Annotated in this window: 103 protein-coding genes, 5 tRNA genes, 1 pseudogene and 1 riboswitch (1 of these 110 running past the window's edge); of the genes and pseudogenes, 45 read left to right on the top strand and 64 right to left on the bottom strand. The window is 59.6% G+C overall.

Annotated elements, in window-relative coordinates:
* Both wrbA and HDC30_RS18955 read left to right on the top strand, forming a co-directional pair.
* Nucleotides 1–427 carry the 3' portion of an NAD(P)H:quinone oxidoreductase gene (gene wrbA, locus HDC30_RS18960; RefSeq protein ID WP_115989123.1) on the top strand. Its footprint begins 170 nt before the window's first position, so only the last 427 of its 597 coding nucleotides appear in the window; the start codon falls outside the window, past its left edge; the stop codon is at nt 425–427.
* A 2-nt stretch (nt 428–429) separates the two neighbouring features.
* The gene (locus HDC30_RS18955) at nt 430–855 is read left to right on the top strand and encodes a DUF2069 domain-containing protein (RefSeq protein ID WP_135296356.1); all 426 of its coding nucleotides are present in this window, start codon (nt 430–432) and stop codon (nt 853–855) included.
* Nucleotides 856–945: 90 nt separating this feature from the next.
* On the opposite strand, the gene HDC30_RS18950 is transcribed toward HDC30_RS18955, so the two are convergent.
* The gene (locus HDC30_RS18950; protein ID WP_183784372.1) at nt 946–1,620 is read right to left on the bottom strand and encodes a DNA-3-methyladenine glycosylase I; all 675 of its coding nucleotides are present in this window, start codon (nt 1,618–1,620) and stop codon (nt 946–948) included.
* A 167-nt stretch (nt 1,621–1,787) separates the two neighbouring features.
* On the bottom strand, nt 1,788–2,612 hold the full coding sequence (gene ttcA / locus HDC30_RS18945; RefSeq protein ID WP_183784370.1) for a tRNA 2-thiocytidine(32) synthetase TtcA: 825 nt from the start codon (nt 2,610–2,612) through the stop codon (nt 1,788–1,790).
* Nucleotides 2,613–3,056: 444 nt separating this feature from the next.
* Between ttcA and HDC30_RS18940 the strand changes: the two genes are divergently transcribed.
* Both HDC30_RS18940 and HDC30_RS18935 read left to right on the top strand, forming a co-directional pair.
* A complete protein-coding gene (locus HDC30_RS18940; RefSeq protein ID WP_007917515.1) occupies nt 3,057–3,659 on the top strand; it encodes a Yip1 family protein in 603 nt (200 codons plus the stop codon).
* A 148-nt stretch (nt 3,660–3,807) separates the two neighbouring features.
* Nucleotides 3,808–4,302: a SprT family zinc-dependent metalloprotease gene (locus HDC30_RS18935; protein ID WP_003227192.1), complete on the top strand. Its 495-nt coding sequence runs from the start codon at nt 3,808–3,810 to the stop codon at nt 4,300–4,302.
* 111 nt (nt 4,303–4,413) lie between these two features.
* Here the strand turns inward: HDC30_RS18935 and HDC30_RS18930 are convergent, their stop codons facing one another.
* On the bottom strand, nt 4,414–5,595 hold the full coding sequence (locus HDC30_RS18930; RefSeq protein WP_183784368.1) for a CaiB/BaiF CoA-transferase family protein: 1,182 nt from the start codon (nt 5,593–5,595) through the stop codon (nt 4,414–4,416).
* A gap of 256 nt (nt 5,596–5,851) precedes the next feature.
* The gene (locus HDC30_RS18925; protein ID WP_027612291.1) at nt 5,852–7,186 is read right to left on the bottom strand and encodes a dicarboxylate/amino acid:cation symporter; all 1,335 of its coding nucleotides are present in this window, start codon (nt 7,184–7,186) and stop codon (nt 5,852–5,854) included.
* Between the two features lie 350 nt (nt 7,187–7,536).
* Here HDC30_RS18925 and HDC30_RS18920 point away from each other — a divergent pair, with 350 nt between their 5' ends.
* Entirely contained in the window at nt 7,537–8,535 is a 999-nt protein-coding gene (locus HDC30_RS18920; protein WP_183784366.1) for an AraC family transcriptional regulator, read from the top strand.
* A gap of 103 nt (nt 8,536–8,638) precedes the next feature.
* Here the strand turns inward: HDC30_RS18920 and HDC30_RS18915 are convergent, their stop codons facing one another.
* The 3 genes from HDC30_RS18915 to HDC30_RS18905 form a co-directional block, all read right to left on the bottom strand.
* Nucleotides 8,639–9,985 carry an ATP-binding protein gene (locus HDC30_RS18915; RefSeq protein ID WP_027612289.1) on the bottom strand — a complete coding sequence of 449 codons (1,347 nt, stop codon included), beginning with the start codon at nt 9,983–9,985 and terminating at the stop codon, nt 8,639–8,641.
* Entirely contained in the window at nt 9,982–10,659 is a 678-nt protein-coding gene (locus HDC30_RS18910) for a response regulator transcription factor (RefSeq protein ID WP_027612288.1), read from the bottom strand. Before HDC30_RS18910 ends, HDC30_RS18915 begins: the two co-directional genes overlap by 4 nt.
* Nucleotides 10,660–10,810: 151 nt before the next feature.
* A complete protein-coding gene (locus HDC30_RS18905) occupies nt 10,811–11,416 on the bottom strand; it encodes a membrane protein (RefSeq protein WP_027612287.1) in 606 nt (201 codons plus the stop codon).
* Nucleotides 11,417–11,557: 141 nt separating this feature from the next.
* Between HDC30_RS18905 and HDC30_RS18900 the strand changes: the two genes are divergently transcribed.
* Nucleotides 11,558–12,349 (top strand): dienelactone hydrolase family protein, encoded by a 792-nt coding sequence (locus HDC30_RS18900; RefSeq protein WP_183784364.1) that lies wholly within the window; start codon nt 11,558–11,560, stop codon nt 12,347–12,349.
* A 139-nt stretch (nt 12,350–12,488) separates the two neighbouring features.
* Complete coding sequence (locus tag HDC30_RS18895) at nt 12,489–13,214, top strand: 4'-phosphopantetheinyl transferase (RefSeq protein ID WP_221303454.1); 726 nt, start codon at nt 12,489–12,491, stop codon at nt 13,212–13,214.
* A 142-nt stretch (nt 13,215–13,356) separates the two neighbouring features.
* Here the strand turns inward: HDC30_RS18895 and HDC30_RS18890 are convergent, their stop codons facing one another.
* Nucleotides 13,357–14,967 (bottom strand): ATP-binding protein, encoded by a 1,611-nt coding sequence (locus HDC30_RS18890; protein ID WP_183784360.1) that lies wholly within the window; start codon nt 14,965–14,967, stop codon nt 13,357–13,359.
* A complete protein-coding gene (locus HDC30_RS18885) occupies nt 14,964–15,686 on the bottom strand; it encodes a response regulator (protein ID WP_098965100.1) in 723 nt (240 codons plus the stop codon). Before HDC30_RS18885 ends, HDC30_RS18890 begins: the two co-directional genes overlap by 4 nt.
* 855 nt (nt 15,687–16,541) lie before the next feature.
* Here HDC30_RS18885 and HDC30_RS18880 point away from each other — a divergent pair.
* Nucleotides 16,542–19,436 (top strand): ribonucleoside-diphosphate reductase subunit alpha, encoded by a 2,895-nt coding sequence (locus HDC30_RS18880; RefSeq protein ID WP_183784358.1) that lies wholly within the window; start codon nt 16,542–16,544, stop codon nt 19,434–19,436.
* A 756-nt stretch (nt 19,437–20,192) separates the two neighbouring features.
* On the opposite strand, the gene HDC30_RS18875 is transcribed toward HDC30_RS18880, so the two are convergent.
* The 9 genes from HDC30_RS18875 to HDC30_RS18835 all read right to left on the bottom strand — a co-directional run bounded on the left by HDC30_RS18875 (nt 20,193) and on the right by HDC30_RS18835 (nt 30,056).
* The gene (locus HDC30_RS18875; RefSeq protein WP_183784357.1) at nt 20,193–21,578 is read right to left on the bottom strand and encodes an efflux transporter outer membrane subunit; all 1,386 of its coding nucleotides are present in this window, start codon (nt 21,576–21,578) and stop codon (nt 20,193–20,195) included.
* Nucleotides 21,575–23,593 (bottom strand): MacB family efflux pump subunit, encoded by a 2,019-nt coding sequence (locus HDC30_RS18870; RefSeq protein ID WP_409347917.1) that lies wholly within the window; start codon nt 23,591–23,593, stop codon nt 21,575–21,577. The genes HDC30_RS18875 and HDC30_RS18870 overlap by 4 nt, the downstream gene beginning before the upstream one ends.
* Nucleotides 23,590–24,750 carry an efflux RND transporter periplasmic adaptor subunit gene (locus HDC30_RS18865; protein ID WP_183784355.1) on the bottom strand — a complete coding sequence of 387 codons (1,161 nt, stop codon included), beginning with the start codon at nt 24,748–24,750 and terminating at the stop codon, nt 23,590–23,592. The genes HDC30_RS18870 and HDC30_RS18865 overlap by 4 nt, the downstream gene beginning before the upstream one ends.
* 190 nt (nt 24,751–24,940) lie before the next feature.
* The gene (gene flgE, locus HDC30_RS18860; RefSeq protein WP_027612279.1) at nt 24,941–26,257 is read right to left on the bottom strand and encodes a flagellar hook protein FlgE; all 1,317 of its coding nucleotides are present in this window, start codon (nt 26,255–26,257) and stop codon (nt 24,941–24,943) included.
* Between the two features lie 30 nt (nt 26,258–26,287).
* A complete protein-coding gene (flgD, locus tag HDC30_RS18855; RefSeq protein WP_027612278.1) occupies nt 26,288–27,013 on the bottom strand; it encodes a flagellar hook assembly protein FlgD in 726 nt (241 codons plus the stop codon).
* 15 nt (nt 27,014–27,028) lie between these two features.
* Entirely contained in the window at nt 27,029–27,472 is a 444-nt protein-coding gene (gene flgC, locus HDC30_RS18850; RefSeq protein ID WP_007963049.1) for a flagellar basal body rod protein FlgC, read from the bottom strand.
* Between the two features lie 3 nt (nt 27,473–27,475).
* The gene (gene flgB, locus HDC30_RS18845; RefSeq protein ID WP_007917581.1) at nt 27,476–27,883 is read right to left on the bottom strand and encodes a flagellar basal body rod protein FlgB; all 408 of its coding nucleotides are present in this window, start codon (nt 27,881–27,883) and stop codon (nt 27,476–27,478) included.
* A gap of 366 nt (nt 27,884–28,249) precedes the next feature.
* Complete coding sequence (cheR, locus tag HDC30_RS18840) at nt 28,250–29,077, bottom strand: protein-glutamate O-methyltransferase CheR (RefSeq protein WP_007963053.1); 828 nt, start codon at nt 29,075–29,077, stop codon at nt 28,250–28,252.
* A gap of 46 nt (nt 29,078–29,123) precedes the next feature.
* Nucleotides 29,124–30,056 carry a chemotaxis protein CheV gene (locus HDC30_RS18835; RefSeq protein ID WP_183784353.1) on the bottom strand — a complete coding sequence of 311 codons (933 nt, stop codon included), beginning with the start codon at nt 30,054–30,056 and terminating at the stop codon, nt 29,124–29,126.
* A gap of 82 nt (nt 30,057–30,138) precedes the next feature.
* On the opposite strand from HDC30_RS18835, the gene flgA reads away from it, so the two are divergent.
* The 4 genes from flgA (at nt 30,139) to HDC30_RS18815 (ending at nt 32,742) form a co-directional block, all read left to right on the top strand.
* The gene (flgA, locus tag HDC30_RS18830) at nt 30,139–30,900 is read left to right on the top strand and encodes a flagellar basal body P-ring formation chaperone FlgA (RefSeq protein ID WP_027612276.1); all 762 of its coding nucleotides are present in this window, start codon (nt 30,139–30,141) and stop codon (nt 30,898–30,900) included.
* Nucleotides 30,901–31,060: 160 nt separating this feature from the next.
* Nucleotides 31,061–31,387 (top strand): flagellar biosynthesis anti-sigma factor FlgM, encoded by a 327-nt coding sequence (gene flgM / locus HDC30_RS18825; protein WP_183784351.1) that lies wholly within the window; start codon nt 31,061–31,063, stop codon nt 31,385–31,387.
* A gap of 48 nt (nt 31,388–31,435) precedes the next feature.
* Nucleotides 31,436–31,903: a flagella synthesis protein FlgN gene (locus HDC30_RS18820; RefSeq protein WP_007963060.1), complete on the top strand. Its 468-nt coding sequence runs from the start codon at nt 31,436–31,438 to the stop codon at nt 31,901–31,903.
* A 92-nt stretch (nt 31,904–31,995) separates the two neighbouring features.
* A complete protein-coding gene (locus tag HDC30_RS18815) occupies nt 31,996–32,742 on the top strand; it encodes a flagellar brake protein (protein ID WP_027612274.1) in 747 nt (248 codons plus the stop codon).
* 178 nt (nt 32,743–32,920) lie between these two features.
* Here HDC30_RS18815 and HDC30_RS18810 read toward each other — a convergent pair whose 3' ends face one another.
* The 4 genes from HDC30_RS18810 to HDC30_RS18795 all read right to left on the bottom strand — a co-directional run bounded on the left by HDC30_RS18810 (nt 32,921) and on the right by HDC30_RS18795 (nt 38,105).
* Complete coding sequence (locus HDC30_RS18810) at nt 32,921–34,300, bottom strand: MFS transporter (RefSeq protein WP_096796812.1); 1,380 nt, start codon at nt 34,298–34,300, stop codon at nt 32,921–32,923.
* Nucleotides 34,301–34,369: 69 nt separating this feature from the next.
* A complete protein-coding gene (locus tag HDC30_RS18805; RefSeq protein ID WP_183784438.1) occupies nt 34,370–35,611 on the bottom strand; it encodes a glutamine synthetase family protein in 1,242 nt (413 codons plus the stop codon).
* 200 nt (nt 35,612–35,811) lie between these two features.
* Nucleotides 35,812–36,504, bottom strand: a complete 693-nt coding sequence (locus HDC30_RS18800; RefSeq protein WP_183784349.1) for a sensor histidine kinase KdpD — start codon at nt 36,502–36,504, stop codon at nt 35,812–35,814.
* The gene (locus HDC30_RS18795; protein ID WP_047295822.1) at nt 36,501–38,105 is read right to left on the bottom strand and encodes a tetratricopeptide repeat-containing response regulator; all 1,605 of its coding nucleotides are present in this window, start codon (nt 38,103–38,105) and stop codon (nt 36,501–36,503) included. Before HDC30_RS18795 ends, HDC30_RS18800 begins: the two co-directional genes overlap by 4 nt.
* 212 nt (nt 38,106–38,317) lie before the next feature.
* On the opposite strand from HDC30_RS18795, the gene HDC30_RS18790 reads away from it, so the two are divergent.
* Nucleotides 38,318–39,685 carry a lysozyme inhibitor LprI family protein gene (locus HDC30_RS18790; RefSeq protein ID WP_183784347.1) on the top strand — a complete coding sequence of 456 codons (1,368 nt, stop codon included), beginning with the start codon at nt 38,318–38,320 and terminating at the stop codon, nt 39,683–39,685.
* Between the two features lie 82 nt (nt 39,686–39,767).
* Here the strand turns inward: HDC30_RS18790 and HDC30_RS18785 are convergent.
* Nucleotides 39,768–39,844, bottom strand: a tRNA-Arg gene (locus tag HDC30_RS18785).
* A gap of 294 nt (nt 39,845–40,138) precedes the next feature.
* Here HDC30_RS18785 and HDC30_RS18780 point away from each other — a divergent pair.
* Both HDC30_RS18780 and HDC30_RS18775 read left to right on the top strand, forming a co-directional pair.
* Nucleotides 40,139–40,369, top strand: coding sequence for a hypothetical protein (locus HDC30_RS18780; RefSeq protein WP_027612268.1), 231 nt, complete (start codon nt 40,139–40,141; stop codon nt 40,367–40,369).
* A gap of 20 nt (nt 40,370–40,389) precedes the next feature.
* Nucleotides 40,390–40,569: a PA3371 family protein gene (locus HDC30_RS18775; RefSeq protein ID WP_027612267.1), complete on the top strand. Its 180-nt coding sequence runs from the start codon at nt 40,390–40,392 to the stop codon at nt 40,567–40,569.
* Here the strand turns inward: HDC30_RS18775 and phnN are convergent.
* Nucleotides 40,544–41,113: a phosphonate metabolism protein/1,5-bisphosphokinase (PRPP-forming) PhnN gene (gene phnN, locus HDC30_RS18770; protein ID WP_097085817.1), complete on the bottom strand. Its 570-nt coding sequence runs from the start codon at nt 41,111–41,113 to the stop codon at nt 40,544–40,546. The genes HDC30_RS18775 and phnN overlap by 26 nt on opposite strands.
* A 388-nt stretch (nt 41,114–41,501) precedes the next feature.
* Between phnN and HDC30_RS18765 the strand changes: the two genes are divergently transcribed.
* On the top strand, nt 41,502–41,828 hold the full coding sequence (locus HDC30_RS18765) for an Arc family DNA-binding protein (protein WP_003178899.1): 327 nt from the start codon (nt 41,502–41,504) through the stop codon (nt 41,826–41,828).
* Between the two features lie 232 nt (nt 41,829–42,060).
* Here HDC30_RS18765 and mgtE read toward each other — a convergent pair whose 3' ends face one another.
* Nucleotides 42,061–43,503 carry a magnesium transporter gene (gene mgtE, locus HDC30_RS18760; protein ID WP_027612263.1) on the bottom strand — a complete coding sequence of 481 codons (1,443 nt, stop codon included), beginning with the start codon at nt 43,501–43,503 and terminating at the stop codon, nt 42,061–42,063.
* Between the two features lie 321 nt (nt 43,504–43,824).
* On the opposite strand from mgtE, the gene HDC30_RS18755 reads away from it, so the two are divergent.
* Nucleotides 43,825–44,343: a cell envelope protein SmpA gene (locus HDC30_RS18755; RefSeq protein ID WP_183784345.1), complete on the top strand. Its 519-nt coding sequence runs from the start codon at nt 43,825–43,827 to the stop codon at nt 44,341–44,343.
* A gap of 18 nt (nt 44,344–44,361) precedes the next feature.
* Here HDC30_RS18755 and HDC30_RS18750 read toward each other — a convergent pair.
* The 8 genes from HDC30_RS18750 to ltaE all read right to left on the bottom strand — a co-directional run bounded on the left by HDC30_RS18750 (nt 44,362) and on the right by ltaE (nt 50,472).
* Nucleotides 44,362–44,438: transfer RNA gene (locus tag HDC30_RS18750), tRNA-Arg, on the bottom strand.
* Between the two features lie 72 nt (nt 44,439–44,510).
* Nucleotides 44,511–44,587 (bottom strand) — tRNA-Arg (locus tag HDC30_RS18745).
* A 70-nt stretch (nt 44,588–44,657) separates the two neighbouring features.
* Nucleotides 44,658–44,734, bottom strand: a tRNA-Arg gene (locus HDC30_RS18740).
* Between the two features lie 107 nt (nt 44,735–44,841).
* Nucleotides 44,842–44,932 (bottom strand) — tRNA-Ser (locus HDC30_RS18735).
* Between the two features lie 62 nt (nt 44,933–44,994).
* A complete protein-coding gene (gene csrA / locus HDC30_RS18730; RefSeq protein ID WP_002554426.1) occupies nt 44,995–45,183 on the bottom strand; it encodes a carbon storage regulator CsrA in 189 nt (62 codons plus the stop codon).
* A gap of 187 nt (nt 45,184–45,370) precedes the next feature.
* On the bottom strand, nt 45,371–46,612 hold the full coding sequence (locus tag HDC30_RS18725) for an aspartate kinase (protein WP_025112914.1): 1,242 nt from the start codon (nt 46,610–46,612) through the stop codon (nt 45,371–45,373).
* 90 nt (nt 46,613–46,702) lie between these two features.
* Nucleotides 46,703–49,321 carry an alanine--tRNA ligase gene (alaS, locus tag HDC30_RS18720; protein ID WP_103368769.1) on the bottom strand — a complete coding sequence of 873 codons (2,619 nt, stop codon included), beginning with the start codon at nt 49,319–49,321 and terminating at the stop codon, nt 46,703–46,705.
* A gap of 146 nt (nt 49,322–49,467) precedes the next feature.
* Complete coding sequence (ltaE, locus tag HDC30_RS18715; RefSeq protein WP_183784343.1) at nt 49,468–50,472, bottom strand: low-specificity L-threonine aldolase; 1,005 nt, start codon at nt 50,470–50,472, stop codon at nt 49,468–49,470.
* 198 nt (nt 50,473–50,670) lie between these two features.
* Nucleotides 50,671–50,842, top strand: a riboswitch (FMN riboswitch).
* A gap of 99 nt (nt 50,843–50,941) precedes the next feature.
* Here ltaE and HDC30_RS18710 point away from each other — a divergent pair.
* Nucleotides 50,942–51,451 carry a 6,7-dimethyl-8-ribityllumazine synthase gene (locus HDC30_RS18710; RefSeq protein WP_027612643.1) on the top strand — a complete coding sequence of 170 codons (510 nt, stop codon included), beginning with the start codon at nt 50,942–50,944 and terminating at the stop codon, nt 51,449–51,451.
* Between the two features lie 165 nt (nt 51,452–51,616).
* Here the strand turns inward: HDC30_RS18710 and astE are convergent, their stop codons facing one another.
* The 7 genes from astE to HDC30_RS18675 form a co-directional block, all read right to left on the bottom strand.
* Nucleotides 51,617–52,627 (bottom strand): succinylglutamate desuccinylase, encoded by a 1,011-nt coding sequence (astE, locus tag HDC30_RS18705; protein ID WP_096795017.1) that lies wholly within the window; start codon nt 52,625–52,627, stop codon nt 51,617–51,619.
* Between the two features lie 12 nt (nt 52,628–52,639).
* Nucleotides 52,640–52,930 carry a hypothetical protein gene (locus HDC30_RS18700; protein ID WP_027612641.1) on the bottom strand — a complete coding sequence of 97 codons (291 nt, stop codon included), beginning with the start codon at nt 52,928–52,930 and terminating at the stop codon, nt 52,640–52,642.
* Between the two features lie 57 nt (nt 52,931–52,987).
* Nucleotides 52,988–54,334 (bottom strand): N-succinylarginine dihydrolase, encoded by a 1,347-nt coding sequence (gene astB, locus HDC30_RS18695; RefSeq protein WP_027612640.1) that lies wholly within the window; start codon nt 54,332–54,334, stop codon nt 52,988–52,990.
* A gap of 163 nt (nt 54,335–54,497) precedes the next feature.
* On the bottom strand, nt 54,498–55,967 hold the full coding sequence (gene astD, locus HDC30_RS18690; RefSeq protein ID WP_183784436.1) for a succinylglutamate-semialdehyde dehydrogenase: 1,470 nt from the start codon (nt 55,965–55,967) through the stop codon (nt 54,498–54,500).
* Complete coding sequence (astA, locus tag HDC30_RS18685) at nt 55,964–56,989, bottom strand: arginine N-succinyltransferase (protein ID WP_027612638.1); 1,026 nt, start codon at nt 56,987–56,989, stop codon at nt 55,964–55,966. Before astA ends, astD begins: the two co-directional genes overlap by 4 nt.
* A gap of 51 nt (nt 56,990–57,040) precedes the next feature.
* A complete protein-coding gene (gene aruF, locus HDC30_RS18680) occupies nt 57,041–58,060 on the bottom strand; it encodes an arginine/ornithine succinyltransferase subunit alpha (protein WP_025112905.1) in 1,020 nt (339 codons plus the stop codon).
* 238 nt (nt 58,061–58,298) lie between these two features.
* On the bottom strand, nt 58,299–59,519 hold the full coding sequence (locus HDC30_RS18675) for an aspartate aminotransferase family protein (RefSeq protein WP_027612637.1): 1,221 nt from the start codon (nt 59,517–59,519) through the stop codon (nt 58,299–58,301).
* Between the two features lie 310 nt (nt 59,520–59,829).
* Here HDC30_RS18675 and HDC30_RS18670 point away from each other — a divergent pair, with 310 nt between their 5' ends.
* Nucleotides 59,830–64,875 (top strand): leucine-rich repeat domain-containing protein, encoded by a 5,046-nt coding sequence (locus HDC30_RS18670; RefSeq protein ID WP_183784341.1) that lies wholly within the window; start codon nt 59,830–59,832, stop codon nt 64,873–64,875.
* Between the two features lie 26 nt (nt 64,876–64,901).
* Here HDC30_RS18670 and argR read toward each other — a convergent pair whose 3' ends face one another.
* The 7 genes from argR to acs all read right to left on the bottom strand — a co-directional run bounded on the left by argR (nt 64,902) and on the right by acs (nt 72,984).
* Nucleotides 64,902–65,894 (bottom strand): transcriptional regulator ArgR, encoded by a 993-nt coding sequence (gene argR / locus HDC30_RS18665; protein WP_027612635.1) that lies wholly within the window; start codon nt 65,892–65,894, stop codon nt 64,902–64,904.
* A 246-nt stretch (nt 65,895–66,140) separates the two neighbouring features.
* The gene (locus HDC30_RS18660; RefSeq protein WP_003227281.1) at nt 66,141–66,905 is read right to left on the bottom strand and encodes an ABC transporter ATP-binding protein; all 765 of its coding nucleotides are present in this window, start codon (nt 66,903–66,905) and stop codon (nt 66,141–66,143) included.
* Between the two features lie 27 nt (nt 66,906–66,932).
* Nucleotides 66,933–68,045: a M14 family metallopeptidase gene (locus HDC30_RS18655; RefSeq protein WP_183784339.1), complete on the bottom strand. Its 1,113-nt coding sequence runs from the start codon at nt 68,043–68,045 to the stop codon at nt 66,933–66,935.
* Nucleotide 68,046: 1 nt separating this feature from the next.
* Nucleotides 68,047–68,745 carry an ABC transporter permease gene (locus HDC30_RS18650; RefSeq protein ID WP_183784337.1) on the bottom strand — a complete coding sequence of 233 codons (699 nt, stop codon included), beginning with the start codon at nt 68,743–68,745 and terminating at the stop codon, nt 68,047–68,049.
* Nucleotides 68,742–69,431, bottom strand: coding sequence for an ABC transporter permease (locus tag HDC30_RS18645; protein WP_003227287.1), 690 nt, complete (start codon nt 69,429–69,431; stop codon nt 68,742–68,744). Before HDC30_RS18645 ends, HDC30_RS18650 begins: the two co-directional genes overlap by 4 nt.
* A 91-nt stretch (nt 69,432–69,522) precedes the next feature.
* On the bottom strand, nt 69,523–70,296 hold the full coding sequence (locus HDC30_RS18640) for an ABC transporter substrate-binding protein (RefSeq protein WP_027612633.1): 774 nt from the start codon (nt 70,294–70,296) through the stop codon (nt 69,523–69,525).
* Between the two features lie 732 nt (nt 70,297–71,028).
* Nucleotides 71,029–72,984, bottom strand: coding sequence for an acetate--CoA ligase (gene acs, locus HDC30_RS18635; RefSeq protein WP_007963105.1), 1,956 nt, complete (start codon nt 72,982–72,984; stop codon nt 71,029–71,031).
* 475 nt (nt 72,985–73,459) lie between these two features.
* Between acs and HDC30_RS18630 the strand changes: the two genes are divergently transcribed.
* The 6 genes from HDC30_RS18630 to HDC30_RS18605 all read left to right on the top strand — a co-directional run bounded on the left by HDC30_RS18630 (nt 73,460) and on the right by HDC30_RS18605 (nt 79,216).
* Nucleotides 73,460–73,720: a DUF2790 domain-containing protein gene (locus HDC30_RS18630; protein WP_183784335.1), complete on the top strand. Its 261-nt coding sequence runs from the start codon at nt 73,460–73,462 to the stop codon at nt 73,718–73,720.
* Between the two features lie 553 nt (nt 73,721–74,273).
* Nucleotides 74,274–75,524: a ribonucleotide-diphosphate reductase subunit beta gene (locus HDC30_RS18625; RefSeq protein WP_027612630.1), complete on the top strand. Its 1,251-nt coding sequence runs from the start codon at nt 74,274–74,276 to the stop codon at nt 75,522–75,524.
* A gap of 437 nt (nt 75,525–75,961) precedes the next feature.
* On the top strand, nt 75,962–76,252 hold the full coding sequence (locus HDC30_RS18620) for a hypothetical protein (protein ID WP_183784334.1): 291 nt from the start codon (nt 75,962–75,964) through the stop codon (nt 76,250–76,252).
* Nucleotides 76,253–76,553: 301 nt separating this feature from the next.
* Entirely contained in the window at nt 76,554–77,087 is a 534-nt protein-coding gene (locus HDC30_RS18615; RefSeq protein ID WP_183784333.1) for a Bro-N domain-containing protein, read from the top strand.
* A gap of 113 nt (nt 77,088–77,200) precedes the next feature.
* On the top strand, nt 77,201–77,914 hold the full coding sequence (locus HDC30_RS18610; protein WP_183784332.1) for an HNH endonuclease: 714 nt from the start codon (nt 77,201–77,203) through the stop codon (nt 77,912–77,914).
* A 318-nt stretch (nt 77,915–78,232) separates the two neighbouring features.
* A complete protein-coding gene (locus tag HDC30_RS18605; protein WP_183784331.1) occupies nt 78,233–79,216 on the top strand; it encodes a hypothetical protein in 984 nt (327 codons plus the stop codon).
* A 3-nt stretch (nt 79,217–79,219) separates the two neighbouring features.
* Here the strand turns inward: HDC30_RS18605 and HDC30_RS18600 are convergent, their stop codons facing one another.
* Both HDC30_RS18600 and HDC30_RS18595 read right to left on the bottom strand, forming a co-directional pair.
* Entirely contained in the window at nt 79,220–80,356 is a 1,137-nt protein-coding gene (locus HDC30_RS18600) for a hypothetical protein (protein ID WP_183784329.1), read from the bottom strand.
* Between the two features lie 63 nt (nt 80,357–80,419).
* Nucleotides 80,420–81,235, bottom strand: coding sequence for a sulfite exporter TauE/SafE family protein (locus tag HDC30_RS18595; protein ID WP_183784328.1), 816 nt, complete (start codon nt 81,233–81,235; stop codon nt 80,420–80,422).
* A gap of 112 nt (nt 81,236–81,347) precedes the next feature.
* On the opposite strand from HDC30_RS18595, the gene HDC30_RS18590 reads away from it, so the two are divergent.
* Together HDC30_RS18590 and HDC30_RS18585 are read left to right on the top strand one after the other, a co-directional pair.
* The gene (locus HDC30_RS18590) at nt 81,348–82,115 is read left to right on the top strand and encodes a helix-turn-helix domain-containing protein (RefSeq protein ID WP_183784326.1); all 768 of its coding nucleotides are present in this window, start codon (nt 81,348–81,350) and stop codon (nt 82,113–82,115) included.
* 93 nt (nt 82,116–82,208) lie between these two features.
* Nucleotides 82,209–82,517 (top strand): hypothetical protein, encoded by a 309-nt coding sequence (locus HDC30_RS18585; RefSeq protein WP_027612618.1) that lies wholly within the window; start codon nt 82,209–82,211, stop codon nt 82,515–82,517.
* A 9-nt stretch (nt 82,518–82,526) separates the two neighbouring features.
* Here HDC30_RS18585 and HDC30_RS18580 read toward each other — a convergent pair whose 3' ends face one another.
* Nucleotides 82,527–84,044: an amidase family protein gene (locus tag HDC30_RS18580; protein ID WP_183784323.1), complete on the bottom strand. Its 1,518-nt coding sequence runs from the start codon at nt 84,042–84,044 to the stop codon at nt 82,527–82,529.
* A 112-nt stretch (nt 84,045–84,156) separates the two neighbouring features.
* Nucleotides 84,157–85,233 (bottom strand): MBL fold metallo-hydrolase, encoded by a 1,077-nt coding sequence (locus tag HDC30_RS18575; RefSeq protein WP_183784321.1) that lies wholly within the window; start codon nt 85,231–85,233, stop codon nt 84,157–84,159.
* Between the two features lie 216 nt (nt 85,234–85,449).
* On the opposite strand from HDC30_RS18575, the gene HDC30_RS18570 reads away from it, so the two are divergent.
* The 5 genes and pseudogenes from HDC30_RS18570 (at nt 85,450) to HDC30_RS18555 (ending at nt 89,461) form a co-directional block, all read left to right on the top strand.
* Nucleotides 85,450–86,058 carry a TetR/AcrR family transcriptional regulator gene (locus tag HDC30_RS18570; protein WP_183784319.1) on the top strand — a complete coding sequence of 203 codons (609 nt, stop codon included), beginning with the start codon at nt 85,450–85,452 and terminating at the stop codon, nt 86,056–86,058.
* Between the two features lie 156 nt (nt 86,059–86,214).
* Nucleotides 86,215–87,264, top strand: coding sequence for a diguanylate cyclase (locus tag HDC30_RS18565; RefSeq protein ID WP_183784317.1), 1,050 nt, complete (start codon nt 86,215–86,217; stop codon nt 87,262–87,264).
* Between the two features lie 112 nt (nt 87,265–87,376).
* A pseudogene (locus HDC30_RS29600) lies at nt 87,377–88,237 on the top strand (PAS domain-containing protein); the annotation flags it as partial.
* A gap of 51 nt (nt 88,238–88,288) precedes the next feature.
* On the top strand, nt 88,289–88,783 hold the full coding sequence (locus HDC30_RS29595; RefSeq protein ID WP_371260358.1) for a methyl-accepting chemotaxis protein: 495 nt from the start codon (nt 88,289–88,291) through the stop codon (nt 88,781–88,783).
* Between the two features lie 144 nt (nt 88,784–88,927).
* Entirely contained in the window at nt 88,928–89,461 is a 534-nt protein-coding gene (locus tag HDC30_RS18555) for a DUF1003 domain-containing protein (protein ID WP_027612612.1), read from the top strand.
* Here HDC30_RS18555 and HDC30_RS18550 read toward each other — a convergent pair whose 3' ends face one another.
* Complete coding sequence (locus HDC30_RS18550) at nt 89,462–90,403, bottom strand: LysR family transcriptional regulator (RefSeq protein ID WP_183784434.1); 942 nt, start codon at nt 90,401–90,403, stop codon at nt 89,462–89,464. It abuts the gene before it with no gap.
* Between the two features lie 52 nt (nt 90,404–90,455).
* On the opposite strand from HDC30_RS18550, the gene HDC30_RS18545 reads away from it, so the two are divergent.
* Nucleotides 90,456–91,157 (top strand): CTP synthase, encoded by a 702-nt coding sequence (locus HDC30_RS18545; RefSeq protein WP_183784315.1) that lies wholly within the window; start codon nt 90,456–90,458, stop codon nt 91,155–91,157.
* Nucleotides 91,154–91,468 carry an antibiotic biosynthesis monooxygenase gene (locus HDC30_RS18540; RefSeq protein WP_096795038.1) on the top strand — a complete coding sequence of 105 codons (315 nt, stop codon included), beginning with the start codon at nt 91,154–91,156 and terminating at the stop codon, nt 91,466–91,468. The genes HDC30_RS18545 and HDC30_RS18540 overlap by 4 nt, the downstream gene beginning before the upstream one ends.
* Nucleotides 91,469–91,663: 195 nt before the next feature.
* Here the strand turns inward: HDC30_RS18540 and HDC30_RS18535 are convergent, their stop codons facing one another.
* The gene (locus HDC30_RS18535; RefSeq protein ID WP_183784313.1) at nt 91,664–91,990 is read right to left on the bottom strand and encodes a DUF2025 family protein; all 327 of its coding nucleotides are present in this window, start codon (nt 91,988–91,990) and stop codon (nt 91,664–91,666) included.
* Between the two features lie 222 nt (nt 91,991–92,212).
* On the opposite strand from HDC30_RS18535, the gene HDC30_RS18530 reads away from it, so the two are divergent.
* The 3 genes from HDC30_RS18530 (at nt 92,213) to HDC30_RS18520 (ending at nt 95,117) form a co-directional block, all read left to right on the top strand.
* Nucleotides 92,213–93,337 (top strand): glycerophosphodiester phosphodiesterase, encoded by a 1,125-nt coding sequence (locus tag HDC30_RS18530; protein WP_115984217.1) that lies wholly within the window; start codon nt 92,213–92,215, stop codon nt 93,335–93,337.
* 138 nt (nt 93,338–93,475) lie between these two features.
* A complete protein-coding gene (locus HDC30_RS18525; RefSeq protein ID WP_007917758.1) occupies nt 93,476–93,781 on the top strand; it encodes a PepSY domain-containing protein in 306 nt (101 codons plus the stop codon).
* Nucleotides 93,782–93,941: 160 nt separating this feature from the next.
* Nucleotides 93,942–95,117 carry a GAF domain-containing sensor histidine kinase gene (locus tag HDC30_RS18520; protein WP_183784311.1) on the top strand — a complete coding sequence of 392 codons (1,176 nt, stop codon included), beginning with the start codon at nt 93,942–93,944 and terminating at the stop codon, nt 95,115–95,117.
* A 126-nt stretch (nt 95,118–95,243) separates the two neighbouring features.
* Here HDC30_RS18520 and HDC30_RS18515 read toward each other — a convergent pair whose 3' ends face one another.
* Complete coding sequence (locus HDC30_RS18515) at nt 95,244–95,690, bottom strand: hypothetical protein (protein ID WP_183784309.1); 447 nt, start codon at nt 95,688–95,690, stop codon at nt 95,244–95,246.
* 509 nt (nt 95,691–96,199) lie between these two features.
* On the opposite strand from HDC30_RS18515, the gene HDC30_RS18510 reads away from it, so the two are divergent.
* Together HDC30_RS18510 and HDC30_RS18505 are read left to right on the top strand one after the other, a co-directional pair.
* Nucleotides 96,200–97,222, top strand: a complete 1,023-nt coding sequence (locus HDC30_RS18510; protein ID WP_183784307.1) for a transporter — start codon at nt 96,200–96,202, stop codon at nt 97,220–97,222.
* Nucleotides 97,223–97,471: 249 nt separating this feature from the next.
* Entirely contained in the window at nt 97,472–99,085 is a 1,614-nt protein-coding gene (locus HDC30_RS18505) for an inorganic phosphate transporter (RefSeq protein WP_003227350.1), read from the top strand.
* A 523-nt stretch (nt 99,086–99,608) separates the two neighbouring features.
* Here HDC30_RS18505 and HDC30_RS18500 read toward each other — a convergent pair.
* Entirely contained in the window at nt 99,609–100,505 is an 897-nt protein-coding gene (locus tag HDC30_RS18500) for a LysR family transcriptional regulator (RefSeq protein WP_183784305.1), read from the bottom strand.
* Nucleotides 100,506–100,625: 120 nt separating this feature from the next.
* Between HDC30_RS18500 and HDC30_RS18495 the strand changes: the two genes are divergently transcribed.
* Entirely contained in the window at nt 100,626–101,381 is a 756-nt protein-coding gene (locus HDC30_RS18495; RefSeq protein WP_115989067.1) for an SDR family NAD(P)-dependent oxidoreductase, read from the top strand.
* Between the two features lie 170 nt (nt 101,382–101,551).
* Here the strand turns inward: HDC30_RS18495 and HDC30_RS18490 are convergent, their stop codons facing one another.
* Nucleotides 101,552–101,989, bottom strand: coding sequence for a multidrug/biocide efflux PACE transporter (locus HDC30_RS18490; protein ID WP_183784303.1), 438 nt, complete (start codon nt 101,987–101,989; stop codon nt 101,552–101,554).
* 89 nt (nt 101,990–102,078) lie between these two features.
* On the opposite strand from HDC30_RS18490, the gene HDC30_RS18485 reads away from it, so the two are divergent.
* Nucleotides 102,079–102,933 (top strand): LysR family transcriptional regulator, encoded by an 855-nt coding sequence (locus HDC30_RS18485; protein ID WP_134787152.1) that lies wholly within the window; start codon nt 102,079–102,081, stop codon nt 102,931–102,933.
* A gap of 106 nt (nt 102,934–103,039) precedes the next feature.
* Here HDC30_RS18485 and HDC30_RS18480 read toward each other — a convergent pair whose 3' ends face one another.
* Genes HDC30_RS18480 through HDC30_RS18470 form a run of 3 tightly spaced genes read right to left on the bottom strand, consistent with a single transcriptional unit; the run spans nt 103,040 to nt 105,072 of the window.
* A complete protein-coding gene (locus HDC30_RS18480) occupies nt 103,040–104,269 on the bottom strand; it encodes an RNA polymerase sigma factor (protein WP_183784301.1) in 1,230 nt (409 codons plus the stop codon).
* The gene (locus HDC30_RS18475; RefSeq protein ID WP_007969364.1) at nt 104,262–104,606 is read right to left on the bottom strand and encodes a YciI family protein; all 345 of its coding nucleotides are present in this window, start codon (nt 104,604–104,606) and stop codon (nt 104,262–104,264) included. Before HDC30_RS18475 ends, HDC30_RS18480 begins: the two co-directional genes overlap by 8 nt.
* A 40-nt stretch (nt 104,607–104,646) precedes the next feature.
* Entirely contained in the window at nt 104,647–105,072 is a 426-nt protein-coding gene (locus HDC30_RS18470) for a nuclear transport factor 2 family protein (RefSeq protein WP_027612596.1), read from the bottom strand.
* Between the two features lie 141 nt (nt 105,073–105,213).
* Here HDC30_RS18470 and HDC30_RS18465 point away from each other — a divergent pair, with 141 nt between their 5' ends.
* Complete coding sequence (locus HDC30_RS18465) at nt 105,214–105,699, top strand: N-acetyltransferase (protein ID WP_183784299.1); 486 nt, start codon at nt 105,214–105,216, stop codon at nt 105,697–105,699.
* 19 nt (nt 105,700–105,718) lie between these two features.
* Nucleotides 105,719–106,324, top strand: a complete 606-nt coding sequence (locus tag HDC30_RS18460; protein WP_095137084.1) for a pyridoxamine 5'-phosphate oxidase family protein — start codon at nt 105,719–105,721, stop codon at nt 106,322–106,324.
* A 135-nt stretch (nt 106,325–106,459) separates the two neighbouring features.
* On the opposite strand, the gene HDC30_RS18455 is transcribed toward HDC30_RS18460, so the two are convergent.
* From HDC30_RS18455 to HDC30_RS18445, 3 genes are all read right to left on the bottom strand, one after another.
* Nucleotides 106,460–106,948 (bottom strand): GNAT family N-acetyltransferase, encoded by a 489-nt coding sequence (locus HDC30_RS18455; RefSeq protein WP_097085884.1) that lies wholly within the window; start codon nt 106,946–106,948, stop codon nt 106,460–106,462.
* A 324-nt stretch (nt 106,949–107,272) separates the two neighbouring features.
* On the bottom strand, nt 107,273–107,767 hold the full coding sequence (locus tag HDC30_RS18450) for a GyrI-like domain-containing protein (protein ID WP_096795048.1): 495 nt from the start codon (nt 107,765–107,767) through the stop codon (nt 107,273–107,275).
* A 68-nt stretch (nt 107,768–107,835) separates the two neighbouring features.
* Nucleotides 107,836–108,498 (bottom strand): LysE family translocator, encoded by a 663-nt coding sequence (locus HDC30_RS18445; protein ID WP_007969355.1) that lies wholly within the window; start codon nt 108,496–108,498, stop codon nt 107,836–107,838.
* Nucleotides 108,499–108,635: 137 nt separating this feature from the next.
* Between HDC30_RS18445 and alaC the strand changes: the two genes are divergently transcribed.
* Nucleotides 108,636–109,853 carry an alanine transaminase gene (gene alaC, locus HDC30_RS18440; RefSeq protein WP_183784297.1) on the top strand — a complete coding sequence of 406 codons (1,218 nt, stop codon included), beginning with the start codon at nt 108,636–108,638 and terminating at the stop codon, nt 109,851–109,853.
* A 177-nt stretch (nt 109,854–110,030) separates the two neighbouring features.
* Here alaC and HDC30_RS18435 read toward each other — a convergent pair whose 3' ends face one another.
* The gene (locus HDC30_RS18435) at nt 110,031–111,386 is read right to left on the bottom strand and encodes a GntP family permease (RefSeq protein WP_097085886.1); all 1,356 of its coding nucleotides are present in this window, start codon (nt 111,384–111,386) and stop codon (nt 110,031–110,033) included.
* A gap of 82 nt (nt 111,387–111,468) precedes the next feature.
* Nucleotides 111,469–112,002: a gluconokinase gene (locus HDC30_RS18430; protein ID WP_027612589.1), complete on the bottom strand. Its 534-nt coding sequence runs from the start codon at nt 112,000–112,002 to the stop codon at nt 111,469–111,471.
* Between the two features lie 216 nt (nt 112,003–112,218).
* Here HDC30_RS18430 and HDC30_RS18425 point away from each other — a divergent pair, with 216 nt between their 5' ends.
* Nucleotides 112,219–113,250: a LacI family DNA-binding transcriptional regulator gene (locus HDC30_RS18425; RefSeq protein ID WP_183784295.1), complete on the top strand. Its 1,032-nt coding sequence runs from the start codon at nt 112,219–112,221 to the stop codon at nt 113,248–113,250.
* The last annotated feature ends 146 nt before the right edge of the window (nt 113,251–113,396 follow it).

Genomic DNA, 113,396 nt, shown 5'->3' with positions numbered 1-113,396 from the left:
CGGTGCGCTCTACGCCACCCTCGATGACCTGAAGAACTGCGCCGGACTCGCCCTTGGCAGCCCGACGCGTTTCGGCAACATGGCCGCACCGCTCAAGTACTTCCTCGACGGCACCAGCAACCTGTGGCTGACCGGCGCGCTGGTTGGCAAACCGGCCGGCGTGTTCACCTCCACCGCCAGCCTGCACGGCGGTCAGGAAACCACCCTGCTGTCGATGATGCTGCCGCTGTTGCACCACGGCATGCTGATCACCGGCCTGCCGTACAGCGAGTCGGCGCTGCTGGAAACCCAGGGCGGCGGTACGCCGTATGGCGCCAGTCATCATGCCGGGGCCGATGGCAAGAAAGGTCTGGATCAACACGAAATGGCGCTGTGTCGCGCACTCGGCGCACGCCTGGCCAAGACCGCGCAAAAACTGGAGGGCTAAGGGTGGCGAAGAAGCCGAAAGTCCTGCCCTCCGTCGAATGGCTCGAACCCCGCGTCAAGGCGATGCGGATCGTCAGCCTGTTGTGCTTCTTCGGCCTCGCCGGGCTGCTCGCCGCTTACTACCTGGTGTTCGCCGACCTGCACGGCGCCCGACCGTGGGTGATCCTGCTGGTCGAGCTGATCCCGTGGCTGATCCTTGCGCCGGGGATGCTGATGGGCAACGCGCGTGCGCACTCGTGGATGTGCTTTGTGGTGAATCTGTATTTCATCAAGGGCGCACTGGCAGCGTATGACCCGAACCGGCAACTGTTTGGCGTGCTGGAGATGGCCGCGAGCCTGGCGCTGTTCTGCTCGGCGCTGCTGTATGTGCGGTGGCGGTATCAGTTGAATCGCAAACTCGCGGGCGAAGGCGAGATCAGCGTCGCCTGATCTGACACCTTCGCGAGCAGGCTCGCTCCCACATTTGAAATGTATTCCCTCTGTGGGAGCGAGCCTGCTCGCGAATCGGGCGACGCGGTCTTAATGGTTGACGGTGTACGCGAGCATCATCGAAATCTGGCTCATCGGCCGCCCGCCACTCTGCTCATGCCACTGATTGAACGCGTTCTGCACAATCGCCAGATCGCGCAGACTGGTCGGCACCTTGTCGACGATCTTCTGCGCATTCAGCGCGGCGACCACGTCATAGCTCGGCACGAAGGTGTCCTTGCCGACCATGCGCAGGAAGCGCGGCGCCGACAGCCCGCCCAACTGACTCCCGTGCTTTTTCAGGTAGGTCCACAGACCGACGATATCGGTCACCGGCCAGTCGGCGATCAGCGCGCCGAAACTGCCCTTGTCCTTTTCCACATCGAGGATGAACTGGGCATTGCGCGGCACGCTCTTGAGCTTGCCCAGGTGGCGGATGATGCGCGCGTCCTGCATCAGGCGCTCGAGGTGTTCAGCGCTCATCAGCACGACTTTTTCCGGGTCGAACTTGAAGAACACTTCTTCGAAGGCCGGCCACTTGGCGTCCACCAGGCTGTGCTTGAGGCTGGCGCGAAAGACACGCAGGGCCATGGTCGAGAGGTAACGATCGTCGCTGATCTTGCGCAATTGCGCGGGAGTCTTGGGAACGGGCAGATGGGCTTCCAGTTCAGCCGTCGAACCGAAGCGGTTCAGACAGTATTCGTGCAGCCACTTGTAATCGCGCATGCCCTCTCCTATTGAATAAAACGAAAAACCAATGTGGGAGCGGCCCCTGTGGTGAGGGGATTCATCCCCGATGGGCTGCGCAGCAGCCCCAGCTTTTCTGGGGGCGCTTCGCGCCCCATCGGGGATAAATCCCCTCACCACAGGGCTCACTCCCACAATGATTGTGCTTACAGATTGACGACGTTAACGAAGCGCGAAGCCGCCGTTTCGTCAATCTTCAGGCTGGTGAAGTCGAACAGGTTGCGGTCGGCCAGTTGCGACGGCACCACGTTCTGCAGACTGCGGAAGATGCTTTCAGTTCGGCCCGGAGTCTTGCGCTCCCAGTCCTGAAGCATTTCCTTGACCACCTGACGCTGCAGGTTTTCCTGCGAACCGCAAAGGTTGCACGGGATGATCGGAAATTCCTTGAAGTCCGAGTAAGCCTGGATGTCTTTCTCGTTGCAGTAGGCCAGCGGACGGATCACCACGTTGCGCCCGTCGTCGGCGCGCAGCTTCGGCGGCATCGCCTTGAGGGTGCCGTTGAAGAACATGTTGAGGAAGAACGTCTCGACGATGTCGTCACGGTGGTGACCGAGGGCCATTTTGGTCGCGCCGATTTCGTCGGCGAAGGTGTACAACGTGCCGCGACGCAGGCGCGAGCACAGCGAGCAAGTGGTCTTGCCTTCCGGGATCAGTTCCTTGACCACCGAGTAAGTGTCCTTCTCGACGATGTGGTACTCGACGCCCAGCTCTTTCAGGTAGGCCGGCAGTACGTGCTCGGGGAAACCCGGCTGCTTTTGGTCCATGTTCACCGCGACGATCTCGAACTTGATCGGTGCAACCTTCTGCAGGTGCAGCAGCACGTCGAGCATGGTGTAGCTGTCCTTGCCTCCGGACAGGCAGACCATGACCTTGTCGCCGTCTTCGATCATGTTGAAATCGGCGACCGCTTCGCCGGTCAGGCGGCGCAGGCGCTTTTGCAGTTTGTTCTGGTTGACCGTAAGAGTGCCCATGACGCGAAATCCGTGAGGTGTGACGAAAGGCGGGCATTTTACGCAAAAACCCGGGGAGCGCGAAGGGCCGTGGGTCTGTCCCTTTCAACCGATCCCCTGTGGCGAGGGAGCTTGCTCCCGCTGAGGTGCGAAGCGCCTCCAAACCCGCAGCCGCTATTTTCCTGACACACCAAACTGGAAGGATTGGCGACTGCTGCGCAGCCGAGCGGGAGCAAGCTCCCTCGCCACAGAGGTGATCCGGCCTCAAATGTGCAAGACCCTGCCGCGATTACGCTCCGTGTTTACAGCGCGATTTGCTCTAAGCCCCTAGTCCCTGTGCGGTTAAGTCCTTTCTATACTGCGACATAAGGTCGCACACATCTGAAGACCTGAATTTGCTCGGCCACCTTTGGCCCTTAGGCGCTCCGTTGGGGGGCGATGGCAATAACAAGAGGAGTGACTGGCATGATCCATCACGTAGTGGGACTTTTTACCCACCCCGATCAGGAATGGAAGGAAATCCGTGGCGACCAAGAGGAAAGCATCAGCCACATGTACCTGACGCACACGCTGATCCTGGCGGCGATTCCGGCGGTTTCGGCGTTTATCGGCACCACTCAGGTCGGCTGGGTGATCGGCAACCGCGCACCGGTGATGCTCACCGTCGAAAGTGCGATCTGGATGACCGTGATGTCGTACCTGGCGATGCTCGGCGGGGTCGCAGTGATGGGCGCGTTCGTGCACTGGATGGCCCGTACCTATGACGCCAACCCGAGTCTGGCCCGTTGCGTGGCCTTCGCCACCTACACCGCGACACCGTTGTTCGTCGGCGGATTGGCGGCGCTGTATCCGCACATGTGGCTGGGAATGATCGTCGGCACGGCGGCCATCTGCTACACGGTTTATTTGCTGTACGTGGGGCTGCCGACGTTCATGAACATTCCGTCGGACGAAGGCTTCCTGTTTTCCAGCTCGGTGCTGGCGGTGGGTCTGGTGGTGCTGGTGGCCATCATGGCGTTCACCGTGATTGTCTGGGGCCTCGGCGTGGGGCCGGTGTATACCAACTGACAAGCTTCACCCCCGAGAAAAACAAGATCTGCCAATACAGGCCGCCGCAAGGCGGCCTTCTCGTTTGGCGGATGACCATTCGGCAGGTCAGCGATTCGCAAGTCAGGAACGTTGCGGCATACTCGACGCCTCTGGAGATCCATCAAGCATGCCCGAGCAACTCAATACCCGCGTCGAAGACTGTTACCAACTCGCTGAAGCCTTTTTCAAACGTCATTTCCAACGCCCGGTCGTCAGCCTCAAGCTGCGCGGGCAAAAAGCCGGTGTCGCGCATCTGCACGAGAACCTGCTGCGCTTCAACCCGCAGCTGTACCGGGAAAACACCGAACACTTCCTCAAGCAGACCGTGGCCCACGAAGTCGCGCACCTGATCGCCCATCAACTGTTCGGCGACCGCATCCAGCCGCACGGCGAGGAGTGGCAACTGATCATGCGCGGGGTTTACGAGCTGCCGCCGGATCGCTGCCACACCTACGCAATCAAACGCCGCAGCGTGACCCGCTACATCTACAAATGCCCATGCGCCGACAGTGATTTTCCGTTTTCGGCGCAGCGTCATAGCCTGGTGCGCCAAGGGCGACGGTATTTGTGCCGTAGATGCCGCAACACCTTGGTGTTCAGTGGTGAGATGCGGGTGGAATAGCCGGTTTTTGTATTGCCCCAACTGGCCCCTTCGCGAGCAGGCTCGCTCCCACAAGGGGAACGCATTTCAAATGTGGGAGCGAGCCTGCTCGCGAAGAGGCCGGTACAGACGCTAGAGAATTACCTTGGCCGCCCGCAATTGAGCAATCCGCTCAGCACCAAACCCCAACTCCCCCAACACCTGCTCAGTATGCTGCCCCAACCCCGCCCCGACATGCCGCGGCGCCGGCAGCGCTTCGGAGAATTTCAGCGGACAGGCAATCTGCGCCTGGGTCGTACCGTCGCCACGCGGCACCTGGGTCACCAGTTCCCGCGCCTGCAACTGCGGATGTTGTACCGCCTCGCTCAGGTTCAAGACCGGCTCGACGCAGGCATCGACTCCGGCGAACAATTCACACAACTCGGCAAAGTCGTGCTTCTCGAATTCGACTTTCAACGCGTCCTTTAATAACCGTTGCTGCTCGGGTTTCGGCGACAAGCCCTGCGCCGCCAGCTCCGGCCGGCCCAGCGCTTGACACAGCAGCTGCATGAACCCCGGTTCCAGACTGCCCACCGACAGCCAGCGCCCGTCGCGAGTGCGGTAGTAGTCGTAAAAGCTGCCGCCATTGAGCATCTGTTCTTCCCAATGCGGTTCCTCGCCACAGGCCAGATAGCCGGCACCGGCCATGGCGTTCAGGCTGAAGGCGCAATCGGTCATGCTCACGTCCAGATGCGTGCCCTGCCCGGTCTGCTGCCGGGCGATGACCGCCGCCAGCAGGCCGATCACCCCGTGCAACGATCCGCCCGCCACATCCGCCACCTGCATGCCCAGCGGCAAGGGCCCGCTGTCGGCGCGGCCGGTGTAACTGGAAAGACCGGCCAGGGCGAGGTAGTTGATGTCATGTCCGGCGCGATCCTTGTACGGCCCGGTCTGGCCGTAGCCGGTGATCGACACGTAAATCAGCTTCGGGTTGATCGCCTTCAGCGCCTCGTACCCCAGGCCCAGACGCTCCATCACACCGGGACGAAACTGCTCGAGGACGATGTCGTAGTCGGCCAGCAACTGCCTGACCACCTCCAGCGCCTCAGGCTGTTTGAGGTCCAGCGCCAGACTGCGCTTGTTGCGATTGAGGTAAGCGTGGCTGGCTGACACACCTTGATCATGCGGCGGCAGCACCCGCAGCAGATCCATGCGCGTTGGCGATTCGATGCGCAGCACTTCGGCGCCCATGTCCGCTAGCAACAGCGAGGCGAATGGCCCTGGCAGCAGGGTCGAGAAATCCAGAATCTTCAGTGAGGCCAGCGGCGCGGACATGGGCGATCTCCTTGGGCGATGCACCCAGCCTAGGCAGCGCTGCCGCACACGGCAATCACCGGATGCATCAGCGACAGTGACCGTAATGCTCAAATCGCAGGCAATAAAAAACCCCTGTAGCGAGGGGATTCATCCCCGATGGACTGCGCAGCAGTCCCCTTCTATCTAAGAAGGGGCCGCTTCGCGACCCATCGGGGATGAATCCCCTCACCACAAGGGCTCTCAGACTCCAGCATTACACTGGAGCCAATTCAGATTACTTGACGTTGCTCGGAGTAGCACCTTCAGCCACACCCAGGTCATCTTCCGGACGGGTATCCGCGATACCGCGACCGCCCGAAGCCAGCTCGGATTGCAGCACGTCGGTGTCCAGCTCTTTCACCCACTTGGCAACCACGATGGTCGCGACGGCGTTGCCGACTAGATTGGTCAGGGCGCGGGCTTCGGACATGAAGCGGTCGATACCGAGGATCAGCGCCAGACCGGCCACCGGCAAGTGACCGACTGCCGACAGAGTGGCGGCCAGCACGATGAAGCCCGAACCGGTCACACCGGCGGCACCTTTGGAAGACAGCAGCAACACCACCAGCAGGGTGATCTGATGGGTGATGTCCATGTGCGTGTCGGTGGCCTGAGCAATGAACACCGCAGCCATGGTCAGGTAGATCGCAGTACCGTCGAGGTTGAACGAGTAACCGGTCGGGATCACCAGACCCACGACGGATTTCTTCGCGCCCAGACGCTCCATCTTGATCAGCATGCGTGGCAGTACCGATTCCGAAGACGAAGTACCGAGTACGATCAGCAGCTCTTCACGGATGTAGCGGATCATCTTCAGCACGCTGAAGCCGTGCATGCGGGCGATGGCACCCAGCACGATCAGGATGAAGGCCAGGCAGGTGATGTAGAAGCAGGCCATCAGTTGACCCAACTGCACCAGCGAACCGACACCGTAAGCACCGATGGTGAACGCCATCGCGCCGAAGGCACCGATTGGCGCGAGCTTCATGATCATGTTGATGATGTTGAACATCACGTGGGCGAAGCGATCGATGAAGTCGAGGATCGGGCGGCCGTAGTCACCCAGGCGATGCAGGGCGAAACCGAAGATCACCGAGAACATCAGCACTTGCAGGATGTCACCGGTAGCGAACGCGCCGACGATGGTGGTCGGGATCACGTTGAGCAGGAAGCCGACTACGCTCTGGTCTGCACCTTGCTGCACGTAGGTCGCGACTTTCGAGGCATCCAGGGTGCTGACGTCGATGTGCATGCCGTTGCCCGGCTGCACGATGTTGACCACGATCAGGCCGACCAGCAGGGCGATGGTAGAAACGATTTCGAAGTACAGGAGTGCATAACCGCCGGTCTTGCCGACCGACTTCATGCTTTGCATGCCAGCGATGCCGCTGACCACGGTGCAGAAGATGATCGGGGCGATGATCATTTTGATCAGCTTGATGAATCCGTCACCCAGTGGCTTTACCGCCACACCGAACTGCGGGTAGTAGTGACCAAGGGCAATACCGATGATGATCGCGACGATCACCTGGAAATACAGGGATTTGTACAGTGGCTGACGAGTCGTCATTGCAAGTGTCCTCAAGCGTCCCGCGGGCAACATCCATCTGTTGGGCGCAGAACCTGAATTGCGAACCCTCCTGCACTGGAGGGATTTGTTGTTGGAGCGGCGCTATTCCCGCGGGATAGACGCACACTTCTGTCGCTCTTATCGCAAACGCCGTGCCACTTTGGTGCAATTCGCTGCAAGCCTTTTGATATCAGGGGATGCAGAGTATTTTTTGTCACTGCCCGGTGACGCCAGTGTGGCGGATTTCCGCCAAGTCAGCGGATCTCGTCCTACAATTTGGCGGAAATCCGCCTTGTTGCCCTGCGCATGCCCCGGCTACCATCCGGCGCTTGAGGAAGGATCTGCCGCTTATGCGCGAACGTACCATCGCCAGTCATTTCGCCCGTGCCGCCCTCGGTGGCGCACGCCGTTCGGGGTTCGACTATGCGCCGCTGCTTCAGCAACTTGGGATCAGCCCCGAGTTGCTCGATGAACCTCGGGCGCGCATCGCCCCGGAGCAATTCACCCAGTTGATCCAGAGTCTGTGGCTGGCGCTGGATGACGAATACCTGGGCTTTGGCAACGCGCCGAGCAAGCCCGGCAGCTTCGCGATGATGTGCCACGCGCTGATCCACTGCCGCAATCTGGAGAAGGCACTGCAACGCGGTTTATTGTTTTATAGCCTATTCCCCGAGGCTCCGCGTCTGAGCCTGAGCCGCGAAGACGAATGGGTGCGCCTGAGCCTTGATGACTCGCAGTTATGGGACCCGGATCACTTTCTCAGCGAGAGCCTGCTGGTGATCTGGCATCGCCTCGGCAATTGGCTGATTGGCCAGCGGATTCGTCTGAAGCAGGCCACCTTCAGTTATCCGAAACCGGCGCACGGTGCCGAGTACGACCTGCTATTCCCCTGCCCTTTGGTGTTTTGCGCCCAGCAGAGCAGCCTGCTGTTTCACAGTCGCTATCTGCACATGCCGCTGTTGCAGGACGAACGCACCCTCAAGCACTTTCTCGAACGCTCACCCGCCGACCTGCTGTCGCGCCCGGACGACGGCGACAGCCTCAGCAGTCGCCTGCGCCGCTTGCTCAGCCGCGACAGTGCGCACTGGCCGGACCTCGAAGCCGTGGCCGCGCAGCTGCACATCAGCCCGCAAACCCTGCGTCGGCATTTGCGTGAGGAAGGCAGCAGTTTTCAGGAATTGAAGGATCAGTTGCGCCGCGACATCGCGATCTATCATCTGGGACGGGCGGATCTGTCGTTGCAACAGATTGCCGAGCAGTTGGGGTTTTCCGAGCCGTCGGCGTTTCATCGGGCGTTCAAGAAATGGACCGGGCTGACACCGGGGGCTTATCGGGCGCAGGAGCAGTAAGACCTGCGGTGAACTGACTGGCGCCTTCGCGAGCAGGCTCGCTCCCACATTGAACCCTCTGTGGGAGCGAGCCTGCTCGCGAAGAGGCCGGCAAGGCCTGCGACTAAACCGCAGGAAACTGAATCCTGAACGCCGCCCCGCCCATCGGCGAATCCCCGAGCATCAGCTTGGCGTTGTAGCTTTCGATGATGTCCTTGACCACCGCCAGCCCGATGCCCTGCCCCGGATGCTGGCGATCCAGACGTTCGCCGCGCTCGAGGATCCGCGCGCGCTGATTCGGCGGCACACCGGGGCCGTCGTCTTCGATGCACAACTCGATGCCGGCGAGGGTCTCGCGCACGCTGATGCGCACTTCGCCCAGGCACAGGCGATAGGCGTTTTCCAGCAGGTTGCCCATCATCTCCAACAGCGCGCCCTGTTCGATCGGCACGTAGCAGTGCTCCGGCAGATCAAACGCCACCCGCACGTGTTTGTCGCGGTAGACCTTGTCCAGCGTGTCGCACAGGCTTTTGAGCACCGGTTGCAGCCGCACCTGATGGCGCACCAAGCCGCTCTTGCGCAGGCTGGCGCGCTGCAGTTGATAGCTGATCTGCTGACTCATGCGCTCGATCTGGGTTTGCAGCACCCAGGCCTGATCGCGATCTTCCGGGCGTTGGGCCATGTCTTCACTGACCCCTTGCAGTACCGCCAACGGGGTTTTCAGGCTGTGCGCCAGATCATCGAGGGAGTCACGGTAGCGGCTGCGCTGCTGGCGCTCACTGTGCAGCAAACGGTTGAGCGAGCCGGTCAGGCGCAGCAGTTCGCGCGGGTGCTGTTCGGTGAGGCTTTCACGAGTGCCGCTTTCGATCTCGTCGAGTTCCTGACTCAGCCGGCGCAACGCCTTGAGGCCCCAGGTCAGGCCGATCCATAACAGCGCCAGCAGCACCAGCAATGCGGCGCCGAAGCCCAGGTAGAGATTTTCGCGCAGGCCTTCGAGGGTGTTTTCGTACTCACGCACCGGTTGCAGAGCGACGATGCTGAACGCGGCACTTTTACCGCCGAGCAGTTTGACTTCGACGTCGTAGACGAAGAACTCCTGGCCATTGCTCTCGCGGATCCGTGCGAACTCATTGCCCATACCGTCGTAACGCGGCTTGTAGTTGATCTGCTCTTCCTGCGTGCCTTTCGAGCGCCAGACCAGTTTGCCTTCGCGGTCGTAGATGTAGCCGAGCAGGCGGTTGTCGGTGAGATTGAAACGCTCATCCGGCAGCTGCGCCGGCATCACCAGATGGCCGCTGTCGACGCGTGCCGCCGAGATCAGCGTGGTGACGTCCGAGGCCAGGCGCTGCTCGATCGAGTCCTGCAGCGCCAGGCTGAACGCGCCCTGCATGGCCGGCAGCAAGCCGAGCATGAACAACACCGCCAACGTGGTGGCGGCGAGCATCAAGCGAACGCGAAGAGAACGAATCAAGTGCAGCGCTCATTGAACAGGTAGCCAAGACCGCGCACGGTGTCGATCGGCTTGAACCCGCCCGGTCCTTCGAGCTTGCGGCGCAGACGGCCGACCAGCACTTCGATCACGTTCGGATCACGCTCGTCATCATCCGGATAGAGCTGTTCCATCAGGCGATCCTTGGGCACCACTTGCTGGTGGTGGCGCATCAGGTATTCGAGGATGCGGTATTCGTAGGCGGTCAGTGCCAGCGGCTCTTCATCCAGCGACGCCTGCTTGCGATTGAGATCAAGCAACAACGGCCCGGCGACGATGGTCGACTGGGTGAAGCCGCTGGAGCGACGCAGCAAGGCATTCAGGCGCGCGTCGAGTTCCTCGAACTGGAACGGCTTGACCACGTAGTCGTCGGCACCGGCGGCGAGGCCTTCGACCTTGTCCTGCCAATTGCCGCGCGCGGTGAGGATCAGGATCGGAAAGGTCTTGCCGCTCGAGCGCAACTGCCGGATCAGGTCCAGACCGCCCATGCCCGGCAGCCCGAGGTCAATCACCGCCAGATCGAAGTTGAACTGCCCGGTCTGGTACAGCGCCTCTTCGGCATTGGCCACGGACTCGACCACGTGACCGCTCTCCGTCAGGCGGGTTTGCAGGTGATGGCGCAACAGCGCTTCATCTTCGACGACCAACAGTTTCATTACGCTCTCCCGGGTAAATCAAAAACTCCAACAACGCACCTGTGGGAGCGGGCTTGCTCGCGAAGGCGATGTATCAGCCAACATTGTTGTCGACTGATAGACCGCTTTCGCGAGCAAGCTCGCTCCCACAGGGTCTAGAACGAACCGCGCTTTAGAAAGCGTAGTTCGCCGACAGGTAAGTCTGGGCGCTGCTGGTCAAGTCCAGCGAGCCTTGCTTGCTGCCACCGCTTTCTTTCATTTCAGTGCTGGCGTTGCTCATCAGGTAACGGTAACCGAGTTCCACCGAAACGTTCTGCGCCACTTGTTGCAGCACACCGAACTGGCCACCGACGGCGTAACCGATGTCGCTGTCACGGCTATAGCCCGGCGAGTCCTGAGTCAGCTTGGTCAAACCGGCCGTTGCACCACCGAACAGTTTGGTGCTGCCGCCCACTGGATAGAACAGATCGTAGCTGCCCAGCAGGTTTTCCTGGCGCAGTTTAATGCCATTGTGCGAACCGGACACATTGTCGTAGGTCGCGTAGTAACGACCTTGCGAGTTTTGCTGACCGAGGCGCACGCCGTAGGTGTTGTTGCCGTCGATTGCGCCGCTGGCGTCAGGGTGGCCAAGGTTGTCGTTCAGCGCGTGGGATTTTTTAACCTTGTCACTGGTCTGGCCAAAGGTCAGGCCGGCGAAGTTGCTGGTGTCATCGGCATGTGCCGCAAGGCTGGAGCCCAACAAGGTAAAAGCCAGCAGCAGTTTGTTTAGACGATTCATCGCGTTTCCTCTTTCACAGTGCTGTTTGGGTATGGCGCAAGGTTACTGACCCGCCCCTGTACCTGCCCTGAACACTCTCTGAACCTGCGCTGAATCAAATCGACTAGGCTGTCCTGACCACTTTCGATAAGGAGACCGACCATGCGCCTGTTCCTCGCCCTCGTCTTGCTCGCCGCCAGCAGTCTGGCCAACGCCGCGATCAAGACTCAGGAGATTCCCTACCAGAGTGCCGACGGCACCAAGCTGATCGGCTACTACGCCTATGACGACGCGATCAAGGGCAAACGCCCGGGAGTCGTCGTGGTGCATGAATGGTGGGGCCTTAACGATTACGCCAAACGTCGCGCCCGCGACCTCGCCGAACTGGGCTACAGCGCGCTGGCGATCGACATGTATGGCGAAGGCAAGAACACCGAACATCCCAAGGATGCGATGGCGTTCATGCAGGCCGCGACCCAGGATGCTGCGGCCTCCAGCAAACGTTTCGAGGCCGGGTTGAACCTGCTGAAAAAGCAGCCGCAGACCGACGTCAATAAAATCGCCGCCATCGGTTACTGCTTCGGCGGTGGCGTGGTGCTCAACGCCGCGCGTCAGGGCGAGCCGCTGGCGGGCGTGGTGAGTTTCCACGGTGCGCTGGCGACCACCACCCCGGCGACGCCCGGCAGTGTGAAGGCGAAGATTCTGGTCGAGCACGGTGCGCTGGATAGCATGGTCACCCCGGACAACGTCACCGCGTTCAAATCTGAAATGGACAAGGCCGGCGCCGACTATAAGTTCGTCAGCCTCGACGGCGCCAAACATGGCTTCACCAATCCGGATGCCGATCGCTTGAGCCATGGTGAACACGGTGGCCCGGATATCGGTTACAACAAGGCGGCCGATGAAAAATCCTGGGCGGACATGAAGGCGTTCTTCCAGAAAATCTTTGGCTGATCAGATAGATTGCAGCGCGGCCTTCGCGAGCAGGCGCGCTCCCACATGGGAATGCGTTCCAAATGTGGGAGCGAGCCTGCTCGCGAAAGCCGCACCGCCGATCTCGACCTTGCCCCTGCGAATCGGCAAAATGCCCGCCATGAATTCCAGCCCGACCCTCCCCGCCTGCTGCACCCCACTCGACGCCCATTGGCCGTTGCCCAACGTGTTGCCCGAGACCGTGCTGCTCAGTACCCGTTTCGACCCGAAGCAACTGCTCGGCGATGACTTCCAGCGCAGCGCCATCGAGCCGCCGCCGAGCATTCAGCGCTCGGTGGCCAAACGGCAGGCCGAGTTTCTTGCCGGACGAATCTGCGCCCGAGCCGCGCTGCAGCAACTGGAAGGCTCAAGCGTGATTCCGGCGATTGGCGAAGACCGCGCACCGGTGTGGCCGGCGCATATCTGCGGCTCGATCACTCACAGCACCGGACACGCGGCGGCGATTGTCGCCAACAAGCGGCACTGGCGCGGCTTGGGCATGGATCTGGAAAACCTGCTCGAGACCGAGCGCGCCGAACGCCTGGCCGGAGAGATTCTGACGCCGCCGGAGCTGCAGCGCATGGCCGCCGGTGCGCGGGAACAACTGGCGTTACTGGTGACCCTGACGTTTTCGGTGAAAGAGAGTCTGTTCAAGGCGCTGTACCCGATTGTGCAGAAGCGTTTCTACTTCGAGCACGCCGAGGTGCTGGAGTGGACGGAGCAGGGTCAGGTTCGATTGCGTCTGCTGACTGACTTGTCTGGCGACTGGCGTCATGGCACCGAGCTGGAGGCGCAATTTGGGGTGCAGGATGGGCAGTTGTTGAGTCTGGTCAGCATTCCGGCCTGAGGATTTTCAGCGCCGGTGCTGGCCTCATCGCTGGCAAGCCAGCTCCCACAGGTTTCAGGAGTGCATCCAAAATCTGTGCTCACTACGGACACTGTGGGAGCTGGCTTGCCAGCGATTGGGGCTGGCAAAACCACCACAAAACTCAACTGCGCTCCTGATTCCTCGGCCAACTCAGACTGAAACAAGCCCCACCCAGACTTTTGCTCTTGTTGATCAGCGCCCGACCGTCATGCCAGTGAATGATCCGCCGGACAATCGACAGCCCCAGCCCATGCCCACCAGAGGCCCGGGTGCGGCTGTCATCCAGACGCAGGAACGGCGTGAAGATCCGCTCCCACGCCGACTCCGGTACGCCCGGCCCGTCATCCTCGACATCGACCCGGCAGCGCAACTGCCCGACCTGATAACTCACCGTGACGTTAGAGCGTGCATGGCGCATCGCGTTGCTCACCAGATTCTGCAACGCCCGATGCAGGAAGCGCGGCTCGGCTTCGACCCAGGCGCCATCGTTGTCCGCCGCTGACAGGCACAACCCGCGCTGCACCGTGACCTCGGCACGCAACGGCGCCAGTTCTTCGATCACCTGATTGACCAGCGCATCGAGGTCGATGCGTTGAAAGGTCAGCGCTGGCGAACCCTGCTCCAGCCGCGCGTAAGTGAGCATTTCGTCCACCAGCTTATCGAGATCCTCGATGTCGTGATCCATGCCCTCGCGGTACTTCTCCAGCGCCTGCGGGGTGGTGGCCGAGCCGATCATCTCCAGACCGAAGCGCAGGCGCGCCACTGGCGTTCGTAGTTCGTGGGACACCGCGCGCACCAGCTCGCGCTGGATCGCCAGCAACTGCTGCAAGTGCTCGGCCATGCCGTTGAACGCTGCTGCCAGTCGCCCGACCGAGTCAGCTCCGCGGGCCGGCACGCGGGTTTCCAGGCTGCCTTTGGCGATGCGTGTGGCTGCGGCTTCGAGACCGCGCAGACGCCGCTCGAGCTGACGCACCAACAGATAAACGATCAGACCGATCAGGCTCAGGCCCAAGGCAGCGATCAACACCAGCCATTGCGGCGGATATGGATTCATCTGATACAGCGGGCCGATCTCCAGCACCCACGGCGTGCCGACCATGCCGGCAAACACCCGGATCGAATCCCCGCCCTTGCCAAGCGCCATCACCGTATCGCCCTCGGACACGCGACGGCTCTGGTCTTCGTCCATGTCGGCCTCGTTGACCGTGACCAGCCGCAGATCAAAACCGAAGCCTTTCTCTTCCTTTAACTGCGCCAGTCGTTTGGGCTGTTCGCCGACCGGCACCCGTACCAGTTCATCGGCCAACAGATAAATAGTCGCGCGGGCCAATTGCTCGCTGATCTGTTGTACGTCACCGGTCAGCAGCAGCTGTTCCTTGTCGCTGACCAGCCGATAGACTCGCGCCGCATGCGGGCCGGTCTGCTCCACCAAGGCCTGACCGCGCTGCACCCGGGCGCGCTGAGAGAGATCCAGATCGGTCTCGGAAAACTTCTTCAGCGCCAGCGGAATCCCCAGCAGACGCTCCCAGACCAACAACGCCCGATGGCGCTCGGTTTCGTTCATCGGTTGCAGGTTGTCGGCCATCAGCGAGAACGTGCCGTGGGCCAGGCGCTCGCGGTATTGCTCGCTGCGCACCTGATTGAGCAGGTGCAGTGCCAGCACACCGAGCACCGCCACCAGAATCAGCGCCGCGCACATGCCGCCATAGATGCGCAGGAAGATCGAGTTCACAGCGCCAGATCCACACACGCTTCAGGGACGAACAGATAGCCTTTGCTGCGGATGGTCTTGATCAGCCGCGGATGGTCGGGGTCATCACCGATTTTCGGGCGGATGCGCGAGATGCGCACATCGATCGAGCGATCCTGGCCGTCATAGCCGATGCCGCGCAGCGCAGTGAAGATTTCTTCGCGAGAGAGGATTCGCCCGGCGTTCGACACCAACAGCCAGAGCAGGTCGAATTCGGCACTGGTCAGTTCGATGCCGCTGTCGCTGAGCCAGGCTTCGCGCAAGGCGTTGTCCACCACCAGCGGGCCGAATTGCAGGCGACGGCTTTTTTCCGCGATCGGTTCGGCGCTGTCACTGCGTCGCAGCAAGGCCTGAATGCGCGCGAGCAACAGCCGTGGACGCACCGGTTTGCACACGTAATCGTCAGCGCCTAGGTCGAGACCCTGAATCTGGTCAGCGTCGTCAGTGCGCGCGGTGAGCATCAGGATCGGCCCGTCGTAACGGTCGCGCACCTTGCGGCAAATGCTCAGGCCGTCTTCGCCGGGCAGCATCAGGTCGAGGATCACCAGATCCGGCTGCTCCTTGATGATCCGCGCCGCCGCCAGCGCGCCGTTGCCTTCGATCTCCACGCGCAATCCATTGGCTTGCAGGTATTCGCGGGTGAGTTCGGCCAGACGCTGGTCATCCTCGACTATCAATACCTGCCAGGCTTCTTGCTCCACCGGTGACCTCTGCTTGCTGTTTTTATTAATAAAGGAAGAACCGTGCGACGCAGCACAATCCATGTGGGAGCGAGCCTGCTCGCGAATGCGTCGGCAGGTTCAGCATCAATGTTGGCTGATCCAACGCTTTCGCGAGCAGGCTCGCTCCCACAGTTGTAGATTCTCCCGTCTTTTTGTCATCTTTCGGGAGGATAAGAATGGGTAAACACCGCCCGATTGTATAAACGGCGTACAGCCAGAACACAAGTCGGCAAATGCGTTCGGACAAGGCGGTTTTTTGTGATAGGGTTCGCGCCCTTAAAAATCCGCTGAAGCGTTTTTCCCAAGTGAAAAACAGTGACAAACGGTCTAGCTCAGCAGGTTCGCGGCCTACACGGGAATTCCTGGTTTCTTACACAATTTACGCACAGGTTTATCCACAGCTAGTACGTTGCAAGCCCTCTCGAAACGCATTATCTTGTAGCACGGCGCGAGGAGAGACCCTACATATAGGGTTTTCCGCTCAAACGCCCAACCACATTTCGGACCTGAAACTCAAGCGCTTATTGCCAGTTTCCGGTTGAACCAAGCAAGTTTTTCAAAGCCCAAACCGCACTTGCGGATGGCGCCGTTTTTCAGGTTGGAAACGACCGGAACGGTACGGGTGTTGCAGTCATTACTGTCATCCGGGAAGGAATCCGGCTCGAGCCCTGGCTCGCAGCCAAAAACTTCGGCAAGGATGCGGCGTCATTAGCCTTTTTCCTACTGGTCCGAAGTTGTTATGCCCGACGCCCGTCGGTTGTAGTGCTTCGGACCAGAACGGTGAGCACCATGATGGTGCCCAAACAAACATAGAGAATGTGGAGATCACCCCCCATGCAAACCGACACAACTCGCGAGAACCCGCAGGGCACCTTGCCGCAGGCCGCCGATTCGAATTCGGATCTGGCCGCCACCGCGCCTGGTCAACTGCGCGTGATCAAGCGCAATGGCACTGTCGTTCCTTACACCGATGACAAGATCACCGTCGCTATCACCAAAGCGTTTCTCGCAGTTGAGGGCGGCACCGCTGCCGCTTCGTCGCGAATCCACGACACCGTTGCCCGCCTGACCGAACAGGTCACCGCGACCTTCAAGCGTCGCATGCCGTCGGGCGGCACCATCCACATCGAAGAAATCCAGGACCAGGTCGAACTGGCCCTGATGCGTGCCGGCGAGCAGAAAGTCGCTCGCGACTACGTGATCTACCGTGACGGCCGTTCGAAAGAACGCGCTGCCCACGCTCCGGTAGAAGCGGCTGTCAACGCACACCCGTCGATCCGCATCACCCGCGCCGACGGCAGCCTCGCGCCGCTGGACATGGGCCGCCTGAACACCATCGTCACCGAAGCCTGCGAAGGCCTGGCTGAAGTCGATGGCGATCTGATCCAGCGCGAAACCCTGAAAAACCTGTACGACGGCGTGGCCCTGAACGACGTCAACACCGCACTGGTGATGACCGCGCGTACTCTGGTTGAACGTGAGCCGAACTACTCGTTCGTCACCGCCCGCCTGCTGATGGATACCCTGCGTGCCGAAGGCCTGGGCTTCCTGGGTGTGGCCGAAAGCGCCACTCACCACGAAATGGCCGACCTGTACGCCAAGGCGCTGCCGGCTTACATCGCCAAAGGTATCGAGTTCGAACTGCTGAACCCTGTGCTGGCCTCCTTCGACCTGGAAAAACTGGGCAAGGCGATCAACCACGAGCGCGATCAGCAATTCACCTACCTGGGCCTGCAGACCCTGTACGACCGTTACTTCATCCACAAGGATGGCGTGCGTTTCGAACTGCCGCAGATCTTCTTCATGCGCGTGGCCATGGGCCTGGCGATCGAAGAGAAGCAGAAAGAAGACCGTGCGATCGAGTTCTACAACCTGCTGTCCTCGTTCGACTACATGGCTTCGACTCCGACCCTGTTCAACGCCGGCACCCTGCGTCCACAGCTGTCGAGCTGCTACCTGACCACCGTTCCGGACGACCTGTCGGGCATCTACCACGCGATCCACGACAACGCCATGTTGTCGAAATTCGCTGGCGGCCTGGGCAACGACTGGACCCCTGTGCGCGCCCTGGGTTCGTACATCAAAGGCACCAACGGCAAGTCGCAAGGCGTGGTTCCGTTCCTGAAAGTGGTGAACGACACCGCTGTAGCCGTTAACCAGGGTGGCAAGCGCAAAGGCGCTGTGTGTGCCTACCTGGAAACCTGGCACATGGACATCGAAGAGTTCATCGAACTGCGCAAGAACACCGGTGATGATCGTCGTCGTACCCACGACATGAACACCGCCAACTGGATCCCTGACCTGTTCATGAAGCGTGTCTTCGATGACGGCAAGTGGACCCTGTTCTCGCCTTCCGAAGTTCCGGACCTGCACGACCTGACCGGTAAAGCCTTCGAAGAGCGCTACGAGTACTACGAAGCCCTGACCGAGTACCCGGGCAAGGTCAAGCTGTTCAAGACCATCCAGGCCAAAGACCTGTGGCGCAAAATGCTCTCCATGCTGTTCGAAACCGGCCACCCATGGCTGACTTTCAAAGACCCGTGCAACCTGCGTAGCCCGCAGCAGCACGTCGGCGTGGTTCACAGCTCGAACCTGTGCACCGAGATCACCTTGAACACCAACAAGGACGAGATCGCCGTTTGCAACCTGGGCTCGATCAACCTGCCGAACCACATCGTCGACGGCAAGCTGGACACCGCCAAGCTGCAACGCACCGTGAACACCGCCGTGCGCATGCTCGACAACGTGATCGACATCAACTACTACTCGGTGCCGCAAGCGAAGAACTCCAACTTCCGCCACCGTCCGGTCGGTCTGGGCATCATGGGCTTCCAGGACGCTTTGTACCTGCAGCACATCCCTTACGGTTCCGACGCTGCCGTCGAGTTCGCCGACAAGTCGATGGAAGCGGTCAGCTACTACGCGATCCAGGCGTCCTGCGACCTGGCAGACGAGCGCGGCGCGTACGAGACCTTCAACGGTTCGCTGTGGTCCAAAGGCATCCTGCCCCTGGATTCGCAACAGATCCTGATCGAACAACGCGGTCAGAAGTACATCGACGTTGACCTGAACGAAACCCTGGACTGGGCACCGGTTCGCGCCCGTGTACAGAAAGGCATTCGTAACTCCAACATCATGGCCATCGCACCGACCGCGACCATCGCCAACATCACCGGCGTATCGCAGTCGATCGAACCGACCTACCAGAACCTGTATGTGAAATCGAACCTGTCGGGCGAATTCACCGTGATCAACCCGTACCTGGTTCGCGACCTCAAGGCGCGCGGTCTGTGGGACTCGGTCATGATCAACGACCTGAAGTACTACGACGGTTCGGTTCAGCAGATCGAGCGCATCCCGCAAGAACTCAAAGAGCTCTACGCGACCGCGTTCGAAGTGGACACCAAGTGGATCGTTGACGCCGCCAGCCGTCGTCAGAAGTGGATCGACCAGGCCCAGTCGCTGAACCTGTACATCGCCGGCGCATCGGGCAAGAAGCTCGACGTGACCTACCGCATGGCCTGGTACCGTGGCCTGAAAACCACCTACTACCTCCGTGCCCTGGCCGCGACCAGCACCGAGAAGTCGACCATCAACACCGGCAAGCTGAACGCTGTTTCCAGCGGCGGCAACCACGGCGACGATTCGGTTCTGGCAGCTCCGGCCGGCCCAGCGCCAGTGCCAAAGGCTTGCGCGATCGACGAGCCGGATTGCGAAGCTTGCCAATAAGCTGAGCCGGGTCAGGCGTCGCGAGACGCCTGATGCTTCCAGGCAAAAGAAAACCCCCGACAGACTTCTGGTTTGTCGGGGGTTTTCTTTTGTCTGCCAAACACCAAGGCTCTAATGAACAGGGTTCAGCCGATACAAAAAAGGCCCCTTCACAGAAGGAGCCTCCTTATTGGTGCTTACTATCGGCAGCCGCCGTTATTGTAAGGACCGGCAACACGAACCCAGCCACTGGCTTGTGGAACGTTGCTGCACATAGTACGGCCGGTCGAAGCCGACTGATAAAGCCACCAGGAAGCCGGTGCAGCTTGAACAACGACTGCACCCAACAGCAAACTTGCGGCCAAAGTCAGACCAAAACCCATACGCAGCGACATAACGATCTCCATTTCAAATAAACGTCTCAAACGGTCGTCAGCGCAATAACTTCATAGATCATCATCTTGCCGACACAACCAGAGACAGCAGTAAGAGTGTTGCAAACCGAACACCCATCATTCATCAAGGCCCTGACGAAAGAGCGCGCACCTTACATTGCGAAACAACTAAAAACAATAAATAAAACCCCCACAACCAAAACTATTTATTAATTAAATCAACTCAAAAAAAATCAACAACCAGGCAAAGACCTACAACATTAATTGCATACAAACCACTGACCCAAATCAAAAAATACGCTAACTAAAACCAGACACGCGGCACAATCTTCCTTAATTAAAAACAACATCCCAATAAGCTAACGTTTGTCTGCGCAATAAATTAACGCGCGAAGCCTCCGCCCAGCGCCAGGTACAGTCCCATTTGCGCCTGCAGTCGCTTGAAGCGATTCTGCGCCAGTGAAATTTGCGCGGCACGCCGGCTCTCTTGCAGATCCAGCCACTCCTTGATACCCGTTTGCCCGCTGCGATAACGAATTTCGGCCAACCCTTCGGCTTTCATTGCGGCGACCAGAGCCTGCTCTCGCCGCCCCCCCTGATCAGCCAACTGCACTTGCGCCGACAGGGCGTCTTCAACTTCCGCCAGCGCGATATAAAGGCTCTGACGAAAGTCGATTATCGCCGCCTCATAGTCCACCGCCGATATACCCACTGTGTACTTGCGAACATTCCATTGCACAAACGGCAGACTGATACCAACACCCAATAGACCGACAGGGTTATTGAGCACTTGGCTTAACTCTCGACTACCGCCAGTAGCCAGACCGCCCGTCAGTGTGAACGAGGGATAGAAACTGGCACGCGTTGCGTCATAGTTCGACAGCGCCTGGCGCAATCGCCATTCAGCCGCCTGCAAATCCGGACGTCGATCAACCAGATCAGCCGGCAAGCCTGCCGGCACACTCGCCAATGCCGTCGAAGGTAATTGCACAAGTTCTGCAAACCGATGCTCGGGTGCCTGATCAAAGACAATGGCCAGTGCGTTGCGCGCCACTTCAAGTTGCTGCAAATAGTCACTCAATACAGCACGCTGCGTGGCCAACACCTGCTCGGCTTGTGCCTCTTCAAGACCCGTCGCCGCACCCGCCAGATGTTGAGACTGCACCAGTTGCAACGTCTGCTCGGCGTACCCGATACTTTCCCGCGCAGACCGGACCAGTTCGTTGAACAGGCCGATCTGCCAATACAGGCGCGCCGTCGTACCCACCAGGCTCAGCGCGCTGGCACGCCGGTCAAAGTCAGTCGCCAACAGCGCCCATTGCCCGGCATCGCGCGTACTCGCCAGTTTCCCCCACAAATCGACTTCGTAACGCACCGTCGCGCTCGTGGAAAATCGACGCTGGCTTGAATTGTCTCGATGTAGATTCCTGCTCCAGTCCGCCCCCGCCCCCACGTCCAGATCGGGCGTGATATTGGTGCCGGTGAGCCCTGCCTGAAGCGCTGCCCGACGCACTCTGAGCGCAGCAACTGCAAGATCGTTATTGCGCGCCAGGGCGTCGTCGACCAAGGCGTTCAGACGTGGATCATCAAACGTTTCCCACCATCGCTCTCGCACACTCAATGAGCGCTCACGGGATGCGTCGCCAAACCAGAAGGCCGGCGTCTTCACTTGCGGTTGACGATATTCGCTGTGCAGCAGAGCGCTGCAGCCGCCCAACAACAAAGGCAATGGCAATGCCCAGATCCACTTGCGCTTGGTGTACTTCATTCTCTGGACAACGCCTGAATTGGATCAAGCCGGGCGGCATTGCGCGCCGGGATATAACCGAACAACACGCCGACCAGCAGCGAACACAAACACGCTGAAATCATGGCCAAAGCCGTGAATTCCATAACGATTGTCTGCACGAAATAGCCGAACACCTGGCTGATCAACAACGAAAGCAGGACACCCAACAAGCCCCCCAGCAGACAGACCAGCACCGCCTCGATCAAAAACTGCTGCAGGATGTCCGTGCGCCGCGCGCCGACCGCCATGCGGATGCCAATCTCCCGGGTGCGCTCGGTGACCGACACCAGCATGATATTCATCACGCCGATACCACCAACCAACAGTGAAATGAGCGCCACCGCAGAAATCAGCAGGGTCAGTGTGTCTGTGGTTTTCTGTACGATTTTAAGGATGCTGTCGCTGGAACTGAGGAAAAAATCCGCGCGCCCATGACGTGCCACCAACAATGTTTGCAGTGCTTGCTCTGCTGCTGGACTGGCAACCTGCTCCCTGAGCCGAACCTTGATCGAATTGAAATGGCTCTGCCCCAACAAGCGCCCCATCACCGTCGTATAAGGCAGATAGACCTGCAGGCTTGGCCCTGAAAAACCGTCATCGCGACTTTCCATGACCCCTACCACCGTGCAAGGCAGGCCGCCCACCAGGATCACTTTGCCCAGTGGTTGCTCCCAGTCCTTGAACAGCCGTTGTCGCGTATTGTGATCAATGATCAGTGTCTGGCCGCGGCGCATCACATCGCTGGCACTGAACACCGCACCCTTGTTCATGCGGATGCCCATCACCTGGAAGTAATCGTGGCCGACACCATTGACGGTGGCACTGACATGCAGATTGCGATAGCGAATCGTTCGGCTGCCATTGACCATCGCCGAGACACTGTCGACCCAGGACTGCCCCTGGATGATCCGCAAATCCACAGGTTGCAGGGTGCGGATCGAGGCGGCCTGCTCATCCCCCCAGTCCTTGCCAGGATAAACATCGATGGTATTGGTGCCCATGGCGCTGATATCGCGCAGTACTCGGGTCTGCGCGCCCTGCCCCAAAGCGACCACCGACACCACTGAGGCGATGCCGATGATGATCCCCAGCATGGTCAGCAATGTACGCATACGATGGCTGCAGAGGGAAACCCAGGCCATCTTGAAAGCCTCGCTGAAGCGACGCCACTGCACCGCCGCTACTTCGCGCCCCTGATCTTGCGTACTTTCACCAGCCTCGGCGACCTGCGCCGCAGGCACTTTTCGGCTGGCATTCGATTGATCCGCGACGATCTCTCCGTCATGAATCTCGATAATTCGGTCAGCGTGCTGCGCCACCTGCACGTCATGGGTCACGATAATAATGGTGTGGCCGCTACGGTGCAGTTCACGCAGGATGGCCATTACCTCTTCACCACTGCGTGAGTCCAGCGAGCCGGTAGGTTCGTCAGCCAGGATCACCGCGCCACCATTGATCAGCGCACGGGCAATACTGACCCGCTGCTGCTGACCACCGGAAAGCTGCCCCGGCCGATGCTGCAGGCGCTGCCCCAGCCCCAGGCGTTGCAACAATGCCCTGGCCTGTTGCTGACATTCGATAAACGACTGGTCGGCGTAAATGGCCGGCACCTGGACGTTGGCCTCGGCGCTCAAATGCGACAGCAAATGAAAGCGCTGGAAAATGAACCCGAAATGCTCACGACGCAATGTCGCCAGCTCATCGCTGCTCATACCGGCCATGTCGAGACCGTTGATGCAGTAGCGACCGGCGGAGGGACGATCCAGACAGCCGAGGATATTCATCAGGCTGGACTTTCCGGAGCCGGACGGACCGATAATCGCCACCATTTCTCCGGCGCCAATGGTCAGATTCACGTCCCGCAACACTTGCGTTCTGGCCTCGCCATCAGCGAACCAACGCTGCACACCTTCAAGGGACAATAGCGGCTTGGCCGGCAACACGTCGTTCATCGCATCCGGCGTCAAGCCGCGAAGATCGTTCGCGCTGCTCATTGAGGCTCCGGCTCTTCGCCGAGGACAACTTCGTCATGCTCCTTGAGACCGTCCAACACCTGAACATTAAGGTCATTGCGCAAGCCGGTCTTGACCAGCACCGTCTGCAACTGACCATCAACCAGTCGACGCACTTCATAGCGGCCATCCGCGGCACGCTTGCCCAACGCAGCCACCGACACCGTTGTGGCTTTTGGCGCAGAAGCGAGCAGCACACTGACCTGCGCCGTCATTGATGTGCGCAACGAACGATCGTCATTGGGCACGTCAAACAGAGCGTTGTAGTACACCGCTGCGTCGGCACCGCCAGCAGTCGAGCCACCGCTACCCTGCATTGTGTCCTGCCGGGCAATGGACTCTGGCGCCGGTTCTACCGCCCGAATATGACTTTCAAAGCGCCGATCCGGATCGCCCAGGATACTGAAGGACACCGCCTGGCCTGGCTTGACTCGAACCACATCAGCTTCAGATATCCGCGCCTCGACCGTCATCCGGTCCAGTCGGGCCAGGATCAGCAAAGTCGGGACACTTTGCGCGGAAACGACGGTCTGCCCCTGCCTCGTCACCACGGCAATGACTTCTCCGTCCATCGGCGCACTGATACGCGTATAGCCAAGGTTGACTTCGGCGATGCGGATTTCTATCTCCGCCTGGGATATCTGCGCAGCCAGGGATGCCAGTTCGGCTCGTGAGCTTTGCAATTGCGCTTCGGCTATTTCCAGATCGGCCCGCGATCCGGCCTCACTGGCAACCAGACTTTGCTTGCGACGAAAATCAAGTTCGTACTGGCGAATCAGCGCCTGTCGAGCCTTATATTGTGCCCGGACACTGAGCAATGCTGCCCGTGACTTGAGCAATTCGTTCTGTGGCAACAACGGGTCAATCTCGGCTAGCAGCTGACCTTGGCGCACTGTATCGCCCAACCCGGCCTTCAGGCTCTGGAGTTGCCCGTTGACCTGTGCGCCAACACTGACTTGCTGGAAAGGCTTGACCGTACCACTGGCCAATACGGTTTCTTCAAGATCCTCGACGGTGACGGTCGTGGTCAGATATTTCCTTGGCGTGGCGCCCCAGCCCTGCCCCCCTATAAACCAGACCAGCAATGCACTGACGAACAACGTCCCGAGGACGATTCGGGAGCGAGAGAAAAAAACCATGGAGTGATCGTTACATCCCTGTCTGTGGTTGGGCGAACCGTTCATTGGCGCCCGGGTGTTGCCTGAGCAAGCGCATGAATACGCCCGCACAAATACGATTGCCGCAGACGAGTGGCCCCGGCGCGCGCATTAAACAAGAAAGCCCCTCAAAGAGGGGCTTTCCGTTACAGCTTTTTACAAAACATCGATATCAGGTCATCTGAATGATGGTTTGCATGATGGTGCTCTGGGTCGAAATGGTCTTCGCGTTCGCCTGATAGTTGCTCTGGCCCTTGATCAGGTCTACCAGCTCGTTGGTCAGGTTAACGTTCGACTCTTCCAGCGAGTTGGACTGGATGGAACCCAGGGTACCGGTTTGCGGAGCGTCATAACCCGGGATACCCGAGGCGAACGTTTCCTTCCAGCTCGTTCCGCCGATCGCTTGCAGGCCCTGCTCGTTAGTGAAGCTGGCCAGCGCAACCTGGCCGATGGCCTTGTTCTGGTTGTTGCTGAAGTTGGCGAACAGGGTACCGGTACCGTCGATGGTCAGGTTGGTGATCTGGCCAGTAGCATAGCCGTCCTGTGTCGGGATCGAGCGGGCGGTGTCGGCGTTGTACTGGGTAGTCTGCGCCATCGAAATGGTAATGCCGGCCGTGTTCGCGGCGGCACCGTTAGGTTTGAAGGTACCGTTGACCACGTTACCCGGAACCCAGCCGCTGAGCTTCAAGTCGCTGCTGATCACCGGACCAGGCAGGGTGCTGACCTGAGTCAGTTTGCCAGCGGAGTCAAACGTCATGGTCGAAGGTGTCGGCGCGGTGACCTTCGGATCGCTACCGGTAGCGTCCGGGTTACGCCCGTCTACCAGGGTGTAGACCTTCCAGGTGTTGGCACCGGTCTTGACCACGTACTGATCCATCGGGTGCATGTTGCCCTGACTGTCATAGATCGGCGTGCTGAACGATTTAGTGTAGGTCGCGAGGTTGGTCGGGTCGAATTTGCCGGCCGGCGCTGTGTCGTCGATCACCGGAGCGGTCGAGTCCAGGTTGATGGTCGACGTCACCAGCGAGGTGGACTTTGGCGCCAGGTTCGAGGTGTCGATCTTCAGGTCGGTCAGTACGCCGTTAATGACCTTGCCGTTGGCATCCACGCCGTAGCCCTGCAGACGCGAGGTGTAGTCGGTGTTGGTGATGTAGCCTTTATCGTCGACCTTGAACGTACCGGCCCGGGTGTAGGAGATCGAGCCGTTGTTGCTCATGGTGAAGAAGCCCGAACCGTTGATGCCCATGTCCAGCACGTTACCGGTGTTGTTGATGTCACCCTGGGTGAACTGCTGGGATACGTTGGCCAGACGCACACCGTTGCCGATGACCTTACTGCCGGTACCCAGGCGAGTGGCCGAGTAGACGTCTGCGAATTCTGCACGGGACGATTTGAAACCGGCGGTCGCGACGTTGGCGATGTTGTTGCCGGTCACGTCCAGTTGTTTGTTGGCTGCATAGAGACCGCTAAGGCCGATATTGAAAGACATATTCCACTCCTTTGTGCCGGTTAGTCGGCTCTATATACCAATGGTTTGTACTTTGGACAGGGCGACGGTGCCCTTGCCGGACAGGTTGAGCATCAGCTCGCCGCCGGTCTGGCTGATGGTCACGCTGTTGACCGTGGCTGGCAGGTACGTTGCCAGGTCGGTCGCGGTGCCATTGATCGATGCGTTGGCTTTGACGGTGTAGGTTCCGGCCTTCACCAGATTGCCGTCTTTGTCCTTGCCGTCCCAGGTGAAGCTCGCGCTGCCTGCGGCGCGACTGCCCAGATCAATGGTTCGCACGATCGCGCCGCTGCTGTCGGTGATGGTGACCGTGCCGCCGGCAATCGACGACGGCACGGTGGCCGAACCGGTCATGCCCTTGCTCGGGTCGTCCATCTGCACGCTGTTGGTCTGCACGATCACGTTGCGACCGACCAGCGACGACGCCTGCAGCGCCTGCGACGAGTTGTAGTTGCCGGCCAGCGAGCTGACGGTGCTGTTGAGGGTGGTAATGCCCTCAAGGCTGCTGAACTGCGCCAACTGCGCCACGAAGGCACTGTTGTCCTGCGGATCGAGCGGGTTCTGGTTTTTCAGCTGGGTGACCAGCAGTTGCAGGAACGCATCCTTGCCCAGCGCCTGGCCGCCGGTGGCGCTGTTGGTGGCCGAAGCAATGCCACCGGTGGTCGAACTGGTCTTTTTCGACGAGTTCGCCAGGATGTCATTCATGCTCAGGCTGCTGGTGGTATCGGTAACGCTCATGGCAGTCGCCCCTTATTACTGACCGAGGGTCAGTACCTTCTGCATCATGGTTTTGGCGGTGTTCATCATTTCGGCGTTGGTCTGGAACGAACGGCTCGCGGAAATCATGTCAGCCATTTCTTCCACCACGTTGACGTTCGGGTAGTAGACGTATCCTTTGGCGTCAGCGGCCGGATGGTTCGGCTCGTAGCGCGCTTCGAGGTTGCTCTGGTCTTCGACCACGCCAAGTACCTGCACGCCCTGCCCTGCGGCGTCCTGGCTCTGGAACAGCGAGTTGCTGCCAGTGTTCTGGCCGCCCTGGAACATGGTGGCGAACACCGGGTGACGGGCACGGTAGGTCTGGTCGATGCTCGACGAAACGGTTTCGGCGTTGGCGATGTTCGAAGCCACGGTGTTCAGACGCGTGGTTTGTGCGCTCATGCCGCTGCCGGCAATGTTGAAAACGCTGGACAGGGACATGGATTACTCTCCGCGCAGGGCTGACACCAGCCCTTTGAATTTGCTGTTGAGCAGGGTGAAGCTGGCCTGGAAGCCGACCGCGTTTTCCGCGTAGTTCGACTGTTCAAGCTGAGCGTCCACGGTGTTCTGGTCGATCGAAGGCTGCATCGGCGTGCGATACATCAGCGACTCGTCGCCATTGCCCAGGCCTTCAGCTTCGATGTGACGGCTGTTGGTCATGTTCAGGGCGATGGTGCCGTTGGCGTTCTTCTGGGTCTGTGCTTCAAGCACTTTGGAGAAGTCCAGATCCCGAGCCTTGTAGTTCGGGGTATCGGCGTTGGCGATGTTGTTGGCCAACACTTCGGCACGCTGGGCGCGGAAGCCCAGTGCCTTTTCGTGAATGCCGAGCGCTTTATCGAAGCTGATGCTCATGTCGGGAACCTTCGGGTGACCGGTTTTTCGTACCTGAGCTTTAGCAAGCGCCGTGCCAAACAGAACAACCCCCATAAACCGGGGCTTTGCGAGGAGCCGGCAAAGCGGCAATGCCAGAAAAGCGGCAACCGGTTTCCGCTGGCTGCCGCTTTTCTGCCGCTTGTAACTGGCAACGACTATCCAATGTGGGAGCGGGCTTGCTCGCGAAGGCGTCGTGTCAGTCGACATTTGCTTTGACTGGCATACCGCATTCGCGAGCAAGCCCGCCCCCACATTGGATTGTTGTAGGCTCAGGGAAATCATCAGGCATAAAAAAACGGGAGCCCCCTAAGGACTCCCGTTTTTTTTATGCCTGCCGCTTTTGAATCACTTCGCCTGGTAAATGATCCCCGGGCTGCACTGGACCATCTGGTAATGATCCGGCAAACCGTTCAGCGCTTCGGACGCGCCAAGGAACAGGTACCCGCCCGGCTTCAATGTGCTGTGAATGCGCAACAGGATGTCTTTCTTCACCTCGGCGGAAAAGTAGATCAGCACGTTGCGGCAGAACACGATGTCGAACTTGCCCAGACTGGCGTAGCTGTCGAGCAGGTTGAACGAACGGAATTCCACCCGGTTCTTGATCGGCGCCTTGATCACCCAGCGCCCCGGCCCTTTCGGGTCGAAGTAGCGCTGCAGACGATCGGCGGACAAACCGCGGCCGATCGCCAGACTGTCGTACTCGCCGGTCTTGCAGTTGGTCAGCATGCTGCCGGACAAGTCCGTGGCAACGATCTGCACGCCCATCTTCAACTGACCGAGGTTGCTGCGCTCGAACTCGTCGATCGACATCGACAGCGAATACGGTTCCTGACCCGACGAGCACGCCGCCGACCAGATCCGCAGACGCTGGTTGGGACTGGCCTTGATCGCCTCGGGCAGCACCTTGTTCTTCAAGACTTCAAACGGATAGGTGTCCCGAAACCACAGGGTTTCGTTGGTCGTCATGGCATCGACCACCTGCTCGCGCAAACCGCTGCGCGGCTGGGTCTGGATGCGCTGTACCAGCTCACCCAGGGACTTGATGCCTTGCTGCTCCATCAGTTTGTTGAGACGGCTCGAGACCAGGTACTGCTTGTTTTCACCGAGCAAAATGCCACAGGCTTTTTCCAGGAAGACCCGGAATTGTTCGAAATCCAAATTACCCGTAGACAATGATGCCGCCTCTTAAATCGTGTTGACCGCCAGGGACAAAAGGTCCCTAGCTGATATCTGCTGCTTTGATCCGGTCGACTACCCGGGATGCCAGGTCATCAGGACGGAATTTGGCCAGGAAGTCATCGGCACCGACTTTCTTGACCATCGCCTGATTGAATACCCCCGACAACGAAGTATGCAGGATGATATGAAGCTTTTGCATGCGCGGGTCGCTGCGGATCTCCGCCGTCAGGGTGTACCCGTCCATCTCCGGCATCTCGATGTCGGAAATCATCATCAGGAACTCTTCTTCCGGCTTCTTGCCCTCATCGACCAGCTTGCGCAGGTAATCCAGCGCCTGCTTGCCGTCGTTCAGCGCCACCACTTCGACGCCGATCGTCTGCAGGCAACGCGTGACCTGCTTGCGCGCCACCGACGAGTCATCGACCGTCAGCACCCGCAGCGACAACGCCTTGCTCTGGGTTTCGACATCGACCACACCGACCGAAATCGCCTCGGGCGTCGGCGCCACTTCCGCCAGCACCTTCTCGACATCGATGATTTCGACTAACTGATTGTCGACCCGAGTCACAGCGGTCAGGTAGTGATCGCGACCCGTGCCCTTGGGCGGCGGATGGATCTCTTCCCAGTTCATGTTGACGATGCGCTCCACCGAGCGAACCAGGAAACCCTGGGTCTTGGTGTTGTACTCCGTGATGATCACGAACGGACTGTTCTTGTCTTTCAACGCCCCGGAACCGGTCGCCATTGCCAGATCAAGGATCGGAATGGTCGCCCCCCGGATATTCGCCACCCCGCACACGACAGGACTGGACTTGGGCATCAACGTCAGCGACGGGCATTGCAGCACTTCCCGCACCTTGAACACGTTGATGCCGTAGAGCTGTTGACCGTCGAGACGGAACAACAACAGCTCCAGGCGATTCTGCCCTACCAGTTGCGTGCGCTGGTTCACCGAATCCATTACACCAGCCATGCCCAGACTCCTACACCAACGCCAAGTGTTGTTGCGACGCACATTCATTGCTAAACGGCACGGCGCTTGCTTTTTAACTCGTATGAACGCTCAAACGACATTTTTCCGACGCCTGACCTCCCGCACCCGCAAAGCGCTGTGCGCGGTGTCTGCCGTCTGCTTCTTCTTCGCTGGCAGCCCTGCCGGTGCTGATACGGTTACCTTGCCTGACATGCTTATCGGCGTCACCCAGGGCTTTCTTGAGTTCACCGTAGAAGACTATCTGGCTACCAGTCAAACGGAAGGCCGCTACGAAATCGAGGTCAACCAGCTCGACCCGCGTATGCGCATGCCTATGTGCGACAAGGAATTGACAGCGTCGCTGGAGAGTCCGGCACGTCCGCTGGGCCGGGTTACGGTCAAGGTCCGGTGCGAGGGAAGCTCGCCGTGGACGGTGTTCGTGCCCGCTCAAGTCCGCCTGTTTCGCGAGATTGTCACCACCACTCGCCCGCTGAAACGCGCCGGAATTATCGAGCCGCAGGACGTGACCTTGCGTGAACGCGACATCAGCCAGATCAATCAGGGTTTCCTGACGTCGGTGGATGAAGCCATCGGGCAGAAATTGACCCGACCAACGGTCGCCGATCAGGTGATTACCCTGGTGCATCTGGAACAGGCTGAAGTGGTGCGCAAGGGTGATCAGGTGGTCATCATCGCCCGCAGCGGTACGCTCGCTGTGCGCATGCCCGGCGAAGCCCTGGCCAATGGCGGTTTGAAAGAACAGATCCGGGTGAAAAACCTCAATTCCAACCGGGTGATCAAGGCGCAGGTCATCGCGCCGGGCCAGGTGGAAGTGGCCATGTAAAACGCTCAGGCAGAAAACTGGCGCCGGCCTCGATGCTTCCCTAAACTGTGCCGCAGCAGAACACGCTTCGGCACATGCAGCTCATTGCAAAGTGAGCCTAAAGTTTTCCAGGGAATGGCCGAGAACATGGCAAGCGTCCAAATTCCCAGAGGTTTTTAACATGGTCATCGATTTCAGCCGTTTGAACAACTCCTCGTCACTTACGGGCAGTACACGTACCAGCAACGCCAAGGAAACCGCCGAATCCGGCACCTCCGCGCCGCTGAATACCCAGGCCGAAACGGCCAGTACCGCAAAAAGCGGGGAATCGGTACACCTCAGCAATGAGGCTCAACAGTTGCAGAAGGTCACTGACAAGCTGCGCGATCAGCCTGCCGTCGACAAAGCCCGGGTGGCCGAGTTGAAAGCAGCGATTGCCGATGGCAGCTATAAAGTCGACAGCAACCGTGTAGCCAGCAAACTGCTCAACTTCGAAGCCCAGCGCTAGGCTTTTGCCGGCGCCAGGCTTTTGGACGCTTAAAACCCAAGGCCAGCCATGCACGACACTAATTTATTGCAACTGATCACCGACGACTTTGCTCCAGCTCAACAATTGCTGGAGTTACTGCAAACCGAGTCCCTCGCCTTGCACGGTCGCGACATGCCTTTGCTCGAAGACATTCTGGCGCGCAAACAGGCATTGATCATTTTGCTTGAACAGCATGGCCGCAAGCGCAGCGAAATCCTCGCCAGCCTCAACCTGCCGCTCGACCGTCAGGGCCTGGAGCAACTGGCCAGCCACTCGAGCATTGGCGACCAGCTGCTGGCCCAGAGCGACGTGTTGACCGACCTGATTGCCCAGTGCCAGGCGGCGAACGTCAAGAACGGCCAGTCGATCCAGATTCAGCAGGCCGCCACGGCCAATCAACTGAAAATCCTCACCGGGGGCGAACCGCCAGCGTTGTATGACGCCTCGGGCACTTTCGCCAAACCCACCAAGCCGCGTACGCTCAGCCAGGCGTGAGCCATTCGATGTGCCTGCACTATCAACCCGCGAAACATGCTGGCAAAATGCTGGCTAGCCGTAGTCAAATTTTGTCTGGAGATTGAGAAAACGTGCCAAACGCCCTAAGCGCGGATGATAGTCCGCAGCCACCAAAGGTGCTGACCACGCCCCTGGAAATCTCCAGCAACCTGCGCCAGCTGCAAGAAAGCCACGATCCGCTGATCATCACGTTCCACGAGCGCAGCCAGCGCTTTCAGAGCTACCTGATCAAGGTCGACCGCGAAACCGCAACGATTGCCCTGGACGAAATGATCCCGCGCGATGGCGAGCGCTTTCTGCAGGCGGGCGAACCGTTCAAGGTCGAAGGCTTCCACGAGGGCGTGCGCATCGCCTGGGAATGCACCGGTAAGCTGAACATTGAAGAGTCCGAGGGCGATCGCTTCTACACCGGCGAACTGCCGACCGAAGTGGTTTACCACCAGCGCCGCAACGCCTTTCGTGCAGCCCTGAAGCTGACTGACCTGGTCAGCGTCGAACTCGGCGGCGAAAAGCTCAAGGCGCCGATCAACGGCAAACTGCTGGATATTTCCGCCACCGGTTGTAAGCTGCGCTTTGAAGGCGACATCACCGACCGCCTGCAACTGGGCCAGGTCTACGACCGCATGATCGCCACCCCGCTGTTCGGCAATCAACCGATCTCGGTCGAACTGCGTTATCTGCACTTCGAAGAAAAGCTCAACATCACCTTCGCCGGCCTGCGTTTCCACAACATCAGCGGCCAGGCGGCGCGCAACGTCGAACGCTTCGTCTATCAGTTGCAGCGTGAAGCACGCCGGTTCGATAAAGACGATCTGTAATTCCTACAGGCAAATAGAAAGGGCAGTCCTTGGCGGGACTGCCCTTTTTTATGCGCGATTGAATCTCGCGGCGACTGGAGATCCATTGTGGGAGCGGGCTTGCTCGCGAATACGGCCCGACATTAAAAATTGATGCTGGCTGACACGCCGCCTTCGCGAGCAAGCCCGCTCCCACATTTCAGGGTCTGGCACCACTGATGTCCGGCGTCGGTTTATCGCCCTCATCAGCCGGATCAGTTTCCACCGCCGCTTCAGCAGGCTGCACTTCGGGTTCCGGCTCCGGTTCTGGCGTAACCGTGGTCTGCATCTGCTCCTGCACCACCTGCTCATCCACTCGCGGATCGAGTGCTGCCACCAACGGCGAGCTGGACATGCTGTCCGGCATCGCCACGTGATGCAGCGGCGCGTCGTCGACCTGATGCAGATTGGTCACCGCTTTCGGGCGAATGCGCCACACCAGCACCAACGCAAAGAAGCTGAAGAACGCATACAGACTCTGGCTGCCAAACAGCTTCATCAGCACACCGGCCAGCAGCGGGCCGATGCTCGCGCCAACCCCGTAGGTCACCAGCAGCATCGCCGTCAGCGACACCCGGCGATCGCCCTCGACGTGGTCGTTGGAGAACGCCACCGCCAGCGGATACAGGCAGAACTGCACCAGCGAACACATGAACCCGACGACAAACAGAACTTCCAGCGGCACCTGCGGCAGGATCGCCAACGGCAACGCCGCCACGGCCAGGAACCCGGCAAAACAACGGATCAGCAGCGCCCGGTCATAACGGTCGGACAACCAGCCCAACGGCCACTGCACCAGCAGCCCGGCAAAAATGCAGCTACCCATGAACAGACCGACCTGCTCGGTCGACAGCCCCTGCTGCGACGCATACAGCGGCGCCAGACCGTAGAACGAGCCGATGATCAGACCAGCACCGAGCACCGTGCTCAACGATTGCGGCACGCGCTTGATAAAGAAGCGCGGTTCCATCGGTGCCGGATGCAGCGGCGCCGGGTGAATCCGGCGGGTCAGCGCCACCGGCACCAGACACAGGGCAAAACACAGCGCGACCAGCATCAGCAGCTCCAGGCCGAGGCCCGGATGCATGACCAGAATCAACTGACCGAGCACCAGCCCCAGATACGAAGCGATCATGTAGCCGCTGAACACCAGCCCACGCTGGTTGGCATCGGCCTGCTCGTTGAGCCAGCTCTCGATCACCATGTATTGGCACATCATGCCCAAACCGACGATGGTCCGCAGCACCAGCCACGCCGGCAGCCAGTCGACCAGGCCATGCCCGAGCACCGCCGCGCCGACGATCCCGGCACACGCCGAATACGCTCGAATGTGTCCGACCCGGGCGATCAAGCGGTGACCGATCTTGCCGCCCAGCACCAGGCCGAAATAGTTGGCCGCCATCAGCGCACCGACCCACAGTCCGTCGACATGGTCAGCGGCCAGGCGCAATGCCAGGTAAGTAGATAGAAGGCCCGAACCGATCAACATCATCAGCGAGGCGAAATACAGCGCTCGAAAGGATTTCCAGATTTGGCGCATCGGCGTTCCGAGCGGCTCCTTGCAGTGAGTATCGGGCTATCCAGACGATAGCCCGACGGCGACAGTTAGTCAGGCCTGGGCTGCTAGAACACGCCGTTCCCAGGGAGTGATTTCATCAAAGAAGCTGGTCAACTCCATGGTCTTCGAAGCGATGTAGCCTTCGATGAACTCCTGTCCGAACAGTTCCCTGGCCAATTGGCTACGTTTCAGACGCTCGAGCGCGGCATGCAAGGTACACGGCAGCGAAAGATTCTCCGGCACTTCGAATTCGCCCTGAATCGCCGCAGTCGGTTCCAGCTCATGCTCGATGCCATGCAAGCCGGCGGCCAGACTCGCGGCAATCGCCAGATACGGGTTGGCATCGGCGCCAGGCAAACGGTTTTCCACGCGTCGAGCCACCGGCGAACTGGCCGGAATCCGCAACCCTGCGGCGCGGTTGTCATGGGACCAGCAGGCATTGTTCGGCGACGCATACGGGTGACACAGACGCTGATAGGAGTTCACGTTCGGCGCGAACAGCGCTGTGAAATCAGCCATGCCCGCCTGCTGCCCACCGATGAAATGGCGGAACATCGCCGTCGGCTGGCCATTCTCGTCACTGAACACGTTGTTGCCGGTGGCGATCTCGACGACGCTCTGGTGAATGTGCATCGAACTGCCCGGCGTGTGCGCCAGCGGCTTGGCCATGCACACTACGCTCAGACCATGCTTGAGCGCGACTTCCTTGAGCAGGTGTTTGAACAGGAAGGTCTGATCGGCGAGCAACAGCGGATCACCGTGCAGCAAGTTGATCTCGAACTGGCTGACGCCCATTTCATGCATGAAGGTATCGCGCGGCAGACCGAGGGCTGCCATGCATTTATAGACTTCGCTGAAGAATGGCCGCAGGCCATTGTTGGAACTGACACTGAACGCCGACTGCCCATCCTCGCGACGCCCGTCGAGGCCGACTGGCGGACGGAACGGCTGAGTCGGATCGGTGTTCGGCGCGAAGACGAAGAATTCCAGCTCGGTCGCCACTACCGGCGCCAGACCGCGTGCGGCGTAACGGGCGATGACTTTCTTGAGTTGGCCACGGGTCGACAGGTTGGAGCTTTCGCCGCTCAGTTCGTCGGCATCGCAGATGGCCAGGGCACGTGGCTCGTCGCTCCATGGCAGGGGATGGATCATGCTCGGCTCGGCCACCAGCGCCAGGTCGCCGTCATCGCTGCCGTAAAACCGCGCCGGCGGATAACCGCCCATGATGCATTGCAGCAGCACTCCCCGCGCCATCTGCAAACGCCGCCCTTCGAGGAAACCCTCGGCGGTCATCACCTTGCCGCGCGGCACGCCGTTCAAATCCGGCGTGACACATTCAATCTCATCAATGCCGGTCAGTCGCTGCGCGAGTGAACGCTGGCCATCGGTTGTCATGACGCAATCCTTGTTATTGTGCGAGCCGCAAGCGGCGACCCGTACAAAATAGGCTCCGGCTGTTCGGAATATCAAGCAGCGTCAAACAAAAACCCGAGTCACGGCAGATAAAGGCTGAACACCCCGCCACCCAATGGTCCGCCATTGCGAATCTCGGTGTGCCCGACCACGCCATTGCGCTGATGCAACGCAGCAATCCGGTTGGCGAAATACAGACCCAACCCGGTGCTGCCGCTGCCGTGATTGATGCCCTGCACGTAATCAGCCTGACGCTCGAGCATCGCTGCCGGGTAACCGTCGCCGTCATCGTTGATACTCAACACCAGTTGCCCAGCCTCGTCGCTGACGGTAATCAGCAGCGACTCGCGGGCATAACGAATCGCGTTGTTGACGCAATTGCCCAATACCGAGGCAACCAATTCGCGATCGAAGAAACCCAGCGGGCTCAGCGGATCAACTTCGTAGGTAGCAATGATCCCGCGACTGGCGAACACCTCTTGATGCGCGGCCAGTTGCGCCTCAATGAAATCATCCAGCTCGTGATACGCCGGTTGCAGCGGCAACTGGTTGACGCCGAGCTTGTACAGTCCAAGCAGTTGCACCAGCATGCCGTTGAGGTGGGCGAACTCGAAGTCGATCACACCCTGCTCCGCCCCACCGCGTTGCGCTTCGGGCAAGCGCGCCAACCATTGGCTGTGGGCCTGCATCAGCATCGCCAGCGAGTTCTTCATGTCGTGAACGGTGGAGGCGATCACCGTGGAGAAATCCAGCGCCTGCTCGTCTTGGTTCATTCGCCAAACGCCTTGCTTTTCAGCTTCTGATAACGCGCATAACGCGCGTCGGTGTCGGGCATCAGGCCGACCATTTTCAGGCAGGCCCGACATTCTTCCAGCTCCGCCGACGGCACACTGGTGTCGGTGCCGTGCAGCAGCGACTGGGCCATGTTCAGCGCGATACTGATGTTCTTCGGTTGCATCTTCAGCGCCTTGCGGAACACCTCTCGGGCCTCCACCAGGTTGCCGGTCTTGTACACGCGCACACCCTGCCGGTTGAGGTCGGCGGCGGCGTTGCTCGAACTGAGGATAGTCGGGTCGTCGGTGAGCTTGGCGATGTCTTTCATCACCGCCGGATCGTCACCGTAGATCTCCGCACAGCTCTTGAGCATCGAAGTGCCCGCCTCGGCCTGACCGAGCATCTGCAATTGCTTGGCGACCAGCAGCGCCGCTTCAGGGCTCATGAACTGTTCCATGCCGTCGAGGCGCATCAGTGCTTGCTCGGTAAGCTTGTCGGCGGTCTCGGCATCGTTGAGCAGCAGACTGGTGGCCTTCATCAGCCGCGCACGAATCTGCAGGCCGGGGTCAGACGGGTTCTCTTTGGCAACGGCGCTGAGCGTGGTGTTGATCTCCAGCCGCGTGCGCGTGTCGAGCCCGCGCTCACTGCCCTTGCTGATCAAGGCATGGGCCAGACCGAGGTTGCTTTCCGGGTCCTTGAAACGCGACTGCGCGCCCTGCGCCACTGCCTGACGATACGCCCGGGACGCGGTGTCGAAATCCTCGTTGGCCATCGCCAGTTTGCCGAGCAACGCCTGCCGGCGCACCGCCAGCGGCGACAAACGAATCGCCTCCTCCAGCACCCGCTGCGCGCCTTTGGTATCGCCCTCGGCGACCAGCACATCGGCCATGCCGTCGTACAGCGCCGGCATCATCGGGAACACTTTCAGCGCCTTTTCGTAAACATCTTTGGCCTGCGCGACTTGCCCACGTTTGAACAGCAACTTGCCCAGCCCGGCAAACGCCCACGGCAACGGCCGATCAGCAATGATGCTGTCGTAGAGGCGTTCAAGCGCTTCGTTCTGATTCATGTCGCGCAGCGCATCGGCGCGATAACGCAGGCACAGCGGCGAATAACGGATATCCTGCTTGCACAGCGCAATACAGGCATTGAGCACCTCGACCGGTTTACCGCGATCAAGGGCTTGCAGAATCGGTTTGAGCAACGTCTTGCGCTGCTCCAGACGCTCCAGGCGCTGCGCCAGGCCGGAGCGGTTGAACGGCTTGGTCAGGTAGGCATCCGGCTCATGCTCCAGGGCACTGAGCACCATCGCCTGACTGGTCTCGGCCGTGACCATGACAAACACCGCTTCATGGCTGATGAGCTTTTCCGACATCAAGTCTTCCAGCACCTGCTGGCCATTCTTCTTGCCGTCGCCGAGGTGGAAATCCTGCAGAATGAAATCGTAGGACTTCTGCGCACACATCTTCAGCGCCTGCTCGCCGGTATCGGCGGTATCCACATCCTTGACCCCCAGTTCGCGCAGCATCGAACGTACGGAACTGCGGAAATCCGAGAAATCATCGACGATCAGAAAACTCTTTTGGTGATACGACAGCATCGAGGATTTCCAGGCAATTGAAGTGAGGGCAATTTCAGGCGCGCAGATGATAGCTGCCGGCCAAATGCTATTAAGCGATTTCACGCGACTTTTAAGTCACCGAGTGGGTTATCGGCCACAAGTGACGTTCTCTGAAGCGGACACTTCAAGATTCCTGGCGCAGCGATTAACCTGCGCACCGACTCACCTTTCCCCCCTACAAGGTTTATCTCGTGTACATCAAAGGACGTTGCATCGTGTCCGCCTGTGCGCTGCTGTTTTTCCAGCAGGCGATGGCGGGTGGAATGGATTGTGCGAAAGCGGCGAGTGCCGTGGAGAAGGCTGTTTGTGCGGATAGAGGGTTGTATGAGCTGGATGCGCAGATGGGTGCGGCTTATCGGGAGCTGATGAAGATCTCCGGTGATAAGCAATCTGAACTCAAGCGCACACAACGGTTGTGGCTCAAGACACGTAATCAGTGCGAAGCGGGTATTGCTTGCCTTGAACAAAGTTATCGTGACCGGCTGAAATTATTACGGGCGCAGCAGATGGATGCCGTTGCGCACAGACCGACCGGCATCGACAAACAGGTTCTGGAAGGTCTGCAACGCAGCATTCAAGCGGCCAGCGAGGGCGGCAATCGCGAGGTGGCGGTTGAACGAGTGCTCGCTTCACTGGCTTTCAGCTCTGAAGAGACATCGTTTTCAGGCGACTCCGACAAAGAAAACCCCAGCGAGCAAACGCACTTTCCAGCTTCGATCCCCAAAGGCGTTACACCGGATGAATGGAAGGCATTGACCGCCACCGAAATCGATGCGGCAGCAGAAACCGGTCAAACCTCCTACTCGTTGCTGGACATGGACGGCGACGGGCAACGAGACCTGATCGTCCAGACTTACGCCGGTGGCACCGGCATGTTTACCTATGTGGAAACCTGGCGCCGAGACGGTGACCATTTTGTCAAAAGGTCTCCTGAGCCTGAAAGCGCGCTGTTCTATACCAATGATCGCGGAGCCAACCAGTCGGCGTACTGGATCAAGGCTCGGGGTAATATTTACCTCGCCTACCGCAACGGTGCCTACGGCGTTGATCACATCTACTTGCTCAATCCGTTGAAGATCAACCGTGAAGTGCCCACCGTGACGGTGCGATATGGCTACTACTTGAACGTGCCCACCACCCAACACAAGGATGACGGCACCAGCACCTTTGAGTTGGAGCCTGATCTGCGGCTAACGCTCAATCAGGCAATCACCAAGGCGAACGAAGCACGCCCCCCTAAACCGGACACTCAGCGCATGCCTATTTGCCCGATTCCTGCAACAGGCGCAGGCGATAGCGATTACTACAGCTACGGCCCGGTGCATTACTCGGTGGAAGATGTTTTCGACCTGCCGGTGATTATCGGTAATGAATGCTACATCGGAAAACTGGTTGACTGGTTTGGCAGCTACGACGAGAAACATGGCTTGTTTGCACAACTGGCACTGCGCAAACCGGACGTTGATGCAGATGGACGCAGTTACGAAGTCAACGGGCGCCGGCATGTGATCGAAGTCAGCACCTCAATTGGCAAGGCCGACGGCGGAGCACTGAACTGAGCCACTTATCACGAGCACGAAAAAGCCCCGCTAGATGATTCTGCGCGGGGCTTTTTTCGAACCGTTGCAAGGCTCTGAATGATGGTGTCCCAGGGCAGGTTCGAACTGCCAACCTTCCCCTTAGGAGGGGGATGCTCTATCCAATTGAGCTACTGAGACACTGAGTTATCGCGGCCGGAGACGGCGCGACGGACGGCGTGCATGTTAACGGCCAGCCCTTGATTTGTCATGTCGTCCGTGGGCTTTTTAAGTGTAGGCAGGCGCCTTGCAATGCTGCGGGAACATTTACCGTGCAATTTGCACTACCACAAAAAGCCATCATTGCAGAATGCAACCCTCACCCTGTGAAAAACCCTTCCAAATCCTTGTTTTTAAAGGACTTCACAGCGGTTAGACTGTTGGCACGACGGCTGCTTTGTCTGTTCTCATAACAGCACAAACGGAGTCCGCCCCATGAACAGCACTCTCCTGCTCGCAAACGCTATCGCACTGGCGGTTTTGGTTGGCTTTCATTTTGTTCCAGAGAGTGCTGAACCGGTGGCTCAGCGTATGCCGCATTATTTGCAGGTGCAGAAAGCGCCGCAGTTGGCGGTGCTGAGCGATCAGAGCGACTACGCGGCGCAGGCAGTCAATGAGCCTGAGCAAGCAATGCCGACGCGCGACACCGAACGTCTGGTTTTTTGAAATATCTTCAGGAGTACAGCATGTCCAGATCAGCCGCAGGATTTCTGATCCTCGCCTTATTGAGTGGCGTTGTGCATTTTTCGCTGTTCGAGGAAACCTCAGTCACCCTGCCCCTGATTGGCTGCGGCGTGTTTGCGGTGTTGTTTGTGCTGGCCCTGGTGGCCGGGCGCAGGATCAAGTTTGATCCGGTGCTGCGTTAAGACGGATCAAGCCCAGCAGTTGCTTGACGGCGTCCGCCAGGTCGCCCGAGTTGTCGATCAGATGCACGGGCAAGTCAGTTGCCCTTCTATCCTTGAACAGCGAATTGCGCGCCAGCCTTGCATCGATCTGCTCAGGCGTCTCCCGCCCTCGTCTGAGCAGGCGTTCACGCAAGACCTCATCCTTGACCGTCAGCAGTACCGGCAGCAGCGTCGGATAGCGCTCAAGCGCCTGACGCAGGTTGGCGCGTGAGCCGTTCACCAGCACAGATCGTCCAGCGCGCAACCATTCGTCGATTTCTGCCGGGATACCATAAGCCAGCCCATTGGCCTGCCAGGACAGCGAGAAATCCCCGGCTTGCTGGCGTCGCTCGAACTCTTCGGGCGTCACGCTGATGGCATCCTCACCCACCGATTCCGCTGATCGGGTAATCACTCTGCGGATGATTTCGCAGTTCAACTCGCGCAAAGGCTCTCGCGCAGCCTCGATCAGGCTGTCCTTGCCTGAGCCGGAAGGTCCCATCAGATAAATAAGCCTGCCATCCATCCTGAAAACGCCCTCCAACGGGTGTTTGCCCTAGTAAATCGGCAAATTGCCACTATCCTGTACAGGTAAGGAACAAGGATTGAAAGCCGCATAGCATGCACGTTCTGACGTCTTCGGACATCAACAGATGTGCACCCGGAAGCGGTCATTGATGCGGACCAAGGCAAAGTTTTCAAACCAGTCCGCATTTCTGATAATTGGTGCTGGCATTACGCCTTTACCCAGCTCAATATTTGTCACAGAATTGACGCCAATGATCTGGCAATTTTGAGGCATGATGCGGGCCTCTTAACAATTCAGGTTGAACCATTTGGCGCGGATGCTTGTCCTACCACACATCCTGCGGCCAATCCCGAGAACCGCTCCCCTGAACTAACCGGTTAAATATATGCGCCCATTGAAACAGGCAATTTATTCCAGCCGTACGGCTGACAAGTTCGTCGTACGTCTGCCAGACGGGATGCGTGAACGCATTGCCGAGGTGGCTCGCAATCATCATCGCAGCATGAACTCCGAAATCATTGCGCGCCTTGAGCAGAGTCTCATTCAGGAAGGTGCACTGGGCGAAGAGTTGAGCATGCGCCTGGACAGCCCGGAGCTTTCGCTGCATGAGCGTGAGCTGCTGCAACGCTTCCGTCAGCTGTCACACCGTCAACAGAACGCACTGGTGTCGCTGATCGCTCACGACGCCGAAATGGCCGCAGACGCGTCCTGAGCCACACCGAACATCTCAAGCCAGCTTAAGTGCTGGCTTTTTTTTACCCGGATTTTAATCACGACAATCCAAGGCCGACTTTGTGGTGAGGGGATTTATCCCCGACGGACTGCGCAGCAGGCCCTCTTCCGGGGTCGCTGCGCAACCCATCGGGGATAAATCCCCTCACTACAGATAACTACACAGGCACAAAAAAGCCCGCCATTTCGGCGGGCTTTTGCATGGCAGCGAATCAGAGCAGGAAGATCGTCGCCAACCCCAGAAAGATGAAGAAGCCACCACTGTCGGTCATGGCCGTGATCATCACGCTGGCGCCCATCGCCGGGTCGCGGCCCATCTTGGCCAGCGTCATCGGGATCAACACCCCCATCAGCGCCGCGAGCAGCAGGTTGAGGGTCATCGCCGCCGTCATCACCACGCCCAGCGACCAACTGCCGTAAAGCAGGTAGGCGACCACACCGATCACCCCGCCCCAGACCAGACCGTTGATCAACGCTACCGCCAGCTCCTTGCGCATCAGACGCGAGGTGTTGCCGGTGCTGACCTGGTCAAGCGCCATGGCACGCACGATCATGGTGATCGTCTGGTTACCGGAGTTGCCGCCGATACCCGCCACGATCGGCATCAGCGCCGCCAGCGCCACCAGCTTCTCGATCGAGCCTTCGAACAGACCGATCACTCGCGACGCGACAAAGGCAGTGATGAGGTTGATCGCCAGCCACGCCCAACGGTTGCGCAGGGATTTCCAGACGGAGGCGAAGATGTCTTCCTCTTCGCGCAGACCCGCCATGTTGAGGACTTCGCTTTCGCTCTCCTCACGAATCAGGTCGACCATTTCGTCAATGGTCAGACGGCCGATCAGCTTGCCGTTCTTGTCGACCACCGGGGCCGAGATCAAGTCGTAACGCTCGAACGCCTGAGCCGCGTCATAGGCGTCTTCGTCCGGGTGAAAACTCACCGGATCGCTGGCCATGACTTCAGAAACCTGTTTCTCCGGGTCGTTGACCAACAGACGCTTGATTGGCAGCACGCCCTTGAGCACGCCGTCGTAATCGACCACGAACAGTTTGTCGGTATGGCCCGGCAGCTCTTTGAGCCGACGCAGGTAACGCAGAACCACTTCGAGGCTGACATCCTCACGGATCGTCACCATCTCGAAGTCCATCAGCGCACCGACCTGCTCCTCGTCATAGGACAGGGCCGAACGCACGCGCTCGCGTTGCTGCTGGTCGAGCGTCTCCATCAGCTCATGGACGACGTCTCGCGGCAGCTCGGAGGCCAAGTCAGCAAGTTCGTCGGCGTCCATGTCCTTGGCCGCAGCCAGGAGCTCGTGATCGTCCATGTCGGCGATCAGCGTTTCACGAACGGAATCGGATACTTCGAGAAGAATGTCGCCGTCGCGATCAGCCTTGACCAGTTGCCAGAGCGTCAGACGGTCGTCCAGCGGCAAGGCTTCAAGGATGTAGGCAACGTCGGCGGAGTGCAGATCATCGAGTTTGCGTTGCAGCTCGACGAGGTTCTGCCGGTGAACCAGGTTCTCGACCCGGTCGTGGTGCGCGCCTTCCTGGCGATGAGTCAGGTCTTCGACGACCTTCTGGCGCTGCAGCAGCTCAACGACCTGAGCCAGGCGATCCTGCAGGCTTTCCTGGGTTTTCTTTACTTCGATTTCGGACATAGGCGAACTCCACTCCCAGCAGCGGGGCACGCCGGAAGGATCAATCAGTCAATTCATGATTGGTGAAACGGGCTACTGAGTAACTACTGGGTAAGTCCATGGAGGTTTTCCATAAGCCCCGGCGGGGCTGACGGGCGCAATGATACACCGCCTGACGGTTTTAAACGTTAAAAAATCGCGGTCGAAACAAGTGCTTGCGCGACAAAGTTGAGCGCTGTCCTGACCCGTGCAGATGCGACGACTCATTCTGAAAAGAAAACACACCGGCGTTGAAAAATGTAGCGACTACCCTTGAGCGTAGACCGTCATGGAGGACGTCGAATGCTATCCAGAACATCCCTTTTTGTAGTCGCCAGCCTGCTCTGCCTGCCACCCGCCGGAGCCGCCACCACCCTTCACCGCTGCGAGGCTGCCGACGGCGGCATCACCTTCACGACCCTGAGCTGTGCGAGCGACGAGCAGCTTTCAGAGCAACAGGTTCACCCCTACTCGCCCGGATCCGTCGTACCGATCATGCCGGAACACAACCATGAGGAAATATCCGGTATGACAATCAGGGGACGTGAACCGGGCATCGTTGGCCGCCTGGAGGACAAATGCGGCAACCTGATCGATGCCAGGCAGCGCCGCGCAGCGATCATCAATCAACGAGTGATTGCCGGCATGAGCCAACAGGATGTCGAGAGCGCGCTCGGCAAACCGGACAAGGTGAATATTCGAACGTCGACGACGAGCTATCGCTATGAGCTGAAACGAGGCCGCAGTGCTCAAGTCGATTTTGACGAGAAGGGATGCGTGAAAGGAAAAGCCAAATCGCAGGCAACAAAAAGCCCGCGTTAAACGCGGGCTTCTTGAATATGGTGCACTCGACAGGATTCGAACCTGTGACCGCTCGGTTCGTAGCCGAGTACTCTATCCAGCTGAGCTACGAGTGCATTTTGTGTTTTTAGACCAGATCACAACTGGTTGAAGCCGAGTTGCCTGTATTGCTACAAACGACTCTTAAATGGTGCACTCGACAGGATTCGAACCTGTGACCGCTCGGTTCGTAGCCGAGTACTCTATCCAGCTGAGCTACGAGTGCATTTGTGTTTTTAAACCAGACCACAACTGGCTGAAGCCGAGTTCTTATATCGCTATAAACAACTCTTAAATGGTGCACTCGACAGGATTCGAACCTGTGACCGCTCGGTTCGTAGCCGAGTACTCTATCCAGCTGAGCTACGAGTGCATTTGTTGCGCCGCATTATAGCCCGTCTAATCTCAATTCCAACCACTTTTTCTAATAAATTCAACAACTTACAGAAAAAGCCAGATTACAACGTACTAAGCAAATAATGGCGGAGAACGGGGGATTCGAACCCCCGACACCCTTTTGAGGTGTACTCCCTTAGCAGGGGAGCGCCTTCGGCCACTCGGCCAGCTCTCCGCAACACGGGGCGTATATTAACCACCTTCTTCCCCGTTTGCAAACATAAAAATCGATAAAAATTAATGGCTTGGTTCTTCGTCCTTCTCTTTCTTTATACGCAGGTAAATTTCCTCACGGTGCACGGCAACCTCTTTCGGGGCATTGACGCCGATGCGCACTTGATTTCCTTTGACGCCGAGCACGGTCACGGTGATTTCGCCATCACCGATAATCAGGCTTTCTGCGCACCGACGAGTCAGAATCAGCATACCTTTCTCCTCACGCATTTCATTTCAGGGACAACAGTCTGCAAAAAAAAGGCACCCGACCTACAACCGGAGCGATCGTAGCCCTACATGCCTGAGTATTGACCAGCGCGAGCAAAAGAACAGTTCAGGGCTCGCGCCATTCAAAAAATAAAGGGCGCGGTCAGACCGCGCCCTTCAGGTGACCGGATTACTCGCCCTGACGGGCCGGCGCATCCAGTTCGAAAGCCGTGTGCAGAGCGCGCACGGCCAATTCCAGGTACTTCTCTTCGATCACCACGGAAACCTTGATTTCCGACGTCGAGATCATCTGGATGTTGATGCTTTCCTTGGCCAGGGATTCAAACATGCGGCTGGCCACGCCTGCGTGGGAACGCATGCCGACGCCGACGATCGAGACCTTGGCAATCTTGGTATCACCCACCACTTCCCGGGCACCGATCTCGCGAGCGGTGTTTTCCAGCACGGTCTGTGCGGCCTGGTAGTCGTTGCGGTGCACGGTGAATGTGAAGTCGGTGGTGTTATCGTGCGCAACGTTCTGCACGATCATGTCGACTTCGATGTTCGCGGCACTGATCGGGCCGAGAATCTTGAACGCCACGCCCGGGGTGTCTGGCACGCCACGGATGGTCAGCTTGGCTTCATCGCGGTTGAAAGCGATGCCGGAAATGATCGGCTGTTCCATGGTTTCCTCTTCATCAATAGTAATGAGGGTGCCCGGACCCTCCTTGAAGCTGTGCAGTACGCGCAGCGGAACGTTGTACTTGCCGGCGAATTCCACCGCACGGATCTGCAGCACCTTGGAACCGAGGCTGGCCATTTCCAGCATCTCTTCGAAGGTGATCTTGTCCAGACGCTGAGCGACCGGCACCACACGCGGGTCAGTGGTGTAGACACCATCGACGTCGGTGTAGATCTGGCACTCGTCAGCCTTCAAGGCAGCCGCCAGTGCCACGCCTGTGGTGTCGGAACCGCCACGGCCGAGGGTGGTAATGTTGCCGTGCTCGTCGACGCCCTGGAAACCGGCGACAACCACCACGCGACCTGCTTTCAGATCACCGCGAATCTTCTGGTCATCAATCTGCAAGATACGCGCTTTATTGTGCGCACTGTCCGTCAGGATCCGCACCTGATTACCGGTGTACGACACCGCCGGCACACCGCGCTTGATCAGCGCCATGGCCAACAGGGCAATCGTCACCTGCTCACCGGTGGAAACGATCACGTCCAGTTCACGCGGAACCGGTTGCACGTCGCCACTGATTTGCTTGGCCAGATCGATCAGACGGTTGGTTTCGCCGCTCATTGCAGACAGCACAACCACCAGGTCATCGCCGGCATCGCGGAATTTCTTAACCTTGTCGGCGACCTGCTCGATTCTCTCGACAGTGCCGACCGAGGTGCCTCCAAATTTCTGTACGATCAAAGCCATTTCAAAGCCGCCTCTGCCCATGAAGGGCGCCCAATAATCACTCGAACAGCCGCCGGGCCCGCCACTAGACTGCGGGTCCGGCGGGCCGTCTTATAAACCCTGCTCGACGAATGGAACGGTCAGCGCCAGTGCGCCATCCAGTGCGCCGGCGTCAACACCGCCGCCCTGCGCCATGTCCGGACGACCACCGCCCTTCCCGCCCACTGCCGCAGCAGCCTGTTTCATCAAATCACCGGCTTTGAGTTGGCCAGTCAGGTCCTTGGTTACACCTGCAACCAGTACGACCTTTTCCTCATGGACACTGCCGAGCAGGATCACTGCGCGGCCGAGTTTGTTTTTCAGCTGATCGACCAGCGCCAGCAGCGCCTTGCCATCCTGACCATCCAGACGTGCGGCCAGAACCTTCACGCCCTTGACGTCGACTGCCGAGTTCGACAGATCGTCGCCCGCGGCGCTGGCAGCCTTGGCCTGCAACTGCTCGAGTTGCTTTTCCAGCGCGCGGTTGCGCTCCAGCACGGCCGACAGCTTGTCGATCAGATTGTCGCGGCTGCCCTTGACCAGGTTGGCCGCTTCCTTGAGTTGTTCTTCTGCAGCGTTCAAGTAGGCCAGTGCCGCAGCACCGGTGACTGCCTCGATACGACGCACACCCGATGCCACACCGCCTTCGCTGATGATCTTCAGCAGGCCGATGTCGCCGGTACGGTTGGCGTGGATACCGCCACACAGCTCGACGGAGAAATCGCCGCCCATGCTCAGCACGCGCACGTTGTCGCCGTACTTCTCGCCGAACAGCGCCATCGCGCCTTTCTGCTTGGCGGTTTCGATGTCGGTTTCTTCGGTTTCAACCGCAGAGTTCTTGCGGATCTCGGCGTTGACGATGTCTTCCAGCGCTTTGATCTGCTCCGGCTTGATCGCTTCAAAGTGGCTGAAGTCGAAGCGCAGACGCTGGCTGTCCACCAACGAACCCTTCTGCTGAACGTGCTCGCCCAGTACCTGGCGCAGCGCAGCATGCAGCAAGTGGGTGGCCGAGTGGTTCAACGAAGTCGCGTGACGCACCTCGGCATCGACGTGGGTTTCCACTGGCGCGCCGATGGTCAGGCTGCCGGAATCCAGCACGCCGTGGTGCAGGAAGGCGCCACCGGTTTTGGTGGTGTCACGAACGTCGAAACGTGCGTTACCGGCCTGCAGGAAACCGCAGTCGCCGATCTGGCCGCCGGATTCAGCGTAGAACGGCGTCTGGTTCAGCACGATCACCGCCTCTTCGCCTTCACTCAGGACGTCGACCGACTGGCCATCTTTATAGATAGCGACGATTTTTGCCGAACCGCTGGTGTCTTTGTAACCGGTGAACTCGGTGGCCACATCAACCTTGACCAGGGTGTTGTAGTCCAGACCGAACGAGCTGGCGGAACGCGCACGAACACGCTGGGCTTCCATTTCACGTTCAAAGCCGACCTCGTCGACGGTCAGGCCGCGCTCGCGAGCGATGTCAGCCGTAAGATCCATCGGGAAACCGTAGGTGTCGTAGAGTTTGAACACCACGTCGCCCGGCACCACGGTGCCTTTGAGTTCCAGCAGATCCTGCTCGAGGATCTTCAAACCGTGCTCCAGGGTCTTGGAGAACTGCTCTTCTTCGGCCTTCAGTACGCGCTCGATGTTGCTCTGCTGCTTCTTCAGTTCCGGGAAGGCTTCGCCCATCTCGGCGACCAGCGCCGCGACGATCTTGTAGAAGAAGCTGCCGGTAGCGCCCAGCTTGTTGCCGTGACGGCAGGCGCGACGAATGATCCGGCGCAGCACGTAGCCGCGACCTTCGTTGGACGGCAGCACGCCGTCGGCGATCAGGAAACCGCACGAACGAATGTGGTCGGACACCACTTTGAGCGACGACTGATCGCCGTTTTCGCAGCCGATCGCTTCGGCCGAGGCTTTGAGCAGGTTCTTGAACAGGTCGATGTCGTAGTTGGAATTGACGTGCTGCATCACCGCACTGATCCGCTCCAGGCCCATGCCGGTGTCGACCGACGGCGCTGGCAACGGATGCAACACGCCATCGGCGGTGCGGTTGAACTGCATGAACACGTTGTTCCAGATCTCGATGTAACGGTCGCCGTCTTCTTCCGGCGAACCCGGTGGGCCGCCCCAGATGTGCTCGCCGTGATCGTAGAAAATCTCGGTGCACGGGCCGCACGGGCCGGTATCGCCCATGGTCCAGAAGTTGTCGGACGCGTACGGCGCACCTTTGTTGTCGCCGATGCGGATCATGCGCTCGACCGGCACACCGATCTCTTTGGTCCAGATGTCATACGCTTCGTCGTCGGAGGCGTAGACGGTGACCCAGAGCTTTTCCTTCGGCAGTTTCAGAACGCCGGTCAGGAAGGTCCAGGCGAAGGTAATCGCGTCGTGCTTGAAATAGTCACCGAAGCTGAAGTTACCGAGCATTTCGAAGAAGGTGTGGTGACGAGCGGTATAACCGACGTTTTCCAGGTCGCTGTTCTTGCCACCGGCACGCACGCACTTCTGGCTGCTGGTTGCGCGGGTGTACGCGCGCTTTTCCTGGCCCAGGAAGCAGTCCTTGAACTGGTTCATCCCCGCGTTGGTGAACAGCAGGGTTGGGTCGTTGCCCGGAATCAAAGAGCTGGAGGCTACACGGGTGTGGCCTTGCTCTTCGAAGAAGCGAAGGAAGGCTTCACGGATTTCTGCGCTTTTCATTAGGTTCTTCCACGGAGGCTGCGGCCAAAGGCCTGTACGAAACGTCAACAGACGAAACGACGGCAAAGGGCCGCATTATATCGGCCCTTCGCGCGGGGTACAGCGTGTTTATACGATAGTAACGGTCAATTGGACGGCTAACGCTGTCACTTGCGCGAAAACTCGACGAATGTCGCGATCACTTGCTCGATTTGCGAGCGACTGACGTCCATGTGCGTGACCATGCGCAAGCGCGCTGCGGCGCTCAACTTGATTCCGCGTTCGGCGGCAAACGCCTTGAGCGCTTCGGCCTGATCGCCCATTTGCACGTACACCATGTTGGTCTGCACCGGCTCGACACTGAACCCGGCCGCGCGCAGGCCTTCGGCCAAGAACTGCGCGTTGGCATGGTCCTCCGCCAGGCGCTCGACGTGGTGATCCAGGGCATACAGCCCCGCTGCCGCCAGCAACCCGGCCTGACGCATGCCGCCGCCAACCATTTTGCGCAGACGACGGGCCTTGCCGATCAGTTGCTCAGTGCCACACAGCACCGAACCGACCGGCGCGCCAAGCCCCTTGGACAGGCACACCGACACCGAATCGAAATGTTGCGTGATCTCGCGGGCATCCACCCCGAGCTTGACTGCCGCGTTGTACAGCCGCGCGCCGTCCAGATGCAGGGCCAGACCGTGGTCTTGGGTGAATTGACGCGCGCGGGCCAGATACTCCAGCGGCAACACTTTGCCCTGCATGGTGTTTTCCAGCGCCAGCAATCGAGTACGGGCGAAATGGAAGTCATCCGGCTTGATCGCTGCCGCGACCTGATCCAGATCCAGCGAACCGTCGGCCTGCACCTCCAGCGGCTGCGGCTGGATCGAACCGAGCACCGCCGCGCCGCCGCCCTCATACTTATAGGTGTGCGCCTGCTGGCCGACGATGTATTCGTCGCCACGTTCGCAGTGCGCCATCAGTCCCAGCAGATTGCTCATGGTGCCGGTCGGCACAAACAGCGCGGCGGCGAAACCCAGGCGCTTTGCCAGTTCCGCCTCCAGACGATTGACCGTCGGATCTTCGCCGTACACATCGTCACCGGTGGCCGCCGCCGTCATCGCGTCGAGCATGGCAGGAGTCGGTTGGGTGACGGTGTCGCTGCGAAGATCGATAACGCTCATGAACCTGGCCTCTGGTCAGCAGGGGAAATCCCTTTTCGAAGGTGAATTACTGCGGTCATGGCGCCGATTAATCAACCCTTGGCGCAAGAATTCTCGCCACGAGCATTCAAAAAACTCGATAGCAATCATCACAAAGGCGCAATGCACCGCTCGCCGATCTGTGATAAAAACGCTGCGCCGCCCGAGAAAGGGCGGCAAAAACGTTCTCAGGGCGGGGTGCAATTCCCCACCGGCGGTAATTGCGCGCAATGCGCATAGCCCGCGAGCGCTTGGCGACGAACACGGCAAAGGCTGTGATCGGCGACAAGGTCAGCAGACCCGGTGTGATTCCGGGGCCGACGGTCATAGTCCGGATGAAGAGAGAACGGGATTGACGCCAAAGGGCCGCCCGCGCTTGTGTGCTCGTGCGTACCCTTGAATCCCTTTCGATTCATAACGCCCTGTTTTTCACACAAACAGGAGTCAGAACATGCAACCCACCGCTATCGACAGCAAAACCAAACACCCTCACGGCGAGCGCGTTGCGTTCATCCAGGCCTGCTGGCACAAGGAAATCGTCGACCAGAGCCGTAAAGGCTTCGTCGCCGAAATGCTGGCTCAGGGTTATCAGGAATCGGACATCGACTTCTTCGAAGTCGGCGGCGCCTTTGAAATGCCCCTGCACGCCAAGTTGCTGGCCAAAACTGGCCGTTATGCCGGCATCGTCGCGGCCGCTCTGGTCGTGGATGGCGGCATCTATCGTCACGAATTCGTCGCCCAGTCAGTGGTCAGCGGCCTGATGCAGGTGCAACTGGAAACCGAAGTGCCAGTGTTCTCGGTGTCCCTGACCCCGCATAACTTCCATGCCGGTGAAGAACATCAGAAGTTCTTCTTCGAGCACTTCGTGCACAAGGGTCAGGAAGCGGCGCGGACTTGCGCGGATACGCTGCAGAAGGTTCGTGCGCTGCGTCGCAGTGAGCCGCGTGCGGTAGCGGTCTGAGCCTGTCTGGGTCGAGCGCGACCCCAAACCTCACTCAAATCTAAATGTGGGAGCGGGCTTGCTCCGGGCGGCGTTCCGACGAAAGCGGTGTGTCAGTGACGAATCTGTGTACTGACACACCGCTTTCGCGAGCAAGCCCGCTCCCACATGGGGTCTGAGGTGTTCTCAGGATAAGTGTTCGTCGGTGGCTGGCACGATCAGAATGCCCGCGCGCAAGCCGTTCTTGACCTTGGGATTAGGGAAGATGATCCGCGCGCCCTCTTCCTCGATGACCCAGCGGGTATTGGCCAGATCTTCGGCCAGCACATAACCCACATCCAGTTCGGAAAAGTTCTCGATGTCCGCAGGCAGGTTCAGGCGGAACGCATCGCTGTGCTTGATGATTTCCCGGGCGACGCTGAACAGCTGCAAACCATCCAGTCCCTCTGCTGCCAGATCCGGCTCATTGCCTTCGATGATCTGCTTCAGACGAGTTTCCAGACGTGAAACATCCACCCCTTCGTTCTGCCCGAACGGCCGCGCCTTGCCCAGTTCCAGGGTGAAAGCCTCGGCACCGAGCTTGTCGTAGGTGTAGGAACTGAACACGATCGACGGCTTGTTCTGCAGCAGCACCGCTTCCATCCCGGCGGCGCGCAGACGCGCCAGTTCGCGGCGCGAATGCTGGCGACCTTCCTTCCACGGATACAGCGCGAACTGCTCGATCTTCGAACCACGAATGGCGGTGTGCAGGTCGTAGTGCAGTCGCTGCCGATCCGGCAGGCTGAAGAAGCTCGCCGCCAGCCGTTCCAGCTCACAGGCGCGGATGGCTTCGGAACCGCTGGTTTGTTCATGCCGGCCGTTGAACAGCCGGTTGACATCCTGCTCGACGAAGCGCTCGCCCTTGCGGATCGCTTCCGGGTTACCGAACAGAAACAGAATGCGTGCACGCGGCTTCAGATCGCCGCGAGCGATGTCATGCAGCAGCCGATCGAGCAACTCGATCGGCGCTGTTTCATTGCCGTGGATGCCTGCCGACAGCAGCAGGTCCAGGCCATTGTCGCGCGCTTCGGGCGGCCGGACTTCCAGCGCACCCTCGCTCAACCAGCGCATGCGCACGCCTTCGACAGTCAGTTGAGTCTTCTCCGCCGGTTCGCGGCCGGCGAGGGTCAGTTCAAGCAGTTTGCCGAGGGCGAGCATAGAGCGGTTTCCTTAGTGATCGTGGTTGCAATCCGGGCCGTGCACGTGGTCTTCGTCGTCGCCGACGTCAGCCGGTTCCATTTCCAGTTGCAGACTTACCAGATTAGTTGCCAATGGGCGCAGCAGCAGGTTGGCGTACTCTTCGTCACCTTCCTCGACGTCCACGCCGATCAGCAGTTGGCCACGGCCGTCCTGCTGGATCCACAGCTCTTTGCCTTGCCACATGACCGCGACGCGGGTGCACGAGGTTTGCAGTTGCGTGCCGTCGGTGTCTTCAAGGATCAGCTGCAGGGAATCGCTCATGTTTTTACTCTCTTGGGGAGACAAGCCGCGCGTCGTGTTCAGGCGACGCGCCGGCCATCAATTGATCTGGAATGGATAAACCGCGCCCAGTTTAAGGATTTGCGTCAGTTCATCCAGTGCCGTCCGGCATTCAAGCAGCAACTGCGGGTCCGCCAGATCGGTTTCGCTCAGGCGGTCGCGGTAGTGCTTTTCAACCCATGCGGTCAACGAACCGTACAACGGGGCCGTCATGATAACCCCTGGGTTGACCGCCGCCAGCTCGGTTTCGTTGAGCGCGACGCGCAGTCGCAGGCACGCCGGGCCACCGCCGTTCTGCATGCTTTGCTTGAGGTCGAAGACTTTGACTTCGCGGATCAGCCCGCCGGAGCTGGTCAGACCTTGCAGGTAGTTCCACACGCGCTCGTTGCCACGGCATTCTTCCGGCACGATCAGCAGCATCGAGCCATCCGGACGCGACAGCAACTGGCTGTTGAACAGGTAGGAGCGCACCGCATCGTCCACGGTGACCGCCGAACGCGGCACGCAGACCGACTGGAACTGGCCGCCGACCTTGGCCAGTTTGCCCTGCAACTCGGCCAGCATCTGTTCGGTGTCGAGGAACGCGTCCTCGTGATAGAACAGCACCTCGCCGTTACCCACCGCGATCACGTCGTTGTGGAATACGCCCTGGTCGATCACCGCCGGGTTCTGCTGCGCGTAAACCACGCCCTCGTCACGCAGACCGTGCAGACGCGCTACCGCTTGCGAGGCTTCCAGAGTCTGGCGCGCCGGGTACTTCTGCGGCGCTGGGTAGCGGGTGTCGAAGGCACTGCGACCGAACACGAAGAACTCGACACCGGCCTCGCCGTACTCACGGCAGAAACGCGTGTGGTTGGCTGCGCCTTCGTCACCGAACTGCGCCACTGCCGGCAACGCGGCGTGGTGGGCGAAGTGCTGCTGATCGGCGAACATCGCGCCGAGCACGCGGCTGGTGGTCGGGTGTTCGATGCTGCGGTGGTATTTGCAATTGAGGTTGGCGGCGGTGAAATGCACGCGACCATCAGCGGTGTCGGCACTCGGGCTGACAGTGGCGGCGTTGGCCACCCACATGCTCGATGCCGAGCAACTGGCGACCAGCAACGGCATGGCTTCCTTCGCGGCGCGCTCGATCACTTGCGCGTCGGTGCCGCTGAAACCCAGACGGCGCAGAGCGGCCACGTCAGGACGCTCCTGCGGCGCCAGCACGCCTTGCTGAAAGCCCATTTCCATCAGCGCTTTCATTTTCGCCAGACCTTGCAGCGCCGCTTCCTTCGGATTCGAGGATTGCTGGCTGTTGCTCTGGGACGCAACGTTGCCGTAGGACAGACCACCGTAGTTATGGGTCGGCCCCACTAGACCGTCAAAATTGACTTCATAGGATTTCATCAGCGAGGCTCCACGAGAATCTGTTGTTATAGGCTTCAAGTAACAATTCAGTCAGACCGAGGCGCGGCTATCGCGAGCAGGCTCACTCCTACAGGTTTGGCGGGGAACACACATGTTGTGTACGACACAAATCCTGTAGGAGTGAGCCTGCTCGCGATGGCCGTTACGCCATTTTGATGCCAGGCGTCAGGGCCGCCGGCAACACCAGGCTCGGTGTTTCCAGCGACGCCACCGGGTACGCGCAGTAATCCGCCGCGTAGTAGGCGCTGGCGCGATGGTTGCCCGAAGCCCCGACGCCGCCGAACGGCGCGCTGCTCGCCGCACCGGTCAGCTGTTTGTTCCAGTTGACGATACCGGCGCGGCTTTCCAGCCAGAACTGCTGATAACGATCTTCGGAATCCGACAGCAAACCAGCCGCCAGGCCATAAGCGGTGTCGTTGGCCTCAGCGATCGCCGCAGCGAAATCGGCGTAGCGAATCACTTGCAGCAACGGGCCGAACAGTTCTTCGTCTGGACGCTCAGCCACGGCGGTCACATCCAGAATGCCCGGGGTCAGCAAGGCCGACTGCGCTTGCGGCTGAGTCATCGCCAGCAGCGACACCGCGCCATTGGCCAGCAGGTGTTGCTGGGCATCCATCAGCGCTTTCGCCGCGCCAAGGGAAATCACCGAGCCCATGAACGGCGCGGGTTGCTGATCGAACGCACCGACCTCAATCGTCGAGCTGACCTCCACCAGACGCTTGAGCAGGCTGTCGCCCCACTCGCCTTGCGGCACCAGCAGACGACGCGCACACGTGCAGCGCTGACCGGCGGAGATGAACGCCGACTGAATGATCGTGTACACCGCCGCGTCCAGATCAGCCACCTGATCGACCACCAGTGGGTTGTTGCCTCCCATTTCCAGCGCGAGGATCTTGTCCGGACGCCCGGCGAACTGCTGGTGCAGGTGATTGCCGGTACGGCTCGAACCGGTGAAGAACAGACCGTCGATGCCCGGGTTCGCCGCCAGCGCGATACCGGTTTCGCGAGCGCCTTGCAGCAGGTTCAACACGCCGGCCGGCAGACCGGCTTCGATCCAGCACTTGACCGTCAGCTCGGCGACTTTCGGCGTCAGCTCGCTTGGCTTGAACAGCACGCTGTTACCGGCCAGCAGCGCCGGCACGATGTGGCCGTTCGGCAAATGACCCGGGAAGTTGTAAGGGCCGAACACCGCCACCACACCGTGTGGCTTGTGGCGCAGTACGGCGGTGGCGTCGCCCAGCGGGCCGCTCTTCTCGCCAGTACGTTCGCGATAGCTCTGCACCGAGATCGCGATCTTGTTGACCATGCTGGTGACTTCGGTCGCGGCTTCCCACAACGGTTTGCCGGTTTCCTCACCGATGGTGCGGGCCAGTTCGTCACTGTGGTTTTTCAGGGCGGCGGCGAAGGCTTCGAGCACGCTGATGCGCTCGTCCAGCGAACGCCGCGCCCAGCCCGGAAAGGCCTGACGCGCTGCCTGCACGGCGGACTCGACCTGAGCGGCAGTCGCGCCCTCCCCCGACCACAGGACTTGCTGGGTCACCGGGTTCAGCGACTGAAAGGCTTCACCCTGACCGGCCAGCCATTCACCTGCGATGTATAGCGAATTCATTATTTCGACTCCCGAGCAGCAGACAACGCCACGGCGCGCACTTGATCGCCGGCGTTGAGTTGAAGACGTTTGGCGGTCAGCGGATCGACCACTAGCGTGCCAGCAGCCAGTCGGGCTGGCGCAGCCGTGATGCGGCAGTCTTCGCGCTTGCGGTTATGGATGATGAACGGCGTAGCATCATCGCCCGGCGTACCAATCGCCAGCACCAGTGCTTCGCTGTCGCGGACTGCGCGGATCTTGCTGGTTTCACACTCGATGGCCGGGCCGGCGTCGAAGATGTCGACGTAGCCCTGATAGCTGAAACCTTCGCTCTTGAGCATCGCCAGTGCCGGTTCAGTGTCGGGGTGTACTTGACCGATGACGTTGCGCGCATCCGGCGACAGGAAGCAGGTGTACAGCGGGAATTTCGGCATCAGTTCGGCAATGAACGCCTTGTTGCCAACACCGGTCAGGTAATCGGCCTGGCTGAATTCCATCTTGAAGAAGTGCCGACCCAGGCTTTCCCAGAACGGCGAACGACCGGCTTCGTCGGAGACGCCGCGCATCTCGGCGATGATCTTGTTGCCGAACAGCTCAGGGAACTCGGCGATGAACAGCATGCGCGCCTTGGACAGCATGCGGCCGTTCAGACCGGTGCGGTAATCGGCATGCAGGAACAGCGAGCACAGCTCGGAGTTGCCGGTGAGGTCGTTGGCGAGGAACAGCGTCGGAATCTCGCGATAGATGTTCAGCTCTTGCGAGGCGCTGACGGTCAGGCCGACGCGAAAGTTGTACCACGGCTCGCGCAGACCGACCGCGCCAGCGATGGCGGAAATCCCCACCACGCGACCGTTGTCGTCTTCGAGCACGAACAGGTAGTCCGCGTCGCCACGGCCGGCTTCGCCGCGAAAGGTCTTCTCGGCCCAGCCGACCCGGTGAGTCAGGCGTTCTTCGTTGGCCGGCAACGTGGTCAGGCCGGTGCCGGTGCTGCGGGCCAGGTCGATCAGCGCGGATAAATCGCTGCTGCGTACGGGACGAACAATCATGCTATCTCCTCAAACGGGCCGCCTTCGCCACCCGTGAAACTCGCTAAGGCGTTAAACCGCCACCAGGCGCACGCTGGCACCTTCACCGACGCCCAGGGCTTCGGCTGCTTCAAGATCCAGGGTCACCGGTTTGCCCGGCGCGTAATCGAGTTCCAGCAGCACCGCGCGGTAATCCTGCAACTGCGCGTTGGCCACCAGATACTGGCGCCCGGCGCCTTTGACCGGCTCGCCGATCTTCACTGGCACCACACGGCTCTGAGCGATCGAACGGATCCCCGAAACACGCGCATGCAGGGTCGGGCCACCGTCGAAAATGTCGATGTAGTGATCGGTCTCGAAGCCTTCGCGCATCAGGATGTCGAAAGTGATCTGCGCACGCGGGTGCACCTGGCCCATCGCTTCTTGAGCGGAATCCGGCAGCAGCGGCACGTAGATCGGGTAATGCGGCATCAGTTCGGCGAGGAACGTGCGGCTCTTCAGGCCACACAGGCGTTCGGCCTCGGCGTAGTTGAGGTCGAAGAAGTTGCGCCCGATCGCGTCCCAGAATGGCGAATCGCCGTTCTCGTCGCTGTAACCGACGATCTCGGTCACCACCGAATCGGCGAAACGCTCCGGGTGGCTGGCGACGAACAGCAGGCGACCACGGGAATTGAGCTCGGCCCACGGCGAACCCACCAGCTCGCGCTGCACGTAGAAACTGGTCAGCAAGCTGTTGCCGGTCAGGTCGTGGCATTGCGAAAGCACGTGGATCTTGTTGTGGATCTTCAGTTCGCGGGAGGCGTGGACGAAGGTCTCGTTGCGGAAGCTGTAGAACGGCTCGGAGTAACCGGCCGAGGCAACGATGGCCGAGCAGCCGACCAGTTTGCCGGTGGCGGTGTCTTCGAGGACGAAAAAGTAGCTCTCCTCGCCGTTGAAACTCACTTCGGCGGCGAACGAGGCTTCGCTTGCGGCGATCTTGTCGCTCAGACGTTCCACGTCATCCGGCAAGGAAGTGACACCAATCGGACTGTCCGCAGCCAGACGCTGTACCTCGCCCAGATCAGCCATTTGCGCAGGGCGCATCACCAGCATGGTGTCACTCCTTTCTCTTATAAAAATCACAGAAAAAACACCGGACATTGTGGGAGCGGGCCCTGTGGTGAGGGGATTTATCCCCGATGGGTTGCGCAGCAGCCCCAAGATTTTTGGGGGCTGCTTCGCTGCCCATCGGGGATAAATCCCCTCACCACAAAGGCTCACTCCTACAGTGGATCGGGGTCCGGCATAAAATTTTGATCGACGCCCGAATCCTCAGGCGCCGAAGGGTCTATCAGGCTTGCGTCAGTGCAGCAGCCGCGCGTTCGAAGCGGTCGAGACCGGCATCGATATCGGCGTCTTCCACCACCAGGCTCGGGGCGAAACGGATCACGTCCGGGCCGGCCTGCAGAATCATCAGGCCTTCTTTTTCAGCGGCGTTGAAGATGTCCTTGGCCTTGCCTTTCCAGGCGTCGCTCAGCACACAACCGATCAACAGACCGAGGCCACGCACCTGAGTGAACAGGCCGTACTTCTCGCCGATCTGCTGCAGGCGGGTCTTGAATTTGTCGTGCTTGGCGTTGACGCCGCTCAGCACCTCAGGGGTGTTGATCACGTCGATCACCGCTTCGGCAACCGCGCACGCCAGCGGGTTGCCGCCGTAGGTGGTGCCGTGGGTGCCGACGACCAGATGTTTGGCCAGCGCTTCAGTGGTCAGCATCGCGGCGATCGGGAAACCACCGCCCAGGCTCTTGGCGCTGGTCAGGATGTCCGGGGTTACGCCGTAATGCTGATAGGCGAACAGGTGGCCGGTACGGCCCATGCCGGTCTGCACTTCGTCGAACACCAGCAGCGCGTTGTTCGCGTCGCACAGTTCGCGGGCACCTTGCAGGTAAGCCAGTTCGGCCGGCAGTACACCGCCCTCGCCCTGGATAGGTTCGAGCACGACCGCACAGGTCTTGTCGGACACCGCCGCTTTCAGCGCGGCCAGATCGTTGTAAGGGACGTGAGTGATGCCGGTGATTTTCGGACCGAAACCGTCGGAGTACTTCGACTGGCCACCGACGTTAACGGTGAACAGGGTACGACCGTGGAAGCTGTTGAGCGCGGCGATGATCTCGTACTTCTCGCTGCCGAAACGGTCGAACGCCACGCGACGGGCCAGCTTGAACGCGGCCTCGTTGGCTTCGGCGCCCGAGTTGCAGAAGAACACGCGCTCGGCGAACGTGGCGTCGATCAGCTTGTGCGCCAGGCGCAGGGCCGGCTCATTGGTGAACACGTTAGACACGTGCCACAGCTTGTTCGCCTGCTCGGTCAAGGCACCGACCAGCGCCGGATGCGCGTGGCCCAATACGTTTACGGCAATCCCGCCGGCGAAGTCGATCAGCTCGCGACCGCTCTGATCCCAGACGCGGGAACCGGCGCCACGCACCGGAATGAAAGCGGCAGGCGCGTAGTTGGGAACCATTACCTGGTCGAAATCGGCGCGTTGTACCGCAGCGTGCTCAACGGACATCGGAGTCTCCTGAAGAGGAACACCCGCCTGAAACTGGCGAGCGATGGGGGGATTGTAAGGACAGTTTTCAGCCCGGCCTTGCCGCCAAGCGACAACTTCTTATAGCGCAAACCCCGGATTTTCCCGGGTTTACGGCAATGCGACATATAGCGTCGCAAAGGCGCAGTTTAAACTGCACGCCGCCATTTGCGCAGACGTACCGGGGATCTTAATCAAGAGAGTTTTGTGGCGTGCGGTATATATGTACCGCACATCGAATCAACGGCCGGTGTTTGCTAGGGACCTTTCTCCAGGCAAACGGCCTCACCCCATGATTCAAGAAACCACACCCGCCCCCGCGACACTGCCCGCCCCACTGCTGCTACCCCGACAGGACGCACACTATCAACCGCTGCTCCAGGCCATCCCGACATGGCTTAGTCAGGCTGCGGCACACAAACGCGCGGCATTGAAACGGGCCAGTCCGCTACTGCCCGCCAACCTCAAACAGGCATCACGCACCGAGCATGCAAAACTGCGCGCACTGAATGCCGCGCACTGGACCGCACACAACCGCGTCGAACGAAGCCTTGCCCGGTTGCAGGACGCCAAAGCGTTCGCCGAACCGCTGCTACGCGCCGAGATAGAAAACCGTTTTGGCCTCAAACTGGATGTCAGGCAGACCTTCCTGCGCCTGTACCTGCCCGACCATGTTCCGTGGCTGCGCATCAAATCCGGCGCCGCACGCACCTGGACCGTCTCGCTGCTGGACGCCGCGCTACACAATTTTGAAAGCAGCGAGACCAGCGCTGACGCCTTTGAGTCCGCCTCGTGTTATGTCAGTCAGCCCTCGTCCGACGGTCAGTTCAGCGTGTTGCCGAACATCCTCAAGGCGGTGCCCATCCCTGCCTTCACCCGTATGTGTCGCGAACTGGATATCGGCCGCCGCTACAACACTTATCTGCAAGACAATTTGGGCGTCAGCAATCCGCTGGTCGCAGCCGTGCTGCAACCACAGGCTTGCACGAATGACAAAGCCGCACTGGTCGCCGCCCTGCAAATGGCCTATATGCAAAAGCTGCTGGGGGCCGATGTCCATCGCCTGATCCTCGGGCTGCTCGATGGCTTGCAGCATTTGCGCCTCAATCGTCAGGCGTGGCATTGCCATGCGTTGACGATGATGAAAGTCAGCCTGACCGGCATCGTGCTGTTCGCGCCGAATCTTGAAGCTGCACACGCAGCAGCCCGAGTCGTGGTTTACATTCCCGATGACCCACAACACCCAGTCAAGGAATACGCCAGTTCCGCTGCCTTCGCTGAGGAGCTGGCGCAACGCCTGCGCGATCCGGACTATCAGGTCTTCTTCAGCCGTTTTATCGACCACGCCGAGCGCGGCGCTTTCTTCGGTCAGTTGCGGGCCTTGCTCAGCCCCGTCACCTGGCAACCCGTACCGGCCGGCGATCCACGCCCCACCTGGCGCGAGCATCCAACCGTGCGGCCTGCTCTGCAGATCTTCGCGACCCCAATCCGGGGTGAGCTGTGGGTTTACCTCTACCAGCGCAAGCTCGACAAGATGCTCAACGATGCCCGCGTCATCGCCGTCTCGACGGCCATGGTCGATCGCAAGGCGCGCTGGGCACTCTGGGATTCCTTCACGGACATCGCACAGTCTTTGCTCAACCTCGTCGCGTTCGTCGCTTTGCCATTCGTGCCATTTCTCGGCGAGCTGATGCTTGCCTACACGGCCTACCAACTGCTCGACGAGACGTTTGAAAGCATCGTCGACTGGGCCGAAGGACAACCCCGCGAAGCGTTCGCGCATTTGATCGGCGTCGTGGAGTCCATGGTGCAGGTCGGCACCTTCGCCGCCGGCGGCGCTATCGCCGTCAGCGAGTTTCGCGCGCTGTTGCCTGCCAATGTCGTCCAGTTCATCGACCGCTTCATTCCGGTGAAAACGGCCAATGGCAAGACCCGCTACTGGAAACCCGACCTGCGCCCTTACGAGTGGCCCGCCACGCTGTCCAAAGACGCCAGAACCGATGCACTGGGCCTGCAAACCCACCAGGGCAAGAGCCTGCTGGCCCTGGAAGACAAGTTGTATGCCGTCAGCCTTGACCCCGAAACGGGCGCCCATCGCATCGACCATCCGACGCGCCCCGAGGCTTACAAACCCGCACTCAGGCACAACACCGCAGGCGCCTGGCAAACCGAAATTGACCAGCCACTGGCTTGGGATCGCGCCACCGTGCTGAGCCGCAGCAGTACGCAGATGCAGCGCCTTCCCGCCGCTCTGCGGGAGCGCTTGCTGAATATCAGTGGCTGCGAGGAAAACACCCTGCGCCAGATGCACGTCGAGCGCGATCAATTGCCACCCTTACTCAGTGACACGCTGCAGCGCTGGCAGATCGATCAAGACATTCAATTGTTCATCGAGCAGATTGGCAGCTCGAATGCCGAGGATTACCTCAAGGCCGACCCGGCCACCCAACTGCAACTGCTTTTCGACAACGGCGACTGGCCTGCCGACCGAGGCTTGCAACTGATCGACCGTCAAGGCAGAACCCTGTGGCGCAGCCCCGTCGCCGATGTGCCCTTCATACAAATCGAGGGCTCACGACTGGACGATGGCGACCTGCTCAAGACCTGTCTGCAACGCCTGACAGAATCGCAACGAAGGCGGCTATTGAGCGAAGCCCTGCATACGCCCGCACCCTCGGCCGAGGCCCGCGCAACTAGCCTGCGGCGCAGCGTCGCCGAGCTGGCACAGCGCAAACGCCAAAGCCTGTTCGAGGATCGATATCGTCAGTTGCAGCGCGGCGCCAGCCCGCTGGTACAGGTACTGATGGATGCCGAACCCGGCCTGCCGAAGGCGTTGGCGCAATCGATACTGGAAACGGCAAGTGATGCCGAATACCTGCAATTACAGCGCGGAACACTCTCCGAAAGACTGGCCACTCTGACCCAGGAAACGGGTCTGCAAGTGCGCGTAACCCGAGCCTTTGAGGGGCTTGAGCTGCAAGCGACAGTCAATAATCTGGATACGGATCGGCTGGCCCTACATTCCTTGCCTCGGCTGCCGGGCTGGTCGCCGTCGATACGAATGGAGCTCAGGCACTACAGCCATAGCGGGCAACTGATCGACAGCCTCGGCGCGCAGGACGCGCTCATTCGCAAGGTGCTGGTACTGACCGAACAGGGCGACTATCAGCCGTTCGACGCTACCGGTGAGTCACTCAGCGCGCCGGGGTCACTGTATTCAAGCCTGCTGCATGCCCTGCCCGATGCAGAACGTTCGGCGCTGAACATCCACATCACGCAAGACCTGCAGCTCAAGCAGTTGATTCGTGACCACGCGCTCGACCGTCAAGCGTTGCAGGAGCTGTTGTCGCAAAACCCGCTTCGCAAACCCGCTTACGACCCAACAGTCATGCGCCTGCGTGGCGGAACCAGTGGCTATCAACGCATGCCGACCAATACGCCGACGCTGCACGCCCATGCCCACTGGCTGCTGCCGCACTTGCTGCCCGAGGAACTCAATGCATTCGTCGAGCGCCTGCAACGCCATCCGAACGGCCCGCGAGCGGAGCTGAGCCGCTTGATCACTGAACGCAACCGCCTCGACGCGGTGCTGAGTCCGTGGACTGAGGGTATTCCCCTCGTTCATCCGCAGTCCGGCGCCCGCCTCACCACCGAGCAATATGCGATCCAGCGTCATCGCCGACGGCAGATGCGGGTCGACATCCTGGACTGCTGGAAGCAGCAGGTTTCCTTGCCGGAGAACACCGAGCAGACCATCGATCTGCGCCTGTCACAGTCAATCATCGGAGAGCTGCCACAACTTGAGGTGAACTTCAGTCACGTGGACTACCTGACCATCGAAGGGGTCGGCAGCACTCAGGGTATACACGGTTTTCTGAACTGCTTCTCCGGCTTGCGTCGTCTGGCGCTGCGCAATTTCCAGCTGGGCAACCTGCCGGAGTCGATCAGCCAGTCGCCACAACTGCGCGAGCTGATTCTCAGCGACTGCAGCATCACCCTGACAGCCGAGAGCCACACAACACTGGCAGCCTTGACTCACCTGAGAACCCTGGACCTGTTCAGGAACCCGCTCGGGCTCACCCCCAATGTCGAAAAAATGCCCCGACTCAATTACATCGATGTGTCGGAGACCGGCATTTCCGAACTGCCACCCGGCCTGCTCACGCGCCCGCTATTGCGCACCGCGCTGCTCAACGACAACCAGATCCGGTCGTTGTCTCCCGCCCTTTTCGAGCTGCCCAACAACGTTCCGGAAGGCTTCGATCTGAGCGGCAATCCGATTGCCAACGCAGACCGGGAGCGCATCAAACGCCACTTCAACGACACCCGCCAGGACTTCGGCGTAATGGCCGAACAGGCTGATCTGCTGCGCGTACAGGCGCTGTACACACACATGGATCTGGAACAGGCCAGTGAATTTTTCTATCTGCTACCCGGCACCCTGACCGAGGGCCGAATCGAACTTGCACGGCTTGAGCGTGAATACAGCGACTTGAGTAGCAACCTCGCCAACTGGGCGAACGACCACCCGGCCCTACACCCGATCAGTGGCGAGCCCTTCACGATTGAGCAAGTGCTGAACGAGCACGCCGCACGTCACGAATTCAAATCGCTCATTGAGCAGTGCTGGCGCCGGGAAACCGAGCAAGACGAACCGGATCAGAACCTCCAGCCACTGCATGACTTGAACCTGGCGACAATCATCCGCGGCGACTTGCCCGTACTCAATGCCGATTTCAGCCATGTCACGCATCTGTACCTCAGAAGCCTGCCGGGTCAGACGTTTGGAATCGACAGGTTTGTCGAGACGTTCGCCAGCCTCAGAGGACTGACGATTTATCAATATCGGCTTGAACACATTCCGCCGGCGGTGTTTCGCATGGCTGAGCTGACCTATTTGTCGCTTTCACACTGCGATTTGACGCTCACGCCTCAAGCCGCCCTTGAGCTTGCGCAAATGGAGCGCCTGGATCACTTGGATCTGAGTGATAACCCGCTGGGTGAGACCCCGGATGTCAGCCAGATGACCCATCTGCAAACGCTGATGCTGGACAACAGCGGCATCACCAGCCTGCCACCGGGCCTGCTGCAACTCGAACACCTGGAAATCGCCGACCTGAGCGACAACGCAATCACCCAGGTTCCCAGCGATATCCTGGAGTTGCCAGAAGAGCGTGCGGACAAATTCAGCCTGCGGGGCAATCCGCTCTCTGAGCTCAGCGTGCAACGGCTGATCGCCTACTTCAAAAAGCACCGCATCGATTTTGGCGTGGACGCCGTCATCGAACGGGCGGAAATGGAGGTGTCCACGTCTGAAGATTCGGGGGTCGATGAGTGACGCTCAGCGGGTTCTGCCGGGGTGCGTCAACCGCGCTCCGGCGGCACTGACGACAGTTCGAACGGACTGCTGCTGCGCCGCTGGTTGCGATCTTCACGCGGCGTGGCGCCGAAGAAGTTGCGGTAGGCGCTGGAGAAATGCGGCCCGGAGGAGAAACCGCAGGACAGGCCGATCTGGATGATCGACTTGCTGGTTTGCATCAACATCTGCCGGGCCTTGTTCAGGCGCAATTCCAGGTAGTACTGGCTCGGCACGCGGTTGAGGTATTGCTTGAAGATCCGCTCCAGTTGCCGACGGGACACGCACACGTGCTGGGCGATTTCGTCGGTGGTCAGCGGCTCTTCGATGTTGGCTTCCATCAGCAGCACCGCTTGGGTGAGCTTCGGATGGCTGGAACCGAGGCGGTTCTGCAGTGGAATGCGCTGGCGTTCACCGCCCTCGCGGATGCGCTCGACCACCAGTTCTTCGGACACCGCACCGGCCAGTTCTGCCCCATGATCACGGGCCAGCACCGCCAGCAGCAGGTCGAGTACCGACATGCCGCCACACGCGGTCAGGCGATCACGATCCCAGTCGAACAGGTGACTGGTGGCGATGACTTTCGGGAAACGCTCGGCGAAATCGTCCTGCCAGCGCCAATGCACGGCCGCACGATAACCGTCGAGCAGACCGAGCTGCGCCAACGGATAGACACCGGCAGACAGACCACCGATCACGCAACCGGCCCGCACCAGTTGCTTGAGTGCGCTGCTGAGGGCCGGGGCCAGAGTGGTAGGCGGCTCGTCGGCGAGCAAAAAGAGTTTCTGGAAGTTTTCCAGCTTGCCGGTCCACGCCTCGCCCGGCAGTTGCCACGCCCCCTCGGCCGCAACGTCTGTCACGGTTTCGGCCTGGAGGAACGACAGTTCGTAAACCACCTCCGGATGCACCCGCTGAGCAACACGCAAGGCCTCCTCCGCCAGCGCCAGCGTCAAAGCTTTAGTGCTGGGCCAAATCAGGAAACCAATTCGATGGGCAGTCATGGGCGGGCAATCCGAAACGAAGAACGGTGATGAAGGCATGGGCCAATGCTAGCCCGTAAATGAACGCAAATCTCGAAACCTGCACCGATCCACTGTGGGAGCTGGCTTGCCAGCGATGGCGGTGAATCTGTACCAGAAATGCCAACTGGCCCACCGCTATCGCTGGCAAGCCAGCTCCCACAGGGATTGTAGCCAGCCTTCAGGCTGCGAAGCATGCACTATTCCGGTGCATATCGGCAGTTCTGATTACTTCAAGCTACCCGACAGGAATTGTTGCAACCGCTCGGATTGCGGATTGACCAGCACTTCGCGCGGGTTGCCGCTCTCTTCCACCACACCCTTGTGCAGGAACACCAACTGGTTCGACACTTCACGGGCGAAACCCATTTCGTGTGTGACCACGACCATGGTGCGGCCTTCCTGAGCGAGGGCCTGCATGACTTTCAGCACGTCACCGACCAGTTCCGGGTCGAGCGCCGAAGTCGGTTCGTCGAACAGCATCACTTCCGGCTCCATCGCCAGTGCACGGGCAATCGCCACACGCTGCTGCTCGCCACCGGACATGTGCCCCGGGAACGCGTCTTTACGATGGGCCACGCCAACCTTGTTCAGGTAGTGCTCGGCTTTCTCGCGGGCTTCAGCCTTGGACACGCCGAGTACGTGGACCGGCGCTTCCATGATGTTTTCCAGCGCGGTCATGTGCGACCACAGGTTGAAATGCTGGAACACCATCGACAGGCGCGAACGCATGCGTTGCAGCTGTTTTGGATCAGCGGCTTTCAGCGCGCCGTCCTTGTTCGCTACCAGTTTCAGCTCTTCGTTGTTGAGCAGGATCTTGCCCGCGTGTGGCTGCTCAAGCAGGTTGATGCAGCGCAGGAAAGTACTTTTGCCGGAGCCACTGGAGCCGATGATGCTGATCACATCGCCGGCTGCCGCTTTCAGGGACACGCCCTTGAGCACTTCGTGACTGCCATAGCGTTTATGCAGGTCTTGGACTTCAAGTTTGTACATGCGGTCGGTTCTCACAAAAACAGTCAGTCAGTCGTTGAGCAAGCGCCCGTGACGCAGCGCTTCGCGCCCCGCCACCTTGGCCAGCCAGAAACCGGGTTGGGCATAGCGCAGCCGTTCAATGGCAAACAGCACCCCGGACGTACCAGCACACACCGTGCTGACCCGATCGGACACAGGGTCGATCACTTCGAAAATCTCATCCCCAGCTTCAACCCACTCGCCGGGTTTACGCAGAAAACTCACCACACCGGGGTGCGGCGCCAACAGTAATTCAGTGCCTTCGAACGGCATGCCTTCGCACGGTTCGTTGACCGGCTTCGGCCACTCGCCAGTGATCAGGCCCTGCTCGGCGAGGAACGCCAGAATGCCTTCGGCCCACGCCACCGCATCCGCGCGGTCGGTATTGGCCTGACCGCCCAGCTCGACCGTAGTCGCCAGGCACGCCAGTGGAATTTGCGCGTCCGGGAACTGCCGCGACAGACGCAACCACGGCAACGAGCACGCTTCATCGAAGGAGCTGCCACCGGAATCTTCCGCCAGCAAACCGACCTTCACATTCAGGTGCGCGGCCAGCGAACGCCACTGCGGCCAGTGCTGCGGCAGTGCATACATGTGCAGCGCGGCTTCAGCGTCGCAGTGCAAGTCGAGCACCACATCGGCAGTGCAGGCGTGGCTGATTAAAACGCGCTGCATGCCTTGCAACTGGCTGCTTGCCTCGGGCAATGCCGCCAGATGATCGGTCATGGCCTGACGGATCAGGCGAATGTTGGCGTGCGGATCGTCACCAAGACGCTCGGCCAGCGTCGCCGCCACCGGCGCGCTCAGCTCGACGAAATCGCGGTTGAAATTCTTGCCACTGCCCGCCTCGAAACGCCCCTGATGATTGCCTTGCAGCAATTGGCCGAGGCCCAGCGGGTTCGCGACCGGCACCAGCTCGATCACGCCGTTGAGCAGGCCTTGGGCTTCGAGTTCGCCGAGGCGCTTTTTCAGCTCCCAGGCGGTGCGCATGCCCGGCAGTTCGTCAGCGTGCAGGCTGGCCTGGATGTAGGCCTTGCGCTCGCCGCTGCCGAAGCGGAAGACCGAAATCTTGCGCTCGCTGCCCAGATGACTCCACGGCAATACGTGGTCGATGCGTTCCATATCAGTGCTTCCGCGGGGCCAGGTAGCTCAACCAGCGGCGCTCGGCCAGCTTGAACAGCTTCACCAGAATGAAGGTCAGGCACAGGTAGAACACGCCGGCGGTGATGTACGCCTCGAACGGCAGGTAGTACTGCGCGTTGACAGTACGGGCCGCGCCGGTGATGTCGATCAGGGTCACGATGGACGCCAGACTGGTAGTCTGCAGCATCATGATCACTTCGTTGCTGTACTGCGGCAGTGCCCGGCGCAGGGCCGATGGCAGCAGGATGCGCTTGTACAGTTTGAAGCGCGACATGCCCATGGACTTGGCGGCTTCGATCTCGCCGTTCGGCGTGGCCTTGAGGCTGCCGGCAATGATTTCGGCGGTGTAGGCGCTGGTGTTGATCGCGAAGGCCAGGCACGCACAGAACGTCGCGCTGGACAGCCACGGCCACAAGAAGCTTTCACGTACCGCTTCGAATTGCGCCAGACCGTAGTAGATCAAAAACAGCTGCACCAGCATCGGCGTGCCGCGGATCACGTAGGTGTAGAGCCACGCGGCGCCGTTAACGATCGGGTTCTTGGAGACGCGCATCAGGCCCAGCGGCAGTGCCGCCAACAGACCGAACAACAGCGACAGCGCGAGCAGTTTGAGGGTGGTCAGCAGGCCGCCGAGGTACAGCGGCATGGCCTCCCAAATGACGTTGTAGTCGAAGATCATAGATCAGCCGCCCTTACGCCTACCGAGTAGCGCTTCTCAAGGTGACGCAGCGCCAGCAACGAGACACTGGTGATCACCAGGTACATCGCCGCCACTGCTAGGAAGAAGGTGAAAGGCTCGCGGGTGGCATCCGCCGCCTGCTTGGCCTTGAACATCATGTCTTGCAGACCGACCACCGAAATCAGCGCGGTCGCCTTGGTCAGCACCAGCCAGTTGTTGGTGAAGCCAGGAATCGCCAGGCGAATCATCTGCGGCACCATCACCCGGAAGAACACCTGAAAACTGCTCATGCCGTAGGCCATGCCCGCTTCGGCCTGGCCCTTGGGGATCGCCATGAACGCGCCACGGAACGTCTCCGACAGGTAGGCACCGAAGATGAAACCGAGGGTGCCGATACCGGCGGCCAGCGGGTTCAGGTCGATGTAGTCGTCATAGCCGAGCATCGGCGCGACGCGGTTGAGCAAGTCCTGACCGCCGTAGAAAATCAGCAGGATCAGTACCAGGTCGGGAATCCCGCGGATCACCGTGGAATACAGATCGCCCAGCCACGCCAGCCAGCGAATCGGCGACAGGCGCAACGCGACCCCGATCAGCCCGAGAACGATGGCCAGGGCCATGGACGACAAGGCGAGCTGAAGCGTCAGCCATGCGCCATCGAGGATGACAGCCCCGTAGCCTTTCAACATGATTCAGGTCCTCGAAAGTTGGGATGAAAAAATGGCGCAAACCGCAGAGATCCTGTTGCTTGCGCCATTTCTGACTTGTCGCAGAGACGTGTTACTTGCCGTAGATATCGAAGGCGAAGTACTTGTCCTGGATAGCTTTGTATTTACCGTTTTCACGGATGGCCGCGATCGCAGCGTTGATCTTGTCTTTCAGCGCGTCACCCTTGCGCACCGCGATGCCTACGCCGTCGCCGAAGTATTTGACGTCGGTGAACTGCGGGCCAACGAAGGCGAAGCCTTTGCCGGAATCAGTGTTCAGGAAGCCGTCCTGCAGCAGGGTGGCATCAGCCACGGTACCGTCGAGGCGACCGGCGGCCACGTCGAGGTAGATTTCGTTCTGCGAACCGTATGGCTTGATCTCGGCACCCAGCGGGGCCAGGACTTCGCGGGCGAAACGCTCGTGAATCGAACCACGTTGCACACCGATGTTCTTGCCTTTGAGCTCAGACAGGTTGTCGCTGACAACGGTGCCTTGCTTCATGACCAGACGAGCCGGGGTGTTGTAGTACTTGTTGGTGAAGTCCACGGATTTCTTGCGGTCTTCGGTGATCGACATCGACGACAGGATCGCGTCGATCTTGCGCACTTTCAGTGCCGGGATCAGACCGTCGAACTCTTGCTCGACCCACTGGCACTTGACCTTCATTTCTTCACACAAGGCATTGCCGATGTCGTAGTCGAAACCAACGATGCTGCCATCCGGCGCTTTCGAAGCGAACGGAGGGTAAGCCGCTTCGATACCGATCTTCAGAGGTTTTTCATCAGCGAAGGAATTCAGCGACAGCACGGACAGTGCCAGGGCGCCAAGCAGCACAAGTTTCTTCATCTTGGGACTCCATCGGTAAAGGGCAAAAACGGCAGAGTGAGCGACAGCCCAATATGCGAATGGGTGAATCGGGAAAGCGGTGCAGCATCGGTGGGAAATTTCCCATTGAAACCCTCAGAGGTTTCAACGTCAGCCACGATGAGCGAGTGATCGGCATTCTAACGACAGGCCCGAAGACGATATTTCTTCAATGCGACAACTAATTACAGATGCACAGAGAAACCCGCTTGAGCGCATTGACAGCCTTGCAAATTCATGCAAGAGCGAAAGACAGTGAACCGATCTATGCTGCAAATTGCGGGCCTATTATTCGCAAACCCTTCTAATCCGGCAAGCGCAGCGTTGTGTCTTATTTTTCACTGGGGGTTTTGAGGCTCTAAAACGGGGCATTGCGTTTCCCTTCGCCCCGGTTTGACGCGGGCGGTTACACATTCGGTTACGTGGAAGGCAGGCGGTAACAGCGGGAAATGGCTTGCGCGGGAAATCGATAATTATTGGTTGGGTGGTTTGGGTTTCTGACAGGGGAATACTGCAGCGTCTGACAGATGGCTATCGCTGGCAAGCCAGCTCCCACAGGGATTTCGATTGAGATTGAAATCCCGTTCACACCTCGGAAACCTGTGGGAGCTGGCTTGCCAGCGATGAGGCCGGCACAGCCAGCACAAAACCACCTGACACAAAAAAGCCCCACCCGGCATCACCGGACAGGGCTTTTCAATGCATCAGACCGGCTTACGCCACATTCATCGTCTTGTGCGTATCAATCAAATGCTGCACCACACCCGGATCCGCCAGGGTCGAGATATCGCCCAACCCATCGTACTCAGCCGTCGCAATCTTGCGCAGAATCCGCCGCATGATCTTGCCCGAACGGGTCTTCGGCAGCCCCGGTGCCCACTGGATCACGTCCGGCGAAGCGATCGGGCCGATCTCTTTGCGCACCCAGTTCTTCAGTTCCAGACGCAGTTGCTCGCTCGGCTCTTCGCCATTCTTCAGGGTGACGTAGACATAAATGCCCTGCCCCTTGATGTCGTGCGGCACACCGACCACCGCCGCTTCGGCGACTTTCGGGTGGGCGACCATCGCGCTTTCGATCTCGGCGGTGCCCATACGGTGGCCGGAGACGTTGAGCACGTCGTCGACACGCCCGGTGATCCAGTAGTAACCATCGGCGTCACGCCGCGCACCGTCACCGGTGAAATACATGCCACGGAAGGTCTTGAAGTAGGTGTCGACAAAGCGGTCATGATCGCCATATAGCGTACGCGCCTGACCCGGCCACGAATCGAGAATCACCAGATTGCCCTCGGCCTCGCCCTCGATGATGTTGCCGAGGTTGTCGACCAGCGCCGGTACCACGCCGAAGAACGGACGTGCCGCCGAACCCGGCTTCAGTGCATGCGCACCCGGCAGTGGGCTCATCATGTTGCCGCCGGTTTCGGTCTGCCACCAGGTATCGACAATCGGGCAACGGGACTTGCCGACATTCTTGTAGTACCAGTCCCAGGCTTCCGGGTTGATCGGCTCGCCGACCGAACCGAGCAGACGCAGGCTGCTGCCATCAGCGCCCTCAACGGCGGCGGTGCCCGAAGCCATCATCGCGCGGATCGCGGTCGGTGCGGTGTAGAGGATGTTGACCTTGTGCTTGTCGACGATCTTCGCCACCCGGGTGATGTCCGGGTAGTTCGGCACGCCTTCGAACAGCAGCGTGGTCGCGCCATTGGCCAGCGGGCCGTAGACGATGTAACTGTGGCCGGTGACCCAGCCGACGTCGGCGGTGCACCAGTAGATTTCGCCCGGACGATAGTCGAACACGCGCTCGTGAGTCATCGCCGCGTACAGCAGATAACCGCCGGTGGTGTGCTGCACGCCCTTCGGCTTGCCAGTGGAGCCGGAGGTGTAAAGGATGAACAGCGCCTCTTCGGCGCCCATCTCTTTCGGCGCGCAGACGGTGCCCGCCACTTTCATCAGGTCTTCGTACCAGATGTCGCGATGCTGGTTCCACTTGATGTCGCCACCGGTGCGCTTGCACACGATAACTTTCTGGATGCTGCTGGTTTCCGGGTTGGTCAGCGCGTCGTCGACGTTGGCCTTCAGCGAGATCTTCTTGCCGGCACGGATGCCTTCGTCAGCGGTGATCACCACTTTCGATTTGCAATCGATGATCCGCCCCGCCAGCGCTTCCGGCGAGAAGCCGCCGAACACCACCGAGTGAATCGCGCCGATCCGCGTGCAGGCCAGCATGGCGACCACGGCTTCGGGGATCATCGGCATATAGATAGTCACCACATCGCCGCGGTGTACGTCCTGACCACGCAGGGCGTTGGCCAGCTTGCACACTTGCTCGTGCAATTCGCGGTAGGTGATGTTGCGGCTTTCGGAAGGATCATCGCCTTCCCAGATGATTGCGACTTGGTCGCCGCGCTCGGCCAGATGACGGTCGAGGCAGTTGTAGGAAACGTTCAGGGTGCCGTCGGCGAACCATTTGATATCGACATGGTGATCGTCGAAGGAAGTCTGCTTCACCGTGGTGAAAGGCTTGATCCAGTCAAGACGCTTGGCTTGCTCGCGCCAGAAACCGTCAGGGTTGACGACCGACTGCTGGTACATGGCTTTGTAGGTCGCCTCGTCAGTCAGCGTATTGGCCAGAACCTCGGGACGAACGGGATACAGAGAAGCCGCACTCATCTTTCTTACCTCGGTGGAATAGTTGTTTTTGTATGACCCCGTTGTAGCCGGGCCGGCCCCATAGAACCATTCGACGATGGTAGTAACAAGCCCCTACAAAACATGGCGTTACCCAGACAGCAAGCCCGACGCACTACCCCCAAACACCCCAAACCCCTTGTAGGAGCTTGCCTGCAAGCGATCCAGACAACTCGGTTCCCCAGACAAATTGCATCGCCAGAAAACGCTCTTCCCCACCCTGACGACCGATTGTTACCAAAACCGCGAAAAGTGTTTATCAAAACCCCACCTGTTTACCCCCACCCCACCTCCCTAAAATCCACTCCGCCGACAAGGCAAACGCGATTAACAACGTTACAGCCCCCACGAAGGCCGTTAATCCAGCTCTCAAGTAATAACTGCAAATGATGAAGTTCCACACGCAACCCTAAAAAGGTTGCGTGACCCCACTCGACCTCAAAAAGGTAAATCTGAAATGAAAGCTTTATTGGTTCTGGCCCTCACCAGTCTGTGCGCAACCGCCATGGCAGAAGAGGTCCCGACTGATGTCGCACAGCAACAACCGGCTATCGAGGAATACACTTACTCGACTCACCTGGACATCGCCAACGTAGTGTCCATGAGCGAAGTTCCAAACGTCTGCGAAGTTGTTCCGATGAAAATGGAATACGACGACTCCAAGGGTCAGCGTCACATCCTGCGCTACAGCGTGATGGGTAACGGCTGCACCAATTGATGATCGAGACTGCACCGAATCGGACCGCTCAGCGTCTCATTTGAGGGTCAATTCCAGCCCGGCTTCGGTCGGGCTCAGTTGTGTCTGGAGTCGTCAAAAATGCTTGCAAAACACTAGATGTAGTGAAAAACCGGTTTTTTTGTTCGTTTTTTGAGCAAATCCACAATCGCGAGATTTTTACGAAAAAAAATCTTCACCCGGCAAAGCCCTGTAAACCCGCACTCTCATCGAAAAACCACCCTCCTCGACCGCTCCATGCGCGGATTCGCCTCAGCACAGCCGCGTTTTTTTCCCTATAATGCCGCCCTAATCGGGTCAGCAATATTCCCTTACAGGGAGCAAAAGCCATTCTGAAGCCCCGCAGCAGCGTCAACGCTGATCTGCGCCCGTCAGAGGCTCTCGGAAACCCGTACAAAATTCTGTTTTATTGCCTGCCTTGGCTGCCGCAAAAAACGATTCCTTAAGATCCAACGCGGTCTGTACGACCGTGTGAAAAACCAACCAATCAGGTTTCACACGGGGCGACAGGCCCTCACGCAGGAGACGACACGTCATGCTGAGCTGGGACGAATTCGACAAAGAAGACAGTGAAGTAGCAGCAGTGAAAGGGGCCAACGCCGGCCACGCTACTGAAGCCAACATGGACCGCCTCGACAGCGCCGGCGGTGCCGCAGCGCTGGAAGCCCGCGCCGTGACCGCCGACGACTCGGCCGCCGTGGCCCGCGCCAAGGCCGCACTGGATTCCCTCGACGTCGCCGAAGGCCTCGCCGAACTCGAAGGCGCCTCCGCCCGTGTCGCCGTTGACGAAAAGCGCATGATCAACTGCCGCGCCGACCTCAACCAACTCGTACCATTCAAGTACGACTGGGCCTGGCAGAAGTACCTGGACGGCTGCGCAAACCACTGGATGCCGCAAGAAGTCAACATGACCGCCGACATCGCCCTCTGGAAAAACCCGGAAGGCCTGACCGACGACGAGCGCCGCATCGTGATGCGCAACCTCGGCTTCTTCTCCACCGCGGACTCCCTGGTTGCCAACAACCTGGTCCTGGCCGTGTACCGCCTGATCACCAACCCGGAATGCCGCCAGTACATCCTGCGCCAGGCGTTCGAAGAGGCGATCCACACCCACGCCTACCAGTACTGCATCGAATCGCTGGCCATGGATGAAGGCGAGATCTTCAACATGTACCACGAGATCCCGTCGGTCGCGAAAAAGGCAGCCTGGGGCCTGAAATACACCCGTTCGATCTCCGATCCGAAGTTCGAAACCGGCACCCCGGACACCGACAAAGAGTTGCTGCGCAACCTGATCGCCTACTACTGCGTTCTGGAAGGCATCTTCTTCTACTGCGGCTTCACCCAGATCCTCTCCATGGGCCGGCGCAACAAAATGACCGGCGTCGCCGAGCAGTTCCAATACATCCTGCGCGACGAATCCATGCACCTGAACTTCGGTATCGACGTGATCAACCAGATCAAAATCGAAAACCCACACCTGTGGGATGCCGAGATGAAAGAAGAAGCGACCCAGATGATCCTGCAGGGTACGCAGCTGGAAATCGAATACGCCCGTGACACCATGCCTCGCGGCGTACTGGGCATGAACGCAGCGATGATGGAGGACTACCTGAAGTTCATCGCTAACCGTCGTTTGTCGCAGATTGGTTTGAAAGAGGAATATCCAGGGACTACGAACCCGTTCCCTTGGATGAGCGAGATTATGGACTTGAAGAAAGAGAAGAATTTCTTTGAGACTCGGGTTATTGAGTATCAGACTGGTGGTGCGTTGAGCTGGGATTGATTGATAAGGCCCTGCTGCACGAATTGCAGCAGGGCCATAAAAATATCAAAAGACTGGTATTCAGAAGGTAGAAACAAGAAACCCGCAGCAATCGCGCCAACGATTGCTGCGGGTCTTGACCGCACCATTGAACAGAAGCCCGAGGGTGCGGGCCGTGACTGGAAGAACTCAGATCACGATGCATTGGGAAAATGCGCGACGTGATTATAGACATCTTTCGGACGGTTACAACGGCCTCACGTCGGAGAATTCGTCATGAACGATTATCCGGTGGCACCGCCAGGATACAGAGCTGTTTTCTGTATGAGCTTTAAGCACTGGCGCAGTGGAAAAGACGTCTTTCGCAAAGACGGGCGTCCTTTCTGTTTTTTTGTGAAAGCCTAACCGTGCGGGACAGGCAACTGTCCCGCTCTATCATCACGTACAGAGTAATTCGCATGAAACAAATAATTGTTGATGCTATTAGAAACCGTCAAGTTTTGACATTCACATACAGCGGTATTACGAGATCTGTTGAGCCGCACGCCGTCGGTATTTCTCGCACTGGAAAAGAAGTACTTCGCTGCTTTCAAACGCATGGAGGACATATAACTCCAGGCCATGAATGGGATCTGTGCGAGCTCAATAAAATTTCCGACCTGAAACCATCTGGAGCTAGTTTTCAGGCCCCTCGTGCCGATTATCGCCGTGGTGATCGCCACATGAGTCATATTTTCGCGGAGCTCTGACGTTTTAATGAGTAAAAGAAAAAAGCCCTGATCTGATCAGGGCTTTTAAATTTTCTGAAGAATAATTCCATCCTACATCAGCGCTCTAAATCTCCTACAGCACTTACAGCCGCGTCCCATTGAAGCACGCTACGAGCACTACTAAGCTTTATCGCAGGTGCCTAAGAAACGCCCAACGTAGAAAGCTTGGTCAGTGACACAGACATGTAGTCAGTGGTAACTGCTCTGCTCGTTGGGATTTCTTAAGTCCGCTCTACGTTGGGGTCAGGCCCTCCAAAATCTAAACGTAGAGGTCATAGATATGTCTCATCCATGCTCGGTAACTGTCTTCTCTCGCCACAACCTTTCTTTACATGCCCTTCTATTCGAAAACCAGCCATGGTTCTCCGCCCGCGATGTCGGCCGCTTGATGGGTTTCCATCTGAATGATCGGGTGGTCAACAAGCTAGATAGCGATCAGCGCCGCGTCATGTGGATTGAGTACTTTCGAGAACCAGAACAGCATCTGATGCTCAGTGAATCCGGGGTGTATGCGCTGCTGGTCTATCACTACGTTCCGGGAAATCGTTTGTTGCGTGAGTGGCTGACCAACGAGGTAGTGCCGACGTTGCGCGATGCTGCGGATTCAGGAGATTCGAATCGGCCAATGTTGAGCTTGTTGGATTGGCCGGAGATGTCTTTGAGTTTGCTGCATTGGCAGGATGAAGACTGGATTCGGCTTCGGGATATGCCTTGTCTGCTGAACGATCAAAATCCACGACGAGCTTCTCTAGAGAAACCCTGGTGGCGAAGAGTTACGCAGGTGTTTCAGTCCTCGAAGCACTCGATGGGCTAAGCATGGGTTTGTAGGATCGCGCGGGATCCGTCGCTGTTTTCTGTAGGAATTTTCGTAGACAGCAGTAATGGCCACTCAGTATCGTCCGAGGGTTTTCTACCCTCGGCGATTTTATGAGCGACAAGAAAAAAGACACTGATTGGACTGCTTTTGAGATTGAGGCGGCGGTTGATGCTTATCTGAAAATGTTTGAGCTTGAGCGAACCGGCCAAAAACTCAACAAAGCACATGAGAATCGCCTACTGCGTGCAACTGCCTTGCACAACCGCACCGAAGGCTCAGTTGAATTCCGTATGCAGAACATCTCTGCTGTTCTCTTGAGGATGCATAGGGAATACATCAAAGGGTACAAGCCAGCCAGAAATGTTGGGGCGAACGTCGAGCCAGCCATCCGAGCAGTATTGATTGCAAAGGGGGTCACGCTTGGGGATCCAACTGGTCCGACTGCGGATGAAGAAGCACTAGAGCAGAGAGCTCTGGCGCTAGAGAAACTGCCTCTTGAAGACGAACCTGAGGGGATTGTGAAACCGAAGCGCGTTCCCGCTCAAAGCACTGCATTTATACGTGATCCAAAGGTTAGAGCCTGGGTTCGTAAGAAAGCCAAAGGGATGTGTGAAGGGTGCGGTGAACCGGCGCCGTTCACTAAAAATGACTCGCCCTACCTTGAAGTTCATCACGTGAAGCATTTGGCGAATAAGGGCTCTGATCGAATCAGCAACGCTGTGGCGCTTTGCCCGAACTGTCATCGACGCTGCCATCACTCGAATGACAGCAAAGAGTTCACCGAGTCGCTGTATGCGAGGGTTAAACGATTGAAGCGTGAATAACTGAGCCAGAACTCTGTGACGAGGGAGCTTGCTCCCGCTCGACTGCGGAGCAGTCGCCAGGCTCATGATTCTATCTGTCTAACCCATTGCATTTGCCAGTTTTAGGGCTGCTTCGCAGCCCAGCGGGAGCAAGCTCCCTCACCACAGGGGTGATGTGCTGCCCGCAGTGGCGGGGTGAGGATTGAAATCTGGTTGATGCCTGGAATCGCCAGCAGGCTGGCTTCCACAGATTTTGCATCATCCTGAAAACAATCAGTGCAACCCGCCGCGCCTCCCGCTATTAATACCCCTCCCCCACTCAAGGATCCGAGCCCCACCATGAAATTCGATCTCGCCTACTGCCTCAGTCTCGACGACAAGTTGTCGATCTATGACGTTCGCGATCTCAATTTCGATGAGACGGTGGCGTTCGATTCCGCGAAGGAGCACTTCCAGTGCCCCAACGATGCCTGTCGTTCAGCGTTCGATGCGTCGAACGAGTTGGGCACGTTCAACGCCAAGAACGTGAATTACGTGCGCACGCCGCACTTCAAGAACTTGCCCGGTACGCAGCATGTGGCGGGTTGTCCGTATGTGAGCTTGAAGGCGTCAGCGTCCGGGGTTGAGGCGGCGGAGGGTGAGGTGGATGACTGGCGGGAGGAGCATTTTCCGTCGGAGTTGTTGCTGACGCGGCGTGAGTATGTGCGCAAGCCAGCTGCGCCTGCGGGGGCGGCGGATGTGTTGCGGGATGATCCGGTGCGGGTGGCGCAGGTGAGTTCCAAGGAGTCGCCGGGGCGTGAGACGGCGCCGGACAAGACCAGTGTGTTTGCGCATCCGGTGGAGTGTTTTGTGTCGAACTTCGCCGACAAGGAGTTGCTTAAGCGCATGCCGTTGAAGATCGGTGAGCACACGGCGCCTTATGGCTCGTTCTTCAAGAAGATCGAGTATCTGACGGACAACAAGGGGCTGATTTACTGGGGCAAGATCAAGGAGATCAAGGATTACACCCAGAGTTTTCGCATCGATTTCGAGCAGAAGGTCTGGTTCAAGCAGGCGGATGAGGCGAAGAAGAAGCCGTATTCGGTGAACGTGTACTTGAGCAAGAAGTTGATCGACAACTACCGCAAGCGCAAGGCGTTTCTGGAAGAGATCAAGCACGCGATCGACAGTGACAAGGAGTTGTTCTGTTTCTTCTATGGCGTGACGCCGGAGTTGAAGCAGGTGCCGAGCAAGAAGAACCCCGAACAGACGTTCGGGGTGTTCAGTGCCAACATTGAGAACCTGGATCACTTCATTGTGCGGGAAGCGCCGGGGTTGGCGTGACGGTTAGCCTTTGGGCAATTGCAGTTTGGCTGCGCCACGGTGCTGGTTGACCAGCGAGTACGGCAGCACTGACCAATCGGGGTTGTCGCAGTTACGTTGGTAACGGGCGAAGTAAGCGCCCAGGTAAATCCCCTTCGGCGTGAAGTGCCAGTTGGAATAGCCCCAGACACTTTCATCGGTGTAATCGCAGTTGCCATCGTCTTCGGCGGGCTTCTTCATCTCTTCGGGATAGAGCGTGGTGAACTGTTTGACCAGCCACGGCGCCATGACTTTCAGCTGATCGTATTCGGTGGCCGCGCTATTCGGTTCACCAATCCACAGTACATCTTTGAGTTTCAACAATTCGCCGGTGTGGACGTCGAGGTTGATTGGCGAACTGCCGAAATCCGGGTGGGCACCGCCGCAGCTGTAACCGGTGGAAATGTCCAGGCTGACCACATCCGGCGAGAGAAACTCCGGGGCAGCCCCTTGATCGAACTCGGCATATTCCCCGCCATCCATCATGCAGCGGTGATAGTCGATGACTTCAGTCCAGAGCCGTCCGAGCAGGTGGTTATTAATCCGCTGCTGCTCTTCTTTCGTATAGCCGGACTCGACACTGAACAACGATATCTTCGACTCAGGCTCCGTCCACCATTGCAGGTCGTAGCCCATGAAGTTTTCTTTCTTCTCCGGTTTGAGTTTGAGTCCCTGCAAGCGCAAATACTCGTAGGGATCGCTCTTCGGCAAAGTGGCAATAAAGGGCAGCGTAGTTGCGCTCGGCGCAGGAAGTTTGGCTTCGGTCAGTTGCACCGGCAGCTTTTTGCCCTTGGGGTTTTGCCATTCGCCCTGCCAGCCATTGGCGGTAGATTTCAACTTCAGGGTGGGCAGCGGTTTGTCGTCGCCATAGCGGTTGTTGCCTTCAACCAGGTTCAACGTGCTGTCCTGCAGCGAGCCGCTGAGTTCCAGGTCGCGGTGATACTTCTCGTAGAAGTAGCGGCCGGTGACTTCGTCCTGCTGCGTGGTGTTGAGCTCCACCACAATCGGCATCTTGCCCAGCGTACCGGTGAACACGCGTCGGCCATCTTCGGCATGGGCGGTGGAAATCAGTGTGAACAGCGCCGCAGCGTATGGCGCCAGGCGCAGCAGTCCCTTGAGCATGGATCGATCCCTGAATGAATGAGGCTGCGGAGTATGCAGAGGATGTGCGCAGGAATCGAGGCTCTACTTGAGCAGCATGCCCAGCATCACGATGATCAGCAGTGCGATATACACCCAAGCATGCACCCGATCCGGTATCCGACCGATCCACGGTGTGGCCAACCGAATACCGACCAACGATCCCAGCGTCAGCACCGCAAACGCCAGCAAATCCACATACCCGACAAACCACACGCCCAGATCCGTCTCGCTGAAACCGGCCAGTGCCATATATGTCAGCGTCCCGGCCACGGCTACCGGCACGCTCAACGGGTTCGCCATGGATGTGGCTTGGGACATGCTCAGTCCGCAGCGCCGCAGGAGCGGTACGGTCATGACGCTTCCTCCTACGCCGAGGAACGTGGCGATGGCGCCGATGCCTACGCCGCCGGCGGATATTTCCTTGCGATTCAATCGGCGTGGGATGACGCCTTCGCTGCGGGCGAGGAAGCCGCGCCTCAGCAGGCAGTCGATGATGGTCACGCCGAGGTAGGCGATGAAGGCGTAGCGAATGACCTCGCCGCTGACCCACACCGCGGCGATCGCGCCGATGATCGCGCCCAGGGCGATGAAGCCGCCGAGGGGCCACAGGTAATGGCGGATCAGGTTGCCGGCGCGGCGGTGTTTGTCGGTGGCGATCAGGGCGTTGACGATCATCACGCAGGTCGAGGTGGCGACGGCGATGTGCATGGCCGATTGGCTGATGGGGTCGTCGGCGCCGTGACTGGCGGTGAGCATGCGGTAGAGCAGCGGCACGACGACGAAGCCGCCGCCGAAGCCGAACAGGACGGCGGTGATGCCGGTCAGGCAGCCGAAGAGAGTCAGCAGAAGGTAAAACATGACGCGTCTTCCGGTGGTGGCGAGCGGTCGACGATAGAACGACGCGGCTTGGCCTGCTTCAGCAACTCAGCCAATAATGTTTGCGTTTACGCCAACTACCGGGAAACGCTCGATGCGCAATGTTTCGATCAATCTGCTGGATCACACACCGCGCCCGGTGGTGGCGATCGGTACAGATTATTCCCACGGCCATCTGTTGCCATTTCATACGCATCGACGGGCGCAGTTGTTGTACGGCGCCACCGGGGTAATGCAGGTCCGTACCCATGACGGCAATTGGGTAGTGCCGCCGCAACGGGCGGTGTGGATTCCGCCGGGGGTGGCGCACGAGGTGCTGATGCTCGGCGTGAGTACGCGCAGTTTGTACATCGAGCCGGGTGCGGTGAATTTGGGCGAGTGCTGCCAGGTGATCAGCGTTTCACTGTTGATGCGGCACTTGTTGATGGAAGCGGTGGAAGTGCCGCTGGTCTATGACCTCGAAGGACGCGATGGCGTACTGATCGATCTGCTGCTGCATGAACTGGCGCGCAGTGCGCCGCTGCCCTTGCACATTCCGCTGCCGACTGACGGAAAGCTCCTCGCTTTGTGTCAGACCTTTCTGCTTCAGCCGAACGCCCATCAGTCGCCGCAACACTGGGCCGGGCAGTTGCACATAAGCTTGCGCACCTTCAACAGACTGTTTCGGCAGCAGACCGGGTTGAGCTTCAGCCAATGGCGGCAACAGGCCTGCGTGGTGCTGGCGCTGGCGCGGCTGGCGGCCGGTGAAGCGGTGACGCGGATCGCCCTGGACTTCGGTTATGAGAGCCCGGCGGCGTTCTCGACGATGTTCCGGCGCATCCTCGGACAGGCACCGTCCGTCTGGTTGGAGGCGGCGAACTAGGGCAAATCAAAAAATGCGTTTGATCCCGGCCGAAAACAACTGTACAAAAACACAGTACATTTTCAATCAGCACTCTTGAGCCCGGAGCACACCATGGCCTCTCTTGCGATGAACCACATCCTCGAACGCATTGCCCTTTTCCAGTTCACCCCGACGCACTGCGTCCAGGCCCGAGCGATGCTGGGCTGGAGCGTGGAACAACTGTCGCGCGAGGCGGAGGTTGCGGTGGATGATATCCAGCGGTTTGAAGCGCAGCAGGACGTGGCGGATGCGACGCGGCTGGCGTTGGCTTATCGGTTTGAGGCACAAGGGTTGGTGTTTTTTCCCGGGTTTGCGCCGGGTCGCAAATTGAATCCCCAGGCCATGCAGCAGAACGTTGCAGAGCGTGGGGATTTTGCTTAGGTGGAATGATTACTTGAACGCAGGGTGCCGCAGCTCGGCCGAGGCTTGTTCATAGCTGTAGGCCATGGCGAACAATTGCGGCTCGCTCCATGCTTTGCCGAAAAAGAACACGGACGTGGGTATACCGTTAGCGCTCATGCCCGATGGCAGGGTTACCGCCGGATAACCAGCCACTGCGGCAGAAAATTGCGAGTAACCATCCGCTTCGGCAACCATTGCATCGAGGTTGTGTTCGCGCAGTTGCTCGTCAATGGCGTCCTTGAAGTTTTTGCTGATGCTCAAGATCAATTCGCTGGCCTGTTCGTGAGTCATGTCCAGCGCATTCATCGCTTCGAGCGTGGCCTGCCCATAGCCCTCCTTGCCGGGATTGAGCTGATTGAAGTCGATCAGGTCCTGCAACGACTGGATCGGCAGACCGGAACGGCTGACGAGATATTCAGGCAATTCGTATTTCATCGCCCCCATCAGACCGGGTACGAAATTATCGATATCAGGTAAACGAATGGTCACTGGCACGAGCGTCGCACCTTGTTTCTCGAGTGTGATCATTGCCTTCTGAAACTCCACTCCGGGAGTCAGAACCACGCCGTCCGTTCCCTCGTAAGCGGCGGGATAACCGATACGCTTGCCTTGCAGGGCATCGTTTGCCAGTAACGCGGTGTAGTCGATTCCTGTCGGGGCGATCGATGTCGCGGAGTCTGCCGCATCCGTGCCTTGCAACACGTTGAACATCATCGCCGCATCACGGACAGTACGTGTCAAAGTACCAGGGGTGTCTTGCAGACGGGTGATTGGCACCACCCCGGTGCGACTGAACAGACCCAAGGTGGGTTTGACGCCGATTACGCCATTGGCCGATGCCGGGCAAGTGATCGAACCGTTGGTTTCCGTGCCCAAGGAGATCGGCGCGAAACCGGCAGCCACGGCAGCGGCCGATCCAGAACTGGAACCGCAGATCTCCTCGCTCAGTGCATGTGGGTTTTTCCCTTGCCCACCACGTCCGCTCCAACCATGGGGCAAACCCATTTCCCGCACATAAGCCCATTCACTCATGTTGGCTTTACCCAGAATAATCGCGCCGGCATCCCGCAGCTGTTTAACCACAAAGGCATCGTTGGCTGCCGGCTGGCCGACCATGGCCAAGGAGCCGGCGCTGGTTTGCAGGCTGTCGGCGGTATCAAAATTATCTTTGAGCAGTACCGGAATACCATGCAACGGGCCACGCGACTGTCCCTCGTTACGCTCGTTATCCAGCGCGGTAGCTATTTCGATGGCTTGTGAATTCAGTTCGACGATGGCGTGGATAGCAGGGCCTTGCTTGTCCAGCTCGGCAATTCGCTGTTGAAAGTGTTCAACCAGCTCAACAGCAGTGAGCTCATTGTCGGCCATCATTTTGCTGAGTTCACTGACGCTGGCGTAATGAAGATCAGTGGCCGAATGGGCACTGGCAGCGACTCCTGTCGCTGCCAGTGCGACCAATATGGATTTCGTCAGCGTATTCACGCGACGTTTGAAGAAATGCGTCATGTCTATCGTCCTTGTTTAGGCTAATCACGAGTGATTCATTCACTCGCGACCAAGCCTACCGAGGACATAGGAAAGAGCTGTCAGCCAGCTGGACTACCGACAGTAGGAAAAGTCATCCCGACTTGTAGCCGCTACCAGCAATTGGGGCGTTTTCCGACACATCCTGCTCCATATTCAGCCACCACGTGTGCCCCCGCTGCGGCTGCATCAAATTAAACGCCTCGCCCATTCGCGGCGTGGTGATCGAAACACTACGTTCCCAGGCCAGCGCCAGAATCCGGTCAAACGGCTCATGCCAGGCGTGCATTGCCAAGTCGAAGGTGCCGTTGTGGATCGGAAACAGCCAGCGGCCCTTGAGGTCGAGGTGCGCCTGCAGGGTTTCTTCGGGTTGCATGTGCACGTGTGGCCATTCGACGTTGTAGGCGCCGGTTTCCATCAGGGTCAGGTCGAACGGGCCGTACTGTTCGCCGATGCGTTTGAAGCCGTCGAAGTAGCCGCTGTCGCCACTGAAAAAGATCCGTGTGTCGCCATCGATCATCACCCACGAGGCCCACAGGGTGCTGTTGCTATCGAACAAGCCGCGGCCGGAGAAGTGCTGCGAGGGAGTGGCAACGAAGCGGATGCCGGCGATTTCGGTGCCCTGCCACCAGTCGTACTGGCGAACTTTACTGGCGTCGATGCCCCATTTGATCAGGGTGTCGCCGACGCCCAGCGGGGTCAGGAAATAGTTGGTTTTGGCCGCCAATTGCAGTACCGCCTGGTAATCGAGGTGGTCGTAATGGTTGTGCGACAGGATCACCGCTTCGATCGGCGGCAACTGGTCGATGCTGATCGGCGGCTGGTGAAAACGTTTCGGGCCGGCCCATTGCACGGGCGAGGCACGCTCGGCGAAGACCGGATCAGTGATCCAGAATTTTTCGCGCATTTTCAGCAGCAGGGTCGAGTGGCCGAGGCGGTAAACGCTGTGATTCGGTGCTGCCAACAGCTCTTCACGGGTCAGCGGTTGCACCGGGATCGCGGCGGCCGGTCGGGTATTGCGCGGCTTGTTGAAAATCATGTTCCACATGATCCGCAGCATCTTGCGCCCACCTTCGCGCTGCACCGGCGCATGGTTACGGAACAGCCCTTGATCCTGGCGAGAGGCTTCAGGCGTGGAAGTTTGATCCGCAGAAAAATCTGGATTGGCCATGACTGAGAGACTCCAGAAAAACCGCGCAATTCACGGTTTTTCACGGTGGGACGATAAATGGCCAAGGCACGCACGCATCAGCCGAACTGTCTGTTTTTTAGGTTGCGCGGATTAACGCAACATTACACTGGGCGGTGTAGTTTCTAGGTTGCATGAAACGTGATGACAAGTAAACTGCCAAGTGTAATTCCACCCCTTTTCTGCCGAAGCGTACTTATGACAGCTCCACAACGCCTCACCGACCGCAAACGCGAAGCCATCATCCAGGCGGCAATTGCCGAATTCCGTGCCAACGGGTTCGAGGTCACCAGCATGGACAAGATCGCGGCCACCGCCGGGGTGTCGAAGCGCACGGTGTACAACCACTTTCCCAGCAAAGAAGAGCTGTTCGCCGAAATTCTCAACCAACTCTGGGCACGGATTACCGACGAGCAAGCCGTGACCTATCGCGCGGATCAGCCGCTGCGCGAGCAACTGCTGCCCATGTTGCTGGCTAAACTGCAGATGATGGCCGATGACAACTTTCTCGGGCTGGCGCGGGTGGCGATCGCTGCCACCATTCATTCCCCGGAGCGCGCGCAGGACATGGTGGCGCGCATGGGCGAGCGCGAAGAAGGCCTGACGGTGTGGGTTCGCGCTGCGCTGGCGGATGGTCGACTGAAAACCGTGAACGCAGAATTCGCCGCGCAGCAGGTGCAAGGGCTGTTGAAGTCGTTCGGTTTCTGGCCGCAGATTTCCATGGGCCTGCCGCCGCTGGATGCAGACACGCAAAAAGCCGTGGCCGAGTCGGCCATGGAGATGTTTCTGGCCAGATATCAGCTCTAAACCGGCCCTCTCCTGCGCCCCGCCACGATTAAATGGCTCGGAAGGACACTGATTATTCCCGTTGGAATAAATGACAATGTCCGACAATTGACCGACGAACGGTCAACCTGAAAAAACACTTCAAAGTATTTCAGGATGAATCTGGCGCAGGACATCATGGAAAATCAACGCGGCAAAGGCTTGTCATTCGCCAGACGCATTTATCTGCCCAGGATCATCGGTCTGGGTGTCGGCTTTTTCAGCGTCGCGGCCGCGCTGTATCCGTTGCACATGCCGAACTGGCTCTGGGCGCTGCTGGTGTTCAACGGTTTTATCTGGCCGCATCTGGCCTACCAGATTTCGACCCGCTCGACCTTCCCCTACCACGCCGAACGCCGCAACCTGTTGTACGACTCGTTGTGCGGGGGGTTCTGGACCGCGTGCTTTCAGTTCAATCCGCTGACCACCGTGACCATCCTGTCGATGATGACCATGAACAATGTCGCCGCTGGTGAACGACGTCTGTTCCTGCTGGGCGCTCTCGCCCAAATCGCCGGCGTGCTGCTGGGCTGTTTACTGTTCGGCTTCAAGTTCAGCCTGACGATGACGCAAATCGAGGTTTGGGCCTGCCTGCCGATGCTGACCTTGTACCCCTTGGCCCTGGGCATGGTCAGTTACCAACTGGCGATCAAACTTGCACAACACAAACGTGCACTCAGGGACCTGAGCCGCACCGACAGCCTCACCGGGCTGCTCAATCACGGCGCCTGGAAGGATCTGCTCCATACGCGTTTCACCCGGTGCCGAGATAACAACACCCAGGACATTCTGGCGCTGATCGACATCGATCATTTCAAGACCATCAACGACAACTATGGGCACATCGTTGGCGACGCCGTGCTGCGCGAGCTGAGCCAGGCACTCAAAGGGCTGCTGGCCGAAGGTGAACGGGCCGGCCGTTATGGCGGCGACGAGTTTTGCCTGATCCTGCCCGACCAGCCACTCAATAAAGCCGAGGCGCAAATGGAACGATTGCGTCAGGCAATGGATCAATATCGGCACCCGGATGTACCAGAGCTGCGCGTCAGCCTGAGTATCGGTCTGGCCCGGTTTCAGCCGTCGTACAGCGACGCGGTTGCCTGGCTGGATGACGCCGACAAAGCGCTGTACACCGCCAAACACACGGGACGTAACACCATCAGCGTGGCGCTGAGCAGTCCGGGCTAAGAAGACGCCCGCGCCCTCAGCCTTGAAAAAACTGATTCGCAATTTCTTGTACAACTCAAAGCAGTTTGTATAAGATCGGCTCGTCAGCCTGGATGCTGGCACTTTGCAGTCAATGACAAATGCCGACCCGGCATTTGCTCTGCCAGCGCGGAAACAGGGACACAAACCTCGTCTTTCCCTACTTCCAGGTACTGCCCCTATGTTTTTCAAACGCCACCAGTCCGAACTCAACGACCTTCAACACACCATCACCGAACAGAACGGCCTGCTTGAAGCGATCAATCGCTCCATGGCGGTGATCGAGTTCGACCTTGAAGGCGTGGTGTTAAAGGCCAATGACAACTTCCTCAAAACCATGGGTTACCGCGCCGAACAGGTGATCGGCCAGCCGCATCGCTTGTTCTGCACCGCGGAGTTTGGCCGCAGCGCGCAATACACCGAACTGTGGTCGCGCCTGAAAAACGGCCAGTTCCAGTCCGGCACCTTCGAGCGGATCAACAGCCAAGGCCAGCCGGTCTGGCTGGAAGCCAACTACAACCCGATCAAGGATGCGTCGGGGCGCGTGGTCAAAGTGGTCAAGTTCGCCATGGACGTGACGACCAAAGTCCAGCAGGAAAGCGAGGCCAACGCCAAGCTGCAGGCGATCGACCGGGCAATGGCGGTGATCGAATTCGACCTCAACGGCGGCATTCTCACCGCCAACCAGAATTTTCTGACGCGCATGGGTTACACACTCGCTGAACTCAAGGGTAAACATCACCGCTTGTTCTGCCGCGCGGAGCTGGTCAACAGCAGCGCCTACGAGGATTTCTGGCGGCGGTTGAATCAGGGTGAGCTGTTTCAGGGTCAGTTCGAACGCGTCGACAAGCGCGGCCAGAGTGTGTGGCTGGAGGCCAACTACAACCCGGTGTACGACGCTGCCGGGCGGTTGTGCAAAGTGGTGAAATTTGCCACGGACGTCACCGCCCGTGTCGAGCAGCACGAGCACGATGCGCGCAGCGCCAGCGCCGCTTATCACATCTCCGTGGAAACCCGGAAAGTCGCCGAGCAAGGCACTCAGGTGATCCAGCAGGCGGCCAGTGAGATGCGCGAAATCGCTGACGATATCGCGCAGTCATCAACGCTGATCGCGCAACTTGGCGAACGCTCGGAGCAGATCACGGCGATCGTCAACACCATCCGTGCGATTGCCGACCAGACCAATCTGCTGGCACTCAACGCAGCGATTGAAGCGGCGCGTGCCGGTGATCAGGGGCGTGGGTTCGCGGTGGTGGCGGACGAGGTGCGGCAACTGGCGGCGCGCACCAGCGGTTCGACGGCGGAGATTTCCAACATGATCGGCCTGATCCAGAGCGAAACCCGTCAGGCGATCAAGAGCATGGAAGGCACTCGCGGGCGGGCGGCGCAAGGCGTTGAACTGGCGGATCAGGCCGGCAGCGTGATTCTGCAGATCCGCGATGGCGCCAGTGAAGCGGTGCAGGCGGTGAGCATGTTTGCCAATGAGCGGGCGCCGGGCTGAGAGACCGCGTCGCGGCCTTCGCGAGCAGGCTCGCTCCCACATTGGAATGCGTTCCCCTGTAGGAGCGAGCCTGCTCGCGAAAGGGCCATAAGCCTCGATGCAGGACTATAGTGACCTTCAGTCCCAAGTCCTGCCGAGCCCATCATGACCACAGAAAAACCCGACGTCCCCGCGCCCGCCCCCGTCGACCACTTGCGCTTCCACCGCCCCCACGCCCACCTCAACACCACCTTCGGCAACGACACGTTCGCCCTGCGCGCCGAGGCCTTCGCGCGGTTCTTCGGCACGCCGACCTTTCTTGGCGCACAAACCCTGATCGTGCTGTTGTGGGTGTGCCTCAATGCGACGGGTATCACCACTTTCGACGTGTACCCGTTCATCCTGCTCAACCTCGCGTTCAGCCTGCAATCGGCCTACGCCGCACCGTTGATCCTGCTGGCACAAACCCGGCAAGCCGCGCGGGACAAGGCGCAATCGGACGCCGACGCGCAACACCGTGAAGCGCTGGCTGTGGCCAACAGCGAGCGCCAGGCTCAGGCTGCGCAGACCACCGCGCAACTGCTCGAACTGCTGGAGCAGAACACCCGCCTCACCGAAATGACCAAGAGCCTGACCGAACGCATCGAAGGCCTGACCCGCGAACTGCATGCGCACATCTGCCAGAACCCGCAACGCTGATCACGGCAACCGCAGCGCCTGCCCCAGTTCATCGAACAGCGTGACCACCGAGCGCAATGCCCGGCAGTCCGGGCGGGTCAGCAACCACAGCGCGGTGTCGTAGCCGTGCAACGGTTCGCTGAGAGCCTGTAAACCTTCGGTAATGAGAAAGTCCGGCAACGCCGCCACGCCGAGTCCGCCGCGCACCAGTTCCGTCACCGACAGCATGCTGTTGCAGCGATAAGCCGGGGTCACGCCGGGCAACTGCTGACGGCGCCAGGCGACGGTCGGGTGATCCGGCAGAAACTCGTCCGGGGCGATCCAGGTCAGCGCCGCCAGATCCGTCGCATCGACGTTTTGCAGATAACGCGCACTGGCGCAGACCCGGTAGGAAATCTTCGCCAGTTGCCGTCCGACCAGATGCTCTGGCGGCGTACGCGTCAGGCGCAGGGCGATGTCGGCATCGCGGCGGTTGAGGTTGGCGAAATCGTTGGAGGTGCTCAGCTCGAGAGTCAACGCCGGATAGTTCGGCATGAACTGCGCCAGCGCCGGCAACAGCAGGCCTTGCAGCACCGAGTCGGTGCAGGTCAGGCGCACCGTGCCGCTGACCACTTCGCCGCCCTGCTCGACACCGATCCGCGCCGCTTCCAGTGCCTGCTCGGCGCGTTCGGCCTGCTCGGCGAGAGTCTGCGCGAGGGTGGTTGGCAGGTAACCGGCGCGGCTCTTTTCGAACAATTGCTGACCCAGTGCTGACTCCAGACGACGCACCGCGCGAAACACCGTCGACACGTCTACTTTGAGCAGCTGCGAAGCCCGGGCCAGAGAGCCGCCGCGCACCAACGCAAGGATCAGCGCCAGATCCGGGTAGTCGAGTCGATAGTGCGTCGCTGCATTGATCACTTGGGAAAACGCCAATATTGAGTGCGTGAACGCCAATCTATAGTGAGCCCCGGTGATCGACAACTGCACACCCTCACCACAGAGGTTCATCACTCACTCAAATCAAGGAAATCCCATGGACGCCATTTCCATCGCCCTGATCGGCGATCACGATCCGCAAGTCACCGCCCACCAGGCGATCCCCGTTGCCCTCGGCATGATCGCCGAGCAGTCCGGCCACAATGTGCAATTCGAATGGCTGCCCACCGAGCAGATTCACGCCGACGCTGCGCTGGATCACTTCGACGGTTTCTGGTGCGTTCCGGGCAGCCCCTACAGAAACGAGGCTGGTGCACTCAGGGCCATTCGTTTTGCCCGCGAACAGCAGCGCCCTTTCCTCGGCACCTGCGGTGGTTTTCAGCATGCACTGCTGGAATTTTCCCGCAACGTGCTGGGCTGGGCCGATGCCGAGCATGGCGAAACATCGCCGGATTCACCGCGAGCCGTGCTCACACTGCTGACCTGTTCGTTGGTGGAGGCGGTGGACAGCATTCATCTGGTCGCCGGTTCGTTGATCGCCAAGGCGTACGAAACGTCCGAAATTTTTGAAGGCTATCGCTGCCGATTCGGGGTGAATCCGCAGTTCGAACGAGATTTACTGAGCCATCAGCTACGCGCCGTGGGGCACGATTCGGCGGGCGACTTGCGCGCAATCGAATTGACTGACCATGTGTTTTTTGTCGCCACGCTGTTTCAACCGGAACGCGCAGCGCTCAAGGGCAACATCCCGCCACTGGTGCGGGCGTTTGTCGAAGCGTGTGCGGAGCAACGTCCATGAAGCCGAAAGAGCCTTGCTTTGCAGTGATTTTCACCTCGACCCGCACCGAGGGTGACAACGGTTATGCGGCGGCGTCGGAACGGATGATGGAACTGGTCAGCCAGCAACCGGGGTTTCTCGGCATTGATTCGATTCGTGGAGAAGACGGGGTCGGGATCACCATTTCCTACTGGCAGAGCGAGGCGGCGATTCTGGCCTGGCGCGAGCATCCCGAGCACCGGGTGATCCAGGCGCGCGGGCGGGCGCAGTGGTATTCGAAGTTTCAGACGCGGGTGTGTCGGGTGGAGCGCGAGTATCGGTTTGGGCAGTGACTTTGACGGCGCGCTGACTGGCCTCTTCGCGAGCAAGCCCGCTCCCACAGGTACCGCGTTTGGGTTTTGAATTTGGTTGTGTGCTCACTGGCCTCATCGCCAGCAGGCTGACTCCCACAGGGATTTGTGAACGCCACAGATCCAATGTGGGAGCGAGCCTGCTCGCGAAGAGGCCGGCACAGCCACTACAAAACTTCAGCCCTGCACCAGACTGCGCACCGCCACAATCTCCGGCACCTCAACCTTGCTCATGTACACCCGCAACGGCTCACCGATGTTGATCCGCTCATCGATGTTCTGATCCAGCAGCAACTGAATCAGCTCGCGCTTCAAGGTCATGGTCGTCTCAGAAGCCGGCGCCCAGACAAACTCGCTGGTGGGAATGATGCCGTCATCGGCCACGTCCATGCCGAACGAATCTTCGCTGAAACGCACGATGTACTGACCGGTCTTGCGGTTGAGGCCGACAAAACCCTTGAGGTCATCGGCAGCCTGACAGATGAGTTGGGAAGTGATGCGCATGGTAAACCTCACGAAAAATCATCGATGGTTTACACGCAGGGCAACAGAATCGGCGCGCCCTCTGCCGGGGCGTCTGCCGAGGCCAAGCGTACTGCAAACCGCGCCACAAAAGTGCAGGAAAAATCGCTTTTAATACGTTTATGTCGGTCTGGCGATAGCACCCAATCGCTTCAGTTGTTAAAAGGTACGTCTTTGAAAATGCCCTGCGAAAGGAACTCGAACATGCCCGCCACTTTCACCAAAAGCGCCCTCATGCTGAGCCTGCTGCTCGGTCTCGGCCAGGCCCACGCCGCCCAGACTGACGTCAACGCGCTTGCCGCCGCCCATGGCATCCCGCATCCAGCCGTGATCGCTCACCGTGGCGCATCCTTCGATGCACCGGAGTCCACCGCCGCCTCCTACAAACTGGCCCGCGACCTCGGCGCCGACTACCTGGAAATGGATTTGCAGCGCAGCAAGGACGGCGTGCTGTTCGCCCTGCACGACAACAACCTGCAACGCACCACCGACGTCGCGACCAAATTCCCGGAGCGCAAGGACAGCCCGGCCACCGCCTTCACCATGGCCGAACTGAAAACCCTCGACGCCGGCAGCTGGTACAACAAGGCTTATCCGGATCGCGCGCGTCCATCCTACGCCGGGCTGAAAATCCTCACCCTCGATGAAATCATCGACATCGCCCAGGCCAACCCGAAACACAAGCCGGGTCTTTACATCGAAACCAAGGAGCCGCAGCTGTTTCCGGGCATCGAGCATGACCTGAAAGAGAAGCTGCAAGATCGCGGCTGGCTGAGTCCGGCCGGTTCGAAACTGGCCAAGAGCGAGCTGGGCGTCGGTCAGGGCAAAGGCAAGGTGATCCTGCAGACCTTCGAGAAGAACAGCCTCGAACTGCTGCAGAAGGAAATGCCGCAAGTGCCGAAAATCCTGTTGCTGTGGGTCGGCGAAGGCAGCATCGAGCCGAAATCTAAAGTGACCTTTGCCGAATCCGGCGAGAAGGACAAGAACGTGTTCTACGGCAAGCAGGAGCCGAAGTCCGAAGCCGAATTCAAGCAATGGGTTGATTTCGCCAAGTCGCAGGGCGCCATCGGCACCGGCCCTTCGGCCAGGCTGACCAAGGGCGGCGACCAGAGCTATTCGGATCTGGTGCAACCGTGGATGAACCAGTACACCCACGATCAGGGCATGCTGGTGCACGTCTACACCGTCGATGAGCCGGTGGATTTCGAGAAAGTCATGGCGGCGGGTGTCGACGGCATCTTCACCAACCGCGCCAGCGAACTGTTGAAGTTCTACAAGCGCCCGGCGGCGGCCAGTGTTGATCAGGTGTTGAAGAACAACGGGTTCTGATCAGCAGACCGGGTTGTCCGCATCGCGAGCAGGCTCGCTCCCACAAGAGCGCTGCACGCGATGTGGGGTTTTAAGGGTGAATTAAGTTGCGGTGGTTAACCTGAGCCCACTTCAACGAACAACCCAAGGAATGACCCGATGAAAACTTTGACTGCCCTGTTTACCGCCGCTGCCCTGACCCTGACTGCTGGCCTCGCCCAGGCCGATGTGCGCGTCGACCAGATCCCTGAGTTGGTCAAATCCGGCAAGATCAAGTCGCTGGAGTCGATGAACGCCGAAGCGCTGAAACTGCACCCGGGTGCGACCATCACCGACACCGATCTGGATAACCACTTCAACGGTTACGAGTACGAAGTCGAGCTGAAAACCGCCGACGGCAAAGAGTTCGACGTCGACTTCGATGCCACCACCGGCAAAGTGCTGAGCAACAAGCAAGACACCTGATACACCGCCAAAGCAAAGCCGCACGATCAGCGATCGTGCGGCTTTTTTGCGTCCGTTGCCCGGCGAATCACGCGGATGCAGCCTGAAGGGATGCCAAAACCGCCATCAGACCGCTAGTATGGCGACCATCAGATAACGATTGCAGCCGAGAACGATGGGCATGAGGCAGACAGCGGCAGCAGACATCGCGACAATCGGACGGATCAGCGCGGTTCCGGCGATCCTTCAGGTGATCCGCGAACTGACCGGCCTGCGCTTTGCCGCCGTAGCGCGGGTTACCGAGGATTCGTGGACAGCCTGCGCGGTCCTCGATCAGCTGGATTTCGGCCTGCAGGTTGGTGGCGAGCTGGATGTGGTCACCACGCTGTGCCACGAAATCCGTGCTGCGCACACCTCGGTGGTGATCGACAAGGCCAGCGAAGACCCGCTCTACCGCGATCATCACACCCCGCGCCTGTACAAATTCGAGAGCTATATCTCGGTGCCGGTGTTCCGCACTGACGGACGGTTTTTCGGCACGATCTGCGCGCTCGATCCGAACCCCGCGCAACTCAAGTCCAGCAGCATCCAAAGCACCATGGAGTCGTTCGCGCGGATGCTCGCGTTGCAGATCGAAGCCGAGGAAAACGCGCAGCGCACCGAAACCGCGTTGTTGCAGGAACGCGAAACCGCCGAGTTGCGCGAACAGTTCATCGCCGTGCTCGGCCACGACTTGCGCAACCCGTTGTTCGCCATCAGCGCCGGCGCCGAAATGCTTCTGCGCAAGCATCCGGATCCGGCCATCGAAATGCGGGTACGCCATATCCTTGGCAGTGCGCAAAGGGCGACGCGGTTGGTGGATGACGTGCTCGACTTTGCTCGCGGACGGTTGGGCAAGGGCATTCCAGTGGATATCCAGCCCTGCGCGGATTTGACCGAAGCCGTACAGCAAGTGGTGATGGAGATTCGCAACGTGCATCCGCAGCGCACGATTCGTGCGTCCATCGGCGACTTGCAGGGTGTGCCCTGCGACCGGGCGCGGATCGCTCAACTGCTGTCGAACCTGCTGGCCAATGCCGTGGCCCATGGCGACCCGGATGGGGATATCGAAGTGATCGCCCAGGTTGAGCACGGTGCGTTGATGCTGGCGGTGAAAAACCTGGGGCATATTCCCGAGGCGATCCTGCCGCATCTGTTCCAGCCTTACTCGCGCCCGACCGGCAACGCGCCCCAGGCCGGGCTCGGTCTGGGGCTGTACATCGCCAGCCAGATCGCCCAGTCCCATGGCGGGCATTTGCATGTGGCGTCCACCGCACAGAGCGGCACGCTGTTCACCTTCAGCCTGCCCACAATCTAAGACACACCACAAATCCCCTGTGGGAGCGGGCTTGCTCGCGAAGGCGTCGTGTCAGTCAATATTTTCGGTAACTGTTACACCGCATTCGCGAGCAAGCCCGCTCCCACAAAAGCATTGCGGTGATGCTTAAGCCGAAGTGCTGACCAGCGAGCCCGAAGTGCTTCCGCCCGACTCTTGCAACGCCTGCAACAACGCCGCCGTGGCCGTCTGCAACGAAGCCGAAGTGCTGGAGATATGCGACTCGGCGGACGCCACGTCGGCAGCCTTGGCATCAGCGTCTTCCTGCTTGGCCTGAGCCGCTTGCAGCGCCTGCTGCTGTTCCTGCAATTGCTTTTGCAGCTCGGCGATCTGCTTGCGCAGTGCTTTCACCGAATCCGATTCACCGCTGCTGTCGGAACTGCTGTCGCCTGCCGGAGCCGCGCCCCCGCCAGCCGCCACTTTGCTGGTGTCGGCGCTGACGCCCGCGCTGCTGGTTGCAGGGGTCGAAGTGTCGTCGCTAGCGTCGCTGATCCTGGTTTTGCTGGTGGCGGTGCTGACGGTCTGATTGATCGAAACGGAGGTGATGCTGACCATGGGCTGGCTCCAATGCCGGTTTTAGATAACCGGCCATCGGCGGCAGTCGCACGGATTTGAGATCGACTGTGTACCGACTCGGTAACCGAACCGGTACACGTCGGCTGACGTCAGGCGCTCAGGCGACGGATCACCGTGGCGGCAATGGCAATCTCACCACGCATCTGGGTGATGCTGTGAATGCGCTCTGCATGACTAACGTAACCAGGCGTGATCGGCGTACCAGAGCGCTTCTTGAAGAGAATCCGCCATTGGCAGGTGAATTAGGAGGCTGCGATCGACTCTGGCCCAGGGTGGGAGCGGGCTTGCTCGCGAAAGCGGCGTGTCATCCACATCATCACTCAATGATCATCCGCATTCGGGAGCAAGCCCCCTCCCACAGGGTTACCAGTGGATGAACCGGGTCGCTGTCATTTTGCAGTCACGCCAACGTCATGTGCGGTTGCGATGATGCGGCTCAGTGAACCTGCCATTCCGCGACCGACGCGCCCTCCTCGCAGCGAGCCTCCATGAACCACAGCCTCGACCTCAGTCATCGCGATCCTGATTTGTTCGGTTTGCTTTACGGCTTCCGTTTTCGTCCCGGTGAACGTGGCCGCGAAGTCGATTCGGCGACCGCCCTGCGTTGTCTGCAAGACGACAGCGACAGTGATGAATTCCTCTGGCTGCACCTGAACCTGGCGCACGCCGCGTGCGAGCGCTGGATGAAAAGTCATCTGCAATTGCCCGAAGAATTCTTCGAGGCGCTGCACGAAGGTTCGCGCTCGACGCGCATCGAGCACGTGGACTCGGCGTTGCTGGCAGTGGTCAACGACGTGGTGTTCAACCTCAGCAGCATGGTGTCCTCGGACGTGTCGACGCTGTGGGTCTGTGTGCGCAGCAAACTGATCGTCAGCGCACGCCTGCAACCGCTGCACTCGGTGGACAAATTGCGTTCGTCGGTGAAGGCCGGCGAATGCTTTCGCTCACCGTCGGAACTGCTGGTGCATCTGCTGCGCGATCAGGGCGAAGTGCTGACGCAGATCGTGCGCAAGACCAGCATGAGCGTCGATCAGGTCGAGGACGAATTGCTCTCCTCACGGCTGTCGACCAACCGCGCCGAACTCGGCGCCAATCGCCGGGTGCTGGTGCGCCTGCAACGGCTGCTGGCGCTGGAGCCGGGATCCTTGCTGCGCCTGCTCAATCGTCCTCCGCCATGGCTGCAGAAGGAGGACGTCAAGGAGCTGCGCAAATCCACCGAGGAGTTCGCGCTGATCATCAACGACCTCACCGCCCTCGGCGAGCGGATCAAACTGCTCCAGGAAGAAATCGCCGCCAACCTCAACGAACAGAGCAACCGCACCCTGTTCACCTTGACCGTGGTCACGGTGCTGGCGTTGCCGATCAACATCATTGCCGGTTTCTTTGGCATGAACGTGGGGGGAGTGCCACTGGCGACGGATCCCGAGGGGTTCTGGATTCTGGTGGCGCTGGTCGCGACGTTTACCGTGATTGCCGGGCGCTGGGCGTTTCGCAAGCGTGGGGATTACTAACCACCAAACTTGATGTCCAGCACAGTTCCCCTGTGGGAGCGAGCCTGCTCGCGAATGCGATCTGTCATTCAACAATGACGATGACTGACACGCCGTCTTCGCGAGCAGGCTCGCTCCCACAGGGGACCTCATTGACCTTCAGATCGGTGGTCTGGTTATTCAGCCAAACACTGACCTGCCGCAGTCTCTCTGTAATATTTAGCAACGATCATGACCGACACTCCTTCCCTCGCTCAGGATTGTCCGCTCATGGCTACTCCCTCCCTGACCGCCCGCCAAGCCTCTGCCCCCAGCGGCAGGCCAGCCCTCGACAAGAAAACCGGCCCGTTCACCTACGTGATCTTTTTCGCGGTGCTCGCGATGGGGATGCTGTTCACCGCTTACAGCCTGATGCACGACATGCACGAGTTGGGCACCACTGTCACCACCTGGACCCCGTTCCTGCTGCTCGGCGTAGCGCTGCTGATTGCGCTGGGCTTTGAGTTCGTCAACGGTTTCCACGACACCGCCAACGCGGTCGCGACGGTGATCTATACGCACTCGCTGCCGCCGAATGTGGCGGTGGTCTGGTCGGGCTTCTTCAACTTCCTCGGGGTGTTGCTGTCCAGCGGCGCCGTGGCGTTCGGCATCATCGCCCTGCTGCCGGTGGAGCTGATTCTGCAGGTCGGTTCGTCCGCCGGTTTCGCGATGATCTTCGCCTTGCTGATCGCGGCGATCCTGTGGAACCTCGGCACCTGGTGGCTGGGCCTGCCGGCCTCCTCTTCCCACACCCTGATCGGTTCGATCATCGGCGTCGGCGTGGCCAATGCCTTGATGCACGGGCGCGACGGTACCAGCGGCGTGGACTGGGCGCAGGCGACCAAGATCGGTTACGCCCTGCTGCTGTCACCGCTGGTGGGCTTCGGCTGCGCGGCGCTGTTGCTGCTGGCCATGCGCGCCTTCATCAAGAATCGCGCGCTGTACAAGGCGCCGGAAGGCAACAACCCGCCACCGTGGTGGATTCGCGGTTTGCTGATCGCCACCTGCACCGGTGTGTCTTTCGCCCACGGCTCCAACGACGGGCAGAAAGGCATGGGCCTGATCATGCTGATTCTGGTTGGCACCTTGCCGATGGCTTACGCGTTGAACCGCACCATGCCCGCCGATCAGGCGCTGCAATTCGCTGCCGTCGCCGAAGTCACCCAGCAAGCGCTGGTGAAAAACACCCCGCTGCCAGCCCCGGTGGATCCGCGTCCGGTACTGTCCGATTACGTGCGCAGCAAGCAAGCCACGCCGCAACTGATCCCCGCCCTCGCCGCTCTCACCGGGCATATTGGCGAAGAGGTGAAAGGCTATGGCTCGCTGTCGAAAGTCCCGGCCGAGGCCATGGGCAACGTGCGTAACGACATGTACCTGGCCAGCGAAAGCATTCGCCTGATGGACAAAAACAAGGTCGGCAATTTCGACGCCGACACTACTGACAAACTGCAACTGTTCAAACAGCAGATCGACAACGCCACGCGCTTTATTCCGTTGTGGGTGAAGATTGCGGTGGCCATCGCTCTGGGCCTCGGCACCATGGTCGGCTGGAAACGGATTGTGGTGACAGTCGGCGAAAAAATCGGCAAGACCCACCTGACCTATGCCCAGGGCGCCTCAGCGGAAACCGTGGCGATGCTGACCATCGGCGCGGCGGACATGTTCGGTTTGCCGGTGTCGACCACCCACGTGCTGTCATCGGGCGTGGCCGGCACCATGGTCGCCAATGGCGGTGGTTTGCAGATGAAGACCATCCGCAATCTGCTGATGGCGTGGGTGCTGACCTTGCCGGCGGCGATTCTGCTGTCGGGCAGCCTGTACTGGCTGTTCACCCAGATCTTCTGATCGACTTAGATCCCTGTGGGAGCTGGCTTGCTCGCGAAAGCGTCAGGTCAGTCAACAATGATGCTGAATGGGCCGGCCTCTTCGTGAGCAAGCCCACTCCCACCCTGGATCGCGACCAGCCCCGAATACTTCAACCACCGCCCACCCCTGTGGGAGCGGGCTTGCTCGCGAAAGCGTCAGGTCAGTCAACAATGATCTGAATGGGCCGGCCTCTTCGTGGGCAAGCCCACTCCCACCCTGGATCGCGACCAGCCCCGAATACTTCACCCACCGCCCACCCCTGTGGGAGCGGGCTTGCTCGCGAAGGCGTCAGATCAGTCAACATCGATGCTGAATGGGCCGGCCTCTTCGTGGGCAAGCCCACTCCCACCCTGGATCGCGACCAGCCCCGAATACTTCACCCACCGCCACCCCTGTGGGAGCGGGCTTGCTCGCGAAGGCGTCAGGTCAGTCAACAATGATGCTGAATGGGCCGGCCTCTTCGTGGGCAAGCCCACTCCCACAGTTTGATTTGTGTCAGGCATTAGAGAGTGGAACGGATGACATCGCCCAACCACTCCATGAACACCCGCACCCGCAGCGGCAAATGCCGTTGCCGTGCATACAGGATTGAAATCGCCATCGCCGGCGCGGTGAACTGCGGCAGCACAGTCAGCAGCTCACCGGTGTCCAGATGGGGCTGCATGCCGGTGCGCGGCACCTGGATCAGGCCGAAGCCGCCCAGACAGGCCGACTCGTAAGCATCGGTGCTGTTGACCGTGACGCTGCCAGCCATCGGCAATCGCCGCACCTGTCCGTCCTGTTCATACACAAACCCTTCCGAGCGCGAACCGAGCACGCCGACGTAGTGCACCAGCCGATGCTGCGCCAGATCCTCCAGCGTCTGCGGCACGCCGTAGCGCTGAAGGTACGCCGGGCTGGCGCAGTTGATCATCGGGAAGTCGCCCAAGTGCCGCGCCACCACCGATTGATCCGGCTGCGCGCCGATGCGCACCACGCAATCGAAACCCTCGCTGAGCAGATCGACACGGCGGTCGGTGCTGCTGATTTCCAGTTCCAGATTCGGGTGGCGCGCCATGAACTCCGGCAGCAGCGGCATGATCAGGCGCCGCGCGAGGATGTTCGGCATGTCGACACGAATCCGCCCGCTCAGCGAGGCCGGATCCTGCCGAAACAGCCCCTCGATCTCATCCATGTGTGACAGCAGATCCTTGCTGCGCTCGTACAACACCAGACCGTCCTGAGTCGCCTGCACCTTGCGCGTGGTGCGTTGCAGCAGGCGGGTGCCGAGCAGGGTTTCCAGGGCCTGGACATGTTCGGAAACCGTCGAGCGCGGCAACCCGAGACTCTCGCCGGCCAGGGTGAAACTCGACAGTTCGCTGACCCGGACGAAGGTGCGCAGCAGTTCCAGTTTGTTCATGAGGACACCCGTTGATTGTTCGGCTGAGTCGATCAGTGATTCCGGTTTCAGTCTGTTTATCACCCCATGGCGGATAAATAAACTTTGCTCATCACCACTCAACGCAATCGAGGATTTCACATGAGCCGCAAAATCGCATTGATCACCGGTGCCAGCCGTGGCCTGGGCAAGAACGCCGCCCTGCACCTCGCCGCCGAAGGCGTGGACATCATCGGCACCTACAACAGCCGAGCCGATGAAGCCCAGGCGCTGGTGGCTGAACTGGAACAACGCGGCGCCAAAGCCGTGATGCTGCAACTGGACGTCGGTCGCAGCGAAACCTTTGCCGATTTCGCTTCGCGGGTTGAGCAGGCGTTGCAGCACTTTGATCGTCCGCGCTTCGACTTCCTGATCAACAACGCCGGGATCGGTGTGCACGCGGCGTTCGCCGAGACCACCCCGGAACAGTTCGACCTGCTGATGAATATCCAGCTCAAAGGGCCGTTCTTCCTGACTCAGCAACTGCTGCCGCTGATCAATGACGGCGGGCGCATCATCAACATTTCCAGCGGCCTGACCCGCTTCAGCCTGCCGGGCTATGCCGCCTACGCGGCGATGAAAGGCGCGATGGAAGTGCTGACCCGCTATCAGGCCAAGGAGCTGGGCGCGCGGCAGATCGGCGTGAACACACTGGCGCCGGGCGCCATCGAGACCGACTTTGGCGGCGGTGCGGTGCGCGACAACGCCGCGTTGAACGCGATGGTTGCGAGCAACACCGCACTGGGCCGCGCCGGGCAACCGGATGATATTGGGGGTGCGCTGTCGATGCTGCTGGCGCCGGGTGCGCAGTGGATCAACGGGCAGAGGGTCGAGGCGTCGGGCGGGATGTTCCTTTAAATCCCCCATTCACTAAAAACTTTCTTGGTGAGAGCCTCTGTGGCGAGGGGATTTATCCCCGATGGACTGCGCAGCAGGCCCTTCTTTTCTGGATAAAAAGAAGGGCCGCTACGCGCCCCATCGGGGATAAATCCCCTCGCCACAGGTTTTGCATTAGCCACAGGTTGTGCTTATCCCGCGCATACCCGGCGGGTCACGAGGCGCTCGCGCACCACGTCATAGCCCCAGTGATACACATAGGTGTACGGCAGGAAAAACAGCAGAACGCCGATGTCGAGCAAGAACGCCTGCCACAGGCTGACCGACAACCACCAGGCAATCAGCGGCACGCCCATCACGATCAATCCGCCCTCAAACAGCAGCGCATGGACCACCCGGGTCCAGGCGTTGTGCGCGATGTTCAGGCGCTTGAGCATGCGGTCGAAAAAGCCGTTGAACAGCACGTTCCACGCCAGCGCCAGCAGGGCAATCAGCACGGTCACCGCGCCCATGTCCAGCAGCGGTTTGTCCATGATCCACGCCAGTAACGGGGTACAGATCAAGATCGCCAGACACTCGAAACCGATGGCCTGGAAGATACGTTCAGTGATGGATTTGTTGCCAGTCATGGCCTGACTCCTTGAGTGAAGAGGGTTGCCATGATCGGCCACCACACCGATACTTCATAACCAATAACCATCGATCAAGGCGATAGTTCATGGCTTCGCAAGAAGTGCTGTTGGCGTTCGTGCAAGCGGCCACTCAGGGTTCGTTTTCGGCAGCGGCGCGCAAGCTGGGGCGCAGTCAGTCAACCATCAGTGCCGCAGTGGCCAGCCTGGAGATCGATCTGGATCTGATTCTGTTCGACCGCAGCAGCCGCAAACCGACGCTGACCCCGGCTGGCCATGTGATGCTGCAACGGGCCGAGGCGATTCTGGCGGCCACCAGTCGTATGGAAATGAGCGCCCGGCAACTGGCCCAAGGCGTTGAGCCGAAGCTGACCGTGGCGATTTCCGACACCTACCAGTCAGCGCGATTTGAAGCGGCACTGGTCGGCTTCGAGCAGCGTTATCCGGACCTGGAACTGGAATGCCTGATCGCCGAGTGTGACGACCTGATCGAGTTGGTCCAGCGTGGCCGCGCGCACCTGGCGTTTGCCGAAATGCAGGACACCTATCCACCGGATCTGGTGACCTCGACCGTCGCCGAGCGCACTGACCTGGCGCTGTTCGTCAAAGATGATCATGTGCTGACCCGTGTCGAACGGGTCGACCAGCAGGTGCTGGAGCAGCATCGCGAGTTGCGCCTGGCGACCATCGTCAATCCCTACGACAGCCGGGCGAAGGGCCGGGTGTGGTCGGCGCCGAGTTACCTGATGCTGATGGAAATGGCGGAGATGGGCTTTGGCTGGGCGGCGCTGCCGCGCTGGCTGGTGGCGCGTTTCGGTAATGGCTCGCTGGTGGAACTGACGGTGCGCGGCTGGCCGCGGCCGGTGTATGTCGATGCGTTGTGGTCGCGGCTGTATCCGCCGGGGCCGGCGGGGAGCTGGTTGCTGAGCAAGATGCTGGAATAGCGGCGCGCCCATTCGCGAGCAGGCTCGCTCCCACAGTTGGAATGCGCTCACCTGTGGGAGCGGGCTTGCTCGCGAAGGGGCCAGTATTGCCAATGAATTCCTCGGATCATTCCAGTTCGCTCAGCCGCCCCTCGATAAACCGCCGCTCCGGCTCTTGCCGGGTCAGTTCCAGTGCTCGCAAGTACGCCGCCCGCGCCTGCTCCACCCGGCCCAACTGCCGACAAAATTCCGCCCGCGCCGAATGCGCCAGGTGGTAATCCTGCAACTCGCCGCGATCCAGGATCCCCTCGATCAGCGTCAGCCCGGCCAGCGCCCCATCGCGCTTGGCCACCGCCACTGCGCGGTTCAACTCGATCACCGGCGACGGTACCGCGCGCAACAGCACGTCATACAGCCCGACGATCTGCTGCCAATCGGTTTCCGCCGCTGACGGCGCTTCGGCATGCACCGCGGCAATCGCCGCTTGCAGGCAATACGGCCCAAATCGCCGCGTGGTCAGCGCCCGCTCCACCAGCGCACAACCTTCGGCGATCAACCCGGCATCCCAGCGCGAGCGATCCTGGTCGTCCAGCAGGATCAATTCTCCACTGGGCGACGTGCGCGCCGGCCGCCGCGACTCATGCAACAACATCAACGCCAGCAGGCCCATGACCTCCGGTTCCGGCAGCAACTCCATCAGCAACCGCCCAAGCCGAATCGCCTCGCGAGTCAGATCTTCGCGGGTCAGCTCGGCGCCCATCGACGCCGAATAGCCTTCGTTGAACACCAGATAAATCACCCGCAGCACGCTGTCGAGGCGCTCGGGCAGTTCGCTCAGGCTCGGTACTTGATAAGGAATTCTGGCGTCGCGAATCTTCGCCTTGGCACGGACGATGCGCTGGGCAATCGCCGCCGGTGCCGAGAGAAACGCGCGGGCGATTTCCTCGGTGGTCAGGTCACAGACTTCACGCAGGGTCAGCGGCACTTGCGCATCCGCCGCCAGCGCCGGGTGACAGCAGGTGAAGATCAGCCGCAGGCGGTCGTCTTCCACGTCTTCGCCACTCCAGTCGGCCTGCTCCAGGTCTTCGAGCTGCGCCAGCAACAGCGGCTGCGAGGCCTTGAACCGGGCGCGCCGGCGCAATACATCGATGGCCTTGAAGCGCCCGGTGGACACCAGCCAGGTACGCGGATTGTCCGGCACACCGTCGCGCTGCCAGCGCTCGACCGCGACGAAGAACGCCTCGTGCAAGGCTTCTTCGGCGAGGTCGAAATCCCCGAGCAGACGAATCAGGGTCGCCAGAATCCGCCGCGAGTCTTCGCGATAGACCTGCTCGACCCGCGCCCGGACTTCAGACATTCAACTGCCGCACCGGACGCACTTCAACGCTGCCGACCCGGGCCGCCGGAATGTTACCGGCGACCTGAATCGCTTCGTTGAGATCCTTGGCATCGATCAGGTAAAACCCGGCCAGTTGCTCCTTGGTTTCAGCGAACGGGCCATCGGTGATCGACAGCTTGCCGTTGCGCATGCGCACGGTGGTCGCAGTCTGCACCGACTCCAGCGCTTCGGCCGCGACCATCCGCCCGCTGCCCTGAATCGACTCGGCGTAGGCCCAGCACTCGGCGTCTTCCGGGCTGTCGGGCGAGGTGTGCAGCAGGCGCTCATCGCTGTAGACCAGGCATAAATACTTCATGGTTTTCTCCTGATTCGAACGGATCAACTATGGCTGAAGATCAGGGTTGCACATCGAACAGCGTGCTGCCGCTCATCGGATCGAACGGTGCCGACCAGTGCTCGTGAGCGATCTTCCACGTCCCGCCGACCTGCCGATAGCACGCGGTGGCGCGCATCCAGCAGCTCTGGGTTTCACCCTTGTCGTTGGTGCCGCCGCAATGCGTCACCCAATGGGCGAAGGCGAGGTTGTCGGCGGTCTCGATGGCGATCTCGTGAAACTCGAAAACGTGCGGGCCGGAACACATCTCCATGCAGGCTTCCCAGTGGGCACGGTAGGCCGCTTTGCCCTTGAATTGCAGGGCCTTGATCGCATCGAAGGAGACGATGTCGTCGGTGTACAACGTCATGACCTTGTCGACGTTCTTGGTCATTACCGCGTCGCGGTAGGTATTGATCAGGGTCTGGATTTCAGTCTGTGCGCTCATGGTGTTCTCCGTGGTTTTTGTGGTGAAGACACCCTTAGTCGTTCGGCCATCGTACGGATCGACAGACGAAACAAAAAATTTCCGCCGAACACAAAATCGCTAGAATCCGAGGCTCATTTTTGTAGGAAAAAGGAAATTCCCGTGTCAGCCCAACTCGTGCCGTACGACAGCCTGAACGCGTTGCAGCGTCAGCAGGTCGAGGCGATTGAAATCCATCCCGAGCAGATCAAGTTCTCCGGCGACATCCATGGCGCGTTGCACACGCTGCTGTCCAGACCCGGCCCCGGCGTCAAAGGTTTCGCGCTGCTGGCCGATCAGGTGCCGGTGGCTTTTCTGCTGCTCAAGCGCCCACCGGTGTTGCCGGACTGGGCCGATGAACACAGCGCCACCCTGCACGCCTTGCAGGTCGATCACCGGGCGCAGGGCAAAGGTTACGGCAAGGCCTGCCTGCAAGCGTTGCCCGAGGTGGCGCGTGAAGCATGGCCGGAGATCAAGGGGCTGGAACTGTCGGTGGATGCCGATAACGACGCGGCGATCGCCCTGTACGCCAGATACGGTTTCGTCGACAGCGGCGAAGCGTACAAGGGCCGAATTGGTTACGAGCGGCGCATGGGGCTGTTTTTCTGAAATCATCGAGGGAGAGAAGATGATCGATTCAATCGAAGCACTGGAAGCTATTTACGGCCTGCCCCACGACCGCGCGGTGCGCAAGCAGATCGGTTTTCTCAACGAGGATTATCAGGCGATGGTGCGCCTCTCGCCGCTGGTGATCGTCAGCTCGGTGGGCGCCGACGGTCTCGACAATTCGCCGCGCGGTGACAAAGCCGGGTTCGTGCGGATCATTGACCAAAACACCCTGGCCCTGCCGGACCGCCCGGGCAACAACCGCATCGATACCCTGCGCAATGTGCTGCACGATCCTCGGGTGTCGCTGCTGTTCATCATTCCGGGCATTGGTGAGACGTTGCGGGTCAATGGCACCGCGACCATCAGCGCCGATCCTGAGCTGCTGGAAAGCTTTGCGGTGAATGGCAAACCGGCGAAAACGGTGTTGCTGGTGACGGTAGAGGCAGCGTTTTTCCACTGCTCGAAAGCCTTTGTGCGCTCTGACGCCTGGAACCCGGAAACCCACCTGCCGCGCTCGGCCCTGCCCTCTGCCGGCGCTTTCCACAAGCGCCTGAATGACGGGCAGTTTGACGCCGAGACCTACGACCGCGAAGCACCGAAAAGAGTAAGCGACACTCTCTACTGAACGGGGAACTCAAAACGCCACAACCCTCTGTGGGAGCGAGCCTGCTCGCGAAAGCGTCATATCAGTCAACAAATTGGTTGGTTGACACGCCCTCTTCGCGAGCAGGCTCGCTCCCACAGTTTTGAACGGGTTGAATCAGAGAGTAAGAATCATCTCGTGCCACGCCATCCCGCCGTGGTCGGACTCCGACGGCTTGATGTAGGCAAAGCCGAACCCGGCGTACAGCGGAATGTGCTTCTCCTTGCACATCAGATGAATCGTCGCCTTGTCCATCCCGCGCATGCGCTCGATGAACTCGGCCATCAGTCGCTTGGCCAAACCCTGGCCCTGATAGTCCGGGTGCACCACCACCGACATGATCACCACGTTCGGCCCTTGCGGATCGTGACCGATCAGCTCCTTGAACGCCTCGTCGGACATCTGCACATCAAACGCCGCGCCCGAGTTGATGAACCCGGCTACTACGCCGTCTACTTCGGCGACGATGAAACCCTCGGGCCAGGTGGCGATGCGCGTGGCGATCTTCTCGCGAGTGGCGGCTTCATCGCCTTCGTAGGCAACGGTTTCGATCGCGTAGCAGCGATCCAGGTCGGCGGCGGTGACGTTGCGGATGACGGTGTTCATGGCAGCTCGAAAATCAACGGAGAAAAGTGCGCAAAGCATAAAGGAATAAGGTGTTCATATCGATCCGCGCGGGGGGCGTAAAGCCTGCGTATAAGCGCTTTTCTTCGTGCCGGCGACGGGCTATTCCTGCGGTGTGTCTCTGATCACCCTTGGGGGTAACCGCTTATGAGCAGCGTTGAAATCGGCCTGTTGATGGTGTTGGGCATCAGTACGTTCGGCTTTATCACCCTGGGCATCGACCTGTTGCGGGCGCGACGGCTGGGCAAGGGCAAACGCGGTTGAACAACATGAGGCGGATCAGCGATCCGCCTCAGCGTTATTGGTTCAGGCTTTGCTGTCGACCGGCACGCAGATTTCCAGTTTGCCGGTGTGCAGTCGCGGATTGAAATCGGCGCTGTAGCGCTCCAGCTCCGGGGCATTCAGTTCCACGTAGTGAGAGGTCGGCAGCCAGGTCTTGTAGATGTATTGCAGGGTTTGCGGCAACTGGTCGAGCGGTCCCTTGTGCTCGAACACCGCGTACTGCCGGGGCAGCACTTCGACCCACTGGTAAACCTTCTGGTCGAGGTCGTCGAGCTTGCTGATTTCCACCCCGGCGATGTAATCGAAGCCACCCTGGCCGTCGAAATTGCTACAGACGCCGTAGGTCACTTCGTTTTTTTGTCCCTGTATCTTTCCCAGGTGCGGCAAGAACTTTTCCCACAGCGCGGGGATGTCCTTGGCAGTGTCCTGGGTAAATCGACCACGAAATCCCGCGATCAGCAGGAAGTGTCCATGTTCGAAGCGAGGTTCCGCCACTTCGACGCGTTTTTGCTCATCCATGACTCGACTCCTGGAACAAAAGTAGGGGTTCGGCTGCTGAGTATAGAAGCCAAACCCGATTCGCAATGTCACAAGGCGTGCAACTGGTCGGCAGCGCCGGAGCCAACGAACTCGTTATAACCGGATACGATCACGTAAACCGCGAAATAGCAGAAGATCGCCGCCGATGCCATGTAGGAGTAGCGCAATAGCTTGTCGCCGAGCAACTTGCCGCCGTGGCTTGCGGCAAAGCACAGACCGGCCGACCACAGCAGGCCGGCGCAGAGAAAACCGCCGAGAAACAGCGCCGAGCTGAGCGGGCCGCCGCCACCGGAACGGGCGATCAGGGTGCCGCCAACCGCGGCGAACCACAGAATCGCGCTAGGCGAGGACATAGCGAGGAAGATCCCTCGGAAGAATTCCTTGCGATGGGAGTTCTGCCCCACCTCCGCCGTCGCCGCCAACTGCGCTTCGTGGTGAATCGCCGAATAGATCATCTTCGCCGCAAAGTAGATCAGCAGCGCAGACCCGCCGATCCACAGCACCCAGCGCACGCTTTCGTACTGCAGCAACACGGTCATCCCGGCCAGCGCCAGCACCGCGTAGATCAGGTCGCCGACGCAAGTGCCGAGGCCCAGCGCGAAGCCCTGAAAGTAACCGCGCTGCATCGCCAGGGTGATCATCGCGATGTTGGCTACGCCGATGTCCAGGCACAGCGAAAGGCTCAGCAAGAAGCCGCTGGTGAATTCCATTAAGCATTTCCTTGGAAAAAATTATTGTCGTGCACGCTGGACAGTCTGCCATCGCTGCCCTTATCTTCCGCCACAGGTCACCGCAGTGACCAGCGTCGCTCGGACGGTTCCGGGCGCTTACGTTATCCGAGGCAACAATGGCTGAACAAGGTTCGCCGCGCCGCTTTGCGCGCATAGATCGACTCCCCCCTTACGTTTTCAACATCACCGCCGAGCTGAAGATGGCCGCGCGGCGTCGTGGTGAAGACATCATCGACTTGAGCATGGGCAACCCCGACGGGGCCACGCCGCCGCACATCGTCGAAAAACTGGTGCAGGTGGCACAACGCGAAGACACCCACGGTTACTCCACCTCCAAGGGCATTCCGCGCCTGCGCCGGGCGATTTCCAACTGGTACAAGGAACGCTACGCGGTCGATATCGACCCGGAAAGCGAAGCCATTGTCACCATCGGTTCCAAGGAAGGCCTGGCGCACTTGATGCTGGCCACCCTGGATCAGGGCGACACGGTGCTGGTGCCGAACCCGAGTTACCCGATTCACATCTACGGCGCGGTGATTGCCGGCGCCCAGGTGCGTTCGGTACCGCTGGTGCCGGGCGTGGACTTCTTCGATGAACTGGAGCGGGCGATTCGCGGTTCGATCCCCAAGCCGAAAATGATGATCCTCGGTTTCCCGTCCAACCCTACCGCACAATGCGTGGAGCTGGATTTCTTCGAACGGGTGATCGCCCTCGCCAAGCAGTACGACGTACTGGTGATTCACGACCTGGCTTACGCCGATATCGTCTACGACGGCTGGAAAGCCCCGTCGATCATGCAGGTGCCCGGCGCCAAGGACATTGCGGTGGAGTTTTTCACCTTGTCCAAGAGCTACAACATGGCCGGCTGGCGCATCGGTTTCATGGTCGGCAACCCGGAGCTGGTCAACGCCCTGGCGCGGATCAAGAGCTATCACGACTACGGCACCTTCACTCCGCTGCAAGTGGCGGCGATTGCCGCGCTGGAAGGCGATCAGCAATGCGTGCGCGACATCGCCGAGCAGTATCGCCAGCGCCGCAACGTGCTGGTCAAAGGCCTGCATGAACTGGGCTGGATGGTCGAGAATCCGAAGGCGTCGATGTACGTCTGGGCGAAGATTCCCGAGGCGTACGCGCATCTGGGTTCGCTGGAATTCGCCAAGAAGCTGCTGGCCGAGGCCAAGGTCTGCGTCTCGCCGGGGGTGGGTTTTGGTGAGTATGGCGATGATCACGTGCGCTTCGCGCTGATCGAGAACCAGGACCGGATTCGTCAGGCGGTGCGCGGGATTCGCGGGATGTTCCGGGCGGATGGCTTAGTCACCAAAACTGGCGCCTGACACCTGCCCCCTGTGGGAGCGAGCCTGCTCGCGAAAGCGGTCTATCAGTCAACATATTGGTTGTCTGACATGGCCTCTTCGCGAGCAGGCTCGCTCCCACATTGGTTTTGGGTGAACCCTAAAATCAGCGCACAAAAAAACCGCATCACTGCGGTTTTTTTGTGTCTGTGTGATCGCTTAAACGAACAGCGACAACAGCAGGATAAAGCCCAGGCCCACCACCGACAGGATGGTTTCCATCGCGGTCCAGGTCTTGAAGGTTTCGGCCACGGTCATGTTGAAGTACTGCTTCACCAGCCAGAAACCGGCGTCGTTCACATGGGACAGGATCAACGACCCGGCACCGGTGGCCAGCACCAGCAGCTCACGGTTGACGCCCGGAATCATCCCCACCACCGGCACCACGATGCCCGCGCCCGTGATAGTCGCCACGGTGGCCGAACCGGTAGCGATACGAATCACCGCCGCCACCAGCCACGCCAGCAGGATCGGCGAAATCTGCGCGCTGACCGCCATGTGGCCGATCACGTCGCCCACACCACTGGTCACCAGCATCTGCTTGAAGCCACCACCGGCACCGATGATCAGGATGATCGCGGCGGTTGGCGCCAGGCTCGCGTCCAGCCACTTGAGCATCTGCTGCGAACCGATGCCCTGCTTGTGACCGAAGGTGTACAGCGACAGCAGCAACGCCAGCAGCAGTGCCGAGATCGGGTGACCGATCATGTCCATCCAGGTGCGGAAGAAGTGACCGTCCGGCAGCGCCACGTCAGCGAAGGTTTTCAGCAGCATCAGGAACACCGGCAGCAGCACGGTGATCAGGGTGATGCTGAAGCTCGGCAACTTGGTTGAGTCGTCGCTTTCACGGGCCAGTTGATCGACCAGCTCCTGATTCGGCGTGCCGGGAATGTGCTTGGCGATGAAGGTACCGAAGATCGGACCGGCGATGATTGCGGTCGGCAGCGCAACGATCAGACCGTAGAGGATGGTCTTGCCGATGTCGGCGCCGAACACCCCGATCGCCAGCAGCGGGCCCGGGTGCGGCGGCACCAGACCGTGTACGGCGGACAGGCCGGCGAGCAGCGGGATACCGATCTTGATGATCGACACACCGGTGCGGCGGGCAACGATGAACACCAGCGGAATCAGCAGCACGAAGCCGATTTCGAAGAACAGCGGGATACCGACGAGGAACGCGGCGAACATCATTGCCCACTGCACTTTGTCCTTGCCGAAGGCGCGGATCAGTGTCTGGGCGATCTGATCGGCACCACCGGATTCGGCCATCATTTTGCCGAGCATGGTGCCCAGCGCGAGGATGATGCCGACGAAACCGAGCACACCACCGAAGCCGTCCTGGAACGCCTTGATGATGGTGCCGATCGGCATGCCGGACGTCAGGCCGAGGAACGCGGCCGCGATGGTCAGCGAGATAAAGGGGTGAATCTTGAATTTGGTGATCAGGATAATCAGGCCGATTACCGTGACCACTGCATCGAGCAGCAGGTAGGCGTCGTGGGACATGCCAAACATTGGGGGTGTCTCCTGGCTTGTTGTTGTTATTAAAGCGGGTTAAACAGAATTCGTGAGGACAGCGCTAGCTCTTTCAACACACTCATACCGCCTGTTTCAAACCGTGGGCCTGCCACCAGACGTGCGCCTGGGCCGCCAGTTCTTCAACGCTGTGGATCGAAGCATTCAGCGCCAGGGTCAACGGCTCACCTACCGGCGATTCGAGGGTGGCGAACTGGCTTTCGATCAACGTTGCCGGCATAAAGTGGCCAGGACGATGCGATACGCGGTCGGCGGCGACTTCAGGGGTCAGCTCAAGAAACACGAAGCCCAGGCCCGGCAAGGCACTGCGTAGCACTTCGCGATAACTGTGTTTAAGGGCAGAGCAGGTCAGCACCGGGCGTTTACCCGATGCATCGACGCGACGCAGTTCATCGCACAGGCTGTCGAGCCAGCCGGCACGGTCGTCGTCGTTCAGGGGGATCCCCGCGCTCATCTTTTCGATGTTGGCGGCCGGATGAAAAGTATCGCCTTCAATGGCAGTGGCGCCGCTCAATTGGCACAGGGCCTCGCTGACGCACGTCTTGCCGCAACCGGCAACGCCCATGATGACCAGGGCGGTGATGGGATGACTCATATAACACCTCAGCGCGCAGACAGCGCTACCTTTGCTAGCTATGACTCTAGTGCACAGGCAGAAGTTGCCGACGCCTTCTTGTCGTTTTTTTGGGTTGCAGCAGGTTTGTTCCCAACGCCAAAAAGCGAAGATCAGGCAGGACCTCGCTTACGCATTTGCAGCTGCATCAGGACAGCGCTACCTTAGTGCCTTGATTTTTGTTTGGCAAGCCGCCCGATGACCACCCCTAAAAACGATAAAAACACTCGCACCACCGGCCGTCCCACCCTTAATGAAGTTGCCCGCCTCGCCGGCGTGAGCCCGATTACCGCCTCCCGCGCCTTGCGCGGAGTCAGCACGGTGGCCACGGAGCTGGTGGAAAAAGTGCAGAAAGCCGCCAGTGAACTCAACTACGTGGTCAACCCTGCCGCCCGCGCATTGGCCTCGGCGCAGAGCCATTCAGTGGTGGTGCTGGTGCCATCGCTGTCCAACCTGTTGTTCATCGATACGCTGGAAGCCATTCATCGGGTGCTGACACCCAAGGGCTTCGAAGTGCTGATCGGCAACTTCCACTATTCGCGCGATGAAGAAGAGAACCTGCTGCGCAACTACATGGCTTATCAGCCGCGTGGTTTGCTGCTGACCGGGTTTGATCGCACGGAAAGTTCGCGGCGGATGATCGAGGCCAGCAATATTCCCTGCGTGTACATGATGGAACTGGACAGCGCTGCCGGCGTGAATTGTGTGGGTTTCTCGCAGCTCAATGCCGGCGAAACGGCTGCCGAACATTTGCTCTCGCGCGGTCGCAAGCGTCTGGCCTACATCGGTGCGCAACTGGATCAGCGCACCTTGTTGCGCGGTGAAGGTTTCCGCAAAGCCCTGCAGAAGGCCGGGCGCTACGACCCGGATCTGGAAGTGCTGACGCCGCGCTCCTCGTCCGTGGGCCTTGGCGGTGAGCTGTTTCTGCAACTGCTGGCGGCGCATCCGGATGTGGATGCGATCTTCTTCGGCAACGACGACCTGGCGCAGGGTGCGCTGCTGGAGGCGCTGCGCAACGGGATCAAGATCCCCGAGCAGGTGGCGATTCTCGGCTTCAACGATTTGCCGATGTCCGAACACATGGTGCCGCGCCTGAGCAGCATCAACACCCCACGCGAGGCGATCGGCCGGCGTGCGGCGGAGCAAATGTTGACGTTGATGGCGGGCAACAGCGTGGCGCGGCCCGTTGAGGATATGGGTTTTGAACTGAAGATTCGCGAGAGTACATAGTCACCCAAGAATTCTGTGATGCGTCACAGATGCTGGATTGAAACTCACCCCTTGTGGGAGATTCTATGTTGCTCAGCAACCCTAGAATCTCAAACTGATCGGTATTCGCCCTGATTCTTCATCAGGGTGAATGCCACTCGGCAGAG

Origin of the sequence: Pseudomonas sp. JAI115 (assembly GCF_014200835.1) — a bacterium.
Taxonomy (GTDB): Bacteria; Pseudomonadota; Gammaproteobacteria; order Pseudomonadales; family Pseudomonadaceae; genus Aquipseudomonas; species Aquipseudomonas putida_A.
This window is presented reverse-complemented; position numbering and strand designations above follow the sequence as displayed.

What these genes read in the sequence shown, in the direction of transcription:
- flgD (WP_027612278.1), bottom strand. Translation starts at nt 27,013, where the DNA reads ATGAGCGTTACCGATACCACCAGCAGCCTGAGCATGAATGACATCCTG.
- ttcA (WP_183784370.1), bottom strand. Translation starts at nt 2,612, where the DNA reads ATGGGCACTCTTACGGTCAACCAGAACAAACTGCAAAAGCGCCTGCGC.
- HDC30_RS18775 (WP_027612267.1), top strand. Translation starts at nt 40,390, where the DNA reads ATGTCCAGATCAGCCGCAGGATTTCTGATCCTCGCCTTATTGAGTGGC.
- HDC30_RS18595 (WP_183784328.1), bottom strand. Translation starts at nt 81,235, where the DNA reads ATGTTTTACCTTCTGCTGACTCTCTTCGGCTGCCTGACCGGCATCACC.
- HDC30_RS18660 (WP_003227281.1), bottom strand. Translation starts at nt 66,905, where the DNA reads ATGTACAAACTTGAAGTCCAAGACCTGCATAAACGCTATGGCAGTCAC.
- HDC30_RS18625 (WP_027612630.1), top strand. Translation starts at nt 74,274, where the DNA reads ATGCTGAGCTGGGACGAATTCGACAAAGAAGACAGTGAAGTAGCAGCA.
- HDC30_RS18495 (WP_115989067.1), top strand. Translation starts at nt 100,626, where the DNA reads ATGAGCCGCAAAATCGCATTGATCACCGGTGCCAGCCGTGGCCTGGGC.
- HDC30_RS18435 (WP_097085886.1), bottom strand. Translation starts at nt 111,386, where the DNA reads ATGTTTGGCATGTCCCACGACGCCTACCTGCTGCTCGATGCAGTGGTC.
- HDC30_RS18590 (WP_183784326.1), top strand. Translation starts at nt 81,348, where the DNA reads ATGCGCAATGTTTCGATCAATCTGCTGGATCACACACCGCGCCCGGTG.
- HDC30_RS18935 (WP_003227192.1), top strand. Translation starts at nt 3,808, where the DNA reads ATGCCCGAGCAACTCAATACCCGCGTCGAAGACTGTTACCAACTCGCT.
- flgA (WP_027612276.1), top strand. Translation starts at nt 30,139, where the DNA reads ATGAACGCTCAAACGACATTTTTCCGACGCCTGACCTCCCGCACCCGC.
- alaS (WP_103368769.1), bottom strand. Translation starts at nt 49,321, where the DNA reads ATGAAAAGCGCAGAAATCCGTGAAGCCTTCCTTCGCTTCTTCGAAGAG.
- argR (WP_027612635.1), bottom strand. Translation starts at nt 65,894, where the DNA reads ATGACTGCCCATCGAATTGGTTTCCTGATTTGGCCCAGCACTAAAGCT.
- HDC30_RS18470 (WP_027612596.1), bottom strand. Translation starts at nt 105,072, where the DNA reads ATGAGCGCACAGACTGAAATCCAGACCCTGATCAATACCTACCGCGAC.
- HDC30_RS18675 (WP_027612637.1), bottom strand. Translation starts at nt 59,519, where the DNA reads ATGTCCGTTGAGCACGCTGCGGTACAACGCGCCGATTTCGACCAGGTA.
- HDC30_RS18950 (WP_183784372.1), bottom strand. Translation starts at nt 1,620, where the DNA reads ATGCGCGATTACAAGTGGCTGCACGAATACTGTCTGAACCGCTTCGGT.
- mgtE (WP_027612263.1), bottom strand. Translation starts at nt 43,503, where the DNA reads ATGTCCGAAATCGAAGTAAAGAAAACCCAGGAAAGCCTGCAGGATCGC.
- HDC30_RS18530 (WP_115984217.1), top strand. Translation starts at nt 92,213, where the DNA reads ATGCCCGCCACTTTCACCAAAAGCGCCCTCATGCTGAGCCTGCTGCTC.
- phnN (WP_097085817.1), bottom strand. Translation starts at nt 41,113, where the DNA reads ATGGATGGCAGGCTTATTTATCTGATGGGACCTTCCGGCTCAGGCAAG.
- HDC30_RS18700 (WP_027612641.1), bottom strand. Translation starts at nt 52,930, where the DNA reads ATGAGCGATTCCCTGCAGCTGATCCTTGAAGACACCGACGGCACGCAA.
- HDC30_RS18565 (WP_183784317.1), top strand. Translation starts at nt 86,215, where the DNA reads ATGGAAAATCAACGCGGCAAAGGCTTGTCATTCGCCAGACGCATTTAT.
- HDC30_RS18650 (WP_183784337.1), bottom strand. Translation starts at nt 68,745, where the DNA reads ATGATCTTCGACTACAACGTCATTTGGGAGGCCATGCCGCTGTACCTC.
- HDC30_RS18930 (WP_183784368.1), bottom strand. Translation starts at nt 5,595, where the DNA reads ATGTCCGCGCCGCTGGCCTCACTGAAGATTCTGGATTTCTCGACCCTG.
- alaC (WP_183784297.1), top strand. Translation starts at nt 108,636, where the DNA reads ATGGCTGAACAAGGTTCGCCGCGCCGCTTTGCGCGCATAGATCGACTC.
- csrA (WP_002554426.1), bottom strand. Translation starts at nt 45,183, where the DNA reads ATGCTGATTCTGACTCGTCGGTGCGCAGAAAGCCTGATTATCGGTGAT.
- HDC30_RS18925 (WP_027612291.1), bottom strand. Translation starts at nt 7,186, where the DNA reads ATGACGACTCGTCAGCCACTGTACAAATCCCTGTATTTCCAGGTGATC.
- flgE (WP_027612279.1), bottom strand. Translation starts at nt 26,257, where the DNA reads ATGTCTTTCAATATCGGCCTTAGCGGTCTCTATGCAGCCAACAAACAA.
- HDC30_RS18585 (WP_027612618.1), top strand. Translation starts at nt 82,209, where the DNA reads ATGGCCTCTCTTGCGATGAACCACATCCTCGAACGCATTGCCCTTTTC.
- HDC30_RS18655 (WP_183784339.1), bottom strand. Translation starts at nt 68,045, where the DNA reads ATGGAACGCATCGACCACGTATTGCCGTGGAGTCATCTGGGCAGCGAG.
- HDC30_RS18905 (WP_027612287.1), bottom strand. Translation starts at nt 11,416, where the DNA reads ATGAATCGTCTAAACAAACTGCTGCTGGCTTTTACCTTGTTGGGCTCC.
- HDC30_RS18450 (WP_096795048.1), bottom strand. Translation starts at nt 107,767, where the DNA reads ATGGATGAGCAAAAACGCGTCGAAGTGGCGGAACCTCGCTTCGAACAT.
- HDC30_RS18535 (WP_183784313.1), bottom strand. Translation starts at nt 91,990, where the DNA reads ATGCGCATCACTTCCCAACTCATCTGTCAGGCTGCCGATGACCTCAAG.
- flgB (WP_007917581.1), bottom strand. Translation starts at nt 27,883, where the DNA reads ATGAGCATCAGCTTCGATAAAGCGCTCGGCATTCACGAAAAGGCACTG.
- acs (WP_007963105.1), bottom strand. Translation starts at nt 72,984, where the DNA reads ATGAGTGCGGCTTCTCTGTATCCCGTTCGTCCCGAGGTTCTGGCCAAT.
- HDC30_RS18870 (WP_409347917.1), bottom strand. Translation starts at nt 23,593, where the DNA reads ATGAGCAGCGCGAACGATCTTCGCGGCTTGACGCCGGATGCGATGAAC.
- HDC30_RS18810 (WP_096796812.1), bottom strand. Translation starts at nt 34,300, where the DNA reads ATGCGCCAAATCTGGAAATCCTTTCGAGCGCTGTATTTCGCCTCGCTG.
- HDC30_RS18505 (WP_003227350.1), top strand. Translation starts at nt 97,472, where the DNA reads ATGGCTACTCCCTCCCTGACCGCCCGCCAAGCCTCTGCCCCCAGCGGC.
- HDC30_RS18800 (WP_183784349.1), bottom strand. Translation starts at nt 36,504, where the DNA reads ATGAACCAAGACGAGCAGGCGCTGGATTTCTCCACGGTGATCGCCTCC.
- HDC30_RS18835 (WP_183784353.1), bottom strand. Translation starts at nt 30,056, where the DNA reads ATGGCTGGTGTAATGGATTCGGTGAACCAGCGCACGCAACTGGTAGGG.
- HDC30_RS18490 (WP_183784303.1), bottom strand. Translation starts at nt 101,989, where the DNA reads ATGACTGGCAACAAATCCATCACTGAACGTATCTTCCAGGCCATCGGT.
- HDC30_RS18670 (WP_183784341.1), top strand. Translation starts at nt 59,830, where the DNA reads ATGATTCAAGAAACCACACCCGCCCCCGCGACACTGCCCGCCCCACTG.
- HDC30_RS18805 (WP_183784438.1), bottom strand. Translation starts at nt 35,611, where the DNA reads ATGACCGCCGAGGGTTTCCTCGAAGGGCGGCGTTTGCAGATGGCGCGG.
- HDC30_RS18540 (WP_096795038.1), top strand. Translation starts at nt 91,154, where the DNA reads ATGAAGCCGAAAGAGCCTTGCTTTGCAGTGATTTTCACCTCGACCCGC.
- HDC30_RS18820 (WP_007963060.1), top strand. Translation starts at nt 31,436, where the DNA reads ATGCACGACACTAATTTATTGCAACTGATCACCGACGACTTTGCTCCA.
- astA (WP_027612638.1), bottom strand. Translation starts at nt 56,989, where the DNA reads ATGATTGTTCGTCCCGTACGCAGCAGCGATTTATCCGCGCTGATCGAC.
- HDC30_RS18475 (WP_007969364.1), bottom strand. Translation starts at nt 104,606, where the DNA reads ATGAAGTATTTATGCCTGGTCTACAGCGATGAGCGCCTGCTGCACACC.
- HDC30_RS18485 (WP_134787152.1), top strand. Translation starts at nt 102,079, where the DNA reads ATGGCTTCGCAAGAAGTGCTGTTGGCGTTCGTGCAAGCGGCCACTCAG.
- HDC30_RS18880 (WP_183784358.1), top strand. Translation starts at nt 16,542, where the DNA reads ATGCAAACCGACACAACTCGCGAGAACCCGCAGGGCACCTTGCCGCAG.
- HDC30_RS18610 (WP_183784332.1), top strand. Translation starts at nt 77,201, where the DNA reads ATGAGCGACAAGAAAAAAGACACTGATTGGACTGCTTTTGAGATTGAG.
- HDC30_RS18895 (WP_221303454.1), top strand. Translation starts at nt 12,489, where the DNA reads ATGAATTCCAGCCCGACCCTCCCCGCCTGCTGCACCCCACTCGACGCC.
- HDC30_RS18875 (WP_183784357.1), bottom strand. Translation starts at nt 21,578, where the DNA reads ATGAAGTACACCAAGCGCAAGTGGATCTGGGCATTGCCATTGCCTTTG.
- HDC30_RS18920 (WP_183784366.1), top strand. Translation starts at nt 7,537, where the DNA reads ATGCGCGAACGTACCATCGCCAGTCATTTCGCCCGTGCCGCCCTCGGT.
- HDC30_RS18480 (WP_183784301.1), bottom strand. Translation starts at nt 104,269, where the DNA reads ATGTCTGAAGTCCGGGCGCGGGTCGAGCAGGTCTATCGCGAAGACTCG.
- HDC30_RS18520 (WP_183784311.1), top strand. Translation starts at nt 93,942, where the DNA reads ATGAGGCAGACAGCGGCAGCAGACATCGCGACAATCGGACGGATCAGC.
- HDC30_RS18910 (WP_027612288.1), bottom strand. Translation starts at nt 10,659, where the DNA reads ATGAAACTGTTGGTCGTCGAAGATGAAGCGCTGTTGCGCCATCACCTG.
- HDC30_RS18570 (WP_183784319.1), top strand. Translation starts at nt 85,450, where the DNA reads ATGACAGCTCCACAACGCCTCACCGACCGCAAACGCGAAGCCATCATC.
- HDC30_RS18620 (WP_183784334.1), top strand. Translation starts at nt 75,962, where the DNA reads ATGAAACAAATAATTGTTGATGCTATTAGAAACCGTCAAGTTTTGACA.
- HDC30_RS18795 (WP_047295822.1), bottom strand. Translation starts at nt 38,105, where the DNA reads ATGCTGTCGTATCACCAAAAGAGTTTTCTGATCGTCGATGATTTCTCG.
- HDC30_RS18865 (WP_183784355.1), bottom strand. Translation starts at nt 24,750, where the DNA reads ATGGTTTTTTTCTCTCGCTCCCGAATCGTCCTCGGGACGTTGTTCGTC.
- HDC30_RS18640 (WP_027612633.1), bottom strand. Translation starts at nt 70,296, where the DNA reads ATGAAGAAACTTGTGCTGCTTGGCGCCCTGGCACTGTCCGTGCTGTCG.
- HDC30_RS18645 (WP_003227287.1), bottom strand. Translation starts at nt 69,431, where the DNA reads ATGTTGAAAGGCTACGGGGCTGTCATCCTCGATGGCGCATGGCTGACG.
- aruF (WP_025112905.1), bottom strand. Translation starts at nt 58,060, where the DNA reads ATGCTGGTGATGCGCCCTGCGCAAATGGCTGATCTGGGCGAGGTACAG.
- HDC30_RS18460 (WP_095137084.1), top strand. Translation starts at nt 105,719, where the DNA reads ATGATCGATTCAATCGAAGCACTGGAAGCTATTTACGGCCTGCCCCAC.
- HDC30_RS18765 (WP_003178899.1), top strand. Translation starts at nt 41,502, where the DNA reads ATGCGCCCATTGAAACAGGCAATTTATTCCAGCCGTACGGCTGACAAG.
- HDC30_RS18445 (WP_007969355.1), bottom strand. Translation starts at nt 108,498, where the DNA reads ATGGAATTCACCAGCGGCTTCTTGCTGAGCCTTTCGCTGTGCCTGGAC.
- HDC30_RS18600 (WP_183784329.1), bottom strand. Translation starts at nt 80,356, where the DNA reads ATGCTCAAGGGACTGCTGCGCCTGGCGCCATACGCTGCGGCGCTGTTC.
- HDC30_RS18940 (WP_007917515.1), top strand. Translation starts at nt 3,057, where the DNA reads ATGATCCATCACGTAGTGGGACTTTTTACCCACCCCGATCAGGAATGG.
- HDC30_RS18545 (WP_183784315.1), top strand. Translation starts at nt 90,456, where the DNA reads ATGGACGCCATTTCCATCGCCCTGATCGGCGATCACGATCCGCAAGTC.
- HDC30_RS18755 (WP_183784345.1), top strand. Translation starts at nt 43,825, where the DNA reads ATGCTATCCAGAACATCCCTTTTTGTAGTCGCCAGCCTGCTCTGCCTG.
- flgC (WP_007963049.1), bottom strand. Translation starts at nt 27,472, where the DNA reads ATGTCCCTGTCCAGCGTTTTCAACATTGCCGGCAGCGGCATGAGCGCA.
- HDC30_RS18510 (WP_183784307.1), top strand. Translation starts at nt 96,200, where the DNA reads ATGAACCACAGCCTCGACCTCAGTCATCGCGATCCTGATTTGTTCGGT.
- HDC30_RS18615 (WP_183784333.1), top strand. Translation starts at nt 76,554, where the DNA reads ATGTCTCATCCATGCTCGGTAACTGTCTTCTCTCGCCACAACCTTTCT.
- HDC30_RS18455 (WP_097085884.1), bottom strand. Translation starts at nt 106,948, where the DNA reads ATGAACACCGTCATCCGCAACGTCACCGCCGCCGACCTGGATCGCTGC.
- HDC30_RS18605 (WP_183784331.1), top strand. Translation starts at nt 78,233, where the DNA reads ATGAAATTCGATCTCGCCTACTGCCTCAGTCTCGACGACAAGTTGTCG.
- HDC30_RS18580 (WP_183784323.1), bottom strand. Translation starts at nt 84,044, where the DNA reads ATGACGCATTTCTTCAAACGTCGCGTGAATACGCTGACGAAATCCATA.
- HDC30_RS18430 (WP_027612589.1), bottom strand. Translation starts at nt 112,002, where the DNA reads ATGAGTCATCCCATCACCGCCCTGGTCATCATGGGCGTTGCCGGTTGC.
- HDC30_RS18515 (WP_183784309.1), bottom strand. Translation starts at nt 95,690, where the DNA reads ATGGTCAGCATCACCTCCGTTTCGATCAATCAGACCGTCAGCACCGCC.
- HDC30_RS18710 (WP_027612643.1), top strand. Translation starts at nt 50,942, where the DNA reads ATGCAACCCACCGCTATCGACAGCAAAACCAAACACCCTCACGGCGAG.
- ltaE (WP_183784343.1), bottom strand. Translation starts at nt 50,472, where the DNA reads ATGAGCGTTATCGATCTTCGCAGCGACACCGTCACCCAACCGACTCCT.
- HDC30_RS18900 (WP_183784364.1), top strand. Translation starts at nt 11,558, where the DNA reads ATGCGCCTGTTCCTCGCCCTCGTCTTGCTCGCCGCCAGCAGTCTGGCC.
- HDC30_RS18425 (WP_183784295.1), top strand. Translation starts at nt 112,219, where the DNA reads ATGACCACCCCTAAAAACGATAAAAACACTCGCACCACCGGCCGTCCC.
- HDC30_RS18525 (WP_007917758.1), top strand. Translation starts at nt 93,476, where the DNA reads ATGAAAACTTTGACTGCCCTGTTTACCGCCGCTGCCCTGACCCTGACT.
- astB (WP_027612640.1), bottom strand. Translation starts at nt 54,334, where the DNA reads ATGAAATCCTATGAAGTCAATTTTGACGGTCTAGTGGGGCCGACCCAT.
- flgM (WP_183784351.1), top strand. Translation starts at nt 31,061, where the DNA reads ATGGTCATCGATTTCAGCCGTTTGAACAACTCCTCGTCACTTACGGGC.
- astE (WP_096795017.1), bottom strand. Translation starts at nt 52,627, where the DNA reads ATGCTCGCCCTCGGCAAACTGCTTGAACTGACCCTCGCCGGCCGCGAA.
- HDC30_RS18725 (WP_025112914.1), bottom strand. Translation starts at nt 46,612, where the DNA reads ATGGCTTTGATCGTACAGAAATTTGGAGGCACCTCGGTCGGCACTGTC.
- HDC30_RS18555 (WP_027612612.1), top strand. Translation starts at nt 88,928, where the DNA reads ATGACCACAGAAAAACCCGACGTCCCCGCGCCCGCCCCCGTCGACCAC.
- HDC30_RS18630 (WP_183784335.1), top strand. Translation starts at nt 73,460, where the DNA reads ATGAAAGCTTTATTGGTTCTGGCCCTCACCAGTCTGTGCGCAACCGCC.
- HDC30_RS18780 (WP_027612268.1), top strand. Translation starts at nt 40,139, where the DNA reads ATGAACAGCACTCTCCTGCTCGCAAACGCTATCGCACTGGCGGTTTTG.
- HDC30_RS18575 (WP_183784321.1), bottom strand. Translation starts at nt 85,233, where the DNA reads ATGGCCAATCCAGATTTTTCTGCGGATCAAACTTCCACGCCTGAAGCC.
- HDC30_RS18500 (WP_183784305.1), bottom strand. Translation starts at nt 100,505, where the DNA reads ATGAACAAACTGGAACTGCTGCGCACCTTCGTCCGGGTCAGCGAACTG.